The organism is Lentzea chajnantorensis (genome assembly GCF_054300775.1).
Window position 1 is genome coordinate 904135 of sequence record NZ_JBSDZT010000002.1, and the last position, 112786, is coordinate 1016920.

110 protein-coding genes, 4 tRNA genes and 1 pseudogene (2 of these 115 running past the window's edge) are annotated in these 112786 nt (G+C 70.0%); 50 read left to right on the forward strand and 65 right to left on the reverse strand.

The window, feature by feature from the left end:
• Together ACVDFE_RS05010 and ACVDFE_RS05015 are read left to right on the forward strand one after the other, a co-directional pair.
• Positions 1 to 595, forward strand: the 3' portion of a protein-coding gene (locus ACVDFE_RS05010) for a maleylpyruvate isomerase family mycothiol-dependent enzyme (RefSeq protein WP_458429712.1). It extends 176 nt beyond the left edge of the window; 595 of the gene's 771 nt are visible here — the last part of the coding sequence; the start codon falls outside the window, past its left edge; its stop codon occupies positions 593 to 595.
• Positions 596 to 597: 2 nt separating this feature from the next.
• Complete coding sequence (locus ACVDFE_RS05015) at positions 598 to 1365, forward strand: maleylpyruvate isomerase family mycothiol-dependent enzyme (RefSeq protein WP_458429713.1); 768 nt, start codon at positions 598 to 600, stop codon at positions 1363 to 1365.
• Between the two features lie 117 nt (positions 1366 to 1482).
• On the opposite strand, the gene ACVDFE_RS05020 is transcribed toward ACVDFE_RS05015, so the two are convergent.
• From ACVDFE_RS05020 to ACVDFE_RS05030, 3 genes are all read right to left on the reverse strand, one after another.
• Positions 1483 to 1570: transfer RNA gene (locus ACVDFE_RS05020), tRNA-Ser, on the reverse strand.
• Positions 1571 to 1602: 32 nt separating this feature from the next.
• The gene (locus tag ACVDFE_RS05025) at positions 1603 to 2052 is read right to left on the reverse strand and encodes a nucleoside deaminase (RefSeq protein ID WP_458429714.1); all 450 of its coding nucleotides are present in this window, start codon (positions 2050 to 2052) and stop codon (positions 1603 to 1605) included.
• Positions 2049 to 2537, reverse strand: a complete 489-nt coding sequence (locus ACVDFE_RS05030) for a tRNA adenosine deaminase-associated protein (RefSeq protein ID WP_360396912.1) — start codon at positions 2535 to 2537, stop codon at positions 2049 to 2051. The genes ACVDFE_RS05025 and ACVDFE_RS05030 overlap by 4 nt, the downstream gene beginning before the upstream one ends.
• A 60-nt stretch (positions 2538 to 2597) precedes the next feature.
• Here ACVDFE_RS05030 and ACVDFE_RS05035 point away from each other — a divergent pair, with 60 nt between their 5' ends.
• From ACVDFE_RS05035 to ACVDFE_RS05060, 6 genes are all read left to right on the forward strand, one after another.
• The gene (locus ACVDFE_RS05035) at positions 2598 to 3803 is read left to right on the forward strand and encodes a M20 metallopeptidase family protein (protein WP_360396913.1); all 1206 of its coding nucleotides are present in this window, start codon (positions 2598 to 2600) and stop codon (positions 3801 to 3803) included.
• A 217-nt stretch (positions 3804 to 4020) separates the two neighbouring features.
• The gene (locus tag ACVDFE_RS05040) at positions 4021 to 4311 is read left to right on the forward strand and encodes a hypothetical protein (protein WP_360396914.1); all 291 of its coding nucleotides are present in this window, start codon (positions 4021 to 4023) and stop codon (positions 4309 to 4311) included.
• Between the two features lie 46 nt (positions 4312 to 4357).
• Positions 4358 to 5296, forward strand: coding sequence for a prephenate dehydrogenase (locus tag ACVDFE_RS05045; protein ID WP_458429716.1), 939 nt, complete (start codon positions 4358 to 4360; stop codon positions 5294 to 5296).
• A gap of 9 nt (positions 5297 to 5305) precedes the next feature.
• Positions 5306 to 6850 (forward strand): fibronectin type III domain-containing protein, encoded by a 1545-nt coding sequence (locus ACVDFE_RS05050; protein WP_458429717.1) that lies wholly within the window; start codon positions 5306 to 5308, stop codon positions 6848 to 6850.
• Positions 6851 to 6859: 9 nt separating this feature from the next.
• The gene (locus ACVDFE_RS05055; protein ID WP_458429718.1) at positions 6860 to 8578 is read left to right on the forward strand and encodes a hypothetical protein; all 1719 of its coding nucleotides are present in this window, start codon (positions 6860 to 6862) and stop codon (positions 8576 to 8578) included.
• 16 nt (positions 8579 to 8594) lie between these two features.
• The gene (locus tag ACVDFE_RS05060; protein WP_360396918.1) at positions 8595 to 9779 is read left to right on the forward strand and encodes a thiolase family protein; all 1185 of its coding nucleotides are present in this window, start codon (positions 8595 to 8597) and stop codon (positions 9777 to 9779) included.
• A gap of 127 nt (positions 9780 to 9906) precedes the next feature.
• Here the strand turns inward: ACVDFE_RS05060 and ACVDFE_RS05065 are convergent, their stop codons facing one another.
• Together ACVDFE_RS05065 and ACVDFE_RS05070 are read right to left on the reverse strand one after the other, a co-directional pair.
• The gene (locus tag ACVDFE_RS05065; RefSeq protein WP_360396919.1) at positions 9907 to 10548 is read right to left on the reverse strand and encodes a putative glycolipid-binding domain-containing protein; all 642 of its coding nucleotides are present in this window, start codon (positions 10546 to 10548) and stop codon (positions 9907 to 9909) included.
• Complete coding sequence (locus tag ACVDFE_RS05070) at positions 10549 to 10719, reverse strand: antitoxin (RefSeq protein ID WP_360396920.1); 171 nt, start codon at positions 10717 to 10719, stop codon at positions 10549 to 10551. It lies immediately after the preceding gene.
• A 189-nt stretch (positions 10720 to 10908) separates the two neighbouring features.
• On the opposite strand from ACVDFE_RS05070, the gene ACVDFE_RS05075 reads away from it, so the two are divergent.
• Positions 10909 to 12222 carry a BNR-4 repeat-containing protein gene (locus ACVDFE_RS05075; RefSeq protein ID WP_458429720.1) on the forward strand — a complete coding sequence of 438 codons (1314 nt, stop codon included), beginning with the start codon at positions 10909 to 10911 and terminating at the stop codon, positions 12220 to 12222.
• 79 nt (positions 12223 to 12301) lie between these two features.
• On the opposite strand, the gene ACVDFE_RS05080 is transcribed toward ACVDFE_RS05075, so the two are convergent.
• The gene (locus tag ACVDFE_RS05080) at positions 12302 to 13555 is read right to left on the reverse strand and encodes a Cys-Gln thioester bond-forming surface protein (protein WP_458429721.1); all 1254 of its coding nucleotides are present in this window, start codon (positions 13553 to 13555) and stop codon (positions 12302 to 12304) included.
• A 309-nt stretch (positions 13556 to 13864) separates the two neighbouring features.
• Complete coding sequence (locus ACVDFE_RS05085) at positions 13865 to 14830, reverse strand: DNA cytosine methyltransferase (protein ID WP_458429722.1); 966 nt, start codon at positions 14828 to 14830, stop codon at positions 13865 to 13867.
• 301 nt (positions 14831 to 15131) lie between these two features.
• Here ACVDFE_RS05085 and ACVDFE_RS05090 point away from each other — a divergent pair, with 301 nt between their 5' ends.
• Complete coding sequence (locus ACVDFE_RS05090; protein ID WP_360396924.1) at positions 15132 to 15884, forward strand: hypothetical protein; 753 nt, start codon at positions 15132 to 15134, stop codon at positions 15882 to 15884.
• Between the two features lie 151 nt (positions 15885 to 16035).
• Here ACVDFE_RS05090 and ACVDFE_RS05095 read toward each other — a convergent pair whose 3' ends face one another.
• A complete protein-coding gene (locus tag ACVDFE_RS05095; RefSeq protein ID WP_458429724.1) occupies positions 16036 to 17277 on the reverse strand; it encodes a hypothetical protein in 1242 nt (413 codons plus the stop codon).
• Positions 17278 to 17647: 370 nt separating this feature from the next.
• Complete coding sequence (locus ACVDFE_RS05100; RefSeq protein WP_360396927.1) at positions 17648 to 17857, reverse strand: hypothetical protein; 210 nt, start codon at positions 17855 to 17857, stop codon at positions 17648 to 17650.
• A gap of 78 nt (positions 17858 to 17935) precedes the next feature.
• Between ACVDFE_RS05100 and ACVDFE_RS05105 the strand changes: the two genes are divergently transcribed.
• The gene (locus ACVDFE_RS05105) at positions 17936 to 18757 is read left to right on the forward strand and encodes an NAD-dependent epimerase/dehydratase family protein (RefSeq protein ID WP_458434266.1); all 822 of its coding nucleotides are present in this window, start codon (positions 17936 to 17938) and stop codon (positions 18755 to 18757) included.
• On the opposite strand, the gene ACVDFE_RS05110 is transcribed toward ACVDFE_RS05105, so the two are convergent.
• Entirely contained in the window at positions 18726 to 19655 is a 930-nt protein-coding gene (locus ACVDFE_RS05110) for a ribonuclease Z (RefSeq protein WP_360396928.1), read from the reverse strand. The genes ACVDFE_RS05105 and ACVDFE_RS05110 overlap by 32 nt on opposite strands.
• A gap of 23 nt (positions 19656 to 19678) precedes the next feature.
• On the opposite strand from ACVDFE_RS05110, the gene ACVDFE_RS05115 reads away from it, so the two are divergent.
• Entirely contained in the window at positions 19679 to 20497 is an 819-nt protein-coding gene (locus tag ACVDFE_RS05115) for a serine hydrolase domain-containing protein (protein ID WP_458429725.1), read from the forward strand.
• On the opposite strand, the gene ACVDFE_RS05120 is transcribed toward ACVDFE_RS05115, so the two are convergent.
• The 7 genes and pseudogenes from ACVDFE_RS05120 to ACVDFE_RS05150 all read right to left on the reverse strand — a co-directional run bounded on the left by ACVDFE_RS05120 (position 20481) and on the right by ACVDFE_RS05150 (position 26701).
• A complete protein-coding gene (locus ACVDFE_RS05120) occupies positions 20481 to 20813 on the reverse strand; it encodes a hypothetical protein (RefSeq protein ID WP_065915332.1) in 333 nt (110 codons plus the stop codon). The genes ACVDFE_RS05115 and ACVDFE_RS05120 overlap by 17 nt on opposite strands.
• Positions 20814 to 21278: 465 nt before the next feature.
• Positions 21279 to 21716, reverse strand: coding sequence for a very short patch repair endonuclease (locus ACVDFE_RS05125; RefSeq protein WP_458429727.1), 438 nt, complete (start codon positions 21714 to 21716; stop codon positions 21279 to 21281).
• 2 nt (positions 21717 to 21718) lie between these two features.
• Entirely contained in the window at positions 21719 to 22843 is a 1125-nt protein-coding gene (locus ACVDFE_RS05130) for a DNA cytosine methyltransferase (protein WP_458429728.1), read from the reverse strand.
• Complete coding sequence (locus ACVDFE_RS05135) at positions 22840 to 24018, reverse strand: hypothetical protein (protein WP_458429729.1); 1179 nt, start codon at positions 24016 to 24018, stop codon at positions 22840 to 22842. Before ACVDFE_RS05135 ends, ACVDFE_RS05130 begins: the two co-directional genes overlap by 4 nt.
• An 862-nt stretch (positions 24019 to 24880) precedes the next feature.
• Positions 24881 to 25264 carry a hypothetical protein gene (locus ACVDFE_RS05140; protein WP_458429731.1) on the reverse strand — a complete coding sequence of 128 codons (384 nt, stop codon included), beginning with the start codon at positions 25262 to 25264 and terminating at the stop codon, positions 24881 to 24883.
• Between the two features lie 374 nt (positions 25265 to 25638).
• Positions 25639 to 25953 (reverse strand): annotated as a pseudogene (locus ACVDFE_RS05145) (GmrSD restriction endonuclease domain-containing protein); the annotation flags it as partial.
• 283 nt (positions 25954 to 26236) lie between these two features.
• The gene (locus ACVDFE_RS05150) at positions 26237 to 26701 is read right to left on the reverse strand and encodes a hypothetical protein (RefSeq protein ID WP_458429732.1); all 465 of its coding nucleotides are present in this window, start codon (positions 26699 to 26701) and stop codon (positions 26237 to 26239) included.
• On the opposite strand from ACVDFE_RS05150, the gene ACVDFE_RS05155 reads away from it, so the two are divergent.
• Complete coding sequence (locus ACVDFE_RS05155) at positions 26694 to 27035, forward strand: tyrosine-type recombinase/integrase (protein WP_458429733.1); 342 nt, start codon at positions 26694 to 26696, stop codon at positions 27033 to 27035. The two genes, ACVDFE_RS05150 and ACVDFE_RS05155, sit on opposite strands and share 8 nt — an antisense overlap.
• A 43-nt stretch (positions 27036 to 27078) precedes the next feature.
• On the opposite strand, the gene ACVDFE_RS05160 is transcribed toward ACVDFE_RS05155, so the two are convergent.
• From ACVDFE_RS05160 to ACVDFE_RS05190, 7 genes are all read right to left on the reverse strand, one after another.
• Positions 27079 to 27154 (reverse strand) — tRNA-Arg (locus ACVDFE_RS05160).
• A gap of 41 nt (positions 27155 to 27195) precedes the next feature.
• A tRNA-Ser gene (locus ACVDFE_RS05165) sits at positions 27196 to 27285 on the reverse strand.
• Between the two features lie 155 nt (positions 27286 to 27440).
• The gene (locus ACVDFE_RS05170) at positions 27441 to 29384 is read right to left on the reverse strand and encodes an acetoacetate--CoA ligase (protein WP_458429734.1); all 1944 of its coding nucleotides are present in this window, start codon (positions 29382 to 29384) and stop codon (positions 27441 to 27443) included.
• Between the two features lie 77 nt (positions 29385 to 29461).
• Positions 29462 to 30214 carry an ESX secretion-associated protein EspG gene (locus ACVDFE_RS05175; protein WP_360396931.1) on the reverse strand — a complete coding sequence of 251 codons (753 nt, stop codon included), beginning with the start codon at positions 30212 to 30214 and terminating at the stop codon, positions 29462 to 29464.
• The gene (locus tag ACVDFE_RS05180) at positions 30211 to 31509 is read right to left on the reverse strand and encodes a PPE domain-containing protein (protein WP_458429736.1); all 1299 of its coding nucleotides are present in this window, start codon (positions 31507 to 31509) and stop codon (positions 30211 to 30213) included. The genes ACVDFE_RS05175 and ACVDFE_RS05180 overlap by 4 nt, the downstream gene beginning before the upstream one ends.
• Complete coding sequence (locus ACVDFE_RS05185) at positions 31503 to 32015, reverse strand: hypothetical protein (RefSeq protein ID WP_360396933.1); 513 nt, start codon at positions 32013 to 32015, stop codon at positions 31503 to 31505. The genes ACVDFE_RS05180 and ACVDFE_RS05185 overlap by 7 nt, the downstream gene beginning before the upstream one ends.
• 134 nt (positions 32016 to 32149) lie before the next feature.
• Positions 32150 to 32791, reverse strand: a complete 642-nt coding sequence (locus tag ACVDFE_RS05190) for a dienelactone hydrolase family protein (RefSeq protein WP_360396934.1) — start codon at positions 32789 to 32791, stop codon at positions 32150 to 32152.
• Between the two features lie 75 nt (positions 32792 to 32866).
• Here ACVDFE_RS05190 and hisC point away from each other — a divergent pair, with 75 nt between their 5' ends.
• On the forward strand, positions 32867 to 33934 hold the full coding sequence (gene hisC / locus ACVDFE_RS05195) for a histidinol-phosphate transaminase (protein ID WP_458429738.1): 1068 nt from the start codon (positions 32867 to 32869) through the stop codon (positions 33932 to 33934).
• 53 nt (positions 33935 to 33987) lie between these two features.
• Here hisC and ACVDFE_RS05200 read toward each other — a convergent pair whose 3' ends face one another.
• Both ACVDFE_RS05200 and ACVDFE_RS05205 read right to left on the reverse strand, forming a co-directional pair.
• Positions 33988 to 34737 carry a sulfite exporter TauE/SafE family protein gene (locus tag ACVDFE_RS05200; protein ID WP_360396936.1) on the reverse strand — a complete coding sequence of 250 codons (750 nt, stop codon included), beginning with the start codon at positions 34735 to 34737 and terminating at the stop codon, positions 33988 to 33990.
• A 129-nt stretch (positions 34738 to 34866) separates the two neighbouring features.
• Positions 34867 to 38058, reverse strand: coding sequence for a hypothetical protein (locus ACVDFE_RS05205; protein WP_458429740.1), 3192 nt, complete (start codon positions 38056 to 38058; stop codon positions 34867 to 34869).
• Between the two features lie 319 nt (positions 38059 to 38377).
• On the opposite strand from ACVDFE_RS05205, the gene ACVDFE_RS05210 reads away from it, so the two are divergent.
• Positions 38378 to 39088, forward strand: coding sequence for a class I SAM-dependent methyltransferase (locus tag ACVDFE_RS05210; protein ID WP_360396938.1), 711 nt, complete (start codon positions 38378 to 38380; stop codon positions 39086 to 39088).
• 18 nt (positions 39089 to 39106) lie between these two features.
• Here the strand turns inward: ACVDFE_RS05210 and ACVDFE_RS05215 are convergent, their stop codons facing one another.
• From ACVDFE_RS05215 to ACVDFE_RS05225, 3 genes are all read right to left on the reverse strand, one after another.
• Positions 39107 to 39619 carry a hypothetical protein gene (locus ACVDFE_RS05215; RefSeq protein ID WP_360396939.1) on the reverse strand — a complete coding sequence of 171 codons (513 nt, stop codon included), beginning with the start codon at positions 39617 to 39619 and terminating at the stop codon, positions 39107 to 39109.
• A gap of 3 nt (positions 39620 to 39622) precedes the next feature.
• Entirely contained in the window at positions 39623 to 40525 is a 903-nt protein-coding gene (gene ypfJ / locus ACVDFE_RS05220) for a KPN_02809 family neutral zinc metallopeptidase (protein ID WP_360396940.1), read from the reverse strand.
• 657 nt (positions 40526 to 41182) lie between these two features.
• Positions 41183 to 42898 carry a bifunctional metallophosphatase/5'-nucleotidase gene (locus ACVDFE_RS05225; protein WP_458429741.1) on the reverse strand — a complete coding sequence of 572 codons (1716 nt, stop codon included), beginning with the start codon at positions 42896 to 42898 and terminating at the stop codon, positions 41183 to 41185.
• 166 nt (positions 42899 to 43064) lie between these two features.
• Between ACVDFE_RS05225 and ACVDFE_RS05230 the strand changes: the two genes are divergently transcribed.
• Positions 43065 to 43496, forward strand: a complete 432-nt coding sequence (locus ACVDFE_RS05230) for a MarR family winged helix-turn-helix transcriptional regulator (RefSeq protein ID WP_360397101.1) — start codon at positions 43065 to 43067, stop codon at positions 43494 to 43496.
• A 51-nt stretch (positions 43497 to 43547) separates the two neighbouring features.
• A tRNA-Ser gene (locus ACVDFE_RS05235) sits at positions 43548 to 43632 on the forward strand.
• Positions 43633 to 43744: 112 nt separating this feature from the next.
• Here ACVDFE_RS05235 and ACVDFE_RS05240 read toward each other — a convergent pair.
• Positions 43745 to 44401: a hypothetical protein gene (locus tag ACVDFE_RS05240; protein ID WP_458429743.1), complete on the reverse strand. Its 657-nt coding sequence runs from the start codon at positions 44399 to 44401 to the stop codon at positions 43745 to 43747.
• Between the two features lie 256 nt (positions 44402 to 44657).
• Here ACVDFE_RS05240 and ACVDFE_RS05245 point away from each other — a divergent pair, with 256 nt between their 5' ends.
• The gene (locus tag ACVDFE_RS05245; RefSeq protein ID WP_458429744.1) at positions 44658 to 45932 is read left to right on the forward strand and encodes a helix-turn-helix domain-containing protein; all 1275 of its coding nucleotides are present in this window, start codon (positions 44658 to 44660) and stop codon (positions 45930 to 45932) included.
• On the opposite strand, the gene cutA is transcribed toward ACVDFE_RS05245, so the two are convergent.
• From cutA to ACVDFE_RS05260, 3 genes are all read right to left on the reverse strand, one after another.
• Entirely contained in the window at positions 45916 to 46242 is a 327-nt protein-coding gene (gene cutA / locus ACVDFE_RS05250) for a divalent-cation tolerance protein CutA (RefSeq protein ID WP_360396944.1), read from the reverse strand. The genes ACVDFE_RS05245 and cutA overlap by 17 nt on opposite strands.
• Positions 46243 to 46401: 159 nt before the next feature.
• Positions 46402 to 47922, reverse strand: a complete 1521-nt coding sequence (locus tag ACVDFE_RS05255) for a M28 family metallopeptidase (RefSeq protein ID WP_458429746.1) — start codon at positions 47920 to 47922, stop codon at positions 46402 to 46404.
• A 77-nt stretch (positions 47923 to 47999) separates the two neighbouring features.
• The gene (locus ACVDFE_RS05260) at positions 48000 to 48632 is read right to left on the reverse strand and encodes a GNAT family N-acetyltransferase (RefSeq protein WP_360396946.1); all 633 of its coding nucleotides are present in this window, start codon (positions 48630 to 48632) and stop codon (positions 48000 to 48002) included.
• 45 nt (positions 48633 to 48677) lie between these two features.
• On the opposite strand from ACVDFE_RS05260, the gene ACVDFE_RS05265 reads away from it, so the two are divergent.
• Positions 48678 to 49643, forward strand: coding sequence for an NAD(P)H-quinone oxidoreductase (locus ACVDFE_RS05265; protein ID WP_458429747.1), 966 nt, complete (start codon positions 48678 to 48680; stop codon positions 49641 to 49643).
• Here ACVDFE_RS05265 and ACVDFE_RS05270 read toward each other — a convergent pair.
• On the reverse strand, positions 49627 to 50277 hold the full coding sequence (locus ACVDFE_RS05270) for a class I SAM-dependent methyltransferase (protein ID WP_458429748.1): 651 nt from the start codon (positions 50275 to 50277) through the stop codon (positions 49627 to 49629). The genes ACVDFE_RS05265 and ACVDFE_RS05270 overlap by 17 nt on opposite strands.
• 18 nt (positions 50278 to 50295) lie before the next feature.
• Positions 50296 to 51495: a cysteine desulfurase-like protein gene (locus ACVDFE_RS05275; RefSeq protein WP_360396949.1), complete on the reverse strand. Its 1200-nt coding sequence runs from the start codon at positions 51493 to 51495 to the stop codon at positions 50296 to 50298.
• 91 nt (positions 51496 to 51586) lie between these two features.
• On the opposite strand from ACVDFE_RS05275, the gene ACVDFE_RS05280 reads away from it, so the two are divergent.
• The 8 genes from ACVDFE_RS05280 (at position 51587) to ACVDFE_RS05315 (ending at position 59799) form a co-directional block, all read left to right on the forward strand.
• Positions 51587 to 52072: a bacterial proteasome activator family protein gene (locus ACVDFE_RS05280; protein WP_458429749.1), complete on the forward strand. Its 486-nt coding sequence runs from the start codon at positions 51587 to 51589 to the stop codon at positions 52070 to 52072.
• A 102-nt stretch (positions 52073 to 52174) separates the two neighbouring features.
• Positions 52175 to 53095, forward strand: coding sequence for a galactan export ABC transporter permease subunit Wzm/RfbD (wzm, locus tag ACVDFE_RS05285; RefSeq protein ID WP_360396950.1), 921 nt, complete (start codon positions 52175 to 52177; stop codon positions 53093 to 53095).
• A gap of 15 nt (positions 53096 to 53110) precedes the next feature.
• Positions 53111 to 53917 (forward strand): galactan export ABC transporter ATP-binding subunit Wzt/RfbE, encoded by an 807-nt coding sequence (wzt, locus tag ACVDFE_RS05290; protein WP_360396951.1) that lies wholly within the window; start codon positions 53111 to 53113, stop codon positions 53915 to 53917.
• On the forward strand, positions 53914 to 54816 hold the full coding sequence (gene glfT1 / locus ACVDFE_RS05295; RefSeq protein ID WP_360396952.1) for a galactofuranosyltransferase GlfT1: 903 nt from the start codon (positions 53914 to 53916) through the stop codon (positions 54814 to 54816). The genes wzt and glfT1 overlap by 4 nt, the downstream gene beginning before the upstream one ends.
• 42 nt (positions 54817 to 54858) lie before the next feature.
• The gene (locus ACVDFE_RS05300; RefSeq protein WP_458429750.1) at positions 54859 to 56808 is read left to right on the forward strand and encodes a DUF6541 family protein; all 1950 of its coding nucleotides are present in this window, start codon (positions 54859 to 54861) and stop codon (positions 56806 to 56808) included.
• 98 nt (positions 56809 to 56906) lie between these two features.
• Entirely contained in the window at positions 56907 to 58115 is a 1209-nt protein-coding gene (locus ACVDFE_RS05305; protein WP_458434267.1) for an ABC transporter substrate-binding protein, read from the forward strand.
• On the forward strand, positions 58112 to 58990 hold the full coding sequence (locus ACVDFE_RS05310) for a carbohydrate ABC transporter permease (RefSeq protein WP_360396955.1): 879 nt from the start codon (positions 58112 to 58114) through the stop codon (positions 58988 to 58990). The genes ACVDFE_RS05305 and ACVDFE_RS05310 overlap by 4 nt, the downstream gene beginning before the upstream one ends.
• Positions 58987 to 59799 carry a carbohydrate ABC transporter permease gene (locus ACVDFE_RS05315; RefSeq protein WP_360396956.1) on the forward strand — a complete coding sequence of 271 codons (813 nt, stop codon included), beginning with the start codon at positions 58987 to 58989 and terminating at the stop codon, positions 59797 to 59799. The genes ACVDFE_RS05310 and ACVDFE_RS05315 overlap by 4 nt, the downstream gene beginning before the upstream one ends.
• Positions 59800 to 59852: 53 nt before the next feature.
• On the opposite strand, the gene ACVDFE_RS05320 is transcribed toward ACVDFE_RS05315, so the two are convergent.
• Together ACVDFE_RS05320 and glf are read right to left on the reverse strand one after the other, a co-directional pair.
• Positions 59853 to 61754, reverse strand: a complete 1902-nt coding sequence (locus ACVDFE_RS05320; RefSeq protein ID WP_458429752.1) for a glycosyltransferase — start codon at positions 61752 to 61754, stop codon at positions 59853 to 59855.
• A gap of 184 nt (positions 61755 to 61938) precedes the next feature.
• The gene (gene glf, locus ACVDFE_RS05325; RefSeq protein ID WP_360396958.1) at positions 61939 to 63126 is read right to left on the reverse strand and encodes a UDP-galactopyranose mutase; all 1188 of its coding nucleotides are present in this window, start codon (positions 63124 to 63126) and stop codon (positions 61939 to 61941) included.
• Positions 63127 to 63223: 97 nt separating this feature from the next.
• On the opposite strand from glf, the gene ACVDFE_RS05330 reads away from it, so the two are divergent.
• Positions 63224 to 64522, forward strand: a complete 1299-nt coding sequence (locus ACVDFE_RS05330) for a hypothetical protein (protein ID WP_458429753.1) — start codon at positions 63224 to 63226, stop codon at positions 64520 to 64522.
• A 70-nt stretch (positions 64523 to 64592) separates the two neighbouring features.
• Here the strand turns inward: ACVDFE_RS05330 and ACVDFE_RS05335 are convergent, their stop codons facing one another.
• The 3 genes from ACVDFE_RS05335 to ACVDFE_RS05345 are packed head-to-tail and all read right to left on the reverse strand — an operon-like array spanning position 64593 to position 66522.
• Positions 64593 to 65480, reverse strand: coding sequence for a glycosyltransferase family 2 protein (locus tag ACVDFE_RS05335; protein ID WP_360396960.1), 888 nt, complete (start codon positions 65478 to 65480; stop codon positions 64593 to 64595).
• 3 nt (positions 65481 to 65483) lie between these two features.
• Positions 65484 to 65831, reverse strand: a complete 348-nt coding sequence (locus ACVDFE_RS05340; protein WP_360396961.1) for a DUF2304 domain-containing protein — start codon at positions 65829 to 65831, stop codon at positions 65484 to 65486.
• A gap of 1 nt (position 65832) precedes the next feature.
• Entirely contained in the window at positions 65833 to 66522 is a 690-nt protein-coding gene (locus tag ACVDFE_RS05345) for a glycosyltransferase family 2 protein (RefSeq protein WP_360396962.1), read from the reverse strand.
• A gap of 195 nt (positions 66523 to 66717) precedes the next feature.
• Here ACVDFE_RS05345 and ACVDFE_RS05350 point away from each other — a divergent pair, with 195 nt between their 5' ends.
• The 8 genes from ACVDFE_RS05350 (at position 66718) to ACVDFE_RS05385 (ending at position 75199) form a co-directional block, all read left to right on the forward strand.
• Positions 66718 to 67728 (forward strand): Gfo/Idh/MocA family protein, encoded by a 1011-nt coding sequence (locus ACVDFE_RS05350; protein ID WP_360396963.1) that lies wholly within the window; start codon positions 66718 to 66720, stop codon positions 67726 to 67728.
• 16 nt (positions 67729 to 67744) lie between these two features.
• On the forward strand, positions 67745 to 68716 hold the full coding sequence (locus ACVDFE_RS05355) for an SDR family NAD(P)-dependent oxidoreductase (RefSeq protein ID WP_458429755.1): 972 nt from the start codon (positions 67745 to 67747) through the stop codon (positions 68714 to 68716).
• Positions 68716 to 69849 carry a DegT/DnrJ/EryC1/StrS family aminotransferase gene (locus tag ACVDFE_RS05360; protein WP_360396965.1) on the forward strand — a complete coding sequence of 378 codons (1134 nt, stop codon included), beginning with the start codon at positions 68716 to 68718 and terminating at the stop codon, positions 69847 to 69849. The genes ACVDFE_RS05355 and ACVDFE_RS05360 overlap by 1 nt, the downstream gene beginning before the upstream one ends.
• 135 nt (positions 69850 to 69984) lie before the next feature.
• Positions 69985 to 70539, forward strand: a complete 555-nt coding sequence (locus ACVDFE_RS05365; RefSeq protein ID WP_458429756.1) for an acetyltransferase — start codon at positions 69985 to 69987, stop codon at positions 70537 to 70539.
• The gene (locus ACVDFE_RS05370) at positions 70536 to 71627 is read left to right on the forward strand and encodes a DegT/DnrJ/EryC1/StrS family aminotransferase (RefSeq protein ID WP_360396967.1); all 1092 of its coding nucleotides are present in this window, start codon (positions 70536 to 70538) and stop codon (positions 71625 to 71627) included. Before ACVDFE_RS05365 ends, ACVDFE_RS05370 begins: the two co-directional genes overlap by 4 nt.
• Positions 71624 to 72211, forward strand: coding sequence for an acyltransferase (locus ACVDFE_RS05375; protein WP_360396968.1), 588 nt, complete (start codon positions 71624 to 71626; stop codon positions 72209 to 72211). The genes ACVDFE_RS05370 and ACVDFE_RS05375 overlap by 4 nt, the downstream gene beginning before the upstream one ends.
• The gene (locus tag ACVDFE_RS05380; RefSeq protein ID WP_458429757.1) at positions 72208 to 73725 is read left to right on the forward strand and encodes a DUF2142 domain-containing protein; all 1518 of its coding nucleotides are present in this window, start codon (positions 72208 to 72210) and stop codon (positions 73723 to 73725) included. Before ACVDFE_RS05375 ends, ACVDFE_RS05380 begins: the two co-directional genes overlap by 4 nt.
• Entirely contained in the window at positions 73709 to 75199 is a 1491-nt protein-coding gene (locus ACVDFE_RS05385; protein ID WP_458429758.1) for a DUF2142 domain-containing protein, read from the forward strand. Before ACVDFE_RS05380 ends, ACVDFE_RS05385 begins: the two co-directional genes overlap by 17 nt.
• 74 nt (positions 75200 to 75273) lie before the next feature.
• On the opposite strand, the gene ACVDFE_RS05390 is transcribed toward ACVDFE_RS05385, so the two are convergent.
• Together ACVDFE_RS05390 and ACVDFE_RS05395 are read right to left on the reverse strand one after the other, a co-directional pair.
• Entirely contained in the window at positions 75274 to 76359 is a 1086-nt protein-coding gene (locus ACVDFE_RS05390; protein ID WP_360397102.1) for a class I SAM-dependent methyltransferase, read from the reverse strand.
• Entirely contained in the window at positions 76359 to 77864 is a 1506-nt protein-coding gene (locus ACVDFE_RS05395; RefSeq protein ID WP_458429759.1) for a hypothetical protein, read from the reverse strand. Before ACVDFE_RS05395 ends, ACVDFE_RS05390 begins: the two co-directional genes overlap by 1 nt.
• 22 nt (positions 77865 to 77886) lie before the next feature.
• Here ACVDFE_RS05395 and ACVDFE_RS05400 point away from each other — a divergent pair, with 22 nt between their 5' ends.
• Both ACVDFE_RS05400 and lhgO read left to right on the forward strand, forming a co-directional pair.
• On the forward strand, positions 77887 to 79035 hold the full coding sequence (locus ACVDFE_RS05400) for a hypothetical protein (protein WP_458429760.1): 1149 nt from the start codon (positions 77887 to 77889) through the stop codon (positions 79033 to 79035).
• A gap of 176 nt (positions 79036 to 79211) precedes the next feature.
• Positions 79212 to 80399: an L-2-hydroxyglutarate oxidase gene (lhgO, locus tag ACVDFE_RS05405; protein WP_458429762.1), complete on the forward strand. Its 1188-nt coding sequence runs from the start codon at positions 79212 to 79214 to the stop codon at positions 80397 to 80399.
• Between the two features lie 42 nt (positions 80400 to 80441).
• On the opposite strand, the gene ACVDFE_RS05410 is transcribed toward lhgO, so the two are convergent.
• Entirely contained in the window at positions 80442 to 81374 is a 933-nt protein-coding gene (locus tag ACVDFE_RS05410) for an NAD-dependent epimerase/dehydratase family protein (RefSeq protein ID WP_360396973.1), read from the reverse strand.
• A gap of 17 nt (positions 81375 to 81391) precedes the next feature.
• Positions 81392 to 82195 (reverse strand): HAD family hydrolase, encoded by an 804-nt coding sequence (locus ACVDFE_RS05415; RefSeq protein WP_360396974.1) that lies wholly within the window; start codon positions 82193 to 82195, stop codon positions 81392 to 81394.
• A gap of 60 nt (positions 82196 to 82255) precedes the next feature.
• On the opposite strand from ACVDFE_RS05415, the gene ACVDFE_RS05420 reads away from it, so the two are divergent.
• Positions 82256 to 83128, forward strand: a complete 873-nt coding sequence (locus ACVDFE_RS05420) for an LLM class flavin-dependent oxidoreductase (RefSeq protein ID WP_360396975.1) — start codon at positions 82256 to 82258, stop codon at positions 83126 to 83128.
• Here ACVDFE_RS05420 and serS read toward each other — a convergent pair.
• The 4 genes from serS to ACVDFE_RS05440 all read right to left on the reverse strand — a co-directional run bounded on the left by serS (position 83125) and on the right by ACVDFE_RS05440 (position 86832).
• Positions 83125 to 84381, reverse strand: coding sequence for a serine--tRNA ligase (serS, locus tag ACVDFE_RS05425; RefSeq protein ID WP_360396976.1), 1257 nt, complete (start codon positions 84379 to 84381; stop codon positions 83125 to 83127). The two genes, ACVDFE_RS05420 and serS, sit on opposite strands and share 4 nt — an antisense overlap.
• Positions 84382 to 84523: 142 nt before the next feature.
• Entirely contained in the window at positions 84524 to 84976 is a 453-nt protein-coding gene (locus ACVDFE_RS05430; RefSeq protein ID WP_360397103.1) for a DUF350 domain-containing protein, read from the reverse strand.
• 23 nt (positions 84977 to 84999) lie between these two features.
• Entirely contained in the window at positions 85000 to 86163 is a 1164-nt protein-coding gene (locus ACVDFE_RS05435) for a glutathionylspermidine synthase family protein (RefSeq protein ID WP_360396977.1), read from the reverse strand.
• Positions 86164 to 86166: 3 nt separating this feature from the next.
• Positions 86167 to 86832 carry a hypothetical protein gene (locus tag ACVDFE_RS05440; RefSeq protein ID WP_360396978.1) on the reverse strand — a complete coding sequence of 222 codons (666 nt, stop codon included), beginning with the start codon at positions 86830 to 86832 and terminating at the stop codon, positions 86167 to 86169.
• A 141-nt stretch (positions 86833 to 86973) separates the two neighbouring features.
• Here ACVDFE_RS05440 and ACVDFE_RS05445 point away from each other — a divergent pair, with 141 nt between their 5' ends.
• Both ACVDFE_RS05445 and ACVDFE_RS05450 read left to right on the forward strand, forming a co-directional pair.
• Positions 86974 to 88056 carry a septum formation family protein gene (locus ACVDFE_RS05445; protein ID WP_458429763.1) on the forward strand — a complete coding sequence of 361 codons (1083 nt, stop codon included), beginning with the start codon at positions 86974 to 86976 and terminating at the stop codon, positions 88054 to 88056.
• On the forward strand, positions 88053 to 88403 hold the full coding sequence (locus ACVDFE_RS05450; RefSeq protein WP_360396980.1) for a metallopeptidase family protein: 351 nt from the start codon (positions 88053 to 88055) through the stop codon (positions 88401 to 88403). Before ACVDFE_RS05445 ends, ACVDFE_RS05450 begins: the two co-directional genes overlap by 4 nt.
• Positions 88404 to 88454: 51 nt before the next feature.
• Here ACVDFE_RS05450 and ACVDFE_RS05455 read toward each other — a convergent pair whose 3' ends face one another.
• Both ACVDFE_RS05455 and pheA read right to left on the reverse strand, forming a co-directional pair.
• On the reverse strand, positions 88455 to 89051 hold the full coding sequence (locus ACVDFE_RS05455; RefSeq protein WP_458429764.1) for a histidine phosphatase family protein: 597 nt from the start codon (positions 89049 to 89051) through the stop codon (positions 88455 to 88457).
• Complete coding sequence (gene pheA, locus ACVDFE_RS05460; RefSeq protein ID WP_360396982.1) at positions 89048 to 89938, reverse strand: prephenate dehydratase; 891 nt, start codon at positions 89936 to 89938, stop codon at positions 89048 to 89050. The genes ACVDFE_RS05455 and pheA overlap by 4 nt, the downstream gene beginning before the upstream one ends.
• 135 nt (positions 89939 to 90073) lie before the next feature.
• On the opposite strand from pheA, the gene ACVDFE_RS05465 reads away from it, so the two are divergent.
• On the forward strand, positions 90074 to 90592 hold the full coding sequence (locus ACVDFE_RS05465) for a macro domain-containing protein (RefSeq protein ID WP_360397104.1): 519 nt from the start codon (positions 90074 to 90076) through the stop codon (positions 90590 to 90592).
• A gap of 46 nt (positions 90593 to 90638) precedes the next feature.
• Here the strand turns inward: ACVDFE_RS05465 and ACVDFE_RS05470 are convergent, their stop codons facing one another.
• Complete coding sequence (locus ACVDFE_RS05470) at positions 90639 to 91073, reverse strand: GNAT family N-acetyltransferase (RefSeq protein WP_458429765.1); 435 nt, start codon at positions 91071 to 91073, stop codon at positions 90639 to 90641.
• Positions 91074 to 91194: 121 nt separating this feature from the next.
• Here ACVDFE_RS05470 and ACVDFE_RS05475 point away from each other — a divergent pair, with 121 nt between their 5' ends.
• On the forward strand, positions 91195 to 91812 hold the full coding sequence (locus tag ACVDFE_RS05475) for a response regulator transcription factor (protein WP_360397105.1): 618 nt from the start codon (positions 91195 to 91197) through the stop codon (positions 91810 to 91812).
• Here ACVDFE_RS05475 and ACVDFE_RS05480 read toward each other — a convergent pair.
• The 4 genes from ACVDFE_RS05480 to ACVDFE_RS05495 are packed head-to-tail and all read right to left on the reverse strand — an operon-like array spanning position 91790 to position 98366.
• Positions 91790 to 92896 (reverse strand): GAF domain-containing sensor histidine kinase, encoded by a 1107-nt coding sequence (locus ACVDFE_RS05480; RefSeq protein WP_458429766.1) that lies wholly within the window; start codon positions 92894 to 92896, stop codon positions 91790 to 91792. The two genes, ACVDFE_RS05475 and ACVDFE_RS05480, sit on opposite strands and share 23 nt — an antisense overlap.
• 5 nt (positions 92897 to 92901) lie before the next feature.
• Positions 92902 to 95928 carry a thiol reductant ABC exporter subunit CydD gene (cydD, locus tag ACVDFE_RS05485; protein ID WP_458429767.1) on the reverse strand — a complete coding sequence of 1009 codons (3027 nt, stop codon included), beginning with the start codon at positions 95926 to 95928 and terminating at the stop codon, positions 92902 to 92904.
• Positions 95928 to 96899, reverse strand: coding sequence for a cytochrome d ubiquinol oxidase subunit II (cydB, locus tag ACVDFE_RS05490; RefSeq protein WP_360396986.1), 972 nt, complete (start codon positions 96897 to 96899; stop codon positions 95928 to 95930). The genes cydD and cydB overlap by 1 nt, the downstream gene beginning before the upstream one ends.
• 12 nt (positions 96900 to 96911) lie before the next feature.
• The gene (locus ACVDFE_RS05495; protein WP_360396987.1) at positions 96912 to 98366 is read right to left on the reverse strand and encodes a cytochrome ubiquinol oxidase subunit I; all 1455 of its coding nucleotides are present in this window, start codon (positions 98364 to 98366) and stop codon (positions 96912 to 96914) included.
• Positions 98367 to 98696: 330 nt separating this feature from the next.
• On the opposite strand from ACVDFE_RS05495, the gene ACVDFE_RS05500 reads away from it, so the two are divergent.
• Positions 98697 to 99275 carry a TMEM165/GDT1 family protein gene (locus ACVDFE_RS05500; RefSeq protein WP_458434268.1) on the forward strand — a complete coding sequence of 193 codons (579 nt, stop codon included), beginning with the start codon at positions 98697 to 98699 and terminating at the stop codon, positions 99273 to 99275.
• 1 nt (position 99276) lies between these two features.
• Here the strand turns inward: ACVDFE_RS05500 and ACVDFE_RS05505 are convergent, their stop codons facing one another.
• Positions 99277 to 99654: a MarR family winged helix-turn-helix transcriptional regulator gene (locus tag ACVDFE_RS05505; protein ID WP_458429769.1), complete on the reverse strand. Its 378-nt coding sequence runs from the start codon at positions 99652 to 99654 to the stop codon at positions 99277 to 99279.
• Between the two features lie 7 nt (positions 99655 to 99661).
• Here ACVDFE_RS05505 and ACVDFE_RS05510 point away from each other — a divergent pair, with 7 nt between their 5' ends.
• Positions 99662 to 99853 (forward strand): hypothetical protein, encoded by a 192-nt coding sequence (locus tag ACVDFE_RS05510; RefSeq protein WP_458429770.1) that lies wholly within the window; start codon positions 99662 to 99664, stop codon positions 99851 to 99853.
• An 11-nt stretch (positions 99854 to 99864) separates the two neighbouring features.
• On the opposite strand, the gene ACVDFE_RS05515 is transcribed toward ACVDFE_RS05510, so the two are convergent.
• From ACVDFE_RS05515 to ACVDFE_RS05545, 7 genes are read right to left on the reverse strand one after another with little or no spacing between them, the layout of a single operon-like run.
• Complete coding sequence (locus tag ACVDFE_RS05515) at positions 99865 to 100008, reverse strand: hypothetical protein (protein ID WP_360396990.1); 144 nt, start codon at positions 100006 to 100008, stop codon at positions 99865 to 99867.
• Between the two features lie 29 nt (positions 100009 to 100037).
• Positions 100038 to 102170, reverse strand: coding sequence for a DUF5682 family protein (locus tag ACVDFE_RS05520; RefSeq protein ID WP_458429771.1), 2133 nt, complete (start codon positions 102168 to 102170; stop codon positions 100038 to 100040).
• Positions 102163 to 103248 (reverse strand): ATP-binding protein, encoded by a 1086-nt coding sequence (locus ACVDFE_RS05525; protein WP_458429773.1) that lies wholly within the window; start codon positions 103246 to 103248, stop codon positions 102163 to 102165. Before ACVDFE_RS05525 ends, ACVDFE_RS05520 begins: the two co-directional genes overlap by 8 nt.
• Positions 103245 to 104669: a DUF5691 domain-containing protein gene (locus ACVDFE_RS05530; protein ID WP_458429775.1), complete on the reverse strand. Its 1425-nt coding sequence runs from the start codon at positions 104667 to 104669 to the stop codon at positions 103245 to 103247. Before ACVDFE_RS05530 ends, ACVDFE_RS05525 begins: the two co-directional genes overlap by 4 nt.
• Positions 104666 to 105280, reverse strand: a complete 615-nt coding sequence (locus ACVDFE_RS05535) for a hypothetical protein (protein ID WP_458429777.1) — start codon at positions 105278 to 105280, stop codon at positions 104666 to 104668. The genes ACVDFE_RS05530 and ACVDFE_RS05535 overlap by 4 nt, the downstream gene beginning before the upstream one ends.
• Positions 105277 to 106440, reverse strand: a complete 1164-nt coding sequence (locus ACVDFE_RS05540) for an SWIM zinc finger family protein (protein ID WP_458429779.1) — start codon at positions 106438 to 106440, stop codon at positions 105277 to 105279. Before ACVDFE_RS05540 ends, ACVDFE_RS05535 begins: the two co-directional genes overlap by 4 nt.
• 33 nt (positions 106441 to 106473) lie before the next feature.
• Complete coding sequence (locus tag ACVDFE_RS05545) at positions 106474 to 107646, reverse strand: homogentisate 1,2-dioxygenase (protein WP_458429781.1); 1173 nt, start codon at positions 107644 to 107646, stop codon at positions 106474 to 106476.
• Positions 107647 to 107716: 70 nt separating this feature from the next.
• Here ACVDFE_RS05545 and ACVDFE_RS05550 point away from each other — a divergent pair, with 70 nt between their 5' ends.
• Genes ACVDFE_RS05550 through ACVDFE_RS05565 form a run of 4 tightly spaced genes read left to right on the forward strand, consistent with a single transcriptional unit; the run spans position 107717 to position 111511 of the window.
• Positions 107717 to 108580, forward strand: coding sequence for a hypothetical protein (locus tag ACVDFE_RS05550; protein ID WP_458429782.1), 864 nt, complete (start codon positions 107717 to 107719; stop codon positions 108578 to 108580).
• Entirely contained in the window at positions 108577 to 109740 is a 1164-nt protein-coding gene (locus tag ACVDFE_RS05555) for a fumarylacetoacetate hydrolase family protein (protein WP_458429783.1), read from the forward strand. Before ACVDFE_RS05550 ends, ACVDFE_RS05555 begins: the two co-directional genes overlap by 4 nt.
• Positions 109740 to 110372 (forward strand): IclR family transcriptional regulator, encoded by a 633-nt coding sequence (locus tag ACVDFE_RS05560; protein WP_360396999.1) that lies wholly within the window; start codon positions 109740 to 109742, stop codon positions 110370 to 110372. The genes ACVDFE_RS05555 and ACVDFE_RS05560 overlap by 1 nt, the downstream gene beginning before the upstream one ends.
• Positions 110369 to 111511 (forward strand): VWA domain-containing protein, encoded by a 1143-nt coding sequence (locus ACVDFE_RS05565; protein ID WP_458429784.1) that lies wholly within the window; start codon positions 110369 to 110371, stop codon positions 111509 to 111511. Before ACVDFE_RS05560 ends, ACVDFE_RS05565 begins: the two co-directional genes overlap by 4 nt.
• 4 nt (positions 111512 to 111515) lie before the next feature.
• Here ACVDFE_RS05565 and ACVDFE_RS05570 read toward each other — a convergent pair whose 3' ends face one another.
• The gene (locus ACVDFE_RS05570; RefSeq protein WP_360397001.1) at positions 111516 to 111968 is read right to left on the reverse strand and encodes a hypothetical protein; all 453 of its coding nucleotides are present in this window, start codon (positions 111966 to 111968) and stop codon (positions 111516 to 111518) included.
• Positions 111965 to 112429 (reverse strand): hypothetical protein, encoded by a 465-nt coding sequence (locus tag ACVDFE_RS05575; RefSeq protein WP_360397002.1) that lies wholly within the window; start codon positions 112427 to 112429, stop codon positions 111965 to 111967. The genes ACVDFE_RS05570 and ACVDFE_RS05575 overlap by 4 nt, the downstream gene beginning before the upstream one ends.
• A gap of 78 nt (positions 112430 to 112507) precedes the next feature.
• On the opposite strand from ACVDFE_RS05575, the gene ACVDFE_RS05580 reads away from it, so the two are divergent.
• Positions 112508 to 112786, forward strand: partial view of a DUF2470 domain-containing protein gene (locus ACVDFE_RS05580; RefSeq protein WP_360397003.1) — the beginning only. Its footprint extends 486 nt past the window's final position; 279 of the gene's 765 nt are visible here — the first part of the coding sequence; it begins with the start codon at positions 112508 to 112510; the stop codon falls past the right edge of the window.

Here is a 112786-nt window from a genome sequence, read left to right on the forward strand (position 1 = left end):
CAGGGAGAGGCTGCCGGAGATCGACTTCTCCCGCAACGGCGCCCACCACCTGTCCTCGTACGTGGGTGAACAGGCCTCGGTGCTGATCCCGTGGCTGCGGGAGGGAGCCGCCTCGCTGGCCGAGGTGCTGCGCTCCGTCGACCCCGACGAGATGATCGCGCCGGTCGAGGGCCACCCCGGCCCCCGCGTGTGGTCGCGGCGGATGACCCACGAGACCGCGGTCCACCGGTGGGACGCGCTGAACGCGCTGGGCCTGCCGTTCGACCTCGACCCCGAGATCGCCCAGGACACGCTGCGCGAGTGGACCGGTCTCGCGGTCCCCTACGCGTTCACGCGGTGGCCGGAGGAGACGGCGGCCCTGGTGGGGACCGGCACCGTGCACCTGCACGCGACGGACGCCGAGGCCGAGTTCGTGATCGACCTCACGGGTGCGGCGCCGGTGGTGCGGGAGGGCCACGAGAAGGCGGACGTGGCGGTGCGCGGCCCGGTCGTGGACCTGGTGCTGGCGATGTACCGGCGGCGCCCGGTGGAGGGGCTGGAGGTGTTCGGCGACCGCGCGCTGCTCGACCTGCTGGTGCGGGGCGTACGTTTCTGACCGTGGGGTCCCTGAGCTACGACGAGCGCCTGGCCACGATCGTCTCCGAGACGTCGCTGCTGGTGTCCGCGGTGGACGGCGCCGACCTGTCGGCGCCGGTGCCGTCGTGCCCCGGTTGGACGGTCAACCAGCTGCTGCGCCACCTCGGGTACGCGCACCGCTGGGTCGCGGAGATGGTCGAGCGGCGCGTCCAGGAGACCGACCGGTCGTTCAGCAAGGCGCACTCGGTGTCCGGCTACGCCGGGGAGACGACCGCGGAGCTCGGCCCGTGGCTGCTCGAAGGCGCCCAGCTGCTGGCCGACCGGATGTCCGGGGTGCGGGTCGACGAGCCGATCGCGGTGATGGCCGGGATGGCGGGGCCGCGGTTCTGGGGACGGCGGATGGCGCACGAGACCGTCGTGCACCGGTTCGACGCGTGCCAGGCGCTCGGGCTGCCGTTCGAGGTCGGCGAGCGGGTGACCTGCGACGCGCTGTGGGAGTGGATGACGACGCTGCTGCCGTTCATCTTCACCCTCCGGCCGGAGGCGTCCGCACTGCTCGGGTCCGGGGTGCTGCGCTTCACGGCGACCGGCGCGGAGGAGTGGCTGGTCGACCTGCGCGGTGAGGCGCCCGTGGCGCTCCGGCACGGGGAGGTGGCGGCTGACGCGTCGCTGAGCGGGCCGGCGTTCGAGGTGGTGCTGGTGCTGTACCAGCGGCGGCCGGTCGACGGTTTCGAGGTGACCGGCGACGCCGCGCTGCTGGAGAAGTTCCTGGCCGCGGTGAGGTTCTGAGCCATGGTGGGGGTCTGGGGGCTTGCCCCCAGGGCGGGGTGTGGGGGCTCCGCCCCCACAAAACACCCGCCAAAGCAAGAAGGCGAGCGCTCGTCGTGAGCACTCGCCTTCCAGCTTTGGCGGTGGCGGTGGGATTTGAACCCACGGAGGCTTTCACCTCACACGCTTTCGAGGCGTGCTCCTTCGGCCGCTCGGACACGCCACCGGTAAGAACAATACACAGTCGGATCCAGGGGTTTAACGCTGGGTCCGGAAGAAGCGTTCCAGCAGGTCAGCGCACTCGTCTTCGAGCACACCGCCGCGCACCTCCGGCCGGTGGTTGAGCCGGCGGTCCCGCACGACGTCCCACAGCGAGCCGACGGCGCCCGTCTTGGGTTCCCAGGCGCCGAAGACGAGGCGGGAGACACGTGCCAGCACGAGGGCGCCGGCGCACATCGTGCAGGGCTCCAGCGTCACCGCGAGGGTGCAGCCGTCGAGGCGCCAGCCGTCGCCGTACTTCGTGGCTGCCGCGCGCAGGGCCAGGACCTCGGCGTGGGCGGTGGGGTCGCCGAGGGCTTCACGGGCGTTGCAGGCCTCGGCGAGGACGGTGCCGTCGGGGGCGAACACGACGGCGCCGATCGGGACGTCGGTGCCCGCGTTCGCGGCCGCGCGGACGGCCCTGCGGACCAGGTCCTCGTCGTCGTTCACGCCTGGATCGTGTCGAGCAGCTGCACGAACTCGTCGATGAAGCCGATGCGCTGGGCGATCATCTGGAGCTGCTCGTCCGGGTAGAGGTCGACCTGGTCGACGATGATCTGGAGCTCGTGGGCGGGCATGCCGAGGTCGGCGAGGACGCCCAGGTCGCCCTCCGGCCAGAGCTCGGTGTCCTCCTCGTCGGGCGGTTCGACGCGCAGGAGGTCGAGGACGTCGGCGGCGATGTCGTAGTCGAGTGCCGCGGCGGCGTCCGACAGCAGCAGGGCCACGCCGCCGGGGACCGGGCGCAGGACGATGAAGAACTCGTCGTCGACGGCCAGCAGGCCGAAGGCCGCACCGGTCGACCTGAGCTGCCGCAGCTGGGTGATCGCCGCGTCCAGCTCCGACAGCGCGGAGCTGTCCATCCTGCTGCACCGCCAGCGGCCGTCCTCCCGGACGACCGCGACCGCGAAGCCGTTGACCGGCTCCTGCTGTGTCATGTGCACACCGTAGGGCTCAGACGACCTTCCCGGTAGCCGAGGTGGTGCGACCATCGGAGGATGAGCACAACCACACCGGAACCCCGTTTCGCCGGACTGCTCGAGGCGGCCCGCGCGCTCCAGCCGCGCACGGTCGCGTTGCGGCGGCAGGTGCACCGCCACCCCGAACAGGGCCTTCAGCTCCCCAAGACGCAGGCGGCGATCCTGCACGCGTTGGAGGGCCTGCCGCTGAAGATCACCACGGGCAAGTCGACGACGTCGGTCGTCGCGGTGCTGGAGGGCGAGCAGCCGGGGCCCACGGTGCTGCTGCGCGGCGACATGGACGGCCTGCCGCTGCAGGAGGACACCGGCCTGCCGTTCGCGTCCGAAGTGGACGGAGCGATGCACGCCTGCGGCCACGACACGCACGTGGCGATGCTGGCGGCCTCCGCCCGCCTGCTCGCCGACCGCCGCGACGCGCTGCGGGGCCGGGTGCTGTTCATGTTCCAGCCGGGCGAGGAGGGCTACCACGGTGCCCGGTACATGATCGAGGAAGGCCTGCTCGACGACGGCGTGGAGAAGGCCTTCGCACTGCACATCACGTCGAAGCTGCGCTCGGGTGTGATCACCTGCCGGCCGGGCCCGATCATGGCGTCGGCCGACACGTTCCACATCCACGTGAAGGGCCGCGGCGGCCACGGCGCCATGCCGCACAACGCCGTCGACCCGGTGCCCGCCGCCGCGGCGATGGTGGGCGCGATCCAGACGATGCTGGGCAGGCGGATCAGCGCGCACCAGCCGGCGGTGGTCACGGTGGCCCAGATCAGGGCCGGCACCACCACCAACATCATCCCCGAGGTCGCCACCCTCGACGGCACCATCAGGACGCTGTCCGAGCTCACCCGCAAGCAGGTGCACACCGAGCTCGAGCAGGTCGTGAAGCACACGGCGGCCGCCCACGGGTGCCGCGCGGAGATCAGCATCGTGCCCGGCTACCCGGTGACCGTGAACGACGACGCGGTCGGTCAGCACGTGCTCGACCTCGCCGCGTCGGCGATGGGCCCGTCGTGGAGCGAGCCGCTGCCGGACCCGCTGATGGGTGCGGAGGACTTCTCCTACGTGCTGCAACGGGTGCCGGGTGCGCTGGCGTTCGTCGGCGGCTGCCCGCGCGGGGTCGACGTGGAGGAGGCGGAGGCGAACCACTCGAACCGGGTGCTGTTCGACGAGGCGTCGATGGAGCACGGGGTGGCGATGTACGCGGCGTTCGCGCTGGACGCCCTCCGGTAGGCACGGCTCGGAGCGAAATCCGTTTCCGCGGTGCGGTTGTCCACGACCGCGCCGCGGAGAACGATCGACAGTCGTTTCCACGCCGAACGGAATGGAGCTTGTTAACCCAACCGGATGTTTTTCGAGGCCGGGAACGCTGTCGACCTGCACTGAAAGCCGGATCCAAGCGGCAAGATCACCCACCTGGTGGTGTCAATCGGAATTCAAGTCCCCGCCTATGGCCGATCGTCTCGCACTTCCACCGCTGCAAGACTTCGTTTCTCAGTCGAGCGACTGCTCGACCGTTTCGGGAAACAGGAGCTTTGCCGTGGCACAACCACTCACGATCGCGCACGCCCTGATCGTGGCGATGACCTTTGCCTTCACCGGATGGTTGATCGAGCGCGGCCAAGATCCGCAGTCGGCGCTGATGATCACGCTCACGGCCCTGGCCGGCGCGGTCGTGGTCACGCGGGTGAGCGCGCAGGGCGCGAAGTCCGTCCTGCGGCGACTTGGCGGCGGGGCCTGACGAGGCGTTGTCGTCCGAAGCCGCCTCGCACGGAATGATGTGCGGTGTGCGAGACGTGTGCGTGATCGGACTGGGACTGATCGGCGGGTCCGTGCTGCGGGGCGCCAAGGCGGCCGGGCGCACGGTGTGGGGTGCCACGGCGAGCAGGGACGACGCGGACCGGGCGCGGGCGGAGGGGTTCGACGTCGTCGGGGTCGAGGAGGCCCTCCGGCGCGACCCCGAGGCGCTCGTCGTGCTGGCGGTGCCGTTGCCCGCGTTGCCCGACCTGCTCAGGAAGGTTCCGCCGAACACCCGGCTCACCGACGTCACCAGCGTGAAGGGGCCCGTCCACGACGCCGTGCACCGGTATGCGCCGGAGGTGCGGTTCGTGGGTGGGCACCCGATGGCGGGGACAAGTCGCAGCGGGTGGGACGCGGGGAGCGCGGGGCTGTTCGAGAACGCCGCCTGGGTGGTGACGCCGGAGGAGGCGGACGACCACCTGGTCGACGTGATGCGGTTGGCGCTGGACCTGGGGGCGCACGTCGTGCCGACCACGCCGGAGGAGCACGACGAGGCGGTCGCGCGGATCAGCCACCTGCCGCACATCCTGGCCGCGGTGCTGGCCGCGGTCGGCGCGGGTGGCGGGCCGCTGGCGCTGGCGTTGGCGGCGGGGAGCTTCGGTGACGGCACGCGGGTCGCGGGGAGCCGGCCGGAGCTCGTCAGGGCGATGTGCGAGGGGAACCGGGACGCGTTGCTGATGGCGGTGGACGACGCGCTGGGGCGGTTGGGGGCGGCACGGGGGTCGCTCGCGAGCACCGGTGGGCTGGCCAAGACCATCGAGGCCGGGCACGAGGGCAGGAAAGCGCTGGTCGAGCAGCCAGCGAGGGCGGCGGTGACGCTCGACCTGAGCAAGCCGGGGGCGCTCGCGGCGCTGCGCAACCTGGGGTCCCGGGGTGGGCGTGTGGTTGCGCTGAACGGAAGCACCGCCGCTGCGGAAACGTCGTAAGGTCGCCGGGTGGATCGACGGACGCTCGCGGGTGGGCTCGGTGGGCTCGCGCTGGTCGTGGCCGCCGTGGTCGCACTGCGGGCGAGCGATGCGCCGGACAACCTGAAGCGCGAGGTCGACGACCGGGTGCGGGTCGTGCAGCAGCAGGAGCCGGTCAAGCCGGCCAGTCCGCGGACGCAGGCGCTCGACGCGGACGCGGTGCAGGTCAGCTGGGCCGGCAGCGCACCGGCCTACGAGGTGCGGTGGAACGGCAACGAGCAGCTGGTGCCGAACCCCGAGGTCGAGCTCGCCGGGTTGCGGCCGGACCAGGAGGTCCGGGTCGAGGTGCGCGCGGTCAACGCGATCGGGCGGCGCTCGGAGCCGCTGATGATCACCGCCACGCCCCAGGACCTCTACGACGACCGGTGGGACGACGAGCTCGTCGGGCAGCCCGAGCGGTTCGACGGGCCGGAGGCGCTGGACCCGCGCAAGTGGCGGGTCGAGGCGGAGCAGAACTGCCTGGGGCTGCGGCCGTTCGGCCGGGGCAAGCGGGTCGACGTGGACTGCGGCACGGCGATGTTCCAGTCGAACACGCCGATCCGGTTCGGGGTGCCCGGCCGGGACGGTGCGACCGGGCGGGCGATCATCAGCGTCGCCGGTGCGGTCGAGTCGAGCCACGTGCGGCTGACGTTGCTGCCCGCGCCGTGGCACTTCCTGAAGGACCAGGAGTTCCAGCCGAAGGGCGCGGTCAGCCTCGACATCACCACCCAGGGCACGCGCATCGTCGCCGATCCCGACCTGCCGCGCAGCGACCGGCAGGTCGAGCTGGGCGACGCGCCGCTGACGGGGCTCGTGGCGGGTGTGCGGCACCGCTGGGAGCTGCGGGTGCTGCCCGACGCGGTGCTCGCGGTGCGCGACGGCGTGGTGGTCGCGGGTGAGCCGGTCGTGCTCACCACTCCGCTGGCGCACCCGCGGATCCGGATCGACGGCGGCGGTTTCCTCGACTCGTTCGGGGTCGGCGGCGTCGAGGAACGGGCGGTGCCCACCGAGGTCCTCCCGGCGACGGTCGAGGTGCCGCACGACGCCATCGCCGCGAAGCTCGTGACGTTGAGGGGCGAGGAACCGTCGGTGGTGGACCTGCCGCTGGGTGACCGCGGGGTCGAGGCGCCGCGGGACGCGCAGCTCGTGGTGTTCCGCAAACCGGAGAGCCGCCCCGGCACGCTGCCCCGCCTGCCCGACCGGCCGGGCGGCATGAGAACCGGCCCGCCGCGGCTCCAGGTCATGCACGAGAACGGCACCACACCACCGCAGCAGCTGCCCCGTACCGGACGCGTGCTCGTCACCGCGGAGATCAACGCGATCGGCCACCGCGGCATCGAGCTGGAGCTCGACGGCAAGCGCGTCGTGGCACTGCCGACGAACGAGCAGGGCGGCGCCGTTCCCGGCCGGCACGAGTTCTGGCTGAACACCGCGGACCTCGGTGCCCGCCCCCGGCTCAAGCTGAGCGTCCTTCCGGCCGATCATGGCGAACCCGTTACCACCGAAACCGTGTTCGAGCTGCGCACAACGCCTTAGCGTGACCACATGAAGCGGGTCGCCTTCGCCGTCGCGGGCCTGGCCCTGGTGGTCGGTGTAGTCCTCCTGAGGGACACCGGCGACCCGAGCACGCCCGAGCTTCCGCCGCCGCCGACGAAGCTCAAGCCGTTCGCGGCCGACCTCGCGCTCGTGCCGGGCCCGCAGGGCCGTCCCGCCGCGCCGGGTGCCGTCACCGCCCGCCCCGGCCACCACCGCGTGCAGCTCACGTGGACCGGTGACGCCCCCGCCTACGAGGTGCGCTGGGGTGAGCACCGCAAGCTCGTGACCCGTCCCGGCACCCAGCTCAACGGTCTGCGCAACGACCAGGAGCAGGAGGTCGAGATCCGCGCGGTGGACTCGTTCGGCCAGTACTCCGAGCCCGCCCGCACGAGGGCGACGCCGCGGGCCGACACCGCGCAGTACTCGTTCGTCGACCGGTTCGACGGCACCGACGAGCCGGACCAGGGGCGCTGGCGGTTCGGCAAGCGCACCGACTGCGCCCGCGCGACCTCCGGTGACGACGACGACCACGACCGGCTCGTGATCAGCAGCAGCTGCGGCACGCGCGCGGTGTCGTTGCGCGCCCGCACGCCGTTCGTCCGCGGGCCGGACGAGAGCCGGTTCGTCGTGGAGACCGACGCCCCCGGCAGCGGCGGCAGGCTGCTGCTGGACCTGGTCCCCGGTCCGGTGAGCGTGCAAGGCGAACCGGTGCTGCCGAACGCCGTCCGCGCCACCGTCAGCACCGACGCGGCCGGCAACTCGGTCGTCGAGCTCGTCCCCGGCGGCACCGCGACCAAGCCGGTTCCCGCCGCCGTGCCGGGCATGAGCGTGCGCTGGGAGCTGGTGGTCGGGCCCAGCGGCGTCCAGGTGCACCGCGACGGCGAGGTGGTCGCGACCTCGCCGTTCGTGCCGCCGTGGCGGGAGGCGACCGCTCTCGCCGGGATCGCCGCGCTCGCCGGTGACCGGGTGAGGGCCGGCATCGACCTGATCGGCTTCCGCGCCGCCGCGGCGGAGGCGCCCCCGAACGTGCCCGCGCCGAACGTCCGGGTCGACGCGGCACCCGCGCCGGTCAAGCGCATCCCGGACGTCACCGCCGGTCAGCTGCGGCTCGCGCTGATCCCTTCCGGGGAGGGTCCGCCGGTCGACCGGGTGGAGGTCAACGACGTCGAGGTGCCGCTGCGGCCCGCTGTCGAGGGCCAGCAGTGGAAGCCCGGCGCCGAGTACGCGGCCGTGGCCGACCTGCCGCGGGAGGCGTTCACCGACACCCTGAACGTCGGGTTGCTCACCGCGGACCGCGTCCAGGTCACGCACACCGACGTCGAGCTCACCGGCCCCGTCTCCGGCATCTCGAAGCGCGACTCGGGCAGCCCGCTCGTGGACGCCCGCCCGTCGCTGGCCGACCCCGTCGCCGAGGTGCTCGACTCGGGTGGTCAGCCCGTGCAGAACGGTGCCGCGCTCGCGAGGGGCCGGGTCGTGCTGGAGATCAGGATCACCGCGCTGGACGCGGCGGTCGCGGGTCTCGCCGGGTTCGAGGTCAGGCTCGACGGCACTCACATCGCGACCGTCCCCACCACGGCGGACGGGCCCGCGGGCGCGGGCCGGTGGCGGATCTCGCTGAACACCGCCTCGCTCACGGAAGGGCCGCACGCGATCGAGGTCAGGGCGTTCAGCACCGACCCGGAGGCACACCCCGAAACGGGTTACGTTCCCTTCTTGCTGAAGCCGTAGACCCCAAGATGGACCAATGGCCCGCGCTTTGATCCTCGACGCAGCCCGCACGCCGTTCGGCCGGTACCGGGGAGGGCTGTCCGGCATCCGGGTGGACGACCTCGCCGCTCTGCCCATCGTGGACCTGCTGCGCCGCTACCCCGGCCTCGACCTCGCGCGCATCGACGACGTGCTGCTCGGCGACGCGAACGGCGCGGGTGAGGACAACCGCAACGTGGCGCGCATGGCGGCGTTGCTGGCGGGGCTGCCGGTGAGCGTGCCGGGCGCGACGCTGAACCGGCTGTGCGCGTCCGGTGGCGAGGCGATCATCCAGGGCGCGCGGGCGCTGGTCACCGGGGACGCCGACCTGCTGATCGCGGGCGGGGTCGAGGGCATGAGCCGGGCGCCGTTCGTGACCGCGCGGCCGGACCGGGCGTTCCCCGACCGGCTGGAGACGGTGTCCACGGCGCTGGGCTGGCGGCTGGTGAACCCGCGGATGCCGAAGCACTACACGGTGCCGCTGGGGCTGGCCGCGGAGACCGTCGCCCATGAGCTCGGCATCACCCGTGAGCAGATGGACAACTTCGCGCTGCGGTCGCACCGGCGTGCGGCGGCGGCGTGGGACGCAGGCGTGCACGAGGGGTTCGCGTTCCCCGTGCAGCTGCCCGACGGCACGGCGGTGCGCCGCGACGAGAACGTCCGCGCCGACACGAGCGCCGAGAAGCTGGCCAAGCTCAAGCCCGCGTTCTCCGACACCGGCTCGGTGACCGCGGGCAACGCCTCGCCGCTGAACGACGGCGCGCTGGCCGCGTTGCTCGGCACGGAGGCGCTCGCGGCCGAGCTGGGCGTGGAACCGCTGGGCGAGGTGCTGGGCAGCGCCACGACCGGTGAGGAGCCGCACCGGTTCACCGTGGCGCCGGTGTCAGCGATCAGGAAGCTGCTGAAGCGCCTGCACCTCGACGCGGCCGACGTCGACCTGTGGGAGGTCAACGAGGCGTTCGCGGCCATGGCGCTGTCGGTGCTGCACCACCTGCCGGAGATCGACAAGGAGAAGGTCAACGTGCACGGCGGCGCCATCGCCTACGGGCACCCGCTCGGCGCCTCGATGCCGCGAGTGATCATCGACGTGTGCCGCCACCTGCGGCAACGCGGTGGCGGCGTGGGCATCGCTGCCGCGTGCGTCGGCGTGGGCCAGGGCGTCGCGGTGGCCGTGCGGGTCTAGTCGCCGGGTTTCGGGGGCGCGCCAGAACCGCGCGGGCCTGGTCGGCGGCCCGCGCCGGAACGGTTCCGCGTCAAGGCCGCCGAGCCCGCGATCGACCCGGAACCGCTCGCCGAGGTGTTCTGACCGGTCAGATGCGCTTCGAGATCAACGGGTACTCGAGCACCAGGCCGTTCTGGTCGACCTTGATGTTCTGCTCGAACCCGCCGCTCTTGAAGCGCACCACCGAGACCTCGTCGCCGACCGAGATCGTCTTGTAGGTCTGGGTGACCGCGCGCACCGTGAGGTCGGGCAGCGAGACCCGCACGACCGGCAGGTTGTGCTCGCCCTCCTCGCGGTGCAGGTCCAGCCGCCGGATCGGGATGGCGTTGAACAGCACGGAGAACTGCACGTCGACGTCGAGCGCGTCGTTGAACGTCTCGCGCTTGGCGCCCTGGCCGTGGTCGACGAGCCAGGCACCGTCCTCGGTGCGGCTGAGCGAGCACTGCCGCTCCTCCAGCACCGTGGCCGTGCGCAGCAGCAACCGGTTGACCTGGCCGCTCTCGCCGACGGAGACCTCGAACGAGGCGTTGAACTGCTCGTCCGGCCCGGCGGCCACCAGCCGGCCGGAGGCACGCAGGCGCTGGTCGTTCGACAGCAGCAGCCTGACCTGCTCCAGCCGGGGCTCGTGGAGCCCCTGCCAGGTGATCATCTCGGGCCGGCGTGCAGAAGGAGAGCGGGTCTCCCCGTTCGAGGTGACCCGCCCCGCGTCAGTGGCGTTGAAGGAGTTCACTCATCCACCTGGAAGGATGTCCTTGATCTTCTCGGCAACCGAGTCGACCTGCTCTTCGTGACCGAACTTCTGCGCGACGAAGTCAGCCGCCGCGTCGACACCCTTGTCGACCTGCTCGTGGTGCTGCTGAGCCAGGTCCAGGGCCTTGTTCTTGATCTCGTCGAAGTTCATGTGGTGCTCCTCCGCTCCTGACGCAGGGTACCCGAGGAGCCCCCGCGTGGTGATAGGCGCGATCACGCTGACTGCACCTGGACAATTCGGCCCGGCGGCAACCATGATGTGCCACGCCGCCGCCTGGTCGGCCGCCGTTGCGGTCAGAACCAGGAGGATCGCCCCATGACACGGCTCCTGCGTGGAGTTATGTCCGCAGCACTGCTGTTGCCGCTCGTCGCAGTCCCCCCGGCCAACGCCACGGCCGGGAAGCCCGGGAAGGCGGAGTTCGCGGTGACGACCACGGCCACGAACGTGGCGGCCCGCAGCGACCGCCGCCCCGTCGCCGGCGGGGTGCACGACCGGAAGGCCGGCAAGACGTTCATCTCGTGGGCGGGCCAGTACGAGGACAGCTACGTCCAGTCGTACGACCACCGCGCGGCCACCTGGTCGCCCCCGCACCGCATCGCCGACGGCGACTCGGACGCCCACAACTACCCGACGGTGGTCCAGGCCCGCGACGGCCACCTGCTGGTCTTCCGCGGCATGCACAACGTCGAGCTGCGCATGTCCCGCTCACCCCGGCCGCACTCGGCCGACGGCACGTGGGCGGAAACCGTGATCTCCAAGAACGCGGCCACGTACCCGATGCCGTTCGTGACCCGTGACGGCACGATCTACGTGTTCTACCGCGAGACCTCGGGCGACCTCGACCCGAACGTCCCCACCGACACCCGCCCGATGCTCTACGTGGTGTCGAAGGACAACGGCAAGACGTGGAAGAGCTCCACCGAGCTCACCGGCCACCCGTTCGCCATCGGCTCCACCGCGCGCTCCGACAACATGAACGAGATCTACATCGGTCAGCTCCGCCTGGAGGACTCGGGCCGCGTCCGCATCGCCTACACGCTCGCCGGCGGTGGCTTCGAGGGCCACAAGCACGACCGCTACCACCGCAACATCTACTACACCTGGTTCGACCCCCGTGACCTGCACTTCTACTCGGCGTCCGGCCGCGATCTGGGCACCCAGGTGGACGACGCCGACCAGGAGTCGTTCCTGAAGGTCGCGGAGACCCCGCTGACCGTCCCGAACAACGTCAAGTCCCCCGACTACGTCCAGCAGGTCGGCACGGTGCTGGGCCGGCCGTTCGTCCTGTGGTTCTCCGGCGACCCCGACGGCGGCCCGCTCCGCAACCACCTCTCGACGTGGAACGGCCGGAGCTGGGACACCCGCGAGGTGGCCCGCGGCCTGCGCACCCGCGAGATCGAACCCGTGGACCCGCTCACCTGGCGCGTCTACGCGACCGAGGACGGCAAGCCGAACGTCCTGACCCACCTCGTGCGGTTCGGGCGGACCTGGGAGGCCGAGACGGTGATCCCGACGGCCAAGCCGGTGCAGCGCGTCGAGGTGGTGGCGAACTTCCGCGACCCGGCCAGGGCGATCTTCTCGGGCGCTTCGTCGCAGCGGGACGTGGCGGTGGCCGACGGGGACATCAGCGTGGTGGGGCTGGCCCGGCGTTGACCGGTTCCGGCCCATGAGACAGCAAACGCCCCCTGGACCGGCGCGGACCCAGGGGGCGTTCGTCTGTCAGGCGCTCAGATCAGGCGCCGGCCTTCTTGCGCCGCACCACGAACAGCGCGGCGACACCGCCACCGATGAGCACGAGGCCACCCACGAGCGGCCACAGGATCGAGGCACCGGTCGAGGCGAGGTCCTCGTCCGTGCCACCACCCGGAGCCGGCGGGGCCGTGGTCGTCGTGGTCGGCGGGACCGTCGTCGTGGTCGGCTGGGTGGTGGTCGTGGTGGTCGTCGTCGTGGTCGTCGGCGGAACCGTCGTCCCCGCGGTCCACTCGGCCCGAGCCGGCTTCTCGACCTTCACCTCGGAGGCCTTGGCGATCACCAGCGACTGGGTCTTCTGGTTCCTGTCCTCGGACACGAACAACCGACCGGCCTGCAGCGAGGCCTCCGCCTTGACCGTCAGCTCGACCTGGCCGGGCTTGGCGTCGCCGGGCACGTCGACGTAGAACTCGGTGACCTTCTCGGCCGTGTCCTTGGCCTTGGCCGTCAGCTCGTCACCCGAGCTCGCGACGGCGAGCGGCTTGCGGTCCTTGTCCGTGATCGTGACGCCCTTGGGGAGCTTCGCGGTCAGCGTGATCTCGCCCGCGGTCGTCGTGACCGTGAACGGGCCGAGCAGCCCACCGGCCACACCCTTGACCTCGGCCGGCTCGACCTGCAGCGTCGGCTTCGGCTGGTCGTTCTTCAGGTCCTGGGCTTCCGCGAGGAACTTCTTGTAGAGCTTGACGAGGTCGGCGCCGCCGCCCTTCTCACCGCCGGCGAGCTCCCTGGCTTCGTCGAGCTGGGCACCGTCGGTGAAGTGCCAGATCGCCGCCTGCGTGGCCGCGATGATCTCGCGGTCGTCGTACGGCTTCTTGCCGTCGCCGAACTTGTCGTTGACTTCCTTGACCGACTTGGTCGGGAACGAGTTGGTCAGGATCCAGAGGACCTTGCCCGCGTTGTCCTTGAACTTGGTGCTCGGGTTGGGGTGCTTGTCCCACGGCACCTCCTGGAGGGGCTTGCCCTTCTCCAGGTCGGTCGGCAGCTCCACGCAGTACGCCTGGAAGCGGCCCTCCTTGCCGTCTTCCTTGAGCTTGACACCGATCAGGCCGGTGCTGAACTCGTCGTTGTGCCGGGGAGGGGTGTTGCCGACCTTGGGCACGAGGTAGACGTCATGGCCGTACTGCCAGTCGCCCTCGATGGGCGTGACGACGACGTCGGCGAACGCCGCGGGGGTCGAGAGGGACAGGAGGGCGGCAGCGCCGAGAAGCGCCGCGCCGATCCTCAACCGGGAAGCCATGGGTCTCCTTGCTCGCTGAAGTTAGCCCGAACGCAGGAAAAGTCGAGTACTTCGGCCGGAGCGGTGGACACCGGAAGTCGACACCGAACCGACAGGAAGCGAGCGGGACGTTAGCCGATGGGGTGTCACCCGGTTGAGCGAGGTATGAAGATCGCATCATACATAACGTGAGCTGCCAAAACGTGCCAAAAAGGTCCACAGTGGATCGATGGCTGATGCATCGCTTTTGTCAGGTGACGATAAATTCGTTGCCCAACAGTTATCTTCTGCAGCGTCCTGCTACGTACCCAGAACGCTCGCGGTTCACTCTCAAGCCACCAATTCGGTAACGGTGGTGGGACGGATGTCACCAGGGCGCAATGAGGTGCCGCGCAGGCAGAGGTCGCGGGGCTCGGGGCGCTGACCGGTGAGAATCCACTTCGTCAGACCCGCGAGCTGGTAGGCGATGAGCGGCGGAACGGCATCTCCGACGTGCCGGTAGGCGTTGCCGAGAATGGAGACGTCGAACTTGAACTGCCGCGGGAAGCCCTGCAGCAGCGCCATCTCCCTGACCGTGCAGAGGCGGTGCTGTTCGGGGTGGGCATAACGGCCGTTGCCGACGTGGCCGCATTCGCGCTTGATGGTGCGGGCCGGTTCGTCCCACCACATCCGGCCGTACACGTCCGGGTGAGAACCCCAGTTCTGCTGCTCGACGATTTTGCGTTGTGCGGGATTCAGCAGCTCCGCGGTTTCCGGTGAGCGCAGCAGGTCGGCCCACGAACCGCCGTCCGCGGGGATGGCGCGCATCCGGTCGAGGCTGCGGTCCTGGGAGAAGGTCGGCGACACGTGGATCGGGTCTTCGGGGTGCGCGAGACCGGCCTCGACGGGCGGCAGCTTGCCGATCGCACGGCGGACCGTGGCGGCGGCCGGGCGCAGCTGCAGGCCCTCCCACACGTCGTGCAGCGTGCGCAGGGGCAGGCCGGCGTCCACGGCCACCATCAGCGACCGCTCGCGCAGCTGGGGCAGGCCGTAGTCGGACAGCAGGTGGGTGCCGCCGGTGACGTCGTAGCCGAGCTCGGTCAGCGAGTCGGCGAGCTGGTCGAAGTGGTGGCGCTGCTTGCCCTTCACCAGCTCGCGGGCGTTCTCCACCAGGATCGTCCTGGGCCGCAGCTCCTCGGCGTAGACGGCGATCCGGCCGACCAGCGAGTTGCGCGGGTCGTCGCGCAGGTGGTTCGCGGCGGTGATGCGGCTGAAACCGGAGCACGGCGGGCACGCCAGCAGCACGTCGAAGCTCACCGCGGCGCAGGCCCCAGACCTCGCGCAACGCCGAGGGCGAGATGCGGGCGAGGTCGACCTCCAGCGGATCGACGCCGATGTTGGCCCGGTAGGTGTCGTTGCAGCGCAACGAACCGAGGCGCGACGAGGGCTTGCCGATCTGCGCGTCCGCCGCGCCGACGACCCGGAAGTCGCGGTGGGCGTGGAAGCCGAAGCTCATCCCGCCCGCACCGGAGAAGATGTCGGCCACCGAGAAGGACACGGCGAGATCGTACGGGCGCGGCTTCTCATGGCTTTGCCGGACATCCCGTAGGTTTCCCGCATGGAACTGCCGCGTGCCTGGCAACGGCCTGACCCGTTGCGCGGACTCGACAGGATTTCCTGGGTCGAGGTCTACGACGGCCGGGGCGGCGCCGAACGGCTGCCCGGTCTGCTGCGCGCGTTGGTGGACCCGTCGCCCGAGGTCAGGCTGGAGGCGTTCACCTCGCTCGCCGACCGCCTGCTGACCGACGACACGGTGTCGGAGGCCTCGTTCTGCGCGGTGCCGTTCCTGGTCGAGCTGGGCGCCTCGTACAAGGTGGCCGCCGACGTGCGGGACCGGGTCATCTTCCTGCTGGCCGCGCTCGCGTTGGCGGGCAAGGGCTTCACCGAGGAGGGCCGGCGCACCCACCGGCGGTGGAACGCGCTGGGCCGCGAGCTGCCGAGGACAGCGCCGGACTGGCTCACGCAGACCCGGCACGCCGTCGCCCAGGGCGCGCCGAAGATCTTCGAGGCGCTGGCGTCGGAACGGGTTGGGTGCCTGGTGGCGCTCGCGTGCGCGGTGCCGGAGCGGCTGCCGTCGTTCGTCGTCGGGCTGATGCAGGACGTGCTCGACGACGAGGACGAGATGCTCGCCGAGGCCGCTGAGATCGCTCTCGCGCTGCTGAAGCGGACACCGGAGCTCGTGGAGTCGCAGCCGAAGGTGCTCGGCGAGGGACTCGTGCGACCGGCGCACCAGCCGCGTGAGGTCACCGCGGCGCTGCTCGGCTACCAGCTCGCCCTCACCGCCGCCTACGGCGACGAGGGCGCCTGGTGAGTGCACGCGGGGAGCTTTCGTACTCTCCTGGCGCACGAAAGGCCCCCGCGTACGCCGACAACACCCCGGCGACGAGGGCGCCTCGTGAGTGCACGCGGGGAGCTTTCGTACTCTTCTAGCGCACGAAAGGGCCCCGCGTGCGCCGGCAACGTCAGGCGATGACGGCTTCCTGTTCGAGAGGCTGGTCGAGCGGCTGGGTGTCCTCGACGGCGATCGCGGGTTCCAGGGCACCGAGACCGGTCCCCCACTCCTGGTCGGCCAGGGCGAACGCCGCCACGGTCAGCGCGGCCACCGGCGCGCCGACCGGCATGTTCTCCCGGTGCAGGTCCAGGTCGAGCCGGCCGCCGATCGGGGACGGGCTGAGCCGCAACGTCGCGTGCGCGGGCTCGTCCTGGTGCGCCAGGCGGCACGCCCAGCCGGTGAAGACCAGCCGCCGCTCGTCGACCTCGGTGGGCTGCACCGCGCGGACGTTGGCACCGACCGCGCCGGAGCGCAGGCCGTCCGCCGCCGCCAGCACGAGCTCCTCGAACTGCATCGACGAGACGCCGAGGTCCCAGCCGGCCACCAGGGCCACCTGGACCAGAGCGAGCGGCAGCGACGGGACGGCGTCCTCGAAGCACACCATCGCGCCGCCGTAGCGGGTGTTGATCTCGGTCGGCAGGAAGCCGTCCTCGGTCGCGATGCCGTCGAGCGTGAACGTGCCGCGGTAGTCGACCGTGGAACGCAGGTGCTCGCCGACGCGCCGCGCGAGGTTGCGCATCTGGTCGCGGATCCACACGGGCGGGTCGTAGAACGACGCGCAGCCCGCGTACAGGAACTTGGCCTGGCCCTGGCGGCGCGGCACGACCATCTCGATCGGGCGCAGCACCGCGGTGCCGTCGGGGAACACGATGCCGTGCACGCTCACCGGGATGCCTTCCAGGAACGGCATCACGCGCACCTGCTCGCACTTGGGCGCGAGCACGTCGAAGGCCTCCTTGGCCTCCTCGTAGGACCGCACCCGGCGCACGAAGTTCGCGCCGCCGTTGATCGCGGGCCCGTCACCGGACCACACGACGCCGGCGCCGCGTTCCAGGATCTCCGAGGCGCCCCAGAGGCGTTCGAAGTCGAGGTCGAACACCAGCGCGGGCGCACGCGGGGCGGAGAGCTCGTCCCAGAGCGCGTCGATGGTGGTCTTGTTCTCCAGCTCGACCCACTCGCGGCGGCGCGCGTTGAGGACCGGACGCCCCTGGAAGGTGTCGATCTCGTTGTAGGGCGTGCTGATGACGACGGCCTCCGCCGCCGGGTCGAAGTCGCCCAGGATCCCGCGCACCTCGGCGCTCGGCTTGGTCAGCAGCTTGCCGAGACGGCGCTGCTCGACCGCGACGAAGCCGCCCTTGATGCCCAGCGACACCCAACGGGCGATCTCGGAATCATGAAGCGGAGCATGATCATCGGTATCCAGCACGAGCGTATGGCGGGCACCGAGCGCATGGAGGCTCATGCGCGCGTTTCGCCAGACGCGTACCACCGGCCAGCACGACCAACCGGTCACCGAACAATCCGCCCAAGCGCTCGTTGAGCGCTGCGAAGACATGATCCATCGCCGAAAACCCGCTTTGAGAAGAAGCAGAAGGATGCGACCGGCGATCGCCGGGTGACGCGTAGCGTAGAGCCACCCGGTATGCGTGTCGAAGCACGGTCCGGCAACGGCCGGATGAATGTTGCGGCGGGCCCGTCAGCGCAGGCCCTGCCACAGGTGGATCGGTGTTCGATCTTCCGCTCTACAGCGAGCGCGCCGCGTCCCGGAGGACCTGGTCAACGCGGTTGAGGAAGCTGCGCCGGGGGTTGATCGCGGGCAGCGGCGTGGTGAGCTCGGCGGGACCGGGCGCGGGTGCGGCTCCCACGATGTCGGCCACGTTGCGCAGGAACTCCTGCCGCTTGCACTCCTGCACGGCCACGTCGTGCAGGAGTCCGGCGATGCTTGTGTGCACAGCGCGATGGGGGTAACTCACACGTGTGTTATCGGCCCAACCTTGGTAGACCTTTAGGGTCATCTCGTGCGAGTTCTGGTGACCGGTGCCACTGGGTACGTGGGTCGATTTGTGGTGCATGAGCTGCGGGTTCACGGACATGAACCAGTGGTGTCCCGTCAACGTGTCTTGGAGCCGTTCCACGTTCCGGACGCCGACGCCGTCATCCACCTGGCTGGTCTTGCTCGGGTGCGGGAGTCGTTCCGAGATCCGCTGGGCTACTGGGAGACCAACGTCGGCGGGACGCTGAACCTGCTGCAGGCGTTGCACGGCCAGCGGTTCCTCCTCGCGTCGACGGCTGGGGTGTACCGCCCGTCGGACGCGCCGCTGACCGAGGAGTCGGTCCGGGAGCCCTCCTCCCCCTACGCGGCGTCGAAGGCGGCCGCCGAGGACCTCGTGGCGTGGACGGCGCGGTCGGGCCGGATCGGGGCGGCCACGCTGCGTTTGTTCAACGTCGCCGGAGGGGGTGACACCGACACCACTCGGGTGATCACGCGGGCGGTCGCCACGGCGGCCGGGCGGGGACCGGGCATGGAGGTCTACGGCGACGGGTCCGCGGTGCGCGAGTTCGTCCACGTGCGGGACGTCGCCACGGCCTTCGTGACGGCGCTGGAGACGTGCGAGGTCGGCTCGTCCGCCGTCTACAACGTCGGCGGCACGTCCGCGTCGGTGCGGGAGGTGCTGGACACCGTCGAGGCGGTCACCGGGCGGTCCGTGGACGTGACCTGGCGGCCCGCGAACCCGGACGAGGTGAAGGCGCAGCGGGCCGACGTCTCCCGGCTGCGGTCGCTGGGCTGGACGCCGGCGCACTCCTCGCTGGAGGAGATCGTCAGCGACCAGTGGGCCGCGGTGGACCGCTGACCCGCTTCGGCACCGGGACGCGGTCGAGGTCCTTCGCCACGACGATCTCGCCGTCGAACTCCGCGGCCGCCTCGGCGTGGAACTCGGCCGGGTCGTCGTAGCGCTGGGAGAAGTGGGTCAGCACCAGCGTGCGCACCCCGGACTCCTGGGCGACGCGGGCGGCCTGCTGGGCGGTGAGGTGGCCGTGGTCGCCGGCGAGCCTGGTGTCGCGGGCGAGGTAGGTCGACTCGATCACCAGCAGGTCGGCCCGGTCGGCGAGCTCGTAGACGTTGTCGCAGAGCCGGGTGTCCATGACGAACGCGAACCGCTGGCCGGGTCGCGGCTCGCTGACGTCGGCGAGGCGCACCCCGTCGAACACGCCGTCGCGCTGCAGCTCGCGCACCTGCGGGCCGCGGATGCCGTGCTCCTCCAGCTTCTCCGGCAGCATCCGGTGCCCATCTGGCTCGACCAGCCGGTAGCCGAACGAGTCGATGCCGTGGTCGAGCCGGTACGCCTCCAGCCGGCCGAACTTCCCCTCCGCCACGAGCCCGTCGGCGTCGACCGGCTGCTCCTGGACGTCCGCGGCGTCGTAGAAGACGCTCGCGTGCCGGAGGCGTTCGAAGAAGTGGGCGCCCGACCGCGGGAAGTGCGCGTGGACGGTGTGCGGCACGCGGTCGAGGCTGAGCCGCTGCACGATGCCGGGCACGCCCAGGCAGTGGTCGCCGTGGAAGTGGGTGATGCAGATGCGGGTGATGTCGCTCGCAGCCGCACCCGAGCGCAGCAGCTGGCGCTGAGAGCCGTCGCCGGGGTCGAACAGCAGGCCTTCGCCGTCCCACCGCAGCAGGTAGCCGTTGTGGTTGCGCTGGCGCGTGGGGACCTGGCTGGCCGTTCCCAGGACGATCAGTTCCCGGACTGTCACCCCCGAACGTTAACGTCTGTCCCATGCAGAGCGTCGAAGTGGCAGCGTCGTGGCCGGCCGAGAACGTGGCCGTGGCCGTCGTGTCCGGCGGGACCGTGGTGGGGTCGCTGGGCGACCAGCAGCGCGTGTTCCCGCTCGCGTCGGTCACGAAGCTGCTGACGTCGTACGCGGTGCTCGTGGCCGTCGAGGAGGGCGCGGTCGAGTGGGACCAGCCCGCGGGGCCGCCGGGGGCCACCGTGCGGCACCTGATCGCGCACACGGCCGGGTACGCGTTCGACAAGCCGGAGGTCCAGGCAGAGCCGGGGAAGCGGCGGATCTACTCGAACGCGGGCTTCGACGTGCTGGCCGCGTTCGTCGGCGACGCCTGCGAGATCCCGTTCCCGCAGTACCTGCACGAGGCCGTCTTCGCACCGCTGGGCATGACCTCCTCCGCGCTGGTCGGCAGCGCCGGCGCGGGCGCCGAGTCCAGCGCGGCCGACCTGGCGCTGTTCGCCGCGGAGCTGCTGGCGCCGAAGCTGGTCTCGGCCGAGCTGGTGCGCGAGGCGACCTCGGTGGTCTTCCCCGGACTGAACGGCGTGCTGCCCGGCTACGGCATGCAGAAGCCGAACGACTGGGGCCTCGGCTTCGAGATCCGCGACGGCAAGTCGCCGCACTGGACCGGCCTGACCCACTCGCCGCGCACGTTCGGCCACTTCGGCCAGTCCGGCACGTTCCTGTGGGTCGACCCGGACCTCTCGGCGGCCTGCGTCGCCCTGACCGACCTGCGCTTCGGCCCGTGGGCGGTCGAGGCGTGGACGCCGTTCTCCGACGGGGTGCGCGCGGAGCTCAGTCGGCGAGCCTGAGGGCGAGCTGCTTGAGCACGTCCTGGACGTCGGCCTCCTCGCAGTCGTTCTCGTAGGCCTGCGCGACCCCGTGGAACGCGTAGAGCAGCCCCGCGGTGAACCACCCGAACTGCGACAGCACCTGGTCCATCGCCTGCTTGAGAGCCTGGGCGCCGGCCTCGTTGAGCTCGCCGTCGACCTTGACCTCGTAGCTGAACACGCCTTCCTGCAACGACTTGAGGGCCGTGCGCAGGTAGTCGCTCGACTCGCCCGCCTCGGCGTCGTAGGTGAGCGTCAGGACGCCGAGCGCCCGCTGCATGATCTCGCGCTGATCCACGCCGTGAACTCTGCCGCAGGCACCACCCCCGGCGCATCCACGAATGGCACGCTCCGCACCACGGGACCGCACGGACCCACCTCGGGGATGGGACTGCATCGGCGCGCCAGCGCCACGCAGTCCGGGGGTCCGGGGGCGAAGCCGCCCGGCTGGGGTGTGGGGGCTCGGCCCCCACAAAAAAACCGAGAGAGCCCTTGTTTGCGCTTTCCGCAAACAAGGACTCCCGCGATCGAGTGCGCTCGGCAGGATTCGAACCTGCAACCTTCTGATCCGTAGTTCGACAGTGATCACGTTGGGCTCTACCAGGCAATACCGCCCCGGTTCGGTCTGTGCAGACCGGACCGGGCGGTTCCCGTTTTGAACCGGTCTCTACCGCAAGATCAACGCGCGTCCGGGCGCACTTCGGGCACACATCGAGCGCACAGCAGGGCGCTCGTGATTAGCACTCGTGCGGCACAGACGCCGCTACGATCCGACCACCGGCCCGAGCAGCTCACGGTCAAGGACTGCCCGAGCCGCTCGTCCTGGATCAGCCCGAACGGCACACTCCCAAAGCCGAAGCACGGTCCAGCCGTGTTCCTCTGCCAGAGCAGTCGACCGCTCGTCCCGTTCGCGGTTTCGACGCATCTTCTGCTCCCACAGCTCGGCGTTCGGCCCCATGAAGGGGGTCTTCCGACCATGGGCCGGGCATGAGTGCCAGTAGTCCCCATCAACGAAGACAGCGATCCCGTGACGCGGCAGGACGATGTCCGGCGTACACCCCGGCGCAATACGCCTGTGCAGCCTGAACCTCGCGCCGTGAGCATGAAGTGCGCGCCGAAGCAGAACTTCTGGCTCGGTGCTGACCTTCTTGCGTCCACGTAAGTGACGCCCCTCGGCCGTGCTCTTCCAGCGCGAGGTCAACGTCAGCTCTCGAGGGTCAGTGCGCGGACAACCGCCTCGGCGAGGTCAGGAGGAACGGAGTTACCCAACTGCGCTTGGATGGAATTACGCGAACCCACCAGCTCAAACTCGTCCGGGAAGGTGAAGAGCCTCTTCAACTCGGCAACACGCAGCCTTCGGCCCTCCCAATGGAACGGGCCTACATATGGACCGGGCTGCGCCTGAATCGTCGGAGAAGGCTTGTTCGGGTCGAGCTTCAGCAGGAACGACCAGTAACGACTACGCCACTCGAACTCCGGATTCTTGTGGCCACGCTTGGCAGTGTAGAAGAGGTAGTTGTCTCCAGGAGGGACGTCCTTCAACAAACGGCCCCACTGTCCCCCGACCTCGTCTGCAGGCTCGGGCTCCGTCTTGAGCCCAGCTAGCGCCTGGCCAGAGGTCACATGAGGAGTATCCGCCTTGCCGACGTTCTGCCGCTCCCACGTCCCGCCATGCGTCGGCAGAGGCAGTGTTGGAGTCCGCGAACCCTTCGGAGCGCCGACGATCACCAACCGAGGACGCGCCTGGGGCACACCGTAGTTGGCCGCATTGAGCACCTCGTAGTTGAAGTCGTAGCCATACTCATCGATCTCTTTGAGCAATCGCTCAAAGTGCGGCCTGCTCTGTTTGTTGTTGTAGGTCAGCGCATAGACGTTTTCAAGGACGAAGTACCGCGGCTTCAGATCACGCAGAACCCGCGTGTACTCCTGTAGCAGCGACGCGTTCGGGTCTAGACCTTCACGCTTCCAGTCGAGCCAGAAGCTTGACTTGCTGAACGGAGTGCAAGGCGGACCTCCGATGAGGAGTTCCGGGCTTTCCTTCTTGCCAAGACCCGCAGCCTCCCTGACCTGGTCCGACGACACCTCAAGGATGTTCTGTCTGATGACCGGGCTGTGCAGGTCTGTGAAGTTTTTCTCCATGGTGTCTGCAGCGTCGCGGTTGTACTCAACAGCGGCACGCACCTGGTAGCCAGCGCGCTCAGCGCCAAGATCAAGGCCGCCTGCACCGGAGAACAGGGAGACGGCTACACCACGTTTCGGGGACACGTGTTCAGACGATGCCACATGCCCCTGACAGTTTTTGGCCGCCGCGCTGCGGGGCTTGCTCACAACGCCTCCTGCAAGGTAGTTGCCCAGTCATCGGTAACCCGTTGGAGGGGAGCCAGCCTGCCCTTGTGCTCAGGGTGCTCCGTCAGAAGGCTTGTACGCCGATAGCGGAACTCCCACTTACCCGTCGGCCCCTTCAGGCATGCCGCTACCACGTCGAACTGATCGACCCGGTACAGACGGCCGGCGGGATCTCCTTGGGTTGCACGGGTCTTCTGGATCTCGACCTTGATGGTGCCGTCTGCGTACCTCTTCGGTGAGGCGTTCTTGCACTCGACGCGAACGTGCTGACCAGTGATCATCACGACGTCGAAGTCGTGCATGCTGTCCCTGTCGATCGAAGCGACCTCTGCGACTTTGGGGTCGCCCAGGAGCTTCTTACCCAGATGGTGCTCAGCAACGCCGCCCCGAACTGCAGTTTTCAGCCGGTTGGCCTCACCGATCATGGTCAAGATCTCAGCGCTGGTCATCTCGAACTGCGCCTCGAGTTCATGGGTTGAAGCTACGACATGCCGTGAGGCAGGCGTTGGCACCGCAGCTTCGCTGGCCGTGACGAAGCGCAGGGCCGGTTCGAGAGCAAGGTCTGTGGCGGTGCGTTCAAAGCGGACGTAGTCGAGAAATCGGTTGGGTGCAAACATCACGATCGTCTCGAGCCCCGCAGCCGACCGCGGGTTCACCCGTTTGCGCCCGCTGAGGTTGTCCCGCTCGAAGACGTGCCACCCGCTGCCAAGTGCCCCGGCAACGTTCGCGTCCTTGAACTCGATTGAGATGCCCATCGGCAACGGGTCATACAGCGATGGATCGAGACCGATCAACAGCCCCGCGTCCAGATGAACGCCGACTACGAGTGTTGTGTCGACACCTGCGATGTCCTGGCCAACAGGGTGGTCCTCCTTCCAGGACTCCTCCCTGCCGTAACGGATCTGCATCCTGTGCTCATCGTCAGGGCGGTTCTTGATCTTTCGGTGGTTGGCCCTGAACGGGTAGACAAGGACGCCTACGCGCTCGTTGCTGCCGGTCTGGATACCCAGATAGATGGGGCTCCGCTTGGGGTCGCTCGCGTAGAGCAGCTGTCCGCCGGACTGGCTAACGGCCTCGCACAAGAACGCGTGGACGTCCGTTCGGCTTGGCGTGTTGTAAACCCGCGCGTATGCGCGGTCAGCTACGAAGTCCGACACGTGCCCCATGGTCCCAGGCCCGCCGACTGACTCTGCGCGGGGTGCCGTGCAGCGCAACGCGTCTGGCCCGTCCTGGAACACCAGAACTGGTGCTGGTCTACCGTCTTACGGCTCAGTCGTCACACGACAACGCCTGATCAGCACAGCGCTACTGCGCAACATGCGACTCGAGGACCACCAACAGCACGGCGGCGCCGGCGCACGAACGTGACTCACTGACGAGTTCGGAGAAGCATCCTGCGATGCAGGACCAGAGCTGCTCACAGAACGACCTACACCCCACCGCGAGACCACTCGGTGCAGCGTCACTAAACTCACCTACTCTAGCGCCGAACGAAGTAGCTAGAATTTCCAGACCTCCTCGTAGGCCACGCGTGCGAGTCGCTTTGCCCGATCTTGAATCTCGGTGACTCCCCATTTCCTAGCCCCAAGAATTTCCTTGTCAGCCTCATGCACCCTCAGAATCTTCTGCTTCACAGAGAAGCTCTTGTCCCAAGCTTCTCGTTCAACGCTTGTGAAACGAGTAGAAGGTTGCCTATCCTGGCGGCATCACCATGCTTAACATGCCCTCTCAGTCCGCCTTGAGGGTCCAGATGTTCGACAGTGAGACTGTCGTAGTCCACTGAATTACCCGTCACATTAGGGGTCACCGAAGAGTGCAGCTTGACGAGGACATAGCCCACGAGCGAAGCCTGTTGGCTGTACAGCTTGCTGCTACGAAGTTCCACGAAAAAAGCTTCAAATTCCGCATAGGACGGGAGTCGGTCTCGCAGCTTACCTACGAGGTCAATAATCGCGTTCTGTCTATCCTGCGCGCTCCCCGTATTGAGTACTGCCCGCGCAGCAGCCGCATACATCCTGCTCACGCCACCCGACTAGGCCGATTAGTTACCGCAGTTGCAATGAAGTGACACCTTTCCAGTGCGCGGACGGCCGAGGCCAGAATCTTGAGGCTGATTCCCTTCGCATCATAAGCACGAAGCAGTGCAATCACCATCGGCAAGGGCTGCCTGAGTCTAAACAGCATGAGTGCTTTCAAGGAATCCCGCACTGGATACTGCGCTTTAGTCCACCTTCGATAACTCGACTCTTGAATACCGCAATAAAGCTCAGCATCGAGAGCCAGGTCATCCAAGAAGCTTTGCGCGTTCGATGCCTTGACATGCGGCTTGACGGAGCGAAACAACTGCTTTTCGCCTACATACTCACGTCTTGGCAGCCAGCCATGCAGAAGGACCCGATTCATGTTGAGATCCGCCGCACTTTCGACAAACCCTCGAGTATGCCATTCCAGCGATCTCTTGCTTGATCAAGACCTTGATTTTTCGCCTTAATTAGAGACAGAATGTGCAGCTTGATCAAGTCTGCGACATCCAGATCCTTGCCCCTACTGTTCAGAGTCTGGAAGATCAGAGTCGCGTCATCCTCATTATCAACCTCAACAAGCACAAGCGTGAGCCCAAGAACCCTGTCCCGAAGACGAGTCAGGACTTCGACCCTCTCATCTGATTCGACCCAATCAACCGCCGTTGCGTCACTCTTGACAGAAGATATTCTCGATCTTACACGGGTCATCAATGACGAAAACGCCCGCTCGATCGCACGCTCTTCCGAACTTGCCTATTTTTCCGGTTGCGCGGTTCCGGGCATCACTTGAACGTGCGCCTGCAGAAATGGGTGTGACGTTTCCGCTTGCAGAAAGAACCTTGTTGTTCCACGTGGGTCGCGTCTTTCAACCATCGTCCGCAACCCGGCCGCCTCATTCGCGGCATCCAATCCCTGAAGCTCATTTCGTATGGCGGCCAGCAGCAGCGTTATGGTGGTAAGCCTCTGCCGACCATCAATAAGACCAAAGCTCGATCCGCCCGTGAAGACGATCATGGACCCGATAAAGTAGTTGCCCTCACTAGTGACGACATCTGTCCAAAATTCGTCAACGTTTACAGGATCTCAGGGATACGGTCGCTGAAAGCGTGGGATGCTATAAAATCCGCCACCAAGCAACTCGGATACGGTCTTTCCATTTGCTGTCACCTTCATTGGCGCTCCCCGGCCTGACAGACGCTCGAACCTCGTCAACCACCACGATCGCGATCGCTCCGCTTCTCGCTAGTGGCAGTCAATTCGTTACAGGTCCGGGTGTTTTCAAGCGGACTCCCGACGCAGCAGACGTCGATCTCAAGAAGCGCGGCACCGCAGGACAGACATAGGGCGACGATCAGGGCACCCACAACTCCAGCGCTGAAGCGCGGACCAGTCGAGGTGCGAATCGGGCATCGAGGGCCGGCAGGCTCAGCAGGCCTTCGATCACGTGCGTGAGCGATCCGGTGCGCTCGAACACGATGCCGGGCGGTTCTCGGCCGTCGGAGCGCAGGCCCAGCGCGTCAGTGACCGGGTGCGTCACGACCACCTGCAAGCTCTCTGGCACGTGCTGACCTTCCGGGGTCTGTGCCGAGGTGAGGCGTGCGGACCGCGGATCGAAGACGAGGACTTCGAGTCGGCGACGCTGCAAGTCGCCAAGCAGCTCACCGAGGTCGACTACGAGGTCGAGGAGAGCGACCCCAAGACCGAAGCGGGTGAGCGACTGTTGCCTGAACGCCGGAACCGTAAGGCTGTTGAACGCCCACCGGGCGAGGCGAGCCGAGGAACCTTGCGGCAGGGGCGGTATGGGTCGAGTGTTCACGCGGGAGAACGGCGAGCAGCTTCGGCCGTCCTGGGTGACCGACCGGTTCGCGTTCCTTGCGGCGGACGCAGGTCTTTCGCCGATCCGCCTGCACGCCCCTCGGCACGGAGCGGCATCGCTCGCGCTCACTGCCGGGGCCGACATGAAGACCGTTCAGGAGATGTTGGGCCACAGCTCGATCACCGTGACGAGCGACACATACTCGACGGTGCTGCCGGAGGTCGCGAAGAACGCAGCCGAGGCGATTGCCGGACTCATCAGCAGGAGGACCGGAACCGATGGGCACACTTCGGGCACACAACCGCTCATGCTCACGAGCGCGACACCCGAATAGATCTCCAAAAGAAACAAACCCGCTGGTAGCAGCGGGTTTGGTCTGGTGCGCTCGGCAGGATTCGAACCTGCAACCTTCTGATCCGTAGTCAGATGCTCTATCCGTTGAGCTACGAGCGCGTATCTTCAATTATAACCGATCCCCTAGAGGCTCGGCCTTGCGGAGGCTCCGGGATTTGAACCCGGGATGGGGGGTTACCCCAAACCGCATTAGCAGTGCGGCGCCATAGACCAGACTAGGCGAAGCCTCCCGGGACCATCCTCGGCCACGGGACATAGGTTACACAGGTCTTCAACCGAGTTGCAAAACGCCCCCCTCCTTGCCTGAAACCTGCTGGTCAGAGCATGTTCACCAGACCGGAGAGGGGCGTAAAACCGCTGGTCGCGCGGAACGGAGTGACCTAGATCATTCCGAGGCGAGTTCCAGGAAGGGTTGGAGGGACTCGGGATTGCGCAGGGCGTCGCGGCTGACGGCCTGGTCCGGGTCGGCGCCGGCGAGGATCTTCTTGACCGGCACCTCGCACTTCTTGCCGTTGAGGGTGCGCGGGATCTCGGCGACGGCGACGAAGCGGTTCGGGACGTGGCGTGGGGACAGCGAGGAGCGCAGTTCTTTGCGCAACAACGGTTCCACGTCCGCCAGGGTGACGCCGTCGAGGACGACGAAGCAGAGCAGTTCGCCCTCGGTGACGCCGGAGGTGTCGATCACCAGGGAGTCGACGACGCCCTCGACGGACTCGACGACGCGGTAGAACTCGGAGGTGCCCATGCGGACGCCGCCGCGGTTCAGGGTCGAGTCGGAACGGCCGTAGATCACGGCGGAGCCGCGCGGGGTGATGCGGATCCAGTCGCCGTGACGCCAGATGCCGGGGTAGGTGTCGAAGTAGGCGTCGCGCAGGCGGGTGCCGTCCTCGTCGCCCCAGAAGAAGACCGGCATGGACGGCATGGGCCTGGTGATCACGAGTTCGCCGACCTCGTCCACCAGCGCGGTGCCGTTCTCGTCGAAGGCCTGGACGGCGGCTCCGAGGGCCCGGCAGGACAGTTCGCCGAGCCACACCGGGCGGTCGGGCGAGGCGGCGACGAAGGCCGTGCAGAGGTCGGTGCCACCGGAGACGGAGGCGATCTGGACGTCCTTGCCCACGGCGGAGGCGATCCAGCGGAAGCCCTCCGGGGTCAGCGGGGCGCCGGTGGAGCCGACGACGCGCAGGGCCGTCAGGTCGTAGTGCGCGGCGGGTTCCAGGCCTTCCTTCAGGCACGACTGGACGTACGGCGCGGAGGTGCCGAAGTAGGTGACCCGGTGCTGTTCGGCCAGGTGCCACAGCGTGGACAGCGACGGGTGGGCCGGGCTGCCGTCGAACAGGACGATCGTGGTGCCGACCAGCAGGCCGGACACCAGGTAGTTCCACATCATCCAGCCGGTGGTGGTGAACCAGAAGAACCGGTCGCCGGGGCCGAGGTCGCTGTGCAGGGCCAGCATCTTCAGGTGTTCCAGCACGATGCCGCCGTGGCCGTGCACGATGCCCTTGGGCAGGCCGGTGGTGCCCGACGAGTAGAGCACCCAGAGCGGGTGGTCGAACGGCACCGGCGTGAACTCCAGGGCGGCGCCCTCGTTGGCGGCCAGCAGTTCCGCGTACGACAGGGTGTCCGGCAGGGTGGCGCCGTTGTCCAGGTAGTCGATCAGCACGGTCGCGCGCAGCGACGGGATCTGCGAGCGGATCTCCTCGACGACCGGGCGGCAGTCGAACGACCGTCCGTTGTAGACGTAGCCGGAGACGGCGACGAACACCACCGGCGAGATCTGGGTGAAGCGGTCGGCGACGGCGCGGGAGCCGAAGTCCGGGGAGCAGGACGACCACGTGGCACCGAGCGAGGCGGCGGCCAGGAAGGCCACCAGTGCCTCGGGGGCGTTGGGGACGAGTGCGACCACCCGGTCGCCCGCACAGACGCCCACGGAGGCCAGTGCGGCGCGGAAGGCGGCCACTCTGGACCGCAGCTCGCCGTACGTCAGCGAGTGCGTCAGGCCGTCCTCGCGGTGGAAGATCACGGCGAGGTCGTCGTCACCGCCGCGGCGCAGCGCGTGCTCGGCGTAGTTCAGGGTGGCGCCGGGGAACCAGGACGCGCCCGGCATCTCCGCGGCGGCCAGCACGCGTTCGGCCGGCGAGTGGAACGACACGTCGAAGTACGCGGCTATGGCGCCCCAGAACCCCTCGAGGTCGGAGACGGACCACTCCCACAGCGACTCGTAGTCGGGGAAGTCGTGGCCGCGGTCGCTCAACCACGACCTGAAGGCGGTCATCCCGGTGGCCCTCGTGGGGTCCGGGCGCCACAGCAGTTCGACGTCGGTGTCGGTCATGCCCCAATGTCTAGCTGGTGGAACGCGCCTCGTCCATGTGGTGTTCGCGGACAAGGACGCGGCCGGCGGTGTGGGGCTCAGCCGGCCAGCAGCTCGTCCACGGCCGAGGTCAGGCGGGCCTGGTCGGCGGGGGCCAGCACGAGCCAGCCGTCGTGCTTGCGCAGCAGGTAGCGGCCCTCGCGGGTGTCCAGCCAGGACACCGAGCGGCCGGTCGGGCGGGGCACGCCGTCGCGGTTGCGGGCGGTGAGGCCGAGCTCGCCGCCGCCGATGCGGGAGGTGACGATGCGCATCAGCGTGTGGGCCTCCGGTTCGCGGATGCCCGCGTCGCGCAGGACGTCCAGGAACGCCTGCACGCCTTCGCGTTCACCGGCCTCGCCCGCGCGCAGGTAGTCGTCCCAGCGCACGTTGACCGAACGGCCGCTGCCCGGTGCGAGGCCGGGCAACGACGAGACGGTGGCCGAGGCCAGCGCGTTGGGGCGGAACTCGCGCAGGTGGACCTGGTCGCCCACCCGCGCGGCGAACGACCCGCTCCAGCCGGCGCACGCGAGTCCGCGCGCCAGCTCGGTTCCCTTGAAGTACGCGATCTCGAGCGCCCGGTCGAACTCACCGAGGCCGCTGACCAGCGTCCGCAGGTAGTCGTCCGGGCGGTCGATGGTGCCGAGCCCCCTGGCGTAGAGCGTCTGGGAGCTCTGCTCGGCGAGCCGCCGCCGGGCCGCTCGGGTGGCCCCGACGTGGGGCGTTCCGAGCGGCACGACGCGGTCCTCGCCGTGCACGGCCTGCCACAGCAGGAAGAACTCCTGCGTGCTGACCGTGAAGCGTCTTTCGTTCACTGACCGATCACCGGCGGGGCCGCCTTGCGGTCCAGGCCGAAGACGTTGTCGTCCTCTTCCAGGTAGCTCGCGCTCTTGTGCTCGCGCTCGTCGTTCTGGCCACCGGCTCCCGGTGCGCCGGCCGCCATCGGCGCGGCGCCCATGGCGAGCGGGTTCTGGAACGCCCTCGTCTGGTTGCCGGTCGCCGCGGACGACGCCGCTGCCGCGGCACCCGCACCGGAACGGCCGTCACCGACCACGCCGGCTCCGCCACCGGACGACATGCCGCCGCCGGTGCCGGTACCGGCACCGGTCTGGTTGCCCTGGTTCGCGGCGGGCACGCGGCCGAAGCCCATGCCACCGGTGAAGCCACCGCCACCACCGCGGCCGCCGCCTCCGAAGCCACCGCCGCCACCACCGCGTGACGGGGTGGTGTTGCCCCGGTTCGGCGCGGGCGTCGGCGCGACCGCTCCGGCACCGCCGGCGCCGGCGGTCGTGGCGTCCGGGGTCGAGGGCGTGCGGGTGCCGGTGGTGGAGTCGGCGAGCACCGGGTTGACCGGGTTCACGGGTGGCGTGAACTGCGACGGCACGGTCTGGTCGACCGCAGCCGAGTTGCGCTGGAACGCCGCCATCACGTCCGCGGCACGCCGGTGCGACGCGTCGTTGGCCGCGAGGGCGTCGACCGCGCTGGTGCCGACGGTGCCGAAGCCCGCGAACGACCCCTGCTGGGCGAGGAGCCGGTTCTGCTCAGGCGTGTACATGCTCTGGTCGGCGACCGCGTGGAACTCCTGCGGCTCGCGCAGCCGCGAGACCAGCGCCGGACGCGGCTCCACGACCGCGTCCGTCGGGACCGGGGGCTCCGGTGCCTTCGGCGGTGGCGGCATCGCGGCCCGCGCGGCCTCGACGTTGCTGGTCTCGGTGGTGATCGCCGACGACACCTTCTGCGCGTAGCTCGCGGTGTCGTGCACCCAGTTGGTGACCTCGGTCAGGCCGTCGCGGGCCAGCCGCGCCGACTCGCCCTCCCAGCCGACCGTGGAGTCCTCGACGGCCTTGAGGAGGTTCTCGCGGACGCCCGCGATCTCCTCGCCGATCTTGTTCCAGCTGGTGGCGGCGGCGTTCGCGCTCTCCAGGTTCACGCCGGTGTGCACCATGTTGTAGAGCTGCTCGTGGGTGTAGGTCATCCAGTCGACCGGCTCGTGGATGTCCTCGCGGTCCCACTTGTCCTTGCCGTCGTGGCCGTGACCGCCGTTGCCGCCATGACCGTTCCCGCCGCCATGGCCGCCGTTGCCGCCGCCGTGCCCTCTCTGGCTCACCACGAACCCCCGTGCTTCTTCATCTGCCGCTCGGCCTCTTCGTCGGCCCGCTGGGTCTCGTCGCGGTTCTTCTTCAGCGCGTTGCTGATGTCGCCGAGCACGTCGTAGAGGTCCAGCAGCGCCTTGACCGCACCGGAGTCCTCACCGACGGCGATGTCGCGGAACCGCGCGCTGATCGCGTGGGCGACCGGGTTGTCGCCGAACTGCAGCGGCGTCGCCAGCTGGTTCTTGGCCCGTTCCCACAGCGCCATCACCTGGTCGCGCGCGTCGTCGACGGCCTTGATCAACGCCTCTGCCGCGCCGGCGTCGAGCTGCAGCCGCCCGCTGTCCGCGGCGTGGTCCAGCTTCGCCGCCGCGTAGCTCGCCGCGGCCTTGTCCACCAGCATCTCCGTCTGGAGTGCCGGTTTCGCCGCCGCGAGCTGGTCCGCGGTGATCGGTGTGGTCGTCGCCGTGCTCACAGCGGGCGTCTCCGCGCCCGTCTGCGTGCCTGTCCCGGTGCCTTCAGCCATCCTCACAACCCCCTGCACTGCTTGGTCGTCACCGCAGCACTGGGTGTTACGCAGCGCTACACCCAGTCAGCCGTCCGAAGCACTCCTTAGATGTACCCGGACGACGGTTCGGTTCCAATCCGCCGTAAAGACTCTTACCTCATATGTGCGTCGAACCAGTTCAACGCGCGAGCCCGCGCTTCGTCACTCGATGCCCCGAAACGGACCACGTCAGACGCGGATTCCGAGCTCGCTACGGCATCCCGCAGCTTGTCGACCTCTTCGGACTCGCCTTCGCGGTAGATTCCGAGCCACGGGCACGAGAGGTCGCCCGCCACGTCGACGAGCGCGGGCAGACCGTCCGAGAGCGGTTCGAGGACGCCGGGCGCCTGCACGGTGACGGCCGCCCCGATCGTGCGGCTCGCGGCCACCACCATCGCGACGGTGCCGCCGACGTCGAAGCCGAGCACGCCCATCCGGTCGGCGCTCACGCCCTGCTGGCCCAGCCAGACGAACGCGACGTCGGTGTCCTCCAGCAGCCGGTCACCGGAGAGCTTGCTGACCTGGTCCCTGATGTCGTCGCCGTGCACGCGGTCGGCCTCGTACAGGTGCGGTGCGACGGTGAGCCAGCCCTCCGCGGCGAGACCGCTGACGAGCGACTTCACCCGCGTCGTGATGCCGCGGGCCTCGTGCAGCACCACCAGACCGCCCCGGACGGCACCGTCGGGTTCGGCGATCGTCACCCGCAGCTCACGGCCGTCGGTCAGGGCAAGCGTCTCGACACGGGTAGTGGTCATGAACCCACCCTCGCACGACGGGGTGAACTCCAGTCAACGTGACCAATCGGACGGAGCAATGCGAGGATCGGGAGCATGACCGTGCGAACCCGCGCTGACCTGGCGTCCCTGCCCTCCTACGTGCCCGGCAGGACCATCCCCGGCGCCATCAAGCTCGCGAGCAACGAGGTGTCCGCCGGCCCGCTGCCCAGCGTGGTCAAGGCCGTCGCCGAGGCCGCCACCGGCATCAACCGGTACCCGGACTCCGGCTGCGTCGAGCTCACCGGCCGCCTCTCCGACAAGCTCGGCGTCCCTGCCGACCACCTGGCGATCGGCTGCGGCTCGGTGACCCTGTGCCAGCAGCTCATCCAGGCCACCTGCACCCCGTCCGACGAGGTGCTGTTCGCGTGGCGGTCGTTCGAGGCGTACCCGATCGTCACCCACGTCGCGGGCGCGCGGCAGGTCCGGGTCCCGCTGACCGCCGGGCACGTCCACGACCTGGACGCGATGGCGGCGGCGATCACCCCGGCCACCCGGATGGTGTTCGTCTGCAACCCGAACAACCCGACCGGCACGGCGCTGCGCACCGAGGAGATCGAGGCGTTCATCGACCGCGTGCCCTCCGACGTGCTCGTGGTGATCGACGAGGCCTACAAGGAGTTCGTCGACGACGCGCACATCCCCGACGGCGTCGAGCTGGCCAAGCAGCAGTGGGCGCAGGGCCGCGACAACGTGGCGGTGCTGCGGACGTTCTCCAAGGCCTACGGTCTCGCCGGTCTGCGCGTCGGCTACGCGGTGGCGCCGCCGGCCGTCGCCGAGGTGCTGCGCAAGGTGTACGTGCCGTTCTCGGTGAACTCGCTGGCCCAGGTGGCGGCGATGGCGTCGCTCGACGCCGAGGACGAGCTGATGATCCGCTGCCGGGCGATCGTGGCGGAGCGGACGCGGGTGCGCGGCGAGCTGCTGGCGATGGGCTACGACGTGCCGGAGTCGCAGGCGAACTTCGTGTGGCTGCCGCTCGGCGAGCGCACGGCCGCGTTCAACGAGCACTGCCTGGCGCACAAGGTCGTCGTGCGCGCGTTCGTCGGCGAGGGCGCTCGGGTGACGATCGGTGAGCCGGACGAGAACGACGCGTTCCTGGCGGCGGCACGCGCGTTCGTGGCGTGAGCTGCCTGAACTGACCGGGCCACGGGCTCCTGCCGTCCGGCGGGGGCCCGTGGCTACTTCGTGAGCAGCTGCACGATGGCCGCCACGCCGACCACGACGATCACGCCGCGCAGCACCGTCGGCGACAGCTTGCGGCCCACCTTCGCGCCGATCTGACCGCCGACCACGGAGCCGATGGCGAGCAGCAGCACGGCTTCCCAGGCGACGTCGGCGATGAAGATGAACAGGACACCGGCGATCAGGTTCACGAACGCGGTCAGCACGTTCTTCAGCGCGTTCATCCGTTGCAGGTGCTCGTTGAGCAGCACGCCCATCATGCCCATGACCAGCACGCCCTGCGCCGCGCCGAAGTAGCCGCCGTAGATGCCGGCCGCGAAGACGCCGAGCCACAGCAGGACGCCGCCGTCCCCGTTGCCGCGCCGGTCGGCGAGCTTGCGGTTGAGCCACGGCTGGATGACCACGAGCACCAGCGCGATGACGATCAGCACCGGCACGATGGCGGCGAAGGCCTTGTCGGGGAGCGTCACCAGCAGGATCGCGCCGACCACGCCACCGAGGATCGAAGCCGGCAGCAGGCGGGCGATGCGGGACCTCTGCCCCTTGAGCTCCTCGCGGTAGCCCCAGGCGCCGGACAGCGAGCCGGGGACGAGGCCGAGCGAGTTGGAGACGTTGGCGACCACCGGCGGGTACCCGACGGCGAGCAGCACGGGGAACGTCACGAGCGTGCCGCTGCCGACGACGGTGTTGATGCCGCCTGCGAACACACCCGCGATGACCACCACGACTGCTTCCCAGACCGTCATGCCACCCCCAGGATCAGAAACGTTTAGCGACGCTAACACTCCGCCCCGGACGACGCGTTGTGGCTCTCACGACAACGGGGCGGTGCTCCGAAGAGCACCGCCCCGTTGTTCCGCGTCAGAACGCCCGGCTCAGCCCAGGGCGGGCTTGCGCCGCAGCGCCGCACCGGCGAGCACGAGCAGCGCACCGAACAGCACGAGGCCGAGCACGCTCACGCCCGTGTCGGCGAGCGCGGCGGTGTTGCGGGCGGGCAGCGCGGTGGCGTTCCCACCCGTCGCCGCACCGGGACCGGCGCCGGCTCCCGTTCCGTCACCACCGGTGGTGGTGGCGAGGTCGGGGTCGGCGACCTCCTGCCCCGGCTCGACCCACAGCCACGCCGGGTACTCCTCGCCCTTGACGTTGGCGAACGGCGGACTCTCCGACCAGTCGTTGAGCAGGCGCCACGGGCCGACCACGACCGGCGTGTACGGACCGACGGGCAGATCGGGGAACACCCAGCCGCCCTCGGCGTCGGTGGTGGCGCGGGCGACCGGCTGGTTCGTCCACGGGTCGAGCAGGACGACCTTCACGTTCGCCACCGGCTTCTGGTCCGGGTACTGGCCGGTGACCACGACACCGCGGAAGGTGTTCGTCTCGCCGACGACCTTCACCGAGGCACCCACGAACGGGTTGCCCTGGGCCTGCTCGGGACCGAACGAGCAGCTGGTGGCGACCTGGCCGTGGTTCTCGGCCCCGGCCGGCATCGGCGTGCTGACGTGCACCTGCTGCGTTGCTCCCGGCGCGAGCGCGACGCCCGCCGCGCCCTCGGCCAGCGCACCCCAGTCCGCGGAGGCGTTGCCCAGGTACGGGCTCGAACCGCCGTAGCACCAGGCCTTCACCTGGAGCGCCTGCGTGCCCTCGTTCGTGAGCGACACGGTGAGGCCGACGCGCTCGCCGCGCTGGAAGGACGGCTGATCGAACGTGATCGACGCCTTCAGCGCGTCGGACAGCGGGCGGACCATCCTGATCTGCGCGGTGCCCTCGTCACCGGGGTTCACGACGAAGTCCGGGTCGCCGTCGGCGACGACCCAGTCGGTCTCGTTGTTGAACCGGTTGCTCGCGTTGTACCGGCCGGCTGCCAGACCGGTGAACCGGACCCGGCCGTCGGCGCCGGTGGTGCCCTGCACGTTGCGGTACGGCTTGCCGCCACCGACGTTGACGTTGCTGCCCGCGAGCTCCTCGCCCGCGTCGAGCTGCCCGTTGAGGTCCCGGTCGCCGTAGACGGTGACGGTCGCGGACCCGGTGGCCCAGGTGACGGCGGCCGAGGCCTCCGCCTCGTTGTTCGCCGGGTTCTTGTCGCAGCACCAGCCGTTGGCGACGCGCACCTTGAACGCGATCCGGTCGGCCGGGCCGTTCTGGCCGTAGTCTTTGATGGTGCCGGTGAGCGTGATCTGCCTGCTCTCACCCGGCCACAGGCTGAAGCGCTCGTTCAGGAACTTCGGCAGCGCGATGTGGTCGAAGCTCGGCTCGCCCTGGGCCCAGTCGTGCAGCAGCCAGCCGGGCACGGGACCCGTTCCGGTGCCGGCGTTCTCGACCTTGATCGTCATCTGCACGGGGTCGCTGAAGTCGTAGGTCGCCTTGTCGAAGGTGACCGAGACCTTGAGGTCCTGGGCGTCGACCGACGGGTCGGCGACCTGCGGGCCGGGAACGACGGTGAGGTCGACGACCACGTTCTCGCCGCCGACCACGGTGACCGGCTTGCTCGTGCCGCCGTCGGCGAACGACCACGGGCCGACGACCCGGATCGCGACCGGGCCCTGCCGCAGGTTCGGGAGGGTGTAGGAGCCACCGGTCAGGGTGGTGCCCAGCACGCGGCCGTTCGCCGGGTCGACGGCGACGAGCTTGACCGAGTCGTTGCCCGGCCGGTTCAGCCAGCCGCTGACCGACCCGAACGCGCCCACGACCTCGGCGCCGAAGGTGAGACCGGGGTCGCCGGCGACCGGTCCGCCGGACGGGACGTCGACGTTGCGGCCGTCCACGCTGAACGCGCAGGCGAAGTAGACCTTGCCGGCCTGGAAGGCGGCGTCCGGCACCACGTCGGTGACGGTGACGGTCCTGCTCTGCCCGGCCGGGATCGAGATGCCCTGGCCGTCGGGCGAGACCTCGGCCCAGCCGGGGCCGGTGCCGTCCAGCACGGTCGGGTCGTTCTCCGGGTCGCAGACCCAGACGAGGTGCTCGATCGGCGCGGTGCCCGAGTTCGTCAGCGTGACCGAGACGGCCAGCTGCTCGCCCTTCGCGTACTTCGGCTTGTCGAAGCGGTAGCCGGTGAGCCGCAGCGACCGCGACAGCGGCGGCGCGGTGACGAGTGCGGTCTCCGTGGTCTGACCGGACTTCACGACGATGGTCTGGCCGGCCTTGAGCTGCTGGCCGCTGATGTCGTTGCTGCTCAGCCTCGCCTGGTAGGTGCCTGCGGGCAGGCCGGAGATCCAGAAGCGGCCGTTCTGGTCCGTGGAGAAGGTCGGGAACGGCAGGGACGTCGCGCCGGTCAGCTTCAGCTGCTTGTGCGCCAGGCCCTCGCCCGCGTCCGCGACACCGTTGCCGTTCTTGTCCTCGTAGACGACGCCGGTCGCCGTGCCGCCGTTCACCGCGATCCTCGCGGTGTCGGTCGCGTAGTTGTCGTTCGGCGTCGGGTCGGTCGTGCCCTCGGCGTAGGTCCGCATCCCGAGGCGGACCCGGGTGCTGTTGTACTGCGCCGTGGCCCCGAGCTTGATGGTCTTCGTCTCCCCCGGCGCCAGGTTCGGGCGGGAGACCAGCTCGTCCACGCCGGTGGTCAGCCACATCTCGCCGGGCTCGCTCGCGAACCGGACCTGGTTGGCGGGCGCGGTGCCGGAGTTGCGCACCGTCACCGTGATGGCGAGCGGCTTGCCCAGCTCGTACTCGTCGCGGTCGAAGTCCACGGTGAGCTTGAGGTCCGGCGTGGCCGCGGCCTGTTCGGCCTTCTGCTCGGCCTGCGGCTGCACCGCGGGCGGCTGCGCGTCGCTCGACGGCGGCGTGGCCGTCTCGGACGGTGCCTCCACTGGCTCCGGCTTATCGGTCGGCTCCGGCTTAGCGGTCGGCTCCGGCTTCGCGGCCGGCTCCGACGGCGGGGTCTCGCTCGGCGTCGACGACGGCGTGGTCGTCTCGGCAGGTGGTGGCGGTGTGGTCGTCTCCGACTGGGTCGGAGCGGTGCTCGTCGGCTCGTCCTGCGCGGACGCGGTGGCGGCCGAACCGCCGAACGCGAGCACAGCTGCGGTGGTCAGCGCCGTGAACCTGAGCAGGGCACGGCTGACCGATCTTTCGGACAATGGATCCCCCAAGACCCCATGTGATGAGTGGTCCGCCGGCGTCAGAGCCCCCGCACGCGCCCGCAGGACGACGGGAAAGTACCCCAACGTCCGGTGTGGTGGGAAGTGTTCGCCACGACACGGCCCGCCATGCGCACCCGGAGCCGTGCGCCGCTCGGTAAAACCGCTTCGCTTCACGGCGCGGACGTGGTTGGGTGGGGTCACTCCACGAGCTCTACGAGACAAGGTCGATGCCATGGGCAGCCCCGGACACACCGGGCCGCTCCGCAGTGCCCGGTGACATTCGCTCATCTTCCGTGCGATCACCAGGAGCATCACCTTGACGTGGTACACCACCTTCTTCACCGATCTCGCCAACACCTTCTGGCGCGGTGCCGTTCCCCCTTCCGCCACCACCGCGGAGATCGACTTCGTGACCCGGTTCGCCCCGGCCGGCGCACGGGTGCTGGACGCGCCGTGCGGCAGCGGGCGGCACAGCGTCGAGCTGGCCGGCCGCGGCTACCGGGTCACCGGGCTCGACATCTCCGCGGAGGCCATCGCGCACGCCCGTTCGTCGTCCACGGCCGTGGACTGGCGGCTGGGCGACGTGCGGGACCTGGCAGCAGAGGGCGTGGTCGCCGACCTCGCCCTCTGCATGGGCAACAGCCTCGGGTACCTGGAGCACGACGAGAACGCGCGGTTCCTGGCCGACCTGGGCCGGGTGGCGCCCGTGCTCGTGGTCGACTACAGCTGCGCGGCCGAGTCGTTGCTGCCGTCGCTGCCGGGCGAGATCCGGCTCGCGGCGGACGGCGTCGAGATGGTCGCCGTCAACACCTACGACGTGGCCTCCGGCCGGTTGCTGATCGACTTCACCTTCACCTCGGGTGAGCGGACGCAGCGCTCGACCGCGGTCCAGCACGTCTACACCGCGGCCGAGCTGACCCGGATGCTGCACGCGGCCGGGTTCTCGTCGGTCGAGCTGTGCGGCGACGTCGACGGCAGCGCGTTCCGCCTCGGCGACCACCGCCTGCTGGCGGTGGCCCGCCGCTGAACCGGAGCGGGGCGGTGCTCAGTCCTCGTACGCGGGGTCGGGCACCGCCCTGCACCACGCGTCCTCGAACTCGCGTTCGGGAATCTCCATCGGCACGTACTGCGGGTCGTGCAGGTCGATCGGCGGGTTGATCGGCCAGCCCTCCATCGTGGAGCTGAGCAGCGTGCCGTCCGCCTTCACCTCGACCTGCCGCAGCTGCCGGCCGTCCTCGCCGATCTCCAGCAGGTAGGCGGTGCCCTGGTCGAACGTGCGCAGGTACACCCGCTCTCGCCCGGCCAGCACGCCGAACCCCGGCTGGTCGCGCTGCCGCAGGCGGTCGTCCCGCATGCGGCGCAGCACCGGGTCGCCGTCCACGTCCCTGAGCTCGAACTCCTCGAGCCCCCACTCCTCCGCCTGCCGCACCGCGTCGGGGTTCGTGATCACCTCGACCTCGGCGAGCGTGCGCACGATCTGGTCGGCCGAGTCCGCCCAGATCCACCACGACAGGCCACCCATGCCGTAGTCGTGCAGGACGAGGAAGCGCTTCTGCAAAGCTCAGCCCAGGTTGTTGGTGTCGAACGTGTTGCAGCGGGCCGGGTCGCCGGTCTGCAGGCCGGTCGTGAACCACTTCTTGCGCTGCTCGGAGCTGCCGTGGCTGAACTTGGTCGTGTCGACCTGCCCGCCGCCGAGCTCGCGCTGGATGAAGTCGTCACCGATGCGACCGGCCGCGTCGAGCGCGGCGTCGACGTCCTCCTGGGTGATGTTCGTGATGAGCGGCTGGCCGTTGGCGGTCGGCGTCTTGGTGGCGGCGTTGCCCCACGCGCCCGCGTAGCAGTCGGCCTGCAGCTCCAGGCGCACCGAGTCGGAGGTCGGGCCGGTGCGGGTGCTCACCCGGTCCGAGGTGCCGAGCTGGTTCTGCACGTGGTGGCCGTACTCGTGGGCGAGGATGTAGGCCTCGACGAACGGACCGCCCTTCGCGCCGAAGGTCGTGCGCATCTCGTTGAAGAAGTCCAGGTCGATGTACACCTGGGAGTCCGCGGGGCAGTAGAACGGGCCGACCGCGGAGGTCGCGTTGCCGCAGCGGGTGTTCACGCTGCTGCGGAAGAAGTTGGTCCTGGTGACCTGGTAGGTGCGGCCGGAGCGGGAGAACTGGTCGGTCCAGAAGGCCTGGATCGAGTTGATCGTGGCCAGGACCCGGCAGTCGCTGTCGCGGTTCGCGTCGGCGCCGGTCTTGCACTTCTCCGCCAGCTGACCCGACTCCACCTGCGTGCCGGGGTTCACGTTGCCGCCCTCCAGACCGCTCGTGGGCAGCTGGATGCCGGTGAACTGCTGGATCAGGAAGAAGACGATCAGGCCGACCACCCCGAGGCCACCGCCGACGCCGGCGACGCGGCCGCCCACCCCCCGCTGGTCGGAAACCTGCGAAGCGTCGAGTTCCGCACCTTCGTTGAACTGCACCGCGCGCCTCCTGACAAGGACCCCGTGACGCGGCAAACGATAGAGCACCGGGCGTGCTCGGGGGATTTACGCGCCCAGGAGCTGAACGTGCCTCGGTGCGGCGCCCGACGTCGGGGCACCGCACCGAGGACTTCCCATGTGGTTGCAGCGACTACGGCCTACGGCGGTTGGCGTGGCGCCCGACCGGTGACGCCATGAGACGAAACCGAAGTCGAGCTCAACAGCGTCGAGATGCGCCGAGCGACACCTGAATGGTGCCTGGGCACCCGAAACCCCGTTCGGAGTTGCTACACGGTCGCGATCGGTCCGGTTACGGCCGGACCGCTCGCGGGGATGCAACAGACCGCGTTTCGCCACAGCGAGGAGATACCTGCACAGCACCACCTACCCCTTCTGGGCGTGGCCTCCGGTTCAGATCTTCACGTACCGGCTGCCAGCTCATATTCGACTATGCGCTTGATCGCCGCATTTCTCAACACCTCACGACGAACCTGAATTGGTGAAGTCGGACGGGTGACCTGCGGAGATCGACACTGCGGACCGCAATCGGCCGCAGCCGGAAAAGGATCAGGAAATGATCAGGACCGATTTCTGGGCGGCCCGCGAAAAGGCCCTCCCGGCGGCGTGATCGCCACCGGGAGGGCCTTCGGCCGTGCCTTACGGGAGCTGCGTGATGCGGTCGAGCGCCGGGGCGCCCTGACCGGGGTGGGCCACCAGGTACGCGGAGAACGCGTCCAGGTCGATGCCACCGCCGGTGATGTCCTTGCCGAGGGTGAACTCGCTGAAGCCGTCACCGCCGCCCTGCAGGAAGCTGTTGATCGTCACGCGGTAGTTCGCGTTCGGGTCGAGCGGGGCGCCGTTGAGCGTGACGCCCGAGACCTTCGAACCGAACGGCGCGGTCTTCGACCAGCTGTACTTCAGGCCCGCGGAGGGCTGCAGCACGAACGTCCTGGCGGCGGTGAACTGCTGCTCCAGCACGTTCTTGAGCTGCGCGCCGGTCAGCGTGACCGTCTGCAGGATGTTGCCGAACGGCTGGACGGTGAACGCCTCGCCGTAGGTGACCACGCCGTCGCCCTCACCGGCCGGGGAGGACTTGTAGGTGAGGTCGGCGCGCACGCCACCGGGGTTCATCAGCGCGAGCACGGCACCGTTGCCCTTGGTGGCCTCCAGCTGCCCGTCCGCGATGAGGTTGCCCAGCGGCGACTCACCGGCGGAGTTCTGCGCGCGGAGGACGTCCGAGCTGATGTCGCCGATCTTCTTGTTCGCGATCGGGCCCGACTTCTGCTTGGCGAGGTCGATGATCGCCTGCACCTCGGGGTCCGGCGCGACGGTGCGGGTGACGATCTTGTTGTCGGCCTTGGTCTCACCGCGGACGACGTCGCGGGTGCGGCGGTCGATCTTCAGGTCGACGACGCTGAGCTCACGACCGAACGCGAGCCCCTCGATGAACGGCCGCGGGTTGCCGGCCGGGTCCTTGACCACGCAGTTGTAGTGCTGGTGGCTGTGGCCGGAGAACACCGCGTCGATCTTCGGGCTGACGTTGGCCGCGATGTAGCTGCCGGGGTTGTTCGCGGCGACGTTGCAGGCGTTGGGCCCACCGGTCGACGCGGTGACCTGGTCGCCCTGGTGCACCAGCAGCACGATCGACTTCACGCCGATCGCGTCGAGGAGGTTGGCGTACCTGTTGGCCGCCTTCACCTCGTCATCGAACTTGAGTTCTTTGATGCCGTTGGGGTCCACCAGGAGCGGCACGTCCTTGAGCGGCATGCCGATGAAGCCGATCGGCATCCCGTCGCGGAACTCCACCCAGAACGGCGGCAACGCCGGCAGCCCCGTCCTGGCGTGCGTGACGTTCGCGCCGAGGATCGGGAAGTCAGCACCCTTGTACTTGTCCCGGAACTGGCAGCCGTCGACCGGGTGGCAGCCGCCGTGCTGCATGCGCAGCAGCTCCTTGTACCCCTCGTCGAACTCGTGGTTGCCCGCCGCGGTCGTGTCCATGCCGACCTTGTTGAGCACCTCGACCGTGGGCTCGTCGTGGAACAGCGCCGACACGATCGGGCTCGCGCCGATCAGGTCGCCCTGCCCGACGATGACGGAGTTGCGGACCTCCTTCTGGAGGTTCTTGATGTGCGTGGCGTTGAACGCGGCACCGCCGGCGTCGACGGTCGTGCCGTCCGCCAGCACGACCCGGCCGGAGCTGCCGGTGGGCGGCTCGATGTTGCCGTGCAGGTCGTTGATCCCGATCAGGCGCACGTCGACCGCGCCCCGACCGCGCAGTGACTCGACATCGGCCTGGGCAGGCCCGGTAGCGCTGATGACAGTGGCCGCGGCGGCGGTGATCGCCAGAACGGTGAGCCGTCTGAACGACTTCATGGGTTACAGGCCTCTCAAGGGCGTGGTTAACGCGCGTGTACGGCCCGGGAGTCTGCCTTTTGACCGCCTGGTTTTCCAGAGGGATGACTCGATCGTCATGAGCCGGTTTAGCCTTGTTGGCGTGACATCAAGTGAGCAGGAGCCGCACTGGCTCGACGAGGGTGAGATGCGCGCGTGGCGCACCTACGTGAACGGCTCCTCCATGCTCATGGACCGCCTGCACCGAGAGCTGCAGGACGCCCACGGAGTGTCACTCGCCGACTACGAGATCCTCGTGCGCCTCTCCGAACAACCGCACCACCGCATGCGCATGACCCAGCTCGCCGAGGACGTCGCCTCCTCCAAGTCCCGCGTCTCCCACCAGGTCGCGCGGATGGAGAAGGCCGGCCTGGTGCTGCGGCGCGAGTGCACGGAGGACGGCCGCGGCGTGCTGGCGGAGCTGACCCCGGCCGGTCTCGCCCAGCTGGTCACCGCCGCCCCCACGCACCTCGCCGGGGTGCGGGCGCACATCGTGGACCTGCTGTCGCCCGAGGAGGGTGAGGTGCTGGCCAAGGTGTTCGACCGGGTCATGACACACCTGCGGGACTCGAACGGCTAGGCTGCTCCGCTGACACCTCCGGTGGGTGTCGGTGACGCCTCCGGGCGTCGGGGAAGCGTGGCAGAGCGGCCGAATGCACCCGCCTTGAAAGCGGGAGACGGGCAACCGTCCGGGGGTTCAAATCCCTCCGCTTCCGCAGTTCAGAGGGGTTGTGAAGGCTGTCGGGAGGCCTTCACGGCCCCTTTGGTGCAGCAACGGGCCACTTCGATGTTCGAGTCCCCCGATGCCCCATCTCATCGAGGCCGCCGTCACCGTGTCTGGACTGCGTCGTGCTGCTCGGTGAGTTCGGTCAGCGGCACGAACGTGCAATCCCGGAGCTCGCGAATGAGCGCTGACGCCACCACCCACCGGCTGGCGGGGTCGTTGTAAGCCAGATTCACGTCCTCGACTGCTACCGGCCCGAACACACCCCTCCGGTAGAGCGCTCCGCGGATGCCCGCCACCTCGAACGATCGGACGCGAACGGCCACCGCTCCACGCCGCAACGCCGGACACAACCGCAGGGACTGCGCAGCGCACGGCACGCACACAGGCGGCTCAGTGCAGGCCATGCCTTCCGGCCTCCCCGCCCAATCCTCTTGGTAGTCCCGCAGCAGCCACAGCACACCGTCCTCGTCCTGACCGGCAGGCCCGGCGCACACCTGGCACAGCAACTTGCGCATGGCCCGCCGTTGCCTGAGCGGGTGCACTTCGCCGAACTCCGGCTTGCCCACGCCATGACGTACGGCTGCTCGCTGCCACAGCACGCCGTGCGAGTCCCGGTCGCCGAGCAACTCATCCGCGTAACCGACGCCGTAGCCGGGACGCTCCACCACGCGGGAAGGAATCTCCTGCTCGGCGCTCCAAGTGGTGATGTACGGGGCGATGAACTTTGAAAATTGGTTCGCTGCCACGGGTGCGGGCATCACTGGAGTGCTCCCCACTGTCGCTGTCGATGGGTGGCACCCCCGCGCCGAGGAAACAGGCCGCCGACCTGCATTCGGGAACAGGCCGGTTTTGAGTTCTTCCGGGTGCCCTTGCCGACGCCGGGTGCCTGCCCACATGAAAATTGCTCGCCCGATCGGGCGGAGTCGCCGCAAGGGGTGGCCATTTCATCGGAGTGGCCAGAAGAGGTGGCCAGAATGGTGCGCATCAGTCCCAACCCCCTTCAGGATGGACGCCATGCACGAGCCGGTGAGCATCGGGCGGCTGCTGCGGCAACTTCGGTTGGTCGCCGGTCGTTCGCAAGCAGAGCAAGCGGCCGTGCTGTCCGACCTGGCCGGCCGCGCGGTGACTCGCAACGAAGTCTCACGCTGGGAGGCCGAAAGCCGGTTGCTCACGCCCTATTGGCAGCAGCACTACGCGGCTACCTTCGGGACATCGGTTGCCGAGCTACGACGCGCAGTTGCTACGGCCAAGGCCAGCCGACGGCGAGCCCGAGGTCAGCAAGACCAGCAGCTTGAGGGGGAAGACGTGCAGCGGCGGGAGTTCTTTGGCGCGATGGCCGGGCTGGCAGTGTCTTTGCCCGCCACTGCGCGGCCGACGTCAGGGCAACGACTTGGCATGGGCGACGTCCATCGGTTGCTGGAGCGCACCGCCCGGTTGCGCCGCCTGGATGATCTGCTCGGCGGTGCGGACACCTATCGCCTCTACCTGAACGAGCTCACGGCGACCACCGAGCTGGTGCGCAGTGCGACGTGCCTGCCCGGTGTCCGCAAGGCGTGTACGGCCGTCATCGCCGAGCAAGCCCAGATGGTGGGTTGGGCGGCGTTCGACGCCGGAATGCACCAGAAGGCCAAGCAGCACTACGAGGCCAGCCTGAAGGCGGCGAACGAGGCCAAGCACGCGATGCTCGCGGGCAACGCCCTGGCCTTCGATGCCTACTTGCAGGTGAGCGTTGCCAAGCCGGATGTCGGGACGGCCGTTGCCTCGTACGCGACCGCGGCCAAGTACGCCACCCCTCGTGTGCGAGCCCTGCTACTTGAGCGCATGGCCTGGACACATGCCGTGACCGGCGATGCGCACGCCACTGAACGCGCCCTCACGGAGGCGGCCGACGTCGTGCGCCAGACCGGCGACCGTCCCGAACCTGACTGGGTGTTCTGGGTGGATGAAGACGAAATCCGCATCATGGCGGGACGGTGCTGGACGCAGCTGAAACGCCCGCTGCGTGCCGTGCCAGTCTTGGAAGACGTGCTTGGCCGCTACGGCGACACCCATGCCCGCGACAAGGCGATGTACCTGACGTCGCTTGCCCACGCGTACCTCGATGCGGGCGAAGTGGAGCAGGCCGCAGCTGTCACCGAACGCGCTGCGCACTTGGCGAATGGCGTCGGTTCGGTGCGGCCTGCCGAGAAGATCGGGAAGGTCGTCCAGCGCCTGAAGCCGCACGGCAGCTTGCCCGCGGTGACCAATGCGATCGAGGCGGCGGCGCTCCTCGCTACGGCGCAGGGCTGACCGTCTTGCGCAGCCAGGCCAGGTAGTCGTCTGACGCTTCGGCCAGCGCCACGGCCGTTACTTCCGGGTTGTCCCAGGGGTGTTCGCGGCGCAGGTGTGCTTCCAGTTCGGGGTAGCGCTCGGTGGTGGTCTTGAGGCTCACCTGCCACTCCTCGCCTTCGCCTTGCTCACCGAGGTGCCAGAAGAACGACGTCACGGGGCCTGACACCTGCGCGCCTGCGGCCAGACGAGCGGCAACAGCGGAGCGCGCCAGGTTGGCGGCGGTGTCGCGGTCAGCGGTTGTTGTCGTTACCTGCAGAGCTTCGGTCACGGGCACGACCATATTTCTCTGCCCGTTTCGTTCGCGACAAATCAGGTTTCGAAGAAGTTCGTCAGACCGCTTCCACTGCACAGATTTGCACGCCTGCCCACACAGCGAAGGGGCCCGGCACGCGCGGTGCCGGGCCCCTTCGTGCAGCGGGAAAAGCGGTTACGCCACAGCCTCGTGCGAGTGCGCGTGGTCATCGACGTGCGCGGCGGAGGACACCTTCGCCGCGGACAGACGGGCCTCGGCACGCTTGGCGCGCGGGGGCACGCCGTTGACGTCCTCGGTGGACACGCCGTAGGCGGCGGTCACGAACGCGATCGCGCCGGCGTTGCGGCCGAGTGCGACGCGGTCGATGTTGCCGAGGTTGTCGCACGCCGAGTGGTAGCACGGGTCGTAGGCGACGCCGGCCGTTCCGCCCCACTTGGCGGCCTGGGCCGCGGTCTTGACGCCTTCCGCACCGGTGAACAGGCCGCCGGCCGGGATGCCCTGGGCGATGAACTCGCCGTAGTCGGAGCGGCCGGAGAAGTCGGTGCCCTCGGTCGGGACGCCCTTGGCGGCGAAGTAGTCGGCGAAGGCCTTCTCGATCTGCGCGGAGCCGTAGGGGCCGGGGCCCGCGCCGACGCCGTCGGAGTTGTCGCCGTCGTAGATGAAGTAGGCGGCGTTCGGCGAGCCGACCATGTCGAAGTTCAGGTACAGGGCGATGTCGAGCTGCTGCTCGAACGTCAGGGACTGCACCCACTTCGTCGAGCCGATCAGGCCGCGCTCCTCCGCGCCCCACCAGGCGAAGCGGACGGCGTTGTCGACCTTCGGGCGGGAACCGAGCTGCAGCGCGGTCTCCAGCAGCGCGGCCGAGCCGGTGCCGTTGTCGTTGATGCCCGCGCCGACCTCGACGCTGTCGAGGTGCGCGCCGGCCATGACGACGTTGTTCTTGCGGCCGGTGCGGGTCTCGGCGATGACGTTGCGCTCGGTGCGGACCTCGGTGTGGAAGCGCATGTCGACGGTGACCGCGGAGCCGGCCTTCCCGGCCAGCGTGGTGCCGTCGGCCTGCGAGATGCCACCGGTGGGGATCTTGCCGGGGTTGGTCAGCGTCACGTTCGACAGCGGCCCGGCGGTGTTGTTCGACACCAGCACGGCGATGGCGCCGGCGGCGGCCGCGTTGAGGTGCTTCTGCTCGAACGTGCAGCCGCCGCGGCGGATCAGGGCGACCGAGCCGGTGAAGTCCTGGCCGGCGAAGTCGGTGGCCTCGCAGCCGGTGGTGGCGTCCTCCGGCACGACGCGCAGCGGGCCGGTCACGCCGCCGACGGGCGTCTGCGGGGACGCGGTCATGATCAGCGCCTGGTAGTTCACGCCGGCGACGGTGGCGCGCTCGGCGTCGGTGACCATCACGTCGAAGTTGAACGTCGGCGTGCTCACGATGAAGCCCTCGTCGCGGAGCTTGCCCGCGACGTAGTCGACGCTCGCGCCGTAGCCGGGGGTCAGCGCGGCGCGGTTGCCGCCGTTGCGGTCCGAGATGCGCTGCAACGCGATCAGGTGGCGGTTGACGCCCTCGACGGTCACCTTCTTCGCGAGCTTCTTGGCGAGGGCGGGACCCGCGGGTTCAGCCGCGGCGGACGCGGTGGCGGTGGGGGCTGCGACGAGTGCCGAAATGGCCAGCACTGCCGCCAGCCTGGATCTGCCTGACATGAACGTTCCCCTTCGTCCGAGTGGGGCCACCCTCACAAAGAGGAGACACGGGCCACAATCCGTCGGTCGGTGGGAGTTCAGCTGGTGATCAGTCGAACACACTCAGCGAGCCCCGCGACCTCGGTGTGCCACGCCGGCCGCGCGAAGTTCGCCACGTCCAGCCGCAGTCGCACGTGCTCAAGCCGCTCGCCGCGCGGTGCGGCGGCGGTCGTGCCGTCGTGCACGTACCCGAGCTTCTCACTGACCCGGTTCGAAGCCCGGTTCCCGACCCACGCGGCCGATCGGGCGATGCGGGCACCCAGGTGGTCGAACGCGAACTGCAGCACGGCGACCCGCATCTCGGTGCCGAAGCCGTTGCCGTGGAACTTCTGCCCCAGCCACGAGCCGGTGGCCACCTCGCGCAGCACGGCGAAGTCGCGCGCACTGAGCTCCTGCACGCCGATGACCTTGCCCTCGTGCCGCACCAGGAACGTGATGGCCCAACTGCCCGGCGCCACCTTCGCGCGGTTGGCCCAGAAGAACTGGACCATGCTGCGCCCGCCGTCGTCGGACAGCTGGTCGGTCCACGGCACGTTGAACGGCATCTCGTCCGGCGCGTGCACGCCCTCCTTCGCGACGTCCACGAGCTCGAAGAGCCCTTCGTCGTCGTCCGGGCGCAGTTCGAGGCGCGGCGTGGTGAGCACGAGGTTCCGCAACGGCCAGGCGTTCATGCTCTGATGGTGCCGGGGCTGTCGAATGTGATTACGGTCGATCACATGCATGCGATCACTGTGCGCGAACCCGGCGGCCCGGAAGTGCTGGAGTGGACCGAGGTCCCCGACCTGTCACCTGGTCCCGGCGAGGTGCTGGTCGACGTGGCCGCCTCGGCCGTCAACCGCGCGGACCTGCTGCAGCGGCAGGGCCTCTACCCGCCCCCGCCGGGGGCGTCGGACGTCATCGGCCTGGAGTGCTCCGGCACGGTGCTGGCGCTGGGCGAGGGCGTGACCGGTCTCTCGGTCGGCGACGAGGTGTGCGCGCTGCTCGCCGGCGGCGGCTACGCGGAGCAGGTCGTCGTGCCCGCGGCCCAGGTCCTGCCGGTGCCCGCTGGCGTCGACCTGGTCACCGCCGCGTCGCTGCCCGAGGTGGCGTGCACGGTGTGGTCGAACGTCGTGATGGACGGCCGTCTGAAGGCCGGTGAGACCTTCCTGGTCCACGGCGGCGCGGGCGGCATCGGCACGCACGCGATCCAGGTGGCGAAGGCCCTCGGGGCCACGGTGGCCGCCACCGCCGGTTCCGACGAGCGCCTGGCCCGCTGCGCCGAGCTGGGTGCCGACATCACCGTGAACTACCGGACGCAGGACTTCGTGGCCGAGGTCGGGAAGGCCGACGTCGTGCTCGACAACATGGGCGCCTCCTACCTGCCGCGCAACATCGACGTCCTCGCCCCCGACGGCCGGTTGATGATCATCGGCATGCAGGGCGGGGTGAAGGGCGAGCTGCCGATCGGCAAGCTGCTGGCGAAGCGCGCGTCGGTCATGGCGACCGGGCTGCGGGGGCGGACCGTCGAGGGCAAGGGCGCGATCGTCGCGCAGGTCCGCGAGCACCTGTGGCCGCTGGTGGAGAGCGGTGCGGTGAAGCCGATCGTGGGGCGGGTGGTGCCGATGTCGAACGCGGCGGAGGCGCACCGGCTGCTGGACGAGGGGGACGTGTTCGGCAAGGTGGTGCTCAAGCGAGAGCGGTGACGGTCGCCGACGCGATCGAGGTCCGGGGAGCGGTGCGGAACTCCATGCCGAACTCCTCGGACCACCGTCCCAGCACCGCCTGCTCGTCCGCCCGGTCGGCGTCGTCGACCAGCACGGTCGCGCCCGGTGCCAGCACCCCGCGCAACACCGGTAACGCCGGGTACCGCAGGTCGCCGAGGCCAGGGCCGTCCACCAACAACAGGTCCACGAGCCCGCACGAGTCCACGTAGCCGAACACCTCGGCGTGCACCTGCTGCGGCGCGTACCACTGGCCGTGCCGCGACAGGGCCGCCGGATGACGGGACAGCGGCGCGTGGACGACCCGCGCCACGCCGCCGAGGCCCTCCCGCCGCAGCTGGGAAGCCACGAACGCGGCGGTGCGCTCGTCGTGCTCGATCGACAGCAACCGGCCGAAGCCGCGCTGGGCGAGCAGCCGGGCCAGCAGCACCGAGGAGGAGCCGCAGCCCAGTTCCACCAGCACGGTGCGGGCGCCGAGCACGATCTCGTCCAGCACCGCGACCAGGGCTGACGGGCGCAGCTCGCCGGAGGTGTGCGGGAGGTACCCGGTGCACAGCGGGCTCAGCCGCTGCAGGGCCGTGAGGTCTGCCAGCTCGCGTGCGAGCGAGTCGTCCAACCAGGTCTCCCGAAAGCCTCAGGCCAGCTCGGCCACGGCCCGCACCAGGTCGTCCACCTCGACCGCGTTCGTGTAGTGGGCGAGTCCGACGCGGATGGCGCCGCCGACCTCGCCGACGCCGAGCACCGAGAACACGCCGTGCTGGCCGGGGTCGGCGAAGGCGCAGACGCCGCGCGAGGCGAGGTGTTCGACGCCGTCCTCCGCCTTCACCCCGGCGATCGTGAACGCCAGCGCGGGGACCCTGCGCATGGCGTCGCCGATCACCATCACGTGGCGCAGCGAACGCAGTTCGTGGATGAGGTTGGCGAGGAGCCCGGCCTGGTACGCCTTCACCGAGCCCAGTGACGTGAGCAGGCGCTCCCGGCGGGTGCCGGTGGCGGCGTCGTCGAGCTCCGCCAGGTACTCCACGGAGGCGACGAGGCCGGCGAGCAGCGGGTAGGCGTGCGGGCCCAGCTCCAGGCGTTCCGGGCCGCGGGCCTGCGGGTCGACCGAGCAGGACGGCAGGCGTTCCAGCACCGACGGGTCCCGGAACACCAGGGCCGCGACCGGCGGACCGCCCCACTGACCAGCGGAAAGAGCCACCACGTCTGCGCCCATGCCAACGATGTCCAACGGCACGAACGGCGCGGCCGAGGAGGCGTCGACCACCACCACGGCGCCGTGCGCGCGGGCCACCGCCGAGATCTTCGCCAGGTCCGGGCGGGTGCCCACGACACCGGAGGCGGCGGTGATGGCGATGAGCTTCGTGCGGTCGGTGACGAGCTCGTCGTACTGCCAGCTCGGCAGCTCGCACGTCTCGATGTCGACCTCTGCCCACTTGACCGCGCTGCCGGTGCGCTGGGTGGCGCGCAGCCAGGGTGCGATGTTCGCCTGGTGGTCCAAGCGGGAAACCAGTACCTCGTCGCCCATGAACCAGTCGTCGGTCATGGCGTCGGCGAGGCGTTGCAGCAGCACTGCGGAGGAGGGACCGAGCACGACACCCGCGGGGTCCGCCCCCACCAGGTCGGCGACGGCACGGCGGGCAGCGTCGACGATCGCCTCCGCCCGCTGGGAGGCGGGGAAGAGCCCACCGGGACCGGAGACGGGGGCGCGCAGGGCGGTGGAGACCGCCGTGGCCACCTGCTCGGGCACCTGCATCCCGGCCGGTGCGTCGAGGTGCACCCAGCCGTCGCCGAGCGCGGGGAAGAGCCCTCGTACCCGTGCGACGTCGAACGCCATGCCACACACCGTACGTATGAGGGCAAACTCGGTGTTGCCCAGCCCCCACCCGACTAATGTCAAAAACGTCGACAGGACCAGGATGGAGCGCATGAACCAGGAGCAGCAACCAGTGGTGGTCGTCGGTGCGTCGGACGGTGGTGACCTCACCGACCTGGTCGAGCAGCCGGCGAAGGTCATGCGGATCGGCACGATGATCAAGCAGCTCCTCGAGGAAGTGCGGGCCGCTCCTCTGGACGAGGCGAGCCGCAACCGGCTCAAGGAGATCCACAAGCGCTCCATCGACGAGCTCGAGGACGGTCTCGCGCCCGAGCTGCGCGACGAGCTGGAGCGCCTCTCCCTCCCGTTCACGGAGGAGGGCACGCCCTCGGACGCGGAGCTGCGGATCGCGCAGGCGCAGCTGGTCGGGTGGCTGGAGGGCCTGTTCCACGGCATCCAGACCGCGCTGTTCGCCCAGCAGATGGCCGCACGCGCCCAGCTGGAGCAGATGCGCGGCCGTGCGCTGCCCGCGGGCAGCAGCGGGAGCGACGCCGCGGACACGGGTCTCGGTCCCAAGGGGACGGGTCAGTACCTCTGAAGGTTGCCTCGATCGGATGGTGACCTACATCCGGGCGCGGTGACCACTCCGTGACGTACCGGCGTCCAAGGGCCTCCTCAGGCGCCGGTACGCTCAGTCCTCGTGCAAGCCACCAGTACGCTCGACCAAGCTGAGGCGCCCCCTGCCGTCAAGTCGCGCAGCTTCAAGCGCGCGTTCGCCGACGTGCGGGAAGCGTGGGACCACCGCGAACTGTGGGGCCACCTCGGCTGGCAGGACATCAAACAGCGCTACCGCCGGTCGGTCATCGGTCCGTTGTGGATCACCATCTCGATGGGGACCACAGCGCTCGCACTCGGTCTGCTGTACTCGGTGCTGCTGGACGCGGAGCTGCCGGCCTTCCTGCCGTACATCACCGCGGGCTTCATCATCTGGAACTTCATCCTCGGCTGCGTCACCGAGGGCACCGACGTGTTCATCGCGAACGAGGGGCTGATCAAGCACCTCCCCGCGCCGATCACGATCCACGTGATGCGCATGGTGTGGCGCCAGGTGCTGTTCCTCGCGCACAACCTGGTGATCTACCTGATCGTCATGGTGATCTTCTTCGGCACGCTGTCGGAGCCCTACCGGATGACCGACGGCGGCACGCTGCAGCCCGGCATCAGCTGGACCATCCTGCTGGCGATCCCCGGCTTCGTGCTGCTGGCCGTCAACGCCGTGTGGGTGTCGCTGCTGTTCGGCGTCATCAGCACCCGCTTCCGCGACATCCCGCCAGTCGTGAACAGCTTCATCAACCTGGTGTTCTTCATGACGCCGATCGTCTGGGACGCCGACATCCTCACGAAGGTCACCAAGACCGCCGGCAGCGACTCGCAGTGGCGCGTCCTGATCGCCGAGCTGAACCCGGTGTACCACTTCGTCGAGGTCGTCCGCGCGCCGCTGCTCGGCCACCACGTCGACTGGCACCACTGGGTGGTCGTCGGCGGGTTCACGGTCGTCGGCTGGCTGGCCGCGCTCGTCATCCTGCGCAACTACCGCGCTCGCGTCTCGTACTGGGTCTGAGAGGGAGGCCGAGACATGGTCAGCATTGACGTCTGGAACGCATCGGTCGACTTCCCGATCTTCGACGCGAAGTCCCGTTCACTGAAGAAGCTCGCACTCGGCAAGGTCGGCGGCAAGATCGGCTCCGAGGGCAAGGTGCCGATCATCGAGGCACTGCACGACATCACGCTGTCCCTCAAGGACGGCGACCGCGTCGGCCTGGTGGGCCACAACGGCGCGGGCAAGTCCACGCTGCTGCGCCTGCTGGCGGGCATCTACGAGCCGACCCGCGGCCAGTCGCGGATCGTCGGCAAGGTCGCTCCGGTCTTCGACCTCGGCGTCGGCATGGACCCGGAGATCTCCGGCTACGAGAACATCATGATCCGCGGTCTGTTCCTGGGCATGAGCCGCAAGGAGATGGAGAAGCGGGTCGACGACATCGCGCAGTTCACCGAGCTCGGTGACTACCTGTCGATGCCGTTGCGCACGTACTCGACCGGCATGCGCGTCCGGCTGGCACTGGGCGTCGTCACGTCGATCAACCCGGAGATCCTGCTGCTGGACGAGGGCATCGGCGCCGTCGACACGGCGTTCCTGGCCAAGGCCCGCGACCGCCTCAAGGGCCTCGTGGCCCGCTCCGGTCTGCTGGTGTTCGCGAGCCACTCCGACGAGTTCCTCGCGGAGTTCTGCAACACCGCGATCTGGATGGACGAGGGCCACGTCAAAATGCACGGGGACCTGAGGGAAGTGCTCATCGCGTACAAGGGTTACGACCCGTTCGAGCGCATGCACCTCTCCCACGACGCGCCCGTACTCAGCGGAAATGGTGGCGAGAAGCAGTGAACACCGAGGCACTGCCCAAGGGCTCCGTGGTCGCGGTGGTGGTCACCCGCCACCGCAGGGAACTGCTGGCCGAGTCGCTGAAGGCGCTCTCGACCCAGACGCGCGTCCCCGACCACCTGGTCGTCGTCGACAACGGTCCCGACCAACCGGTCGACGACCTGGTCGAGCAGTGCCCGCTCCCCACCACGTACCTCGCCTCGCACCGCAACCTCGGCGGTGCGGGCGGGTTCGCGCTCGGCATGCTGCACGCGTTGTCGCTGGGTGCCGACTGGGTGTGGCTGGCCGACGACGACGGCCGGCCCGCCGACGAGAACGTGCTGGAGGTGCTGCTGGAGGAGGCGGAACGGCGCAACCTCGCCGCCATCTCCCCGGTCGTCACGAACATCGACCGGCCGGAGAAGCTCGCGTTCCCCCTGCGCCGCGGGCTGACCTGGAAGCGCTCGGCCGCCGAACTGGGCACCGACTTCCTGCCGGGCATCGCGTCGCTGTTCAACGGTGCGCTGTTCCGCGCGACCACCCTGGACGTCGTGGGCGTGCCGGACTACCGGCTGTTCTTCCGCGGCGACGAGGTGGAGATCCACCGCCGCCTGGTGCGCTCGGGCGTGCCGTTCGGCACCTCGCTGCGGGTCGCGTACGTCCACCCTGACGGCTCCGACGAGTTCAAGCCGATGCTGGGCGGCAAGTTCCACGCCCAGGACCCGGAGAACCCGGTCAAGCGCTACTACACCTACCGCAACCGGGGCTACCTGCTCTCGCAGCCCGGCATGCGCAAGCTCGGCCTGCTGGAGGTCTTCCGGTTCGGGCTGTACTTCCTCGGGGTCAAGCGCGACCCGAAGGGGTTCGTGGAGTGGCTGAAGCTGGTGCGGCTGGGCCAGAGGGAACGCTTCTTCCGCAAGTGAGGCCGCGGGCGGCGCCGCCCTGGTGAAGGTGTAGGGATTTCCATGCTCGACGCGGTCGCGTTGTTGGCTGCACTGGTCACGGTAGTGCTGCTCTGGGTACCGGGGCTGGCGCTGGCGGCGACCGCAGGTCTGCGGGGCTGGCTGCTCATCGGAGCGGCCCCGGCCGTCACCATGAGCCTCGTCGGCATCGCGGCGCCGCTGTTCCCGCTGGTCGGTGTGCAGTGGAACCTGTGGACGTTCATCGTCTGGTGCGTCGTCATCACCGGTGTCATGGGCGTGGTCGTGCTCCTGCTGCGCCGCCGCGGCCGTGAGCTGACCTTCCCGCAGGGTCCCTGGTCCACGTCCGGCCACCTCACGGTGGTCGTGTCGGTCGTCGTCGCGGCGTGCGTCGCGGTGCTGGTGCTGCGCGCCGCCACGCACGGGCTGGCCACCGTGCCGCAGGGCTGGGACGCGCCGTTCCACGGCAACGCGATCCGGCTCATCGCCGAGACCGGCAACTCCAGCCCGCGGGCGCTGGCCTGGATCGACGCGCCGGACAACCCCGGCGGCAGCTTCTACCCGAACGCCTACCACTGCTTCGAGGCGCTGGTCTACAACGTGAGCGGCGCCGACATCCCGCGAATCCTCAACACGGGCATGCTCGTCACCACCACGCTGACCATCCCGCTGGGCACGATCGCGCTGGTCAGGGCCTTCGGTGGCGCCGCGGGGTTCGCCGCCGCCAGCGCGCTGGTGTCCACGTCGTTCGCCTACTACCCCTGGGACCTCTACCAGTGGGGGCAGCTCTTCCCGTACGCGGCGGCGCTCGCCATGGTGCTGCCGTTCTTCGCCGTGCTGGTGCGCTGGCTCGACACCCGCGCCGACCGGCTCGGGGTGCTCGTCGCGTTCCTGGGTGCCGGTCTGACCGCCACGCACTCGGCGTCGGTGTTCGTCGCCGCCGGGCTCGGCGTGTTCCTGGTGCTGCAACGGCTGCTCGCCGACCCGCGCGAGTGGGTCCGCAGGGAGCTGCCGCGGCTCGCCGTGGTGGCGGTCGCGATCCTCGTGCTCGCCTCGGCGTACCTGCTGGGCGCGAGCAGCATGGCCGGTGCCACCGCCGCGTACAACTGGCCCGCCGTCACCACGGTCTCGCGGGCGTTCGGCGACGCGGTCCTGTTCGGCAGCGACGCGCCGTGGCCGCAGTGGCTGCTGGCGCTGTGCACGCTCGCCGGCCTGTTGCTGCTGTGGCGCGACGGCACCTGGCGCTGGATGGTCGCGGGCTACGCGCTGTTCCTCGGCCTGCTCGTCGCCGCGGCCGGTCTGGACGCCCCGTGGGTCCAGACGATCACCTCGCCGTGGTGGAACGACCGGTTCCGGCTCGCTGCCGTGATCATCCTGCCCGCCACGCTGGCCGCGGGCTGGACGTTGCAGACCGCGGCGCGCTGGGTCACCGAGAAGGTGCTGCAGCGCGTGCCGGAGACGACCAGGTCGCGCCGCACCGCCATCGCCGTGCTCGCGGTCGTCGCGATGGTGCTGGCCGGTGGCTACTTCGGCCAGAGCCACGGTTACGCGGCGCGCAACGCCGACCGCATGACGTGGACGTTCGACAGCCCGGTGCTCACGCCGCTGGAGCACCAGGGCCTGCTGGAGACCGGCAAGATCGTCAAGGACGGCGAGCTGCATCATGAACGACCGCGGCGACGGCACCGTGTGGTCGTACGCGATCTCGGGGCGGCGTCCGGTGATCGGCCACTTCCAGGGCAGCGTGGCCACGCCGAAGCGCGAGCTGCTGCTGAACAGGTTCAACCGCTTCGGCAAGGACCCGCAGGTCGCCGAGGCCATCCGCTCGCTCAACGTGAAGTACGTGATGGTCGGCTGGGGCATGATCGCGGAGTTCAAGCGCGCGGAGGGCCTGCAGAAGCTGGACCTGGTCGACGGGCTCACCCCCGTCTACCGCAACCCGGAGTTCCAGCTGTACCGCATCGACTGGGACGAGCTCGCCAAGTGATCTGCTGACGGCGGAACCGCCGCTTCCGCCGCGCACTTCGAGTAATCCCTCGCGCACCTCGGGTGATCGGAGTAAGACGGGGTGGGTGATTTCCCGACGCAGACTTCTGTCCTTGGCAGGCGCGACGGCGCTGCTCACCGCGTGCGGTTCCAACACCGGCAGGGGCGGCAGCGGCCAGGCCCTCAAGCAGTGGTACCACGCCTACGGCGAGCCGGGTGTGCAGCAGGCGGTGGAGCGGTACGCCCAGTCGTACGGGAAGGTCCCCGTCGACGTGCAGTGGAACCCCGGCGACTACGACTCCAAGCTCGCGACGAGCCTGCTGTCCGACGGCGGACCGGACGTCTTCGAGTCCACCCCGCAGATCAGCTCGGTGCGGGCGGGTCAGCTCGTGCCGCTCGACGACGTGCTCGGTGCCGCCAGGGACGACTTCACCGCCTCGATCCTCGCCGGGCACACGGTCGACGGGAAGCTCTACGGCATCCCGCAGGCCGTCGACATGCAGATGTTGTTCTACCGCAAGAGCATGCTCAGTGCGGCCGGGGTGCAGCCACCGTCCACTGTGGATGAGCTGGTCGCCGCGGTCCGCACGCTCACGACCGGCGGGGTGAAGGGGCTCTTCGCCGGCAACGACGGCGGCGGTGCGGTGCTGGGCGGGCCCGCGCTGTGGTCGGTGGGCCTCGACTACGTGCGCGACCACCAGGTCGGGTTCGACGACCCGCTGGCGGCGCAGGCGATCGGCAAGCTGCGCGAGCTCTACACCAGCGGCGGTCTGCTGCTGGGCGCGGTGAAGGACTGGGCGGAGCCGGACGCGTTCACGCAGGGGCTGGTCGCCATGCAGTGGACCGGACTGTGGGCGGTGCCCGCCGTGCAGAAGGCGCTGGGCGACGACTTCGGCGTGCTGCCGTTCCCGAAGCTCACCGGCGGCGGGAAGCCGAGCGTGCCGGTCGGGGCGTTCGGCGCGATGGTCAACGCCAAGTCGAAGCGGGTCGACGAGGCCAAGGAGTTCGTGCGCTGGCTGTGGGTCGAGCGGACCGACTACCAGGAGGACTTCAACCTGAGCTACGGCTTCCACGTCCCGCCGCGCGACAGCATCGCGGCGAAGGCATCGAAGCTGTCGGCCGGACCGGCCGCCGACGCGGTGAAGTTCGTGCGGGACAACGCGAAGGCGTCCAACCCGCCGGACTGGACCTCGACGATGCGGACGGCGTTCAACGACGCGGTGTCGCGGGTCGTGCGGGACGGCGCACCGGCCGACGCGGAGCTGCGGGCCGCTGCCGCGAAGGCGCGGGACGAGCTGAAGCGCCTCTACGGATGAGGCACGGCAGGGCGTTCTGGCTGTTCGTCGGCCCGTTCGCCGCCGGACTGCTCGTGTTCGTGTACGTGCCGATCGGCTGGAGCGTGCTGCTGTCGTTCTTCGAGGCGCGCAACACGGTGACGCCGACGGAGTTCGTGGGGCTGCGCAACTACGCCGACATGCTGACCGACCAGCCGTTCCTGGCGAGCCTCGGGACGTTCAGCGTGTTCGCGGCGTTCATCGTGCCGTTGACGTTCGTGCTGGCGCTGGCGCTCGCGTTGCTGGTCAACCAGATCAGCTTCATGAAGGCGTTCTTCCGGTCGGTGTTCTTCCTGCCGACGGCGTGCTCGTACGTCGTGGCGTCGCTGGTGTGGAAGCTGTCGATCTTCAACGGGGTGCGGTTCGGGCTGGCGAACACGGTGCTGGGCTGGTTCGGCGCGGAACCCGTGGCGTGGACGGTGTCGACGTCACCGCCCTGGTACTGGCTGGTGCTGGTGACGCTGCGGCTGTGGTTGCAGCTCGGGTTCTACATGATCCTGTTCATCGCCGGCCTGCAACGGATTCCGCAGCACCTCTACGAGGCGGCGTGGATCGACGGGGCGTCGCGCGGCTGGCAGTCGTTGCGGTACGTCACGATGCCGCAGCTGCGCACGACGTCGGTGGCGGTGCTGCTGTTGCTGCTCGTCGCGGCCTACCAGGCGTTCGACGAGTTCTACAACGTGCTGGGCACCGACCGCGGCTACCCGCCGTTCGCACGGCCACCGTTGATCTACCTCTACTACACGGCGCTGGGCAGCGGTGGCCAGGACTTCGGGCACGGCAGCGCGGGCGCGGTCATCCTGACGTTGCTGATCGCGGGAGTCACGTTGGTGCAGGGGCGGGTGTTCACGCGATGAGGGTGCTCCGGTACCTCGCGCTGTCGGTGGCGGCGGTGCTGTTCCTGGTCCCGTTCTACCTGGTGCTGCGCAACGGGTTGGCCACCGAGTCCGAGCTGACCGCGCCGACGTGGACGTTCTGGCCGGAGCGGGTCCGCTGGGAGAACTTCGGCGAGCTCTTCGCGAACCCGGCGGTGCCGCTGCTGCGCAGCATGGTGAACTCGCTGGTGGTGGCGGTGCTGCAGACCGCGGGGCAGCTGCTGCTGTGCGGGCTCGCGGGCTACGGGCTGGCGCGCATCCCGTACCGCTACTCGAACGTCGTGCTGGTGCTGGTGGTCGCGACGCTGATGATCCCGGCGGCGGTGACGTTCGTGCCGACGTTCGTGGTGGTGTCGACCCTGGGCTGGGTGTCCGACCTGCGCGGGCTGGTGATCCCGGGCCTGTTCAGCGGGTTCACCACGTTCCTGTTCCGGCAGTACTTCCTCAACTTCCCGCGCGAGGTCGAGGAGGCGGCGCGGATCGACGGGCTCGGGCACTGGGGCACGTACTGGCGGGTGGTCGTGCCGAACTCCAAGGGGTTCTTCGCGGCGCTGGGCGTGATCGCGTTCGTGACGAGCTGGAACCAGTTCCTGTGGCCGCTGGTGATCGCGCAGGACCAGGACTCGTGGACGGTGCAGGTGGCGCTGTCGACGTTCCTGACCGCGCAGTCGATCGACGTCGTGCAGCTGTTCCTCGCCGCGGCCGTGTCCATCACCCCGCTGGTGGTCGTGTTCGTGGCGCTGCAACGGTTCCTGGTGCGCGGGGTCACCGAGACCGGTGTGAAGGGCTGAGAACGGCGACGGGCCCCGCTGCACACCAGCGGGGCCCGTCACCGTTCAGCTGATCAGTTCTCGAAGACCTTGCGCCACGACTCGACGGAGGTCAGCTCCGGCAGCGCGTCGCGGTACATCTTCTGCATCCGCGGCCATTCCGCGGACAGCCGGCGGTAGTTGGCGACCGCGCGCTTCATCAGTGCGCGGAACTCCTTCGGGTCGCGCTTGCGGAACGCGACACCGCTGCCGTCCGGGTGCGAGACCGTCGCGCTGTCCAGGTTGCCCAGCAGGTACCAGCGCGCGTTCGCCGACGGCACGTTGACCTGCGGGCGGGCCGTGGTCGACGGCTGCGGGCTGCGCAGGTTGTGCAGCACGGCCTTGCCGGCCTCGCGGGCCATGACGACCTTGTTCGAGGGCCTGCTGAGCATCTGCTCGGTGCGGACCATGTCGAAGGTCGGCGGCGGGAACTCGCGGGCCGACGGCAGGGTCTGCGCGTCCTGGAAGTTCTTGCGCAGCTCGCGGATCTCCGGCAGGGCCGTGCGCAGCGACTCGAACAGCTTCGACGGGCCCGCGAGGAAGTCCTCCAGCGCCTTCTGCTGGATCGCGACGGTCGAGTACTCCATCGACAGCAGGTGCACCAGCGACTGCTTCAGACCCTGCTTGAGCAGCGTCTTGCGCACGTCGTACGGGCTGTGCAGCGCGGCCAGGACGAGCCGGTTGCGGGTGTGGAAGTACGCCTGCCAGTCGGTGGCGTCGTTCTTGTCCGTCCACGGCATGTGCCACACGGCCGAGCCGGGCAGCGACACCGTCGGGTAGCCGCGGTCGAGCGCGCGCAGCGAGTACTCCGCGTCGTCCCACTTGATGAACAGCGGCAGCGGGTAGCCGGTGCGCTGCACGACCTCACGCGGGAACAGGCACATCCACCAGCCGTTGTAGGTCGAGTCGATGCGGGTGTGCATCTCCGCGGTCTCCCGCAGCGAGGACGCGCCGAAGTCGTGGTCGGTGAGCGCGCCGGGGGCGGCCCGCCAGAAGCAGGTGCCCAGGTCGACGACCTCGCCCATGCTGTGCAGCCGGGAGCGGGCCTGCAGGTTCAGCATGTGGCTGCCGACGATGACCGGCTGGGCGGCGGCGCGCGCGAACGCGTTGGACCGCAGCAGCGCGTCCGGCTCCAGGCGGATGTCGTCGTCCATGAGCATGATCTGGTCGACGTCGGTGTGCTCGATCGCCTCGTACAGGCCGCGGGTGAAGCCGCCGGAGCCGCCGAGGTTCTCCTGCTCGATGACCTCCAGGCGGTCGCCCAGCACCGCGGCGGCCTCGGCGAAGCCCTCGGTGTCGCGGACCTTCACGGCGCCCTGGTCGGCGACGAAGACCTTCTGCACGACGTCGAGCACGGCCGGGTCCTCGCCGAGCGTGCGCAGCGCGATGACCGCGTCGACCGGGCGCATGGTCGTCATGCCGATGGCGACCTTCTGCGCGGGCAGGTCCTGCTCGGTGGTCCACGCCGCGTGGTCGATCTCCAGCGTCGAGTCGTCGGTGAAGACGTCGAACCAGATCCAGCCGCCGTCCTCGTACGGCTTCAGGTTGATCTTGAAGGTGACCTCGGTCGCGGTCTTGGGGCTGCGGACCGTGGTGCCTTCGAGGTGCACGATGTCGCCGCTGGGCTTGGAGCGGTAGACGTCGATGCGGCCGGCGCCGCGCACGGACATGCGCAGCACGACGTCGTCGATGACCGTCCAGCGCCGCCAGTAGGCAGCGGGGAACGCGTTGAAGTACGAGGCGAACGAGACCCGCGCGGACTGCGGGATGGTGACCGCCTGGCGCGAGGACACGTGGCTGTGCACGTGCTCGGGCTCGTCGAGGTACAGCGGTCGGACGTCGAGCGGGTCCTCGTCGCGCGGCAGGATCACGCGCTGGAGGACCTTCGTCGGGTCGATCGTCTTAACGGCGGCCTTGGCCTTGGCCTGCTCAGTCACGTGCTTCCTCCGGCGAACCGCCACGGGTGCGTCGACGGTTCGAGTCAGCTCAGTCGATGGCGACGACGGCACCTGCCACACCAGGTGAACGCGGCGTGCGTGCCGTCGGGTTGCATGGTAGGAGATGGGCACGGAAAAGCCCGCCTGAACCACAGGTTACCGCAGGTCAGGCGGGCTAATCACATCAGTCGAGTGAACCGTCGAGCGCGGCGCCCCCGCTGAGGTGCGGGGCGATCTTGTTGTCGAACACGCTCAGCGCGGAACCGATCGCCATGTGCATGTCGAGGTACTTGTACGTGCCGAGGCGGCCGCCGAAGATCACGTTCTTCTCCGCGGCTTCGGCCTTCGCGAGCTCGCGGTAGCGCTCGAGCTTCTCGCGGTCCTCGGCCGTGTTGATCGGGTAGTACGGCTCGTCGTCCTTCTCCGCCGACCGGGAGAACTCGCGGACGATGACCGTCTTGTCCGACGGGTAGGTGTCGCGCTCGGGGTGGAAGTGCCGGAACTCGTGGATGCGGGTGTACGGGACGTCCGCGTCGTTGTAGTTCATGACCGGCGTGCCCTGGAAGTCGCCGATCGGCAGGACTTCCTGCTCGAAGTCGAGCGTCCGCCAGCCCAGCCAGCCCTCGGAGTAGTCGAAGTACCGGTCCAGCGGGCCGGTGTAGACGATCGGCGTGCCCGCGGGGATCTCGTCGCGCACGTCGAAGAAGTCCGTCGACAGCTTCACGTCGATGTTCGGGTGGTCCGCCATCTTCTCGAGCCACGCGGTGTAGCCGTCGACCGGCAGGCCCTCGTAGGTGTCGTTGAAGTAGCGGTTGTCGAAGGTGTAGCGCACCGGCAGGCGGGTGATGACCGCCGCGGGCAGCTCCTTCGGGTCGGTCTGCCACTGCTTCTGCGTGTAGGCCTTGATGAACGCCTCGTAGAGGGGGCGGCCGATCAGCGAGATCGCCTTCTCCTCGAGGTTCTTCGCGTCCTTGGTGTCGATCTCCGCGGACTGCTCGGCGATGTAGGCCTTCGCGTCCTCCGGCGACATGTACCGGCCGACGAACTGCGAGAGCAGGCCCAGGCCCATCGGGAACTGGTACGCCTGACCGTTGTGCATCGCGAACACGCGGTGCTGGTAGCCGGTGAACTCGGTGAACTGGTTCACGTACTCCCACACGCGCTTGTTGGACGTGTGGAACAGGTGCGCGCCGTAGCGGTGCACCTCGATCCCTGTCTCGGGCTCCGCCTCGGAGTAGGCGTTACCACCGATGTGGTCACGACGATCGAGCACCAGGACCCGCTTGTTCAGCTGGGACGCGGTGCGCTCGGCGACCGTGAGACCGAAGAACCCGGAACCGACGACAATCAGGTCATAACCTGCGAAGCTCACCCACAAGAGGGTAGCCGTGACGGCGGCCACCGCTGCCGACGCCCCCTCAGCGCCGCCTTCCGCTCAGGCGTGCGCGGGCACTGTCTAAGGTGGCCGGGTGCTGTCCTCGGTACGTCCCAAGCTGCTCAGCCCTCCTGTCCTGATGGCGGCCGGGCTCGGCGTCTTCGGCCTGGCCGGGTACCTGTTCGTCACGCTGACCAGCCGCACGCTCGTCACGAGCGAGGCGCTGCGCGCGACGAACTTCTACTTCGTGGTCAACGTGGTCGGTCCCGGCATCTTCTTCGCGCTGGAACAGGTCACCAGCCGGTCGGTGAGCGCGGCCGTCGCCTCCGGGCACGCGCTGCGCCCGGTCGTGCGCAAGACGTGCATCGGCGGCGCGGCGCTCGTGGGCGTCGTGATGGCGGGCCTGCTGCTGATGTCGCCGTACCTGCTGCCCAACACCCTGTACGGCGACTGGGGCCTGTTCCTGGGGGTCCTGGCCACCCCGGCGATCCTCGCGGCGCTGAGCATCGTCCGCGGCGCGCTCGGCGGCCTGCAGCGGTTCACCGGCTACGCCGTGTCGCTGATGGTCGAGGGCGGCGCGCGGATCGTGGTCGTGTCGCTGCTGGTGTTCGGGCACGTGTCGTCGGCGTGGGTCTTCGGCATCGGCTACCTCGCGAGCTCGCTGGTCGCCGTGGGTGCCGGCCTGCTGTGGCTGCGCGCCGCCCCGAGCGGGGGCGAAGACCGCGTCCCCGGCGAGGTGCCGCTGCTGACCAAGGCGCTCGCCGCGCTCGCGACGGCCAGCCTGCTGGCCCAGCTGCTGCCGAACCTCGCGCCGCTGATGGTGTCCTCCCGCCTCGGCGAGGGCAGCGTGGTGGCGCTGGCGTTCGCCCAGGCCGTGGTGGTCGCCCGCATCCCGCAGCTCGCGTTCTTCCCGGTGCAGACGATGTTGCTGCCCGCCCTCACGGCCGCCGTGACCAGGGGCGACTTCGCCTTCGTCAAGCGCCGCATCATGCTGACGCTCGGCGCGGTCACGGCGGTGGGCCTCGTCTACTCCGTGCTGTTCGTGCTGGTCGGCTCGTGGGTGCTGCGGGTGTTCATGGCCACCGACACCTCGACGCTGACCGCCCTGGTCATGGGCCTGCTGGCGTTCGGCACGGTGGTGCTCATCGGCGTGTTCGCCGTGCAACCGGCGCTCGTCGCGATGGGCCACGACCGCACCATCACGATCGCGTGGGCCATCGGCACCGCGTCGACGTTCGGCTTCGCGCTGCTGCCGGGGGACGTGCCCACGATGGCGGCCGCCGCGCAGGTCGTGGGGCCGGCGCTGACGCTGCTCGTGATCTTGGTCAGCTTCTTCCGGTTGTCCGCCGCGGCGCAGCAGCGCAGCGACGCGGTCGCCGCCGCCGAACGCTGAAAACGGCCCGAACGCGAAGCGGCCCCCGTCGGTGACGGGGGCCGCTTCGGCGTTCAGCGTGTGGAGCGGGTCAGCTCAGGCCGCGCTTGGCCAGCGCCATCGTCCGCTTCACGTCGCCGCCCTTGAGTGCGTCCAGAGCGGACTGCATCGCGTGCAGGCGGCTGAAGACGTGCAGGCGGGCCGCGCGGGCCGCCTTCGTCCAGCCCTTCGCCTCCAGGCGCTTCGCGGCGTCGAGGTAGAAGTGCTTCTCCTCGTCGAACCGGATGACGTCCTTGGCGTGGTTGGACGAGTGGCTCGCCATGTGGCGGCGGTAGCGGAACACCGGCGTCGGGTCGAGCGCCAGGGTGCCGCCCTCCAGCAGCAGGTCCGTGACCCAGCCGAGGTCGCCGATCGAGCCGAAGTCGTGGCGGATGGTGGTGCCCGCGACGACGTCCTGGCGGAAGGCCATGGCCGGCACGTACAGCCAGTTGCCGTTCATCAGGCTGGCCAGCGCCTCGGGGCCGTCCAGCTCGCGCTGCTTCCACGCGTTGCGGCCCGCGAAGACCTTCACGCGGTCGGCCAGCGGCAGCGGGTCGTGCGGCTTGCTGTTGTCGTCGACCACGATCACGCCGGGGTGGGCCATGATTGCGTTCGGGTGCCGCTCGAACATGCCGAGCACGACCTCGACGTAGTTCGGCTCCAGCGCGTCGTCCGCGCCCAGCACGACCAGGTACGTGCCCCGGCCCATGGACATGGACCTGGTGACGTTCTCCGTCGCGCCCAGGTTGACCTCGTTGCGCACGTACTCGATGCGCGGGTCGCCGATCTCCCTGATGTAGTCCTCGGCCGCGGTGCCGGGGTACTGGTCGTCGACGACCGTGAGCAGCCACTCGTCACGGGTCTGCGCGCACACGCTGTCGATCATCTCGAAGAGGATCTTCGGCTCGAGGTAGTACGGCGCCACGAAGTGGACGGTCATGACTTACTTCCCAGCTTCCTCGGTCGGCGGCTCGGCCTGGCGGATCGCGATCGCCCTCGCCAGCCGCGCGTAGCGCAGCTCGAGCTCCTTGAACCGCAGGTAGGTGTTCAGGGTCGCGGCGGTGAACACGATGACCACGCCGTACAGCAGCAGGTCGGTGCCGCGGCCGACGCCGAGCCAGCCGGCGATGACCGTGAGGTCGCTCGGCCGGAGCACCGAGTAGACGCCGAAGACCACGAACAGGATGAACGCCAGCTTGACGCTCGCTGCCGACTTCGCGTTGCCCCGCTTGCGCACGAAGAGGATCAGCAGGCCCGCGACGAGGAGGACGAGGATGTACTGAATAGGCATGTCAGTGCGCCCGGCCCTTCAGCATCGTGTCGAAGAGGATGTTGACGCCGTTGATCAGCGACTGGCCCTTGGACATCGAGTACTCGGTGTAGAGGATCGTCACCGGCTCCTCGGTCACCCGCCAGTTCCGCACGGCGATGAGCTCGACGATCTCCGACGCGTGTCCCATGCCGTTGAGGGTGATGTTCATCTCGTCGGCGACCTTCTTGTTGAAGACGCGCAGCCCGTTGTGGGCGTCGGTCAGGCCGAGCTTGCGCGTGCGCGGGCTCAGCAGCACGACCGTCTTCAGCACGATCCGCTTGATCAGCGGGACGCTCTCCTGCACGTCGCCGCGGAAGCGCGTGCCGACGACGATGTCGACGTCCTCGGACCGCAGCCGCTCCAGCATCGTGAGGACGTCCTCGACGCGGTGCTGGCCGTCGGCGTCGAAGGTCACGAAGTACTTGGCGCCCGGCTGCTTGCGGGCGTACTCGATGCCGGTCTGGATGGCGGCGCCCTGACCGAGGTTGACCGGGTGCTGCACGAGGTGGGCACCGCCGGCGCGGATGCCCTGCGCGGAGTCGTCCTTGCTGCCGTCGTCGACGCACACGATGTTCGGGAACGTCTGGCGCGCGTGGCGGACGACCTCTTCGATGACCTGCCCCTCGTTGTAGCAAGGGACGATGAGCCACACGTCTGGCCAATCGGTCACAACGGAACTCCAAAGAAGCCGCTACATGGGGGACGGGGTCGTCACACGTCGCACGCACGACCCGGCCGGAGCGTACTGCAACGGCACCCCTCTACACTGCCTCGGGTACTGCCCCGGCCACCACCGCGGTACCCGCGCGACCCGATCGGTCTGCGCCTTGGTCAGGGGTTTTCCGATCTTGGAGAGGACTTCTCGATGGTTGGTGTGGCCGTCGTCGGCGCCGGTTACTGGGGCCCGAACCTGGTGCGGAACATCCAGGCGACCCCGGACTTCCGGTTGACCACCCTGTGCGACCTGAACGTGGAGCGCGCCCAGCAGGTGCTGGGCAAGTACAGCACGGTGAAGGTCAGCGGGTCCCTGGACGAGGTGCTGGCCGACCCCGAGGTCGAGGCCGTGGCCGTGGCCACCCCCGCCGCCACCCACCTCCCCGTCGCGCTCGCCGCGATCGAGGCGGGCAAGCACGTGCTCGTCGAGAAGCCGCTGGCGTCGTCCTACGCCGACGGCCTGAAGCTGGTCGAGGCCGCTGAGCAGCGCGGACTCACCCTCATGCTCGACCACACCTTCGTCTACACGCCGGTCGTGCAGCACCTGCGCGAGCTCGTGCGCGGCGGTGAGCTCGGCGAGCTGCAGTACGTCGACTCGGTGCGCATCAACCTGGGTCTCGTGCAGCCCGACATCGACGTGCTGTGGGACCTCGCCCCGCACGACCTGTCGATCCTCGACGCGATCCTCCCCGACGGCGTGCGCCCGGTCGCCATCGCCGCCCACGGCTCCGACCCGGCGAACCTGGGCCGCGCCTGTGTGGCGTACCTCTCGGTGCAGCTGTCCAACGGGGCGATCGCGCACGCGCACGTGAACTGGCTGTCCCCCACCAAGATCCGCACGATGATCGTGGGCGGCTCCGGCAAGACCGCCGTGTGGAACGACCTGGACCCGACGCAGCCGCTGGCCGTCTACGACCGCGGTGTCGACTGGCCGACCGACGAGGAACGCCGCATCTCCTACCGCATCGGCGACGCCGTGGCGCCCGCCCTCAAGGGTGGCGAGGCCCTGCGCGCCGTGATGGCGGAGTTCGCCGCGGCGATCACCGAGAAGCGCGCGCCGCTCACCGACGGGCGGGCGGGCCTCCGCGTGCTCGCGCAGCTCGAGGCCGCATCCCAGAGCCTTGCCCAGGGCGGCACTTTCGTGCCCGTAGTGAACGCATAACTGAGGAGCACCGAAGATGGAGTTGACCGACCGGCGGATCGTGGTCACCGGCGGTGCCGGCACGATCGGCTCACACGTGGTCGACCAGTTGCTGGACGCGGGTGCCGCGAAGGTCGTCGTCATCGACGACCTGAGCCGCGGCCGTGTGCAGAACATCGCGGAGGCGCTCGAGCGGGCGCCGGAGAAGGTCGAGCTCGTCGAGGGCGACATCCGCGACATCCCGCTGGTCAAGAAGACCGTCGCGGGCGCGGACGCCGTCTTCCACCTCGCCGCGCTGCGCATCACGCGCTGCGCCGCGGAGCCCCGCGTGGCGCTGGAGGTGCTGGTCGACGGCACGTTCAACATCATCGAGGCGGCCGTCGAGGCGAACGTCGAGAAGGTCATCGCGTCGTCCACGGCGTCGGTCTACGGCCTGGCCGAGGAGTTCCCCACCACCGAGCGCCACCACCCGTACAACAACGACACCTTCTACGGTGCTTCGAAGGCGTTCAACGAGGGCATGCTGCGCAGCTTCAAGGCGATGCACGACCTCGACTACGTGGCGCTGCGCTACTTCAACGTGTACGGCCCGCGGATGGACGCGCACGGCAAGTACACCGAGGTGCTCATCCGCTGGATGGAGCGCATCGAGGCCGGCCAGCCGCCGCTCATCCTCGGCGACGGCAAGGCCACGATGGACTTCGTGCACGTCAAGGACATCGCGCGCGCGAACATCCTGGCGGCGCAGGCGGACGTCACCGACACCGTCTACAACATCGCCTCGGCCACCGAGACCTCGCTCATCGACCTCGCGCGTGCGCTGCAGGAGGCCATGGGCGCGACCGGTGACCTGGAGTTCGGTCCGGAGCGGTCGGTCAACGCCGTGCCGCGCCGGCTCGCGGACATCTCGGCCGCCGAGCGCGAGCTGGGCTGGAAGCCCACCATCTCCATGCACGACGGTCTCGTCGAGCTGGTGCAGTGGTGGCGCAGCGTGAAGGGCGACGTCTGATGATCCCGGTTATCAAGCCCTTCCTCGGTGAGGAGGAGGCGCTCGCCGCGGCGGAGGTCGTCCGCTCCGGCTGGGTCGCCCAGGGCCCGCGGGTCGCCGAGTTCGAGAAGCAGTTCGCGCTCGCCCAGGGCGCTGGTCACGGTGTCGCGGTCTCGAACTGCACCACCGGCCTGCACCTGGCGATGCACGTGCTGGGCCTCGGCCCCGGCGACGAGGTCGTCATCCCGTCGTTCTCGTTCATCGCGACCACCAACGTCGTGCGCTACGTCGGCGCGACGCCGGTGTTCTGCGACGTCGACCCGGCCACGGGCAACGTCACCGCGGAGACGGTCGAGGCGGTCATCACGCCCCGCACGCGCGCGGTCATCGCGGTGCACCAGGGCGGCATGCCGTTCGACGTGGACGCGGTGCAGGCGGTGTGCGACAAGCACGGCGTCCAGCTGGTGCACGACTCCGCGTGCGCGGCGGGCTCCACGTACAAGGGCGGTCCGGCCAGCGCGTCGGCGAACCTCGCCGCGTGGTCGTTCCACCCGCGCAAGCTCCTCACCACCGGTGAGGGCGGCATGGTCACCACCAACGACGCCGACCTGGCCGTCCGCCTGCGCAAGCTGCGCGAGCACGGCATGAGCGTCTCCGCGGCCGACCGGCACGCCACCAGCAGCGTCAAGCTGGAGGCGTACGAGGAGCTCGCGTTCAACTACCGGATGACCGACATGCAGGCCGCCGTCGGCATCATCCAGCTGTCCAAGCTGGACGGCGTCATCGCGAAGCGCCGCGAGCTCGCCGAGCGCTACCACAAGATGCTCGCCGAGATCGACGGCCTGACCTGGGTGAGCGACCCGGAGTACGGCACGACGAACTACCAGTCGTTCTGGGTCGTGCTGCCGGACTCGGTGGAGAAGTCCGTCGTGGACGTCCTCACCGACCTGCTCGGCAAGGGCATCTCCGGCCGCCGCGGCATCATGGCCGCGCACCTCGAACCCGCCTACGCGGGTGCCGAGGAGGCCGAGCGCGCCGAGCTGCCGGTGACCGAGCACCTGACCCGGCGCTCGCTGATCCTGCCGCTGTTCCACCAGATGACCGAGTCCGAGCAGGACCAGGTCGTGTCGGCACTGGCGGAGTCGCTGAGGTGACCGCGGCTCGCCCGTTGCTGCTCGTCGGTGCGGGCGGACTGGCTCGGGAGGTGTTGGGCGCGGTCCGCGCGCTCAACACCGCCTCGCCGGCGTTCGAGGTGCTGGGCTTCCTGGACGACAACCCGGCCCGGCACGGTGAGCTTCGTCGACGGCCTGCCGGTGCTCGGTGGCGCCGACACGGTCCACGAGCACCCCGACGCGCAGGTCCTGATCTGCACGGCCAGCTCGCGCAACCAGGCGTCGCGGCGGACGATCTCCGCCCGGCTCGGCCTGCCCGACGAGCGCTACGCCACCGTCGTCCACCCCCTCGCGAGCGTCGCCCACGGCGTCGAGATCGGCCACGGGTCGGTCCTGCTCGCGTTCGTCGCCGTCACCGCTCCGCAGCGGATCGGCGCGCACGTCGTGGTGATGCCGCACGTGACCATCACGCACGACGACCAGATTTCCGACCACGTCACGTTCGCGGCCAGGGTCGCCCTGGCCGGCGGCGTGACCGTGGGTGAGGCCGCCTACCTGGGCAGCGGTGCGCTGGTCAGGGAAGGCCTGTCCGTCGGCGAGCACGCGCTGGTCGGCATGGGCGCGGTGGTGCTCGAAGACGTTCCGCCGTACGAGGTGTGGGCGGGTACCCCCGCGCGCCGCCTGCGGGTTCTCCCGCAGTCCGACGATCTCATGAGGACGAACAAGCGATGAAGATCCCTCCCGTTGACCTGAAGTTCCAGCACGCCGAGATCGCCGACGAGGTCGCCGCGGGCTGGGAGCAGGTGCTGGCCAACACCGCGTTCATCGGCGCGCCGCAGATCGCCGAGTTCGAGAAGGCGTACTCCGAGTACAGCGGTGTCGCGCACACCGTCGGCGTCGGCAACGGCACCGACGCGCTGGAGCTGGCCCTGCGCGCGGTCGGCGTCGGCCACGGTGACGAGTGCATCGTGCCCGCCAACTCCTTCATCGCGACCGCCGAGGCCGTGGCCCGCGCCGGCGCCACCCCGGTGTTCGTCGACTGCGACCCGGACACCTACCTGATCGACACCAAGGCAGCGGTCGCCGCGTTCACCGAGCGCACCAAGGCCGTCCTGCCGGTGCACCTCTACGGCCAGATGGCGCCGCTGGAGGAGCTCAAGCCGGCATGCGACGAGCAGGGCATCTTCCTGATCGAGGACGCCGCGCAGTCGCAGGGTGCCAAGCGCAACGGCGCCATCTCCGGCTCGGTCGGCCACGCCGCCGGCACCAGCTTCTACCCCGGCAAGAACCTCGGCGCGTACGGCGACGCCGGTGCGGTGACCACGCAGGACGCCGACCTCGCGCAGAAGGTGCGCCTGCTCTCGCAGCACGGTTCGCCGACCAAGTACGTGCACAGCACCCTGGGCTTCAACAGCCGCCTCGACACGCTGCAGGCCGTCGTGCTGCACGCGAAGCTCAAGCGCCTCAACGCGTGGAACGTCATGCGCCAGGAGGTGGCCGCATACTACGGCGAGCTGCTCGCGGGCGTCGAGGGCGTGCGGACGCCGGTGACGCTTGAGGGCAACGAGCACGTGTGGCACCTCTACGTCGTCCGCGTCGCCGAGCGCGACCGGGTGCTCAAGCACCTCCAGGACAACGGCGTCGGTGCGCAGATCCACTACCCGACCCCGATCCACAAGACCGAGGCGTTCGCGACCGCCGGTTCGTTCCCCAACGCCGAGCAGACCGCGGGCGAGATCCTCTCGCTGCCGATGTACCAGGGCCTGACCCGTGCGCAGCAGGAGCGCGTGGTCGAGGTCCTCGCGGAGGCGGTCAAGTGACCGGCGTCTTCGTCCACCCCAACGGTCTCTGCGAGAGCGAGACCGTCGGGGAAGGCACTCGGGTGTGGGCGTTCGCGCACGTGCTCAAGGGCGCGCGCATCGGGCGCGACTGCAACATCTGCGACGGCGCGTTCGTCGAGAACGAGGCCGTGCTGGGCAACAACGTCACGGTGAAGAACAACGTGCTCGTGTTCAACCTCGTGACGTGCGAGGACGACGTGTTCCTCGGGCCGAACGCGGTGTTCACCAACGACATGCGCCCGCGCGCGCACCAGAAGCTGGGTTCGGACGCGCTGCTGCCGACCCTGGTGAGGTCGGGCGCGACGATCGGCGCGAACGCGGTCGTGGTGTGCGGCACGGTGATCGGCGAGAACGCCTTCGTCGGTGCCGGTGCCGTGGTCGCCCGCGACGTGCCCGCGCACGCGTTCGTCGTCGGCAACCCGGCCGTGCAGAAGGGCTGGGTGTGCCGGTGCGCCACCCGCCTGGACGAGGACCTGACCTGTCCGCAGGACGGCACCCGGCACCGGTTGATCTCCGAGACCGAGGGCCTGGCAGCCGTTGCCGTGACTGAGAGCGCACCGTGACCGTGTCCCGGTCGTCCGCCCGGCTCTGGCTGTTCGCGTTCCTCGGGTTCTTCCTGCTGAGCGCGTCGTGGGCGATCGCGGCACCCTACGAGGGGCCGGCGGACGAGTCGCGGCACACCGTGCGTGCCGCGGGCATCTTCGAGGGCCAGGTCATCGCCGAGCAGGACGCGGCCGGTGCGGTCCAGGACGTCCCGGCGAGCCTGCTGGTCAACTGGTGCTTCCAGCAGCAGGTCACCGTGCCGGCGGACTGCCTGCACGCGCGCTACCCCTCCGAGGGTGAGGCGCTGCACGAGGAGTCCACGCCGGCCGGGCGCAACAACCCGGCCTACTACGTGGTCGCCGCCTGGCCGCTCGCGTTCTGGCCAAACTGGACCGGTGTCGTGCTGAGCCGGCTCGTCACCAGCGCCATCGCCTCCGCGCTGCTCGCGAGCACGGTCGTGGCGGCGGCGCGCTGGAACCGCAGCAGGGCGATGGCCGCCGGTCTGATCGTCGGGGCCACCCCGATGGTGTTCCACGTCTACGGCTCGGTGAACCCGCAGAGCCTGGAGATCCCGGCGGGCGCGGCGCTGTTCGCCTCGATGATGGCGCTGGTGCAGGCCGAGAAGGCCGGTGCGGGCGTCAACCGGGCCGCGGTCGCGCTGGCGGGCATCTCCGCCGCCGTGCTCGTGGTGCCGCGGTTCACCGGCATCATGTGGCTCGTCGGGATCATGCTCGTCGCGCTGGTGCCGTCCTCGAAGGACCGGTTGCGCGAGCTCTGGCGGTCGGCGACGGTCAAGCGCTGGTCGGTGTTCGTGGCGTTCGCGACGGCACTGGGCCTCTCCTGGACCGTGCTGGTGAAGCCGGCGGACCCGTCGGGCTACGACCACGGCTGGACGTTCGGCTACATGGCGAAGTTCGTGATCGCCGACCTGTGGCCGAACATCGCCTACCAGATGGTCGCGGTGACCGGCTGGAACGAGACGCTGATGCCGCGGCTGGTCTACGTCGCCTGGTTCATGGCGGCCGGACTGCTCGTGCTCGGCGGTCTCGTGGTCGGCAACCGCACCGACCGGTGGCGGCTGCTCTTCCTGTTCTTCGGCACGTTCGCACCGCTGCTCGTGCTGGAGCTGCTGAGCGCCAACCAGATCGGCTGGTTCAACCAGGGCCGCTACTTCCTGCCGGGAGCGATCGCGCTGCCGATGCTCGGGGCGTGGGTCATCTCCCGCAGGGCGCTGAACGACGAGCAGATGGGCCGGATCGCCCGCCTGCTCGCGGTGTTCCTGCTGCCGATCCACCTCGTGTGCCTCGCGTACACGATGACCCGCTGGCAGTCGGGCCTCGCGTCGATCAACCCGTTGCGGGGCAGCTGGTCCCCGGCGTACGGCTCGGTCCTGCCGCTCGTGCTGGCCGTGGCCGGGATCGCGATCACGCTCGTCGTCCACTGGCGGATCTCCCGGGTTCCCGCGGTGGCCGAGCCGAAGCCCGTGACCGACGAAGAACCCGTCAAGGAGCCGATCCGTGCCGCCAACAGCTGAACGTTCCGGAGTGCGGCTGTGGCTGGTGTCGTTCGTCGGCTTCGCCGCGCTGTTCGCGGGCTGGGCGTTCGCCACGCCGTACAACGGCCCGCCGGACGAGTCGCAGCACGTGCTGCGCGCGGCGGGGGTCGTGCGCGGCGAGATCATCGCCAAGCAGGACATCAACGGCGGTCTGCAGCTCGTGCCGGACAGCCTCTACCCCGGTTTCTGCTTCCCCACCAAGGCGACGGTGCCCGCCGACTGCGAGCCGGAGCCCGGTGGTGACGAGACGCTGCGGGAGCTCGACACGACCGCGGCGCGGTACAACCCGGTCTACTACGCGGTGACGGGCTGGCCGCTGCTGCCGTGGCCGAACTGGACCGGGATCATGCTCACCCGGCTGCTGACCGGTGCCGCCGTAGCTGCGCTGCTCGCCGGCACGGTGGTGGCCGCGGTGCGGTGGACGCGGCACCGGGCGCTCCTCGCCGGTGTCGTCGCGGCGACCACGCCGATGGTCGCGCACCTCGCCGGTGCGGTGAACCCGCAGGGCGTGGAGATCGCCGCCGGTGCGGCGCTGTTCGCGAGCCTGCTGGCCCTGGTGCACGAGCAGCGGGCCGGGGTGAACCGCGCGGCCGTGGCGCTGGCGGGGATCTCGGCGGCCGTGCTCGTGACGCCGAAGTTCACGGGTGCCATGTGGCTGTGCGTGATCTTCGGTGTGGTGCTGCTGCCGTCCTCGAAGGACCGGTTGCGCGAGCTGTGGCGGTCGGCGTCGGTGAAGCGCTGGTCGGTCCTCGTCGTGCTGGCGACCGTCGCGTCGCTCGCGTGGACGCTGGTCGTCAAGCCGGCCGACCCGACCGGGTGGGACCGCAAGCAGACGCTCGCGATGGTGCTGAAGCACGCGTTCGTCCACGCGTGGCCGAACAACGTCTACCAGATGATCTCCGTACCCGGCTGGGCCGAGCTGGAGATGCCCCGCCTCGTCTACATCGTGTGGATCATGGTGGTCGGGCTGCCGCTGCTGGCCGCTTTCGCGCTCGGCGACCGGGTCGAGCGGTGGCGGCTGGGAGCGCTGGCGTTCGGCGCGTTCGTGCCGTTGCTCGCGCTGGAGGTGCTGAGCGCCAACCGGATCTGGTTCTTCAACCAGGGCAGGTACTTCCTCACCGTCGCGGTGGCGTTGCCGATGCTCGCCGCGTACGTGCTGGTGCGGCACGGTTTCACCGCCCGGCACATGCGGACGATGACGCGGTTGTTCGCGGTGCTGACGCTGCCGGTCCACGTGGCGTGCCTGCTGTACGCGATGACGCGCTGGCAGTCGGGGCTGAAGTCGCTCAACCCGCTCGAGGGCGAGTGGACGCCGCCGCTGGGTTCGGTGCTGCCGATCGTGCTGGGGGTGGTGGGGGCCGGTGTGCTCTTCGCCGCCTACTGGTGGGCGTCGAGGGTTCCGGAGCGGGTGCACGTCCAGTCCGAACCGGAGCAGGTGACGACGTCCGTCTGACGCAACCGCGGGCCTGACAACGCGAAGAGGCCCTCCCGGCACAGCGCCGGGAGGGCCTCTCGTCTTGAGTCCGGTCAGGACCCGTTGCGCGCCTTGCGGATCTGCTTGCCGGCGACGCGGCTGAGCTGGTGCAGCACGGTGCCGATGTTGGGTTCCCCCGCCAGGTCGGGGTCGCGCAGGTGGCGCTGCAGCTCCGCGTTCTGCGTGCGGAGCACCCCGAGCTCGTGGTTCCGCCGTGCGAGCTCGCCGTGCAGCCGCTCGATCTCCACGCGCTGCCGGGCCACCTCCTCGGCGAAGCGGTCGTGGTTCTCCGCGGCGGCCACCGCCTCGTACTGCAGCTGCAGCACGCGTGTGTACATGGCGACGCGGTTGTTCTCCATCATCGCGAGCAGCTTCGACGACGTGTACGGCTTGAGCGCGTCGAGCAGCTTCTTGGCGAACGGGGCGTCCTTGCGCACCATCACGCCCATGCCGAACACGGCAGGCACGATGACGAACAGCCAGTCCTCGTCGGCCTCCGCGATGGCGTCCTCGATCGCGGTCAGCACGCCGTTGCGCTCGCCGCCCGCCTCGACGGCGACGCTGTACGAGCCGTGCCCGACGAAACCGGCGGGCGTGAGCTCGTCGTGCCAGATCGTCGGTCCGTCGACGAGTGACACCTCGTGCTTGGCGTCACCGGACAGCAGCGACGGCTCGTAGTACAGGTCGCGGCGCGACCAGGGCCACAGCACGTCGTGCAGCGCGATGACCGCGTCCGGCGTGTTCTTGAGCAGGTACGTCAGCTCGCCGTGCAGCACGGCGTAGTTGTGGTCGCCGTCCAGCACGTACAGGTCGGCGGCCGGCAGCTCGGCCAGCACCTGCGGCGACGGCCGTTCGACGAGCTCGAGCTTCGGGTTCTTCGCGAGCGTCTCGCGCAGCTCCGCGGTCGGGTACGGGTCGATGCAGTAGACCTTCGACGCACCCAGCTCGGTGTAGATCGAGCTGACCTGACCGGACTCGACACCGACCTCGAGGACGCTCTCGATCTTCTTGTAGGTGAAGAGGATCTTGAACATCTCGTGGAAGACGGACATCGAGTGCAGCAGGAAGGGCTGCTGCCGCGCGGTCCTCGCCTGGGCGTGGGGATCGGTTCTGTCGCCGGTCATCGCCGGGTCGAGCATCACGTGTTACCTCCCAGCTTGCGGATCGCGATCCGCGCCGCGCTTGCCGCGAGTCCGGCCGGACCGCGAGTCCTGTACTCCTGCTTGAGGCGACCGGACACCCGCGCGAGCTTCTTCGCGGTCGGCAGGTGCGGGGAGAGGTGCGAGATGGACTGCGGCAGCACCGCGAACCCGACGGTGACCTGGCCCGATGACACCCAGCCGCCGGCGCGCTGCGCGATCGGCAGGATCAGCGCGGAGTGCTCGTTGTCGAACTCGACCATGTTCGCGCCGAGCCAGCGGCACTCGCGGTAGCTCATGCCGGCGAAGTCGTCGTGGCCCTCCCAGCGGACGGTGACCTTGCGGCCGCCCGCGGCGACGACCTCGGCCTCGATCCAGTCGACCCGCACGATCGCGGGACGTCCGGGCAGTGCGAGGGAGAGGTCGATGGTGTCGTGGTGCTCGAACCGCAGCCGGGCGAACGACAGGCCGTTGTGGTTGATCCGCACGCGCTTGCGCCCGGCCTCGCGCCACTTGTCCTCGGCGGTGCGGTAGTACAGCGCCGTCTCCATCGGCTCACCGCTCGACTCGAAGACCGACGGCTCGATCCGGCCGGTGGCGAGACCGCGCGCGGCCGCACCGAGACCGGTGTCGGACGCGGCGAGCAGGGCCGGCCAGAACGAGTCGCGCATGTGCAGGTCGTCGAGGTCGGCCGGCGAGAGGTACGGCAGCACGGCCTTCAGGTCCTCCGGCACGATCCTGGTGACGACCGAGGAACCGAAGTTGTCCTCGTGCGCCCAGTTGCCGAACACGGCCGCCTCCTCCGGCGTCGGCGCCTTGAGGGCCGACACGAGGATGTTGGCGAGCCGGTCCTTCGCCGCCGGGGAGGTGGTGAGGTCCGCCCACCGGCCGTCGGAGTGGGTGACGTAGCGGTTCCACTGCGCCTGGAACGCCTTGATGCCGTCCTGCACGGCCCTGCGCTCGTTGTTCTGCGAGGTCGACTCGGAGACCGGGCCGAGCACCGGCGCACCGTCCTCGGTGAACCCGATGAGCGAGCCGCAGATCGAGTTGACGCACTGCTCGAACACCTCGGGGCTGCGCACGATGGTGGCGCAGGTGTCCTCGGGGTGACCGGCCTGGGCGAGGTAGCCCTCGACCTGGAGCCCTGCGAGGTACGCGCGGGCGGCGCGGTGGTCCGTGGCGATGTAGAGACCGGCCGGGACGATGTCGCTGCCCGCCGCCTTCAACGCCTTGGCCAGCATGTACTGGATCGTGCCGCCCCAGCCGAGGTCGACGAGGGTGATGTCGTCGCCGTCCAGCGCGCCCGCCTTGCGCAGCGAGAGCATCAGCCGCTCGCGGGCGGCGGTGAGGTTGCCCTTGAGGCGGTTCTGGATGTGCGGGGTCTCGGTCAGCGCGATGCTGACCCGCTCCGCGATGCCGCCGTTGTCGATGACCGTGTTCAGGTCGCCGGCGAGACTCGGCACGTCGCCCGCGCGCAGCCCCATCGTCGACAGCACCTGGCGCACGTTCAGCTGGTAGCTGCGCCGGATGAACTCGTGGATCGAGTCGGTGTCGAACTCCGTGACACCCGCGATCGACGTGACGTGGCGGGACAGCCAGATCGGCTTGGCCGTGACGTCCCAGCCGCGGGCCCTCGCCGCGTTGTTGACGAAGCTCGGAGAGCAGCTCGCCCTCGCGCATCGGGCACCAGAGGACCTTCTTGCCCGCCGTGTGCGCCTTCCACGCCACCCACTCGGCGAAGCCGGTGAGGACGGGGCCGAACACCGAGGCGCCGTACCGCCACGCGGTGTCGACGGCCGAGTTGGACTGGTGCCGGCCGGCCTGGATCGTCTTGGCGCGCAGGCTGGTGATGCCGAAGTCGCCCTCGACGGCGTCGAAGTGCGGCGCGTACGGGCCGAAGTGCTCGACCGTGTCGTTCTCGCGCTCCAGCACGTTCGTCAGCTCGTCGTCGAGGCGGCGGAACAGCACGGTCCGCACGCCCATCTCGCCGGGCACCTCGATGTCGGCGACCACGTTGTCGCCGATGTGCACGACCTGCTCCGGCTCCTTGCCGATCTCCTTGAGCACGATCTCGAACAGCCCGCTCGCCTTGTCCAGCCCGTGCTGGTGCGAGCGGAAGATCTTGACGTCCTTCAGGCTGCCCAGCTCGGGGCGGTCGAGCAGGTAGTTGAGGTGCTCTTCGGTGAAGTAGGTGTCGGAGACGAAGATGACCTGCACGTCGTGCTTGAGCGCGCTCTTCACCACCTCGGCCATGTCGAGGTCGACGACCGTGTACTCGCGCTCGGTCTCGATCTCGGCCTTCACCAGCTCGTCGAGGCGCTCGCGGGGGAACACGTTCGACGGCATCGCGCGCCAGATGTCGAACAGCGAGACCTCGGTGCCCAGCGCCTCGCGGCCGTTGCGCGCCTTGTCCTCCGCGACCACGCGCATCCGGCGGAACGTGGCGTCGGTCACCCACTCCGGCGCGAGCCCCGCAGCGCGCAGGCGGGCGCCGAGGATGCCGAACACGTCCGCGGGCCGGGGCACGCGCCGCCACAGGATCGTGTCGAAGATGTCGAACGAGAGGACGGAGCACGACCGGTCCTCGATGATCCTGTGCACGTCCTCCAACAGCGGATGACGTCGTGCTGCCGCGACCTGAGTCATCGCGGTGCCCCCTTTTCCCCACCGCGGTGACACCGCACCGGCGAATGGCTCATACCACGGAGTTTCTGCGTGCTGCCCAGATGACACAGCGGCCGTCACCATACCGGGGCCGACCGCGCCGATCCCGGCCGGACGTATCCTTGTCGGCCGTACGCGCGGTCCACCGGAGCGGGCGTGCGGTCCACGAGGTGAATGAGGGAGACGTCTTGCGGCACGCGATCGTGATCGGTGGCGGCATCCTCGGTCTGGCAACGGCGAACGAGCTGGTCAGCAGGGGTTACCGGGTAACGGTTCTGGAGAAGGAGGGCCACTGGGCGGCCCACCAGAGCGGCCACAACTCCAACGTGGTGCACGCGGGGCTGTACTACAAGCCCGGCTCCTTCAAGGCGCGCATGAGCGTGGCGGGCAACCGCTCGATCATCGACTTCGCCCGCGCCAACGGGGTGGCGCACGAGGTGTGCGGCAAGCTCGTCGTCGCCACCTCCCCCGACGAGCTGCCCGCGCTGAACGTGCTCGCGGAGCGCGCGGAGGCGAACGGCGTGCCCGCCAAGCTGATCTCCCCCGCCGAGGCGCGCGACTACGAGCCCGAGGTCTCCTGCGTGGCCGCCCTGCGCGTGGAGAGCACCGGCATCATCGACTTCCCCGGCATCTGCGGCGCGCTGGTCCGGTTGCTGAACGCGGCCGGTGCTGACCTGCGCCTGTTCACGCCCGCGCTGGGCATCCGCCCCGGCCGCACCGGCGGGGTCGAGGTCGCCACCGGCACCGAGGTGCTGCGCGCCGACCTGCTGGTCAACTGCGCCGGTCTGCAGTCCGACCGCGTCGCCCGCCTCGCCGGCCTGGAGCCGCGCGCGACGATCGTGCCGTTCCGCGGCGAGTACTACGAGCTCGCCCCGCAGGCGCGCCACCTGGTCAAGGGCCTCATCTACCCGGTGCCGGACCCGACGCTGCCGTTCCTCGGCGTGCACCTCACCCGCATGCTCGACGGTTCCGTGCACGCGGGCCCCAACGCCGTGCTCGCGCTGCGCCGCGAGGGCTACCGGTGGACCCAGATCTCGCCCGCCGACCTCTGGGACGTGGCCCGGTTCCCCGGCATCTGGAAGCTCGCCCGCAAGTTCGCGAAGACCGGGGCCGAGGAGGTGCTGCGGTCGTTCTCGAAGAAGCGGTTCGCCGCCTCGCTGGCCCGGCTCGTGCCGGCGGTGCAGGAGTCGGACCTGGTCAGGTCCGAGGCCGGCGTGCGGGCGCAGGCGATGCTGCCGGACGGCTCGCTGGTCGACGACTTCCTCATCGAGACGGCACCGGCCCAGGTGCACGTGCTGAACGCACCCTCTCCGGCGGCGACGTCGTCGCTGGAGATCGCCCGGTACGTGGCCGACCAGGCGGTCGCCCAGGCCTGACGGGCGGCCGGGCCTGACCTTCCGCCAGGCCCGGCCGGTCGCTCAGAGCTGAGCGCGGAAGTAGTCGACCGTGCGGGACACGCCCGTCGCGATGTCGACCTCCGGGGTCCAGCCGAGGTCGCGCTCCGCGGCACTCGCGTCGAGCGCGGAGGCGCGCAGGTCGCCGAGGCGGGCCGGGGCGTGCTCCGGGTCGTCCGCGGCACCCGCCGCCTTCGCGACGAGCGTGTGCAGCTCGCGGTCGGACACCTGGTGGCCGGTGCCGATGTTGTAGCGCTGCCCGCCGCCGGCCTCACCGGACGCGGCGACGAACGCCGAGACGACGTCCTCGACGTAGACGTAGTCGCGGGTGTTGCCGCCGTCGCCGAAGACCTTGGTCGGCTTCCCGGCGAGCAGGGCGTTGGCGAAGATCGCGATCACGCCCGCCTCGCCGTGCGGGTCCTGGCGGGGACCGTAGACGTTGGCCAGCGCCAGGTGGGTGCACTCCAGGCCGTAGAGCTGGCGGTAGGTGTTGAGGTACACCTCGCCGGAGACCTTCGACGCCGCGTAGGGCGACTTCGGGTTGATCGGCACGGCCTCGGACACCGGGAGCACGTCCGGGGTGCCGTAGATCGAGCCACCGGAGGAGGCGAAGCAGACCTTGCGCACGCCGGCGCGGCGGGCGGCTTCCGCGAGGTTCACGGTGCCCAGGACGTTCTGGGTCGCGTCGTCCAGCGGCCGCTCGACGCTCACGCGCACGTCGATCTGCGCGGCCAGGTGGTAGACGACCTCGGGAGCGGCCGCCGCGACCACGTCGGCCAGCTCCGGCGAGGTGACGTCGAGCTGCGTGAACGAGTAGCGCTCGGCGTGGGCCTCGGGCGCCGTGCGCTTGCCCCGCCGCAGGTCGTCGACGACGTGGACGGTGTGGCCGTCGCGCAGGAGGCGGTCGACGAGGGTGGAGCCGATGAACCCGGCACCGCCGGTCACGAGAGCACGCATGGCGCCAGCCTACGAGGTCAGAACCAGCGCTCGAGGACCAGGGCGATGCCGTCCTCCGAGTTCGGAGCGGTGACCTCGTCCGCCGCTTCCAGGGCCGACGGGTGCGCGTTGGCCATCGCCACGCCGTGCCCAGCCCACTGCAGCATCGGGATGTCGTTGGGCATGTCGCCGAACGCCACCACGGCGCTCGCGGGGACGCCGAAGCGCTCGGCGGCGTCGGCGAGACCGGTGGCCTTCGTGACGCCCTTGGCGGACAGCTCGATCAGCCCGTTGTTCGTGGAGAACGTCACGTCGACGTGGTCGGTGACCAGGCCCTCGCACGCCTCGACCATCGCGGCGCTGGTCATGCCGGTGTGCCTGACCAGCATCTTGACGGCGTCGAACCCGAGCACGCGGGCGCGGTGGACGTCCTCGGACGGTCCCTCCGGCCAGGCGTGCTCGTAGCCGTGCTCGGCGACGAAGTCGGAGTCGGCCGCGGTCTCGCCGAGGCGTTCGACGGCGAGCGCGCAGCCGGGCAGGACGCGGTCCAGCGTGCTCGCGATGTCGCTGAGCAGGACCGGGTCGAGGCCCCTGCGCCACAGGACGCGGTCGGCGGCGATGTCGTAGAGGGCGGCGCCGTTCGCGCAGACTGCGAGACCCGTCGTGCCCGCCTTGGCGGCCGGCGTGGGGATCCAGCGCGGCGGACGGCCCGTGACGAGGACGAAGGGCACCTTCGCCGCGATCACCCGGCCGACCACCGCCGCGGTGCGGGGTGACACCTCGTCGGTGGGCGTGAGCAGGGTTCCGTCGATGTCGGTCGCGACCAGCAGAGGTTGTTCCACGTCCACCATGTTGCCTGGTGTGGTTCGTCCGGCGGCAGAACAGGTCGTTACGGTACGGGTGTGCGCACAGGCATAGTGATCCTTCCCGAGCACCGCTGGTGGATTGCCGAGCCCAAGTGGAGGGCCGCCGAGGAGTACGGCTTCCACCACGCGTGGACCTACGACCACCTCGGGTGGCGCACGCTCGTCGACGGACCGTGGTTCGGTTCCATCCCCACGCTCACCGCCGCCGCGATGGTGACGACCCGGATTCGCCTGGGAACGCTGGTGGCCAGCCCGAACTTCCGCCACCCGGTGTCGTTCGCCCGCGAGCTGCTGGCCGTGGACGACGTGTCCGACGGCCGGTTCACGCTCGGCGTCGGCGCCGGTGGCCCCGGCTACGACACGACGGTGCTGGGCGGCAAGCCGCCGTTGCCGAAGGAGCGCACCGAGCGGTTCACCGAGTTCGTCGAGCTGCTCGCTCAGCTGCTGTCGCAGGACGAGGTGAGCTACGACGGCCGCTACTACCAGGCCGTGGAGGCCCGCGGCTTCCCCGGCTGCGTGCAGCGGCCGCGGCTGCCGTTCGTGGTGGCGGCGAACGGGCCGAAGGCGATGGAGGTGGCGGCGCGGTTCGGCACCGGCTGGGTCACGATGGGCCCGCCGGCCGAGGACCACGAGGAGTGGTGGCGCGGCGTCGCGCGGATGGCCGCGCAGTTCGACGAGACGATCCTGCGCACCGGCCGCCGCACGCGCGTCGACCGGTACCTCAACCTCGACTCGGCACCGGTCTACTCGCTGTCGTCGGTGCAGTGCTTCACCGACGCCGTCGGCCGCGCGGCCGAGCTGGGCTTCACCGACGTGGTGTCGCACTGGCCGCGGCACGACGGCGTGTACGCGGGCAGCGAGTCGGTGGTCGAACAGGTCGCCGCCGACGTGCTGCCCGCGCTCGGTTAGCCCTTCGGGACCAGCTTCTCGACGCCGCCCATGAACGGCCGCAGCGCCGCGGGCACGGTGACCGAGCCGTCGGCGTTCTGGTGGTTCTCCAGGATCGCGACGATCCAGCGCGTGGTCGCCAGCGTGCCGTTGAGCGTGGCCGCGATCTGCGACTTGCCGTTCTCGTCGCGGTAGCGGACGTTCAGCCTGCGCGCCTGGAACGTGGTGCAGTTCGACGTCGAGGTCAGCTCGCGGTACTTGCCCTGGGTCGGCACCCACGCCTCGCAGTCGAACTTGCGGTGCGCGGACGTGCCCAGGTCGCCGGTCGCCGTGTCGATGACGCGGTAGGGGACCTCGATCTTGGCGAGCATCTCCTCCTCCCACGCCAGCAGCCGGGCGTGCTCCGCCTCGGCGTCCTCCGGCTTGACGTAGGAGAACATCTCGACCTTGTTGAACTGGTGCACGCGGATGATGCCGCGGGTGTCCTTGCCGTACGAGCCGGCCTCGCGCCGGTAGCACGACGACCAGCCCGCGTAGCGCCGCTCGCCGTCGAGGATCTCGTCGGCGTGGTAGCCCGCGAGCGGCACCTCGGACGTGCCGACCAGGTACAGGTCGTCGTTCGGCAGGTGGTAGATCTCGCTGGAGTGCGCACCCAGGAAGCCGGTGCCCGCCATGATCTCCGGCCGCACCAGCGTGGGCGTGATCATCAACGTGAAGCCGTTCGCCGTCGCCTGCGCCGCCGCCATGTTCAGCAGCGCGAGCTCCAGCTGCGCCCCCACCCCGGTGAGGAAGTAGAACCGCGACCCGCCGACCTTGGCGCCGCGCTCCATGTCGATCGCGCCCAGCTTCGTGCCCAGGTCGAGGTGGTCGACCGGCTCGAAGTCGAACTCGCGGGGCTCGCCGACGGTCTTGAGGACCACGAAGTCGTCCTCGCCGCCGACCGGGGCGTCCGGGTGCACCAGGTTCGGGATCTTGGCCAGCAGCTCGTCGACCTCGGCCGCGGTGGCGTGCTGCTCGGCCTCGGCGGCCTTCACCTCGTTCGAGAGGTCCTTGGCCTTCACCAGCAACGCGGTCTTGTCGTCGCCCTTGGCCTTGCCGACCTCCTTGCCGAGCACCTTCTGCTCGGCGCGCAGGGTGTCCGCGCGGGAGATCGCGGAACGCCGGCGCTCGTCAGCGGACAGCAGGGCGTCGACGACACCTTCGTCCTCGCCGCGGGCACGCTGCGAAGCGCGCACGATCTCCGGGTTCTCGCGCAACACCTTGAGGTCAATCACCCTGAGAAGGGTAGACCAGCCCGTACCACGCCCCTCACCGAGTTCCGCCCACCCGCCCACCGACCGGGCACGCGGGGGCCCCGCGTTCCTCCAGGGGGAACGCGGGGCCCCCGCGTGACTTCCGCGATGCGGAAAGGTGGGGCTAGCTGATCGCGACCGCCACCACGAGGCCGAGCGCCAGGTGCGCGGAGGCGACGACGACCGAGGCCGGGGCGAACCGGTCCGACTCGATGATCGAGCCGATGTCCAGGCGGGTGATCCACTCCAGCAGCCGGACCGCGGCCACCTGCACGATGATGCCGAAGAAGCCGTAGATCAGGGCCGAGAGGAGGCCCTCGTCGAGCTTGCCGACCGAGCTGGTGATGGCGACGACCACGATGAAGGCCATCGACAGCAGACCGGAGGCGGTCACGATGACGGCGTTCGGTGCACCGTTGCGGACGAGGGTGGACAGCTTGCCCGGGGTCGTCCAGTCGATCGCGTAGAAGCCGAACACCATGAGGACCAGACCGACGACGGCGTACAGCGCGATCGCGCCGATGCCCCGGCCGATGGCCGAGCCGAAGCCGGGGTCCAACGCGAGCTGCGTCGTGATCATGTGCTGTTCCCTTTCGGAGTTCACTCAACAATGCGGTGCGGCACGAACGCCGCGCCATCGTCGGTCACCAGACCGACTGTTTCCCGGATGCCCAGTCCCGCCGACGTGTCGCCGACGACCCAGGCTCCCAACGCGGGGCGGTAGCCGTCGAAGTCCGGAAGCGGGTCGAACAGCTGGTACACGAAGCCTTCTTTGCCGTACACGCCGCCGGTCTGCGTCTCGTAGCCGGGCGCGACGATCTGGATGTTCGACCCCTCACGGCCGAGCAGCGGCTTGCGCACGTACTCGGTCAGCATGCCGGGGTTGTTCAGGTACGCGGGCAGCAGGTTCGGGTGGCCCGGGTACATCTCCCACAGGACCGCGAGCAGCGCCTTGTTGGAGAGCAGCATCTTCCACAGCGGCTCGATCCACAGGGTGGCGGGCAGCGACTCGACGGCGTGGCGGCCGAACTGCTCCTCGACCACCCACTCCCACGGGTAGAGCTTGACCACGGTGTTCATCGGGGCCTCTTCGAGGTCGACGAACCGGTTGAGCAGCGTGTCCCAGCCCAGGTCCTCGATCGCGAGCCCGACGGTGTTCAGCCCGGCCTCCGCGGCCGTCTCCTGGAGGTAGGCGGTGGTGAGGTGGTCCTCGCCGGACGGTTCCGCGCCCGACCAGGTGAAGTGGACCTCACCGGAGGGCAGCTTCGCGCCGATCTGGGACCAGCGCTCGACCAGCTGCTCGTGCAGCGAGTTCCACTGGTCGTCGTCGGCGAACACGTCGGTCTTCCAGTTCCACTGGATGATCGCGGCCTCGAGCAGCGAGGTGGGCGTGTCGGCGTTGTACTCCAGCAGCTTGGCCGGGCCGGAGCCGTCGTAGCGCAGGTCGAAGCGGCCGTAGAGGTGCGGGTCGTGCCGCCGCCACGACTCGGCGATGTGCGGCCACACCCATTCGGGGATGCCGAAGTCGCGGTAGCGCTCGGTGGTGACCACGTTGTCCACCGCGTCGAGGCACATGGAGTGGAGCAGCTCGACGTCGGCTTCGAGCGAGAGGATCTCGCTCATCTCGAACACGTAGTGCACCGACTCGTCCCAGTACGGGCGGTCGGAGCCGTTGGCGTACTTCGCGGGCAGCCCGAACACGAGGCCCTGGTCAGAGACCGTCCGCTGCCAGTTCGGCCGCGGTGAGGAGGTTTCACGACGCAACTGTCAGCTCCCGCTGCTGGACTTGCCGCTGCTGACGCCGAACCCGCCGCGCTGCACGGTCGTGCCCGACTTCGTGGACACGTTCGCACCCTTGGGGATGGTGTAGCTGCCGCCGGTCACCTTCTGGCCGACCGCGCCCGAACCGCCGTAGTTGTAGCGGTACTGGCTGCCGCCGATGTAGATGAACCCGCCGCTGCTGTACCCGCCGTGGCTGCGGTAGTAGCTCTCGTCGCAGTAGTCGTCGTCGACGATGACGTTGTTCTTGTCGGTGCACTGCGCCGTGACGTTCTTGGGGCTGGCGGCTGCGTACCAGATCGCGATCAGCGCGACGACACCCACCGTGACGCCACCACCGATGAGCAGGCGTTTGCGGGTCTTGCGGCGCTTCTCGAACGCGGCGGACTCGGCGGCGAACCGCTCTTGCTGCGCCTTCTGCGCGGCGGCACGGGCGCGCTGCTCCGCGACCGACGGCTGACGCGCCTTGGTCACACCGGCCTGCTGCTGGCGCACCTGGCCCTTGCCCTTCTGCTGGGCGGGGGGCTGGGCCGGTCCCGGCTGCGGCACCGGCACCTGCGGCGGCAGCTGCTGGTACGGCGCCGGCTGTTGCGGCTCTTGCGGCTGGCCGGGAGGCCCCTGAGGCGGCATCCCCTGCTGGTTGTTGTCAGTCATCACCACTCCCGCGGGCAAGGTACCTAGCGATACGACCATTTGACGGCCAATCAGGTGACGAGTGTCCTAATAGCAACACTCGCCCCCTTTGGTCCAACCCGGCCGACAGCCGTCTCACACAGCACAGGCATCATGGATGAGATGTCTCCGAGCGCCGGTTGGTTGAGTCGATCAGGTCACATCCGCGACACGCGGCTGGTGATGCTGGGCGCGTTCGTGGGCGCGTTCGGCCTGCTGATGGTGTCCGCGTTCACGTCCGTGCTGGCAGGAGGCCCGCTGACCACCAAGCGCGAGCTGGTGAACGCGGCCTACCAGGCCGTGGCGGGCGACTGCCTGAACTGGGCGAAGACCGACCTGTCCGACGCGCAGAAGGTCGACTGCACCGCCGCGCACAGGTTCGAGGTGACCGGCACGGCCGACATCGCGGCCGGCTACCCGAAGGAAGCGCCGTTCCCGACGCCCGAGGCGTGGGAGAAGATCGCCCAGGACAACTGCGCGCAGGCGGCGACGACGTACATGTCCGGCAAGCTCGACCCCAAGGGCAAGTACGGCGTGAGCTCGCTCAACCCGGACGAGAACCGCTGGAAGAACGGCGACCGCCAGCTGCGCTGCGGCCTCCAGGTCACCGCACCCTCCGGCGCGCCGCTGCCCTCGTTCGGCAGCGCGAAGACCCAGGACCAGTCGAACGTGTACGACCCCGGCGTGTGCGTCGCGCTCGGTGAGAACAACACGGTCGGCGACCCGATCGAGTGCGCCCAGCCGCACGCGTTCGAGATCATCGGTGTCTTCGCGCACCCCGAGGGCGAGTACCTGGCGCCTGAGAAGCAGGACGCCGTGATGTCCGAGCAGTGCGCGGCGATCGCGGTCGAGTACACCGGTGGCGCCGACCTGAAGGCCAAGGGCCTGCTCGTGACGTGGGACGTCCGCGCCCAGGAGAGCTGGGCCGTCGGCTCCCGCAAGGCCAACTGCAAGATCGGTGCCGTCCCCGAGGGCGAGAAGCTCGTCGCGTGGAAGGGCAGCGTCCGCAACCCCGACGGCGCCCCGCTGACCACCTCGAACCCGCCGCAGACCACCTCGGTCAAGCCGCAGGACGAGCCCACCGGTGCCCCGCTGCACTCCCAGTCCGGCCAGCCGTCCGGCAGCGCGGAACCGTCCGAGTCCGGCAAGCCCGACAAGCCGTCCAGCAGCCAGCCCACCACGACGACGACAACCGAGAACCGATGACTGTGGAGATGACGCGCGCCCGGTTCGACGAGCTCGTCGAGGAGGCGCTGGACCTGGTCCCACCCGACTTCCTGCACGCCATGAACAACGTGGTCGTGCTGGTCGAGGACCGCAACCCGGACGAGCCGTCGCTGCTCGGCCTCTACCAGGGCATCGCGCTGACCGAGCGGAACACCGACTACGGCGGCACCCTGCCCGACCACATCTTCATCTACCGCGAGGCGATCCTCGACATCTGCACCACCGAGGACGACGTGGTCGAGGAAGTGATCGTCACCGTGGTCCACGAGATCGCGCACCACTTCGGCGTGGACGACGCAAAGCTCCACGAGCTGGGCTGGGGCTGACCCCTCCCCCTGCTGCTCCAGCATCTTGCAGATGCCGGTGGAGCAAGGGGGCTAGACGTCCACGCCTGCCCACGAGCGGCACAGCCAGCCGTCGCCGTCGCGCTCCAGCACCACCACGCCGGTGTTCGGCAGCAGGTTCTCCGCCAGTTCCACCGGCACGTTGTCGGCGAGCGCCAGTGCGCCCATGCGGCCGGCGCCACCGTGGGTCACGACCATGACGGTGCCGGTGTCGCGGTGGATCGACCTGATGGCGCCGAGGAACCGGTCCAGCACCTGCTGCCCGGTCTCGCCACCGCCGGGGAACGCCACGTCGAGGGCGCCCTCCGCCCACTTCACGACGGTCTCCAGGTAGGTCCGGTAGGCCTCGGTGTCGTTGCGGCCCTCCAGGGAACCGACCTGGATCTCCTCGATGCCCTCCAGGACCTGGACGGGCAGGCCGAAGCGTTCGGCGGTGGGGGCGGCGGTCTGCTGGGCACGCAGGCCGATGCTCGCGTAGACGGCGGTGATGTCCTCGCCGGCGAGCGAGTCGGCCAGTTCGCGGGCCTGTTTGTGGCCCAGTTCGGTGAGCGGGGGGCCGGGCATGGCCGTGTCCAGCTTCCGCTCGATGTTCGACGCCGTCTCGCCGTGCCTGACCAGCAGCAACCTCACCCGCGCTCGCCCTTTCTGACAGCATCGACCCAGGAGGCTGCCGCGGCGAACTCGTCGTTGTGAGCGGTCACGGGTTCCCGGTCGGCCTTCGGGAAGGACCCCAGGAACCGGATCTCGTGCGAGTGCCGGTGCAGCGCGGCCAGCGCGTCACCGATCCTCGGTTCTGCGATGTGCCCCTCGACGTCGATGTAGAAGCGGTACGTCCCCAGTTTGCCCTTCGTGGGACGCGATTCGAGGCCGGTGAGATTGATCCCACGCAACGCGATCTCGGTGAGCAGCTCGGACAGCACGCCGACGCGGTTCGGCGTGGTCACGACGACGCTGGTGCGGTCGGCACCGGTCGGCTGCGGCAGCTCACCCGGCTGGCGCAGCAGCAGGAACCGCGTGCGCGCGTCGGCCACGTCGAGCACGTCGACCGCGTGCTCTTCGAGCCCGTAGTGGTTGATCGCCACGGGGGCGGTGACAGCGGCGTCGAACTCGCCGCGCTCCACGGCGGCGGCCGCGGCGGCGGTCGAGGAGGTGGCGATCGAGGTGGCGCCGGGCAGGTTGGCTGCGATCCACTCACGGGTCTGGGCCAGCGCGTGCGGGTGCGAGGCGACGGTCGAGATCGACGTGGTGCCGGGGCGGACCAGGACGCTGAACCGGACGTCGAGCACGGTCTCGGCGACGGCGACCACGGGCGTGTCGCGGATCAGGACGTCCAGCGTCGCGGGAACGGCGCCCTCGACGGAGTTCTCGATCGGGACGCACGCGAACTCGGTGTCGCCGGACCGGACCGCCGCGACGGCGAGCGGGATCGTGTCGACCGGGACGAGGTCGGAGCCGAACCGGAGCGCTGCCTGCTCGGTGAAGGTCCCCTGTGGTCCGAAGTACGCAATGCGAGGCACCCGCTCACAGTAGAGGTGAGGATCACGCCTGTGTCAGCGGCCGAACCTGGGTTCCGCCGGGGCCGTGCGAACTGGAATGCTTGGGGCGTGCCCGCTCTAGCGCCAGAACTCGTGTTGTGCGCGGTCGACGAACCGATGGCGAACGCCTGGCTCGCCGTGGCTGCCGGGCGGAGCGGTGTGCGGGTGCACCGCGGGTCCGTGCTGGACATCCACGCGCAGGCCGTGGTCAGCCCGGCGAACTCGCAGGGCTGGATGCGCGGCGGCATCGACGCCGTCTACGCGCAGGCGTTCCCGATGGTCGAGAACAACGTCCGCAGCGCCGTGCTCGCGTTGCACGGCGGTGAGCTCCCGGTCGGTGACGCGCAGATCGTGGCGACCGGCGAGACCGAGCCGGCGTGGCTGATCAGCGCGCCGACCATGCGCATGCCGGGCGAGTTGCTGCCGAACGACACCGTCCACCCCTACCTGGCCGCCCGCGCCGTCCTGCGGCTCTGGCTCGAGGGCAGGCTGGAGGACGGCACGCCGGTGCGCGACGCCGTCCACACCATCGCGATGCCGGGTCTGGGCACCGGGGTGGGAGGCGTCGCGCCGACCACGTGCGCGCGTCAGGTCGCCGCCGCGTGGGACGAGGCGTTCAACCCGCTGCGCGTGTAGTCCACTTGTGCACAACCCTGTGGACAGAGTTGTGGACACCTGTGGACTACTGGCGGGGTGCGACCCATCGTTCCAGGTCGAGCTCGTCCGTCATGGGGATGCCGAAGTCGCCGACGGTGGGGATCTCCGGTTTGAGCTTGCGCGCCTCGCGGACCGCGTCGGGCCGCAACGCTGTCATCTTGAACCCGCGGCGCTGGTAGAAGCGCAACGCGTCCAGGTTGTCGTTGGTGGTCGTCAGGCGCACGCGGTTGCACCCGAGCGTGCGCGCCTGGCGGACCGCGGCGTCGACGAGCGCGGTGCCGACGCCGCGGCCCCTGCGCAGCGCGTCGATCGTGACGATCTCCAGCTGGTGGTTCGCCACCGCGTAGGTCAGCAGGCCGAGCACGTGGCCCTGCTTCTCCACGAGGAAGCCCGGCAGACTCGCCGGGAAGAACACCTCTCCGTGCGCGACGGAGGTGTGCGCTCCCCATAGCTCAAGCACCAACCGAGCGACGACTATGCGATCTGCTTCCTCGATCGGTCGTACTGAGCCTTCTGCCATGCCAAGAACTGTCTCAATCCGAGTGACGCTCAGGAACACCCATTCGACGTACGGTGGATTCGTGCCAGTGCGCGTTTTGTTGGTTGACGATCACGAAGTAGTGCGCAGAGGACTGCGCGAGATGCTCGACGACGAGGAGGACATCTCCGTCATCGCCGAGGCCGGTTCCGTGGACGAGGCGGTGACGCGGGCCCAGAGGACTTCGCCCGACGTGGCCGTCGTGGACGTTCAGCTGCCCGACGGCAGTGGTGTGGACCTGTGCCGGACGCTGCGGGACCTGGGCGTCCGCTGCCTCGTGCTGACCGCCTTCGACGACGAGGAGGCGCTGGTCGGCGCGATCATGGCGGGTGCGTCGGGATATCTGCTCAAGCAGGTGCGGGGCCAGGACGTCGTCACCGCGGTGCGCGAGGTCGCGGCTGGACGGTCCCTTCTGGACCCGGCCACGACGGCGCGCGTCCTCGACCGGATGCGGAATCCGGCTCCGGTCGGACTCACCGACCAGGAACAACGGGTGCTGGAACTGATCGGTGAGGGTCTGACAAACCGCCAAATCGGTGAAAGGTTGTTCCTCGCGGAGAAGACCGTGAAGAACTACGTGACGTCCGTGCTCGCCAAACTCGGGATGGAACGGCGTACGCAAGCCGCCGCATGGGTGGCTAAACGGGGACGGACCAGGTGAGCGTCGTCCCGTTCGGTGAACTCACGACGCGGAAATCGCCGCTCGCGGACTTGGCCCGTTCCGCGAGGTGCCGCAGTCCGCGTTGAGTCACGCCGGACGGGATGCCGCATCCGTTGTCCGCGACCCGCAGCAGCAGATGCTTCTCATCTCGTCGTACGTCGATCTGGACGTTCGTGGCACCTGAGTGCCGCACGACGTTCGACAACGCCTCCCGCAGGGCCGCTCGGGTGTCGTCGGCGAGCCTGCGCGGCACGTTCGCCAGGTCGCCGGCCACGTGCAGGCGCGGGCCGAACCCGAGCAGCTCACCGGCCGTGCGGACCTCGGCGTTGACCGAGTCGAGCAGGTCGGTGGAGTCGGCGGGGTCGGTGTTGCGCAGCTTGCGGACGGTCGCGCGGACCTCGGCGATCGTCTCGTCGACCAGGTCGACGGCTTCGTTGATGCGGGTCCGGTCGGTGTGGTCGAGCTTCTTGCCCAGCCGGCGTTCCAGCAGGCTGAGCTGCACGCCGGCGCCGTAGAGGCGCTGGATGATCACGTCGTGCAGGTCGCGGGCGATGCGTTCGCGCTCCTCGTAGACGGCGACCCGCTGGCGTGCGGTGAAGCCCTCCGCGAGCACGACCGCGAGCCCTGCCTGGGCGGCGAACGCGCTCAGCACGTCCACCGTCTCCTGCGTGAACGCCGGCTTGTCGCGCCTGCGGTAGACCGCGAGGGCGCCGATCTTGCGGTCGGACGTGCCGAACGGGGCCACCGCGAACGGGCCGTAGCTGCGCAGCGCGTGCGGCACGTACGGGGCAGTGCGCGGGTCGTTCGTCACGTCGCCGGCCATCACCGGGACGCCGGTGCGGGCGGCTTTGGCCGCGGCGCTGCGCGGGCTCAGGGTCGCGACGACCGGTTCACCGCTGGACGCCTCGACGGTGAGCGTGCCGTCGTCGTCGGGCGTGGCGAGCATGGCGAGGCCGAGGTCGGCGTCCGCGATCTCCGCGGCCGCCTCGACCACGAGCCGCAGCACGTTCTCGGGGTCTTCCAGCGCCGCCGACGTGATCTCGGTGGACGCGACGAGCACGCGCCGCGCCAGGGAGGGGTCCATGGTCCTCAACGGTAGGCGGGGGTGCCGAGGTCCAGCACGAGGTCCGCCCGCGCAGCCTCGTCGGGGCGGTGGGTGATGTGCAGGACCGTCCTGCCGTCGCGCCGCAGCTCCTCCAGCACCTTGCGGGCGGTCGGTTCGTCGAGGTGGGCGGTGGGCTCGTCGAGCAGGACCACGTCGGCGTCGTGCAGCAACGCCCTGGCGAGCGCCAGCCGCTGCGCCTCGCCGCCGCTGACCTGGTCGGGCCGGATGACGGTGTCGAGCCGGTCGGTCCACTCGGGCAGGCACGCCCTCCGCAGCGCGTCCCTGAGCTGCTCGTCGTCGTGCGGGCCCGACATCCGCAGGTTCTCCCGGACGGTGGTGCTGACCAGCATCGGCTCCTGCGGGCACCAGGTCGCGCGGGGCAGCTCCACGATGCCGCGCTCCGGTGGCAGGAAGCCCAGGAGCAGCGCGAACAGCGTCGACTTGCCGGCGCCCGACGGTCCGACGACCGCGACGTGCGTGCCGGGCTCGACGTTGAGGTGCAGGTCGCGCAGCGTCGGCTCGGTCGCGCCGGGCCAGCGGACGTCGACGTTCTCCAGCCGGATCCGCTTGCCGCGCCTGGGCTCCGGCCGCTCCGGCGCGTCGAACTGGAGCCGGGCGCTGGCCTCCCGCAGGGCCCTGCGCTGCTGGGCGGCGAGCGGCAGGGCGGCCAGCGGCTCGGCGAGCGCGAGCGGGACCAGGCCGAGGACCGGGTTGCCGGTCGTGGCGCAGAGCAGGGCGGCCGCACCGGTCGCGAGCAGCACGATCGCCGTGGCGGCGCCGGTGCCAAACGCTTGCCTGCGGGTCTGCCGCGCGAGCTCGGCGTCCTCGGCGTGCAGCTGCGCGAGCAGCCGGTGGTGGGCGTCGTGGGCGATGAGGTCCGGTGCGGCGGTGAGGGCGTTGATCGTGTCGGTCGCGACCTTGCGGCGGCCTCGGGCGAGCTTGGTGCTGGCCCGGCGTTCGGTCCACACGGCGACGGCCGGTGCGGCGAGCCCGGCCGCGAGCAGCAGGCCGCCGAGCGTGAGGGCGGCCGCCGGGTCGATGAACGCGAACAGGACCGTGGTCGCGATGCCGGCACCGATGGCGACGACCGGTGGCACGAGCACCCGCGGCACGAGGTCGCGAACGGTGTCCGTGTCGTCCACGAGCCGTTGCAGGCCATCACGGCGTTGCGTGCGCACGAGCCGAAGCCACAGCTCGGCGCGGAGGTTGGTGGCGAGCTGGAACGCCTCGTGGTGGGTGACCAGGCGTTCGAGGTAGCGGAGCAGGCCTTTGCTCAACGCGAACGTCCGCACGCCCACGGTCAGCACCGTCAGGGTCAGGATCGGCGGCATCTCGGCGGCGCGGGCGATCAGGTGGGCGGCCAGGGCGGTCAGCGCGATGCCGGCGGCGGCCGCGGCGACGCCCAGCAGGGCGCCCTTCCACGGGATCGGCAGGCGCTTCGGGCGTTCCCGCTGCGTCTCCTCCGTGACGACCTTGGCGAACGTCTCCTCCTCCGTCGCCTCCTTGTCGCGGTGCGAGGCGAGGACGACGGCCGCGGTCCCACTGGCCTTCTTGATCGCTTTGTCGACTTTGCGACTTGTCACCGGGTCGAGGTGAGCGGTCGGTTCGTCGAGCAGCAGCACCGTGGCGCCGTGGCGGACCCTCAGCAGGGCGCGCGCGACTGCGACGCGTTGGCGTTCACCGGTCGAGAGGTCGGTGATGCGGCGGTCGAGCAGGTGCGTGGCCACCACCTCATCGGCGACCTCCTCGATGTCCTCGGCACCGGGAACCGTCAGCTCCAGCTCGGCGCGGGGCGTGGCGGCGGCGAACGCGGGCCGCTGCGGCACGTACGCGATCTCGCCCTCGACCCGCACCGCCCCGTCCGTCGGTTCCACGAACCCGAGCAACACCTGGAACGTCGTCGACTTCCCCGCCCCACTCGCCCCTTCGAGCCGGTAGACCTCCCCGGCCCTCACCTCAAAACTCACCCCGTCCGGCGCGAACCCCCCACGCCGCAACACCCGCAAATTGTCGACATGTACCCGCCCGCCAAGTGCACGCGGGGAGCTTTCGTACTCTCCTAGCGCACGCGGGGGCCCCGCGTGCCTGTCGTTGTCGACGATGGCGGCTACGCGGCGGACGGACTCAAGGCCGTCCTCGCTGGCGTGGTGGGCGGCGCCGGCGGCGCGGAGGGGGAGGTAGCACTCCGGGGCGAGGATCAGCACGACCAGCGCGGTCATCAGGGTCATGTCGCCGTGGACGAGGCGGACGCCGACGCCGACGGCGATCAGCGCGACCGACAGCGAGGCGGCGATCTCCAGGACGAGGGCGCTGAGGAACGCGATCCGCAGCGTGCCCATCGTGGCCCTGCGGTGCTGGTCACCGATCTGGCGGACCGCGGCGGCCTGCTGCTTCGCGCGCCCGAACACGGTGAGCACCGGCAGCGCGCGCAGCAGTTCGAGCAGCTGGGCGGAGAGCAGCTCGGTGACGTCGGCCGCCTTCTGGACCCGCTTCTCGGTGTACCAGCCGGTCAGGGCGGCGAAGACCGGGATCAGCGGGACCGTGATGGCGATCAGGACGGCCGACGGCCAGTCGGTGAAGAGGATCCAGGCACCGGCCAGCGGCGGCACAACCGCGGCGGTGACCAGCGCGGGCAGGTAGCGGGTGAAGTACGCGTCGAGCGCGTCGAGGCCCTTCGTCGCGAGCACCGACAGCTCGGCGGTGCCGCGGTCGGCGATCCAGCCGGGACCCCGTTCGAACGACGCGGCGAGCAGCCGGGTGCGCAGCTCCTCCTTGGCACCGGCTGCCGCACGGGCGGCGGCGCTCTCGGTCGCCCACGACAGCGCCGCGCGGGCGATGATCGCGCCGGCCAGCAGCGGGAGGCCCTCGCGGGTCGTGATCACCGACGCGAGCGCGACGGCCTGGGCGACGAGCGCGAGGGAGTTGAAGAACGCCAGCGCGCCCACCCCGACGAGGGCGCGCCGGGCGTTCTTCGAGAGCTGGGGCAGCGCTCCCAGCGGGCCGCGCTTCATCAGTGCGCCGCCGGGATGTGCCGCACGCCGATGCGCTTGCGGAACACCCAGTAGGTCCAGCCCTGGTAGACGAGCACGGCGGGCGTGCCGAACGCCGCCACCCACGTCATGACCTTCAACGTGTACGGGCTCGACGCGGTGTTGGCGATGGTCAGCGACCACGCGTCGTTCAGCGTCGACGGCAGCACGGCCGGGTACAGCGAGCCGAACAGGATCACGACGCTGGCCGCGATGGCGAGCCCCATCAGCGCGAACGACTGGCCGTCGCGGTTGTGCAGCAGCCGCCACATCGCCGCGGCCAGCACCAGCACGACCAGGCCCGCCCACACCCCCGCCACGACCGCGAGCAGCGCGACCAGCGGCAGCAGGGCGACCGGCGAGAGCGTCAGGGCGACGCGGCGGGCCCGTTCGCGGATCTCGCCCTCGGTCTTGAGCGCGGTGAACACGGCGCCGTGGACCAGCGCGTAACCGGCGAACGCGAGCGCGCCGAGCACGGTGTCGAACCGGATCGCCGCGAACGCCGAGCCGACCCGGTCGCCGTTCTCGTCGATCGGCAGGCCCAGCACCGTCGTCGAGATCAGCAGGCCGACGCACAGGGTCGCGATCCACGAGCCGGCGACGATCGTGACGTCCCACGCCTTGCGCCAGCGCGGGTTGTCGACCTTGCCGCGGTAGTCGAACGCGACACCGCGCCCGATCAGCGCGACGAGGAACAGCGTGAGGGGCAGGTATGCGGCGCTGAGCAGCGCCGCATACCAGCCCGGGAAGGCCGCGAACGTGGCACCGATCGCGGTGATGAGCCACACCTCGTTGCCGTCCCAGACCGGCCCGATGGTGTTGATCATGACTCGGCGTTCGGCGTTGGTGCGCCCGAGGACGGGCAGCAGCATGCCGACGCCGAAGTCGAAGCCTTCGAGGAACAGGTAGCCGAGCCACAGCACGGCGATGAGCACGAACCAGAGCGTTTCCACGTCGTCCCTCCCCTAGTACGCGAACGCCAGGGCGCCGTCGTCGGACTTCTGGGGCAGTACGCCGGGGACACCGCCTCTGACGTACTTGCGGATCAGGTAGACCTCCACGACCGCCAGCACGCTGTAGACCGCGGTGAGCGCGATGAGCGAGGTCAGGATCTCGCCGGGCCGGCTGTTGCTGACCGCCTGCGCGGTGAACATCCAGACACCGTCCACCCCGGACGGGTTCGGCACCACCACGAACGGCTGCCTGCCCATCTCGGTGAAGATCCAGCCGAAGCTGTTGGCCAGGAACGGGGTCACGATGCCGGCGAGGCCGAGAGCCGGGAACCACCAGCCGGTGGGCGTCCGGTTCTTGCGGGTCAGCCAGAGCATGAAGACGCCCAGACCGGCCGAGATCGCGCCGAAGCCGATCATCAGGCGGAAGCCCCAGTACGTCACGGGAAGCGCGGGCACGTAGTCGATCGGCTTGCCGCTGAGCTCACCGAGCCGGTCGTCGACGGGGTAGAACTCCCCGTAGCGCTCTTGGTACATCGGGACGAGCTCCTCGATGCCCTTGACCTCGGTGTTGAAGTCGTTGTGCGCCAAGAAGCTCAGCAGCGCGGGCACGGTGATGCTCTTGACGTTCTCGCAGTCGGGCCTGGTGACGTCGCCGATCGCGAAGACGCTGAACGCCGCCGGCTCCTCGGTGTGGCACAGGGCCTCGGCCGCTGCCATCTTCATCGGCTGCTGCTCGAACATCAGCTTGCCCTGGAGGTCACCGGTGATCGCGAGCACGGTGAACGCCACCACGCCGACCCAGGTGCCGAGCTTGAGCGAGCCGCGCCAGACCTTCTCCTCCTCCGACCTGCGGTGCAGGTGCCAGGCGGCGATGCCGACGAGGAACGCGCCGGCCACGGCGAACGCGCCCGCGATGGTGTGCGGGAACGCGGCGAGGGTGGTGTTGTTGGTCAGCACCGCCCAGATCGAGGTGAGCCGCGGCCTGCCCTCGTGCATCTCGACGCCGACCGGGTGCTGCATCCACGAGTTGGCCGCGAGGATGAAGTACGCGCTGGCCATGGTCGCGAGGCTGAACGCCCACACGCAGGCCAGGTGGACCTTCCTGGGCAGCTTGTCCCAGCCGAAGATCCACAGGCCGAGGAAGGTCGACTCGACGAAGAAGGCGACGAGCGCCTCCATCGCGAGCGGCGCGCCGAACACGTCTCCCACGAACCGCGAGTAGGCGCTCCAGGCCATGCCGAACTGGAACTCCTGCACGATGCCCGTGACGACGCCCATGGCGAAGTTGATCAGGAGGAGCTTCCCCCAGAACTTCGTCATCTTGTAGTAGCGCTCGTCGCCCGTGCGCACCCACGCGGTCTGCATCCCCGCGACCAGCAGGGACAGGCCGATCGTCAACGGCACCATCAGAAAGTGGTAGACGGTGGTGATGCCGAACTGCCACCGCGCGAGTTCGAGTACTTCCACGTCATCGAGCGTATGGACCGGACACGGCTCTCATCAGGTACGACGGTCCCGTCCCGGCTCGGGACCTTGGTCCCGTGCGCGAGGTCACGCTCGTGCGTGACCTGCGTCGGTTAGGATGGATGCGCCAGAGGGGAGTAGTTCCCACCGGAGCGTTCAGCCGGTGGCGTGGTGATCGACATACTGATCCGCCTTCGAGCGGATCCGGTGCCACACCCGTCTTGTACGGGCGAACGAGACCTCCGGCCGGGCTTTGCAGCACGCCCGGTCGGGGTCTGTTGCGCCTCCGTCCGGGTTCGTACTCGGACGTGGAGGACCCTCTTGACCACCTCACTGCTCGCGTTCCTCACCGCTTTCGCGGTGGTGTTCCTGGTCGAGCTCCCGGACAAGACCATGGTCGCGACCCTGGTGCTGACCACGCGCTACCGCGCCTGGCCGGTGTTCGTGGGCGTCATCGCGGCCTTCGCCGTGCAGACCGTCGTCGGTGCGGCGTTCGGGACGGCGATCACCCTGCTCCCCGACCGGCTGGTCGCGGGCATCGTCGCCACGTTGTTCCTCGTGGGTGCGTTCCTGCTGCTCAAGGAGGGGTTCTCGAAGGAGGAGGACTCCGCCGACGAGGCCGGGACGCGCACCGACGTGCCGTTCTGGCGCGCCGCGCTGACGTCGTTCGGCGTGCTGTTCGCGGCCGAGTGGGGTGACGCGTCGCAGCTCGCGACCGCCGGCATCACCGCACGCTACGGCGCCCCGCTCGCCGTGGGCCTCGGGGCGTGGCTCGCGCTGGTCGCCGTGGCGGGGCTCGCGGTGCTGGTCGGGCGCAAGCTCGCCGGCCGGCTGCCCACGCACTGGATCCAGCGCGTGGCCGGCGCTGTCTTCGCGGTGTTCGGCGTGATCGCCCTGACGCAGGTCTTCTGAGTCACCACACCGGTCGCAACCCGGGCTGGTCCTCACCGTGCACGTGCTGCAGGTACGCGGTGAGGCCCGCCTTGACGGTCGCGACGGTGTCCGCGCCGACCGCCTCCGCCATCTCGTTCTCCAGGTCGGACCACAGGACGTCGGCGAACTTCAGGTAGTCGCGGCCCTTCGTGGTCAGCGTGACGTACTGGGCGCGCTTGTCCGTCGGGTGCGGTTCGCGCAGCACGTAACCCCACTCGTCGAGCTCGGCGACGATCTTCGCGGCCGCCTGTTTCGTGACGCCGAGGTGCGCGCCGATGTCGACGGGCAGCGCGGAGATCGCGCTGTGGACGGTCGACGTGCCGGAAGGGGGCGACGGGACGCCGCACCGGGCGTCCAAGGAGGAGGTGTTCTACGTGCTGTCCGGGTCCGTGACGATCCAGGGGCAGACCGCCGGACCCGGCGACGCGGTCGTCGTGCCGCCGGACACCGAGCTCGCGCTGACCGGCGGACCGGCGCGCGTGCTCGTGGCGACCTCGGTGGGCATCACCGGGACGCTGGCCGACGGGCGGACGATCACGCCGCCGTGGTCGGTCTGACCCCGCGCCGCTCAGTTCGCGGGTGAGCCCTCCTCGGTCTTCGGCTCGGCGGGAGCCGGGTCGGGCGTCGTCTCGCGCAGGTCGTGGGCGATCTTCTTGGCCTCGTCGATGAGCTGCTGGGACTCGTCGAGGCGGGCTTCGTCAGGTGCGGTCACGGTGCTGGGGTGCGCGGTTTCGAAGATCGTCAAACTCGGGCCAGCAGGCCGCGGACGTGGGCGGCGAGGCGTTCGGCGATGCCGAGGTCCCACTCGCCGTCGGCCACCGGCTGCGGCGCGGCACCGGCGACGACCCGTTCCCCGAGCAGCCGCCGCTCGGCCGGGGTGAAGTCGGTGATGGCGCGGCGCAGCAGCGGCAGCGCGTCGTCGAACGCGTCACCGCGCAGACCGGTCAGCCACTCGTCGATGAGCCCGAACAGCCGCGGGTCGGCCGCCAGCAGCGTCGCCGACCCGCGCAGGAAGCCGGCGACGAACGCCGTCGCGACCGAGCGGTGCAGCTTCGCCGCGACGTCGTCGCTGGTCAGCTCCCCCGCCTCCCACAGCAGGCGGGTGGCGCGGCCGGTGGGCAGGCCGTGCGCCTCTGCCTTGACCAGCGCGTGCAGGGCCCGCCACCAGGTGGCCTGGTGCTCCTCGTCGGCGGCGAGCCGGGTGGCCTCGTGGGCGCCGTCGACGGTGGCGAGCGCGTGCTCCGCCGTCTCGTCGTCGACGTTGCGGCAGGCCAGCGGCAACCCGACGGCGCCGCGGGTCAGCAGGCCGTGCAGGGCGACGCGCAGCAGCTCGGGGTCGGTGCCGCGGACGGAGCCGTAGCGGACGGTCCGCGCCAGGTCGGGAAGGGCGGCGAGCAGTTCGAGGGCGTCGGTGGCGAGCGCGGCGCACCGGTCGAGCGCGTCCCGGGCGGCGGCGACGGCACCCGGCAGCTCGCACCCGACGGCCTTGCCGAGCGTTCCCGCGGCTTCGGCGACCCGGCTCGCCTGCTCGGCGGCCTGGGTCAGCACGTTCTCCGCTGCCGTGTGGACGGTCGTGCCGTGCCGTGCGGCGACCGCGACGGACACCGCGAACACCGGGTCCCAGCGCAGCTGCCACACCTCGGCGAACGTGCCGAGCGAGTTCGACCGGTCCGGCTTCCCCCACGGCACGCCGAGGACCTCCAGCCGCTGCAGGAGCTTCGACCGTTCGCGGTCGGTGTCCTTGCGCAGGTCGAGCTTGAGCTGCTTGGGCTGCACGTCGGCGGGCAGGCGAAGTTTCCGTTGCAGGCGCTGGAGATCCGTCGCCAGCGGCGACCGCGGGACGGCTTCCCCGACCTCGCCGAGGCGTTCGCCGACGACGAGCTTGCGGTGGACGAGCTTGAGCGGGACCTCGTCGCCGCCACACAGCACGGCCAGCGCGGCCTCGGTGACCTCGCTCAACCCGGCGGACGGCCGTTCCCGCAGCGCCGCAAGGGTTTCCGCGAGCCGGACCGCCTCCACCGCGCTCGCCGTGGACGCCGGCAGGTCCTCTTCCCTGAGCACCGCGGCCGCCTTGGCGAACCACCGCGGCACCACGTCCTCCTGGTGCTGCCACAGGTGCGCGTACCAGCCGGGCGAGTCGACCCCCGCGCCGTAGCCGGACTCCGCGGCCAGCTGACCGTGGCTCCACGGCACCCACGTGCCGCTGATCTTCCTGCGCCGCAAGCCCTTCAACAACGCCGTGTCGTGCGCGACCGTCGGTTTCTGCAACAACGCCGGCACGTGCCACGCACCGCAGACGACGACGATCGGCCCGTCGGTTTGCTTGCGCGCCTTGCGGATCGTCTGCCGCATGAACGCTTCCCTGCGCAACGTGCGTTCGCCGACCTCGCCCTCGAACTCGCTGCGCACCGCCACCATCGCCTCGCTGATGGCCGCGGCGAGGTCGAGCGGGTCCGTGGCGCTGTGCTCGACGACGTCCTCCCACCACCGCTCGGGGTCGTCGAACCCGGCGGCCTCCGCCAGCAGCCCGATGGGGTCGACGGTGCCGCTGGGCCCGTCGTCCCCGATCGACGCGGCCGCGGGCAGGTCGAAGAACCGCACCCCGACCCCGTTCGCGTCGGCGTACCGCAACGCCTGCCACTCCGGCGAGAACTCCGCGAACGGCCAGAACGCGGCGTTCTCCGGCTCCGCCTCGTCGTGCAGCAGGACCGCGACCGGCGGCGTGAGCGCGTGGACGTGCTCCAGCAGCGCGTCCGCCTCCGGCGGCCCCTCGACCAGGATCAGCGCGGGCCGCGTCTGCTCCAGCGCCCGCCGGACCATGCGGGCAGAGCCGGGCCCGTGGTGCCGGATGCCGAGGAGGACCGGCTCACTCACCGCCGGCGTCCAGGCAGGCCCGGTAGAGGTCACGCCACTCGGCCCGCTCCTTGAGCACGGTCTCCACGTACTCCTGCCACACGGTCGCGTCCGACACGCGGTCCTTGATGACGGCCCCGATCAGGCCGTTGGCGAGCTCGTCCGCCCCGAGCGTGCCGTCGCCGAAGTGCCCGGCCAGCGCCATGCCGTTGGCGACGACCGAGATGGCCTCCGCCGTGGACAGGCTGCCGCTGGGCTTCTTCAGCTGGGTCCGGCCGTCCACGGTGGACCCGTTGCGCAGCTCGCGGAAGATCCGCACCACCCTGCGCACCTCGTCGAGCGCCGGCGGCTCGGCGGGCAGCTGCAACGCCCTGCCGAGCTGCTGGGCCCTGGTGATGACGATCTCGACCTCGGCGTCCTCGGTCGCGGGCGGCGGGAGGACGACGGTGTTGAACCGGCGCGCGAGGGCCGACGACATCTGGTTGACGCCGCGGTCGCGGTCGTTGGCCGTGGCGATGACCGTGAAGCCCGGCACCGCCTGCACCTGCGTGTTGAGCTCCGGCACCGGCAGCGACTTCTCCGACAGCACCGTGATGAACGAGTCCTGGACCTCCGACGGCATGCGGGTCAGCTCCTCGACCCGGACCACCGCCCCCCGCTGCATGCCCCTGAGGACCGGGCTGGGCACCAGGGCGTTGTGGCTGGGGCCTTCTGCGATGAGCCGCGCGTAGTTCCAGCCGTAGCGGACCTGGTCCTCACTCGTGCCCGCGGTCCCCTGCACCACGAGGGTGCTGTCACCGCTGACGGCGGCGGCGAGGTGCTCGCTCAGCCACGACTTGGCCGTGCCCGGCACCCCCACCAGGAGCAGCGCGCGGTCGGTGACCAGGGTGCCGACCGCGACCTCGACCAGCCTCCGCGCGCCGACGTACTTCGGGCTGATGACCGTGCCGTCGGGAAGCGTGCCGCCGAGGACGTAGGTGACCACCGCCTGGGGCGACAACCGCCAGTTCGGCGGCTTCTCGCGGTCGTCGTGGGCCGCGACGGCAGCCAGCTCGGCGGCGTACTGCTGTTCGGCCGTCGGCCTGAGCACGGCGGTCACGGTGCCTCCTGGATCGGTGGTGCGAACGATTCGCGCAAGCGGATCCGGAGCCCGAGGACCTCCAGCTCCAGCGAGCTCTCCGGCCAGCGACGGGTCAGAGCCTCCCAGCTGGCGCCGAGCAGGTCCGCGTCACCCCTGGCCAGCAGCACGTTGGGCGGCCTGCCGGACCGCCAGCGCGGGTCGGGCAGCGCGGCGTAGCGGTGCAGCAGCGCCCTGGTGGTCTCCGGCGACCAGGGCGCCGGCAGCTGGGAGCAGGCGTGGTCGAGCAGGTCGTAGTGCCAGTTCTTCGACACGGCCACGACCGCCTGCTCGGCCACCTCGGCCGGCAACGCCGCCAGCATCTCGAGCTGCTCCATGCCGGTCAGCGTCTCGGCGGCGGCAACGGCCCACGGTCGCGGGTCCTGCGCGGCGGCGAGCTGGTCGGCCACTCCCCTGAGCAACGCGGCGGCCCACGGCCCCCTCCGCAGGATGCCGGCCGCCCTGGCGTCGTCGGCCTTGAGCGTCGAGGTCCAGTACGACGGCGGCACGCTCGCGGCCGCGGCCCGGATGCGCCCGCCCACGCCCTTCTCGGACCCGTCGCGCATGAGGTCGCGCAGCTCCGATGGGCCGGCCGGCCCGGTCCACAACCCGTCGGGCCGGACGTCGAGCCCGTCCGCGGTGAGGCGCAGGCCGTGGCGCAGCCGGTGGGCGGCGCGGGCGGCGAGACGCGTCCGCCCCAGCTTCCGCAGGAGCCGGAGGGCCTCGTCGTGCACGGCGGCGGCCTTGTCGTCGAGCGCCGCTTCGAGCAGCCGCTCGTCCTGCTCGTTCAGACCGGTCTCCAGCGCACTGACCAGCACCTGCCGGTCTGCCGCGCGGGGAGAGGCCGCGAACTCCGCCGCGATGAACGCGCCGACCCCGGCCGGATCCGCCTTGCGCTTGCGGCGCAGCGCCCGGACCCGTTGGGCGCTGGGCAGGTCGAGGACCTCGTCGAGCGGCACCTCGTCGACGAGCGGCGCCGCCCCGCTGGCCCAGGCCCAGCCGGGGCGGGTGTTCGCGAGCCAGCGGCCGCGCGTGCCGAGCACCTCGACCACGGCGGCCCGCAGGCCGGGGCGCGCGGTGCCGAGGGCGAGCAGCGCCGGGAGCATCCGGTGCTCCGCCACGACGCCGCCGGCCTTGGCCAGCGCGCACCACTCGGTCAGCAGCACCTCGTCGTCGAGGTTCATGATCGCTTCGAGGACGGCCTTGGCAGCCGGCCTGGGGAAGGCGGCGGTCTCCCGCGGGGCGGGCGGGAGCGGGTCGGCGGACGTCTCGGGCGGCAGGGTGGCACCGAACGCGGCCACGCCGAGGGCGGCGCAGTCGGAGAGCAGCTCGGCGGGGTCGCCGCCGCCCCTGGCCGTGCCGAGGAGGAGGTTTTGGACCGCGGCGGACCAGTCGGCCTTCACGCGGCCACCTCCGGGGTGGGATGGGGGTGTGCGGGAGTGTGGGGGCGGCGGGTGGCGCGGTGGGGGCGCGGCGCGGGGCTTGGGTGGTGGTGGCGCGCGGCGGGGCCGGGGTGGGGGCGTGGCGCGGGGCCGGAGTGGCGGACGCCGGGCCCGGGGCTTGGGTGGTGGCGGCGCGCGGCGGGGCCGGGGTGGGCGCGCGGCGCGGAACCGAGGTGGTGGGCACCAGGCGCGGGGCTCGGGTGGTGGCGGCGCAGCGCGGAACCGAGGTGGTCGACGCGCGGGTGGCGATGTGGCGCGGAACCGAGGTGGCGGGCGCGGAGCGTCGGAGGGGCGGCGAGGCCGTCGACGAGGTGCGGCGAGGCAGCCATGACGATCTGGCCGGGGTGGTGCGGGACGGGCGCGGCGGCGGGCATGCCGAGGCGGGCGTACGACAGCACGGCGGCGAGCCCGCCGGAACGGGCGGAGGCCAGCGCAGCGGCGGCTACCGGCGGCCGTGGGGCGCGCCTCAGGGGCCGGGTCGGCGGCACGGCGGCGAGCCCACCGGAACGGGCGCGCGCCAGCGCAGTCGCGGCCACCAGCGGCCGTGGAACGCGGGGCGACGAAGAGGTCATGCCACCACCTCCAGGCGGCCGTCCACCGCGATCGCGCCCAGCCGCAGCACGTGGCCGTCCCACAGGCCCCACGCGTCGAACGGCTCGCCGCCGGTGAGTGCCAGCGCCATGTCCAGGCCGGTGTCGTCGCGGACCGGCAGCGCGTGGCCGGAGGGGTCGGCGAGGGAGCTGCCGCAGAGGCGCACCGAGGCGCAGCCCAGCGGGAACAGGCGCTGCCACGGGTCGGCCAGCAGCATCGGTTCCAGGGAGGCCAGGGACGTCCGCCACGACGGCGGCGCCGGCACCGGGTCCGGCGCGCGGGAACCGGCCAGCTCCCCCAGCGCCACGCGGTCCGAGCCGGGGTACGGGTGCACCTCGGCAGACGACTCCAGGCCGTGCGGCAGCAGCGGAACCGGCGCACCCACCGCGGAATGGCGGATTGCGACCACCCAGCGGCCCGTCTGACGGCCCCAGCACCACTGCCGGACGGTCCGGACCCTGCCGTCGTCGGTGTCGAGGCGCAGCAGCGCCACCCAGCGGTCGGACCAACCGGGTCCGGACCGCACGGTCTCCTCCGGCACCGTCACGCCGAGGCGCGACCGCGGCTGCACGGCGCACAGCAGGTGCAGGCCGCCCAGGCGGTCGGCGACGTCCGAGGTCCACGACGGGCCCGAGCGGGCCACGATCTCGTGGATCTCGCCCACCGCCGCGGCCACGCCGGGGACCTGCGCGTCGATCATGCGCGCGGTGAACGCCTGCCACCACGACGCGGGGCGGCCCGGCAGCGACGCGATCCCCGCGGAGGTGACGTCCAGCAGCCAGTCGCGCAGGCCGTCGATCCCGGACGACATCGCGGCGGCCCGGTTCGCCGCCGCCTTCTCCCGCGCGCGGACCCGCCGTGCGACGGCCTCCGGTGAGGCGTCCAGCTCACGGGTGGCGCGGCGGGCGGTCCACTCCTCGACCCACTCGGGTGGCAGCGCGTCGGGCAGGTCCAGCTCCTGCAACCCCACCGCGTGCTTGCACGGGAACTTCCGCGACGGGCACGTGCACTTCGCCGACCCCGCCGCGAGGTCGACGCACACGCGGTACGGCACGGAGCCGGAGCCGGTGTACAGCCCCCACAGCACCGGCAGGGCCTTGCCCAGGCCCTGCCAGCGCGTCGGAACGGCACGTGTCCTCACCCGACCAAACTAGCGAGCACCCCCGACAAAAAATCAGGCCGGACCCCGACGTGCCCACGTCCACGCGTAGGCCGGGTCCTCGCACGACTCCGCGGCCTCGCCGAGCTCCAGCGGGCGGAACGTGTCGACCATGACCGCGGTCTCGTCGAAGTAGTCGACGCCCAGGGACGCCTCGACCGCTCCCGGCTGCGGCCCGTGCGTGCAGCCGGACGGGTGCAGCGACATCGAGCCGATGCCGATCCCCGAGCCCTTGCGGGCCTCGTAGTTGCCGCCCACGTAGAACATCAGCTCGTCCGAGTCGACGTTCGCGTGGTTGTAGGGCACCGGAACGGCCAGCGGGTGGTAGTCGACCTTGCGCGGGCAGAACGAGCACACGACGAAGTTCGGTCCCTCGAACGTCTGGTGCACGGGCGGCGGCTGGTGCACGCGGCCGGTGATCGGTTCGAAGTCGCGGATGTTGAACGCCCACGGGTACAGGTGCCCGTCCCAGCCGACGACGTCGAACGGGTGGTTGGCGTAGGTGAACCTGGTCAGCCCGGCCCGGTGCCGCACGAGCACGTCCACGTCGGTGCCCTCGACCAGCAGCGGCTCGACGGGCCCGCGGATGTCGCGCTCGCAGTAGGGCGAGTGCTCCAGGAACTGCCCGGCCTTCGACAGGTAGCGCTTGGGCGGCCCGATGTGCCCGGTCGCCTCCAGCACCAGCAACGACATCGGCTCCGACGGCACGACCCGGTAGGTGCACGAGGTCGGGATGACGACGTAGTCGCCGTCGCTCACCTCCAGCGCGCCGTAGATCGTCTCGACGACGCCGGACCCGGACTGCACGTACAGCAGCTCGTCACCGGAGGCGTTGCGGTACAACGGCGACGGCGCGGAGGCGCGGACGAAGCCGATGGTCACGTCGGGGTTGTGGAACAGCCGGCGCCGCCCGGTCACCGCGTCGACCTCGTCGGAGGCCCAGGTCAGGTCCTGCGTCTTGAAGTGCCGCGGCTTCAACGGCAGGTTCGGCGCCACGGTCCCGCGCTCGTCCTTCACGGTCTCCGCGTTGACGATCGCCGTGGGCAGGTACCGGTGGTAGAGCAGCGCCGAGTCGGCGGAGAAACCCTCGACCCCCATCAGCTCTTCCGCGTAGAGCCCACCGTCCGGTTTGCGGAACTGGGTGTGGCGCTTTCGGGGGATCTCCCCGACCTGGCGGTAGTAGGCCATGACGTCTCTCCGGGCGTTCGACTATCGGACATCTTTGTTCACTTACCGATACCCGGCTAGCGTGTCAGCCGTGTCAAGCGCTGTCGAACTCCGTGCGCCCGGTCCGCGCGGTACTCCGCCCCTGCTCGCGAGGCTTGTGGACGATGCCGCGCTGTTCCCTCCGGGGAACGCGTCGATGCCCGACGCGGTGCGCGGTCACCTCGACGGACGAGTCGGCGAGTGGTCTGGCGTCATGGGTCTCTTCCTGTGCCCGGCCTCCCGGCTCGCCGAGCTGATCACCGAGCTGATCAAGGTCAAGCCCCCCAAACCGATCGCACTGAGCCTCGTGATCGACACCGGCCTCGGCGGCGTGCCGAAGGCCGTGTCGATCGTCGAGTCGCGCAGTGAGCTGCTCGCCCTGCGCATGGTCGAGATGCCCGCACCGTCCGATGTGGACGAGGTGTGGCTCGAACGCGTGTCGGAGTTCGTCCCCGAGGACGTCATCCGCGTCGTGGAACCCCGGCGCGGCGGGCCAGAGTGGCTCGACGGCGTGCGCAGGGTCATCGAGCACGGCAGCTGGCCCAAGCTCCGCTGCGGCGGGCTGAGCCAGGAGAACTTCCCGAGCGTCGAGGAGGTCGGTGACTTCCTGTCCGTCGTCAGCGGTGGCGGGGTCGCGTTCAAGGCGACCGCCGGCCTGCACCGGGCCGTCCGCTACACCGACGAGCAGGGCTTCACCCACCACGGCTTCCTGAACCTCCTCGTCGCCACGGCCCGATCGCTGAGCGGCCGGGACGTGCGCGAGGCGCTGGCGAGCACCGACGCCGCGGCGCTCACCGCCGAGGCCAAGGCGCTGAGCGACCAGGCCGCCCACGCGGTCCGCGGCGTCTTCGCGAGCTACGGCTCGTGCTCGCTCTCCGAGCCGGTCTCCGACCTCGAGGAGCTGGGACTGCTGTGAGCTGGATCAGCGACCCGAACTTCACCGAGGACCAGCCGTTCGGCCCGCAGACCCTGCCCTACGGCGTGGTGGCCGACGGTGTCGCCGTGCGCGTGGGCGACCAGGCGTTGCTGCTGAAGACGCTCGGGCTCGGCAAGTGCAGCGAGTACGTCCAGGGCGACTCGCTCGACGACCTGCTCAAGGCCGGCCGTCCGGTCTGGAGCGCGCTGCGGGCGAAGCTGCGCGAGATCGTCAGGGGGACGTCCGCTCCCAAGGGTGCGGAGCTCGTGCCCATCGACACCGCGAAGCTGCCGTTCACGGTCGGCGACTACGTGGACTTCTACAGCTCCATGCACCACGCGGAGAACGTCGGCCGGATGTTCCGCCCCGACGGCGACCCGCTCACGCCGAACTGGACGCACCTGCCGATCGGCTACCACGGCCGCGCGGGCACGGTGTACGTCTCCGGCACGGACATCAAGCGCCCGAACGGCCAGAAGCGCGGCAGCGACGGCCCGAAGTTCGGCCCGTCCGAACGGCTCGACATCGAGGCCGAGGTCGGGTTCGTCTGCGGTGGCCCGCAGGCGGCGAACGTGTCGACCAGCCGCGCGGCCGAGCACGTCTTCGGCGTCGCGCTGGTCAACGACTGGTCGGCGCGCGACGTCCAGGCATGGGAGTACCAGCCGCTCGGCCCGTTCCTGGCCAAGTCGTTCGCCACGTCGATCGGTGCCTGGATCACGCCGCTGGAGGCGTTCTCGGTGGCACGGGTGCCGACCCCGCCGCTGCCGAACAAGCTGCACGACTACCTGACCTGCGACCAGCCGTGGGGTCTGGACATCACCATCACGGTCGAGCTGAACGACACGATCGTCGCGCGGCCGCCGTTCCGCGAGATGTCTTGGTCGTTTGTGCAACAACTCGCCCACATGACGGTGAACGGGGCTACCGTGCGCCCAGGTGATCTGTTCGCCTCTGGCACGGTCTCCGGGCCGGAGAAGGACGAACGCGGCTCGTTCCTGGAACTGAGCTGGGGCGGCAAGGAACCGTTCAAGCTCGACGACGGCTCCACGCGGACGTTCCTGGAGGACGGCGACACGGTCAGGCTGACCGCGACGGCGCCCGGCGAGGGAGGTTCGGTGGTCGGTCTCGCCGAGGTGGTGGGCACAGTTCGGAGTGCGTGATGGTCGGAGCGACGAAGGAGAGCTCGCTGACCCTGGAACGGGGTCTGGCGCTCCTCCAGGCTGTCGCGGAGGCGGAGTCGGAGGCTCCTTCGATCTCCGAGCTCGCCACGGCCATCGGCGCCTCCAGGGCGGCCGTCTACCGGCTCCTGGTGCCCCTGCAGGCGCGCGGGCTCGTGCGCCGCGAGGGGTCCAAGGTCCGGCTGGGCCTGGGCGTGCTGCGGCTCGCGGCGAACGTGCTGCCGCAGCTGCGGATGGCGGCGAACCCGGCGCTGCGCGAGCTCGCGGAGAAGGTCGGCGCCACCGCGCACCTGACCGTCGCCGACGGCGGCGAGGCGCAGGCCGTCGCCGTCGTCGAACCGTCGTGGACCGCTTTCCACGTGGCGTACCGGGTGGGTTCCCGCCACCCGGTGCACCGCGGGGCGGCCGGCAAGGCCATCTCGCAGCCGGGCGAGCTGTGGGTCGTCTCTGCGGGTGAGCTGCAACCGAACGCGTACGGCGTCGCGGCGCCCGTGCGGGGCGTACCGGGCCTGCGGGCGTCCGTGGGTGTGGTGGCGCTGGAGAAGCTCGACGCGGACGTCGTGGGCCCTCATGTCGTGCGTGCGGCCGAAGAAGTGGCGGCCGCTCTCAAATGACCGAGGAGCGCCTGCGGCGGTGGCGTCTGCTGCTGGGACCGAGCGCCGAGGACGTGGCCCAGCTCGACGGTGACGACGAACGCCGCGACGGCGCGCTGACCGGTCTCTACGGCGGCGGCGGTGACCGCGGTGCGGGTCTGGGCGCCAGCTCGCCGCAGCTGCACCGGTGGCTCGGCGACGTCCGCAGGTACTTCCCCACCTCGGTCGTCCAGGTCATGCAGCGGGACGCGGTCGAGAAGCTCGGCCTGCGCCAGCTGCTGCTCGAACCGGAGCTGCTGGAGTCCGTCGAACCGGACGTGCACCTGGTGAGCACGCTGCTGCAGCTCTCCCGCGCGATCCCGGCCCGCACCCGCGACACCGCGAAGGCCGTGGTCCGCAAGGTGGTCGAGGACATCGAGCGCCGGATCGCCGACCGGCTCGTCGAGGCCGTGCGGGGTGCCGTGGACCGGTCGAAGCGCACGCACCGGCCGCAGCTGCCGGACGTCGACTGGGCGACCACGATCAAGGCGAACCTGAAGAACTACCAGCCGCAGCACCGGACGGTGGTCGTCGAGGACCTGATCGGCCACCGCAGGCGCAGCCGGGCCGCGGCGATGCGGGACGTGGTCCTGCTGGTCGACCAGTCGGGTTCGATGGCGGACTCGCTGGTGCACGCCGCCGTCCTCGGTTCGGCGCTCGCCTCGATCCGCTCGGTCTCCACCCGGCTCGTCGTGTTCGACACCGAGGTCGCGGACCTCACCGACCTGCTGCACGACCCGGTGGACCTGCTGTTCTCCGCGCAGCTGGGCGGCGGCACGGACATCAACCGCGCGGTCGCGTACGCGCAGACGCAGGTCCGCAGACCGACGGACACGGTCGTGGTGATCATCAGCGACCTGTACGAGGGCGGGTCGGAGACCGAGCTGCAGCGCCGGGTGCGCGAGCTGGTCGCGAGCGGTGTCACGGTGGTGAACCTGCTGGCGTTGAGCGACAGCGGCACCCCGGCCTACGACCACGACCTGGCGGCGAAGCTGTCGGCGCTGGGAGCGCCCGCCTTCGCCTGCACGCCGGACAAGTTCCCGGAGCTGCTGGCGGCGGCGCTGCGCAAGGACGACCTCACGCAGTGGGCGGAGTCCGAGGGCATCGCGACGGGCCGTTAGCCCGCTAGCGGTCCACGACCCGGCCGCGCACCAGGAACGCGAGACCGCGGGTCATCGCCACGACCCGGCCGCGCTCGTCCGGTCCGGCGACCCAGATCCGGCCGGTGTGCCGGACCAGGACGCGGGCGCGTTCAGGGATCTCGGGCAGCCGCAGGTCGTTCTCCGAGCCGTCGACGCGCAGGTAGGCCTGTCGCCCGATGCGCTTGCCGGGCACGAACCGCACCCCGACCTGCCGCCACGGGAAGCGCTCGATGAGCTGGCGCGTGCCGCGGCGCTGGAAGAAGTGCCGCAGGCCGGGTGCGGCGAGCTCCAGCACGACCGGCACGGACAGCACGGTGAGCCAGATCCAGTCGACCCACAGCACGCCGCAGAAGACCGCGACCCCGAACAGGATGTGCCCGACCGCGCGGCGGTCGGCTCGCGCGAGGCAGGTGTCGCTCCACGTCCCGAGCATCATGTGTGCACGCGCGCAGGGATGAGCTGGGGAACTCCCCGGAAGGTGACGACGGTGTTGCCGGCCGCGTCCGGCGGGACGAACCAGACGCGCTTGTGCCGCGCGATCCGCCCGCGCAGGAACGGACCGACGTGCACGGTCAGCAAGAGAGGCGGTGACCCCATCACGACCAGACGCCCTCCTTCCCACTCCGCACGAGCGAAATGCCACGGTTCGCCTTCCGGTAAACGCACCGGTCGACGGCGTGTCACCCGCCAGAGCACGACTGCCGCGAAGAAGAGCAGCAGCAGCGCCACGGGCGACGACCACGACCACGTGAGCACCAGGACGAACTGGAGGACGAAGGCCGCACCGGCCAGGACGGTCCACACCAGGGCACGACGGCTCGCCCGGTCGACGCAGTGCCGGGTCCACTGGTCATCGAGCGCCGTCACCTCGGTGGACGGCTTGTTGGGCACGACCACCTGTCCACCGTACAGGTGACGCTTCCCAGGACGAGCACGGCTAAGTTAGGCTTGCCTAACCTTCGAGGAGGTGCAGCGGTGACCGACACCCAGACAAGGCGCCCGCCGGCCCCGCATGCCGCCGAGCGCGCGCGCACGATCGCCGCTCGCGGTGGCAGCGCCGCGCTGCTCCCCCAGGCGGGAACGCGGACCAGTCCGCTGTTCCACCACGTCCACCCGTGCGGCACCGCGATCCTGCTGCTGGCCGACGAGCACCCGCTGGTCGGTCAGCTGTGGCAGGCCCCGCGCGCCGAGGTGACGGCGATGCTGGAGATCGCCGACCAGGCGCCGGTGGCGTTGCGCGAGCCCGTCCGCGGC

What these genes read in the sequence shown, in the direction of transcription:
- ACVDFE_RS05200 (WP_360396936.1), bottom strand. Translation starts at nt 34,737, where the DNA reads ATGACGGTCTGGGAAGCAGTCGTGGTGGTCATCGCGGGTGTGTTCGCA.
- ACVDFE_RS05440 (WP_360396978.1), bottom strand. Translation starts at nt 86,832, where the DNA reads ATGACTGACAACAACCAGCAGGGGATGCCGCCTCAGGGGCCTCCCGGC.
- ACVDFE_RS05040 (WP_360396914.1), top strand. Translation starts at nt 4,021, where the DNA reads ATGGCCGATCGTCTCGCACTTCCACCGCTGCAAGACTTCGTTTCTCAG.
- ACVDFE_RS05565 (WP_458429784.1), top strand. Translation starts at nt 110,369, where the DNA reads ATGACCGAGGAGCGCCTGCGGCGGTGGCGTCTGCTGCTGGGACCGAGC.
- ACVDFE_RS05300 (WP_458429750.1), top strand. Translation starts at nt 54,859, where the DNA reads ATGCTCGACGCGGTCGCGTTGTTGGCTGCACTGGTCACGGTAGTGCTG.
- ACVDFE_RS05355 (WP_458429755.1), top strand. Translation starts at nt 67,745, where the DNA reads ATGGAGTTGACCGACCGGCGGATCGTGGTCACCGGCGGTGCCGGCACG.
- ACVDFE_RS05225 (WP_458429741.1), bottom strand. Translation starts at nt 42,898, where the DNA reads ATGAAGTCGTTCAGACGGCTCACCGTTCTGGCGATCACCGCCGCCGCG.
- ACVDFE_RS05070 (WP_360396920.1), bottom strand. Translation starts at nt 10,719, where the DNA reads ATGAACTTCGACGAGATCAAGAACAAGGCCCTGGACCTGGCTCAGCAG.
- ACVDFE_RS05280 (WP_458429749.1), top strand. Translation starts at nt 51,587, where the DNA reads ATGAACCAGGAGCAGCAACCAGTGGTGGTCGTCGGTGCGTCGGACGGT.
- ACVDFE_RS05140 (WP_458429731.1), bottom strand. Translation starts at nt 25,264, where the DNA reads ATGAATCGGGTCCTTCTGCATGGCTGGCTGCCAAGACGTGAGTATGTA.
- ACVDFE_RS05035 (WP_360396913.1), top strand. Translation starts at nt 2,598, where the DNA reads ATGAGCACAACCACACCGGAACCCCGTTTCGCCGGACTGCTCGAGGCG.
- ACVDFE_RS05360 (WP_360396965.1), top strand. Translation starts at nt 68,716, where the DNA reads ATGATCCCGGTTATCAAGCCCTTCCTCGGTGAGGAGGAGGCGCTCGCC.
- ACVDFE_RS05170 (WP_458429734.1), bottom strand. Translation starts at nt 29,384, where the DNA reads ATGACCGACACCGACGTCGAACTGCTGTGGCGCCCGGACCCCACGAGG.
- ACVDFE_RS05275 (WP_360396949.1), bottom strand. Translation starts at nt 51,495, where the DNA reads ATGGCGTTCGACGTCGCACGGGTACGAGGGCTCTTCCCCGCGCTCGGC.
- ACVDFE_RS05265 (WP_458429747.1), top strand. Translation starts at nt 48,678, where the DNA reads ATGCATGCGATCACTGTGCGCGAACCCGGCGGCCCGGAAGTGCTGGAG.
- ACVDFE_RS05115 (WP_458429725.1), top strand. Translation starts at nt 19,679, where the DNA reads ATGCAGAGCGTCGAAGTGGCAGCGTCGTGGCCGGCCGAGAACGTGGCC.
- ACVDFE_RS05230 (WP_360397101.1), top strand. Translation starts at nt 43,065, where the DNA reads ATGCGCGCGTGGCGCACCTACGTGAACGGCTCCTCCATGCTCATGGAC.
- ACVDFE_RS05335 (WP_360396960.1), bottom strand. Translation starts at nt 65,480, where the DNA reads ATGACCGTCCACTTCGTGGCGCCGTACTACCTCGAGCCGAAGATCCTC.
- ACVDFE_RS05240 (WP_458429743.1), bottom strand. Translation starts at nt 44,401, where the DNA reads ATGCCCGCACCCGTGGCAGCGAACCAATTTTCAAAGTTCATCGCCCCG.
- ACVDFE_RS05055 (WP_458429718.1), top strand. Translation starts at nt 6,860, where the DNA reads ATGAAGCGGGTCGCCTTCGCCGTCGCGGGCCTGGCCCTGGTGGTCGGT.
- ACVDFE_RS05315 (WP_360396956.1), top strand. Translation starts at nt 58,987, where the DNA reads ATGAGGGTGCTCCGGTACCTCGCGCTGTCGGTGGCGGCGGTGCTGTTC.
- ACVDFE_RS05190 (WP_360396934.1), bottom strand. Translation starts at nt 32,791, where the DNA reads ATGACCACTACCCGTGTCGAGACGCTTGCCCTGACCGACGGCCGTGAG.
- ACVDFE_RS05185 (WP_360396933.1), bottom strand. Translation starts at nt 32,015, where the DNA reads ATGGCTGAAGGCACCGGGACAGGCACGCAGACGGGCGCGGAGACGCCC.
- ACVDFE_RS05390 (WP_360397102.1), bottom strand. Translation starts at nt 76,359, where the DNA reads ATGCTCGACCCGGCGATGACCGGCGACAGAACCGATCCCCACGCCCAG.
- ACVDFE_RS05245 (WP_458429744.1), top strand. Translation starts at nt 44,658, where the DNA reads ATGCACGAGCCGGTGAGCATCGGGCGGCTGCTGCGGCAACTTCGGTTG.
- wzt (WP_360396951.1), top strand. Translation starts at nt 53,111, where the DNA reads ATGGTCAGCATTGACGTCTGGAACGCATCGGTCGACTTCCCGATCTTC.
- ACVDFE_RS05545 (WP_458429781.1), bottom strand. Translation starts at nt 107,646, where the DNA reads ATGGCCTACTACCGCCAGGTCGGGGAGATCCCCCGAAAGCGCCACACC.
- hisC (WP_458429738.1), top strand. Translation starts at nt 32,867, where the DNA reads ATGACCGTGCGAACCCGCGCTGACCTGGCGTCCCTGCCCTCCTACGTG.
- ACVDFE_RS05350 (WP_360396963.1), top strand. Translation starts at nt 66,718, where the DNA reads ATGGTTGGTGTGGCCGTCGTCGGCGCCGGTTACTGGGGCCCGAACCTG.
- cydD (WP_458429767.1), bottom strand. Translation starts at nt 95,928, where the DNA reads ATGAAGCGCGGCCCGCTGGGAGCGCTGCCCCAGCTCTCGAAGAACGCC.
- ACVDFE_RS05480 (WP_458429766.1), bottom strand. Translation starts at nt 92,896, where the DNA reads ATGGACCCCTCCCTGGCGCGGCGCGTGCTCGTCGCGTCCACCGAGATC.
- ACVDFE_RS05450 (WP_360396980.1), top strand. Translation starts at nt 88,053, where the DNA reads ATGACTGTGGAGATGACGCGCGCCCGGTTCGACGAGCTCGTCGAGGAG.
- ACVDFE_RS05410 (WP_360396973.1), bottom strand. Translation starts at nt 81,374, where the DNA reads ATGCGTGCTCTCGTGACCGGCGGTGCCGGGTTCATCGGCTCCACCCTC.
- ACVDFE_RS05570 (WP_360397001.1), bottom strand. Translation starts at nt 111,968, where the DNA reads ATGATGCTCGGGACGTGGAGCGACACCTGCCTCGCGCGAGCCGACCGC.
- ACVDFE_RS05465 (WP_360397104.1), top strand. Translation starts at nt 90,074, where the DNA reads ATGGCGAACGCCTGGCTCGCCGTGGCTGCCGGGCGGAGCGGTGTGCGG.
- ACVDFE_RS05370 (WP_360396967.1), top strand. Translation starts at nt 70,536, where the DNA reads ATGAAGATCCCTCCCGTTGACCTGAAGTTCCAGCACGCCGAGATCGCC.
- ACVDFE_RS05255 (WP_458429746.1), bottom strand. Translation starts at nt 47,922, where the DNA reads ATGTCAGGCAGATCCAGGCTGGCGGCAGTGCTGGCCATTTCGGCACTC.
- ACVDFE_RS05090 (WP_360396924.1), top strand. Translation starts at nt 15,132, where the DNA reads ATGGAACTGCCGCGTGCCTGGCAACGGCCTGACCCGTTGCGCGGACTC.
- ACVDFE_RS05060 (WP_360396918.1), top strand. Translation starts at nt 8,595, where the DNA reads ATGGCCCGCGCTTTGATCCTCGACGCAGCCCGCACGCCGTTCGGCCGG.
- ACVDFE_RS05535 (WP_458429777.1), bottom strand. Translation starts at nt 105,280, where the DNA reads ATGACCTCTTCGTCGCCCCGCGTTCCACGGCCGCTGGTGGCCGCGACT.
- ACVDFE_RS05400 (WP_458429760.1), top strand. Translation starts at nt 77,887, where the DNA reads ATGAACTCGTGGATCGAGTCGGTGTCGAACTCCGTGACACCCGCGATC.
- ACVDFE_RS05310 (WP_360396955.1), top strand. Translation starts at nt 58,112, where the DNA reads ATGAGGCACGGCAGGGCGTTCTGGCTGTTCGTCGGCCCGTTCGCCGCC.
- ACVDFE_RS05560 (WP_360396999.1), top strand. Translation starts at nt 109,740, where the DNA reads ATGGTCGGAGCGACGAAGGAGAGCTCGCTGACCCTGGAACGGGGTCTG.
- ACVDFE_RS05260 (WP_360396946.1), bottom strand. Translation starts at nt 48,632, where the DNA reads ATGAACGCCTGGCCGTTGCGGAACCTCGTGCTCACCACGCCGCGCCTC.
- ACVDFE_RS05445 (WP_458429763.1), top strand. Translation starts at nt 86,974, where the DNA reads ATGTCTCCGAGCGCCGGTTGGTTGAGTCGATCAGGTCACATCCGCGAC.
- ACVDFE_RS05080 (WP_458429721.1), bottom strand. Translation starts at nt 13,555, where the DNA reads ATGGCTTCCCGGTTGAGGATCGGCGCGGCGCTTCTCGGCGCTGCCGCC.
- ACVDFE_RS05075 (WP_458429720.1), top strand. Translation starts at nt 10,909, where the DNA reads ATGTCCGCAGCACTGCTGTTGCCGCTCGTCGCAGTCCCCCCGGCCAAC.
- ACVDFE_RS05340 (WP_360396961.1), bottom strand. Translation starts at nt 65,831, where the DNA reads ATGCCTATTCAGTACATCCTCGTCCTCCTCGTCGCGGGCCTGCTGATC.
- ACVDFE_RS05030 (WP_360396912.1), bottom strand. Translation starts at nt 2,537, where the DNA reads ATGACACAGCAGGAGCCGGTCAACGGCTTCGCGGTCGCGGTCGTCCGG.